The organism is Nocardia sp. NPDC003979 (assembly GCF_053605015.1).
In genome coordinates this window covers 1-112,866 of the sequence record NZ_JBSGIJ010000012.1, presented here as the reverse complement: position 1 = coordinate 112,866, position 112,866 = coordinate 1, and the positions used below count along the sequence as shown (strand labels likewise).

Sequence of the window (112,866 nt, the reverse complement as noted above, 5' to 3'; positions counted from 1 at the left end):
GCGACTCGGTGGCGATGTTCCCGTCCTGGGAGACGCTGCCGCACGAACGCCTCTCACCCGGCGCCGACACGGTCGGGCGCAGGCTGGAGGTGCTGCGCAGGCTCGCCCACCCCGACGACCCGGTGTACCCGGAACCGCTGCGTGTGGTTGTCACCACGGTGCGGTCGCTGATGCAGCCGATGACGGCGGGCCTCGGCGATATCGAGCCCATCGTGTTGCGCGTCGGCGAGGACAACGACTTCGACGCCCTGCTCGCGCGCCTGGTCGAATTCGCCTACACCCGCGTCGACATGGTCGGCAAGCGTGGCGAGTTCGCGGTGCGCGGCGGCATTCTCGACCTGTTCCCGCCGACGGCCGATCATCCTGTGCGCGTGGAGTTCTGGGGTGACGAGGTCACCGAACTCCGCCCGTTCGCGGTGGCCGATCAGCGCTCCATCGACGATCTGAGCGTCGAGGTGGTCGTGGCCCAGCCGTGCCGCGAACTGCTGCTCACCGAGCCGGTGCGCGAACGCGCCGCCGCCGTCGCGGCCGACAACGCCGCCGACGCCGCGCTCGTCGAAATGCTCGACAAGATCGCCGAGGGCATCCCGGTCGACGGGATGGAGGCGCTGCTTCCCGTCCTGGCGCCCGGCAAGCTGAGCCTGCTCACCGAGGCGCTGCCCGAGGGCACCCACCTGCTGCTGTGCGACCCGGAGAAGATCCGCACCCGCGCGGCCGACCTGGTGCGCACCGGCGAGGAATTCCTCGAGGCCTCCTGGACGGCGGCTTCCTTCGGCAGCGACGCCCCGCTGGGCGCGCACGGTCTCGACCTGGCCGCCTCCGGTTACCGATCGCTGCCCGAATTGCACGGCAGCGCAGACGAACTCGGCCTGCCCTGGTGGACGTTGAGCCCGCTGAGTTCCGGCGACCCGGTCGAGGTGAACCTGCCGGTGCTCGCGGGCCCGACCGCCCGCGGGTCGGAGGAGCTGGTCGCGACCATCTTCGCCTCGCTACGCGCGCACGTGGCGACCGGCGGCCGCGCCGTCGTCGTGGTCACCGGGCACGGCACCGCCCAGCGCGTGCTGGAACGGCTCGGTGAGGCCGAGGTGCCCGCCGCCCTGCTCCCGGCCGGGGCGGTCCCGGAGCCCGGCGTGGTCGGTGTGCTGTGCGGTTCGCTGCACGACGGGTTGATCTTCGACGACGCGGGCCTGGTCGTCGTCGCCGAATCCGACCTCACCGGCAACCGCGTCACCGCGCCCGGCGAGGGCAAGCGGCTGCCCGCCAAGCGCCGCAACCAGGTCGACCCGCTGGCCCTGTCGGCGGGCGACATGGTGGTCCACGACCAGCACGGCATCGGCCGCTTCGTCGAGATGATCGAACGCACCGTCGGCGGGGCGCGCCGCGAATACCTGGTGATCGAGTACGCCCCGAGCAAGCGCGGCCAGCCCGGCGACCGGTTGTTCGTGCCGATGGAGTCGCTCGATCAGCTCTCCCGCTACGTCGGCGGCGAGCTGCCGAGCCTGTCCAAGCTGGGCGGTTCGGACTGGGCGAACACCAAACGCAAGGCGCGCAAGGCCGTTCGCGAGATCGCAGGCGAGCTGGTGCAGCTCTACGCCGCCCGCCAGGCCGCGCCGGGCCATGCCTTCGGCCCGGACACCCCGTGGCAGCAGGAGATGGAGGACGCGTTCGCGTTCACCGAGACCGTCGACCAGATGACCGCCATCACCGACGTGAAGGCCGATATGGAGAAGCCGGTCCCGATGGACCGGGTGGTTTGCGGCGACGTCGGTTACGGCAAGACCGAGATCGCGGTGCGCGCGGCGTTCAAGGCGGTGCAGGACGGCAAGCAGGTGGTGGTGCTCGTCCCCACCACTCTGCTGGCCCAGCAGCACCTGCAGACCTTCACCGAGCGGGTGGCGGGCTTCCCGGTGACGGTGAAGGGCCTGTCGCGCTTCACCGACGCGGCCGAGTCCAAGGAGATCATGGCCGGAATGGCCGACGGTTCCGTCGACATCGTGGTCGGCACCCACCGGCTGCTGCAGACCGGGGTCCGCTGGAAGGACCTCGGCCTGGTGATCGTCGACGAGGAACAGCGCTTCGGTGTGGAACACAAGGAGCACATCAAGGCGCTGCGCACCCACGTCGACGTGCTCACCATGTCGGCCACCCCGATCCCGCGCACCCTGGAGATGAGCCTGGCGGGCATCCGCGAGATGTCGACCATCCTCACCCCGCCCGAGGAACGTCATCCGGTGCTCACCTACGTGGGCGCCTACAACGACAAGCAGGTCACCGCCGCCATCCGCCGTGAGCTGATGCGCGACGGTCAGGTGTTCTACGTGCACAACCGGGTGTCCTCGATCGACAAGGCCGCCAAGAAGATTCGCGACCTGGTGCCCGAGGCGCGGGTCGTCGTCGCGCACGGCCAGATGAACGAGGACCAGCTCGAGAAGACCGTGCAAGGTTTCTGGGAGCGTGAGTACGACGTGCTGGTGTGCACCACGATCATCGAGACCGGTCTCGACATCTCCAACGCCAACACCCTGATCGTGGAACGCGCCGACTCCCTCGGCCTCTCACAGCTGCACCAGTTGCGCGGCCGGGTCGGTCGTTCGCGTGAGCGCGGGTACGCCTACTTCCTGTACCCGCCGGAGAAGCCGCTCACCGAGACCGCCTACGACCGGCTGGCCACCATCGCCCAGAACTCCGATCTCGGCGCCGGTATGGCGGTCGCGATGAAGGACCTCGAGATCCGTGGCGCGGGCAATGTGCTCGGCGCCGAGCAGTCCGGACACGTGGCGGGCGTCGGTTTCGACCTGTACGTGCGGCTGGTCGGTGAGGCGGTGGAGGCCTACCGGGCCGCCGCCGACGGGAAACCGATCGTCACCGAGGAGATCAAGGAGGTGCGGATCGACCTGCCCGTCGATGCGCACATCCCGCCCGACTACATCGCCAGCGACCGGCTGCGGCTCGAGGCGTACCGCAAACTCGCCTCCGCGCAGGATGATTCGGCGCTGGCCGCTGTCGTCGAGGAGCTCGTCGACCGGTACGGGCCGGTGCCGGTGGAGGTCGGCAGGTTGGTATCGGTGGCGAAGCTGCGACTGCTGGCGCGCGAGTACGACGTGTCCGAGATCGTGGTCACCGGCTCGACGTTGAAGATCGCCCCGCTGAACCTGCCCGACTCGAAACAGATGCGGCTCAAGCGGATCTATCCCAGCGCCACCTATCGCGCGGCCAGCGGAATGGTGCAGTTACCGCTGCCGCGCGTCACCGACAGTGTCGGCGCCGACCGGGTCCGCGATGTCGCGGTGCTGCAATTCGTCGCCGACCTGCTGCTGGTGCTCGACGGCAAACCGCAAGGAATGGTTGATCTTTCGGTGCCGGCCGAGGCGAGCGTATGAGCGAGGCGCAGGAGGCGGCCGATACCGCCGTCGTCGCGGCGGGCCTGGCCGAGGCCGTGCGGGTGATGGACCGGCTGTGGCACTTCGGTGGTTGGGAAACCACCCAGACCCACGATTCGCTGCGCCCCTACCTGCTCGAGGAAACCTACGAACTGCTCGACGCCATCGGCTCCGGCGACTACGAGACCATCAAGGAGGAACTCGGCGACCTGCTGCTGCAGGTGCTGTTCCACTCCCGGATCGCCGAAGCCGCAGGCGAATTCACCGTCGACGACGTGGCGGCGGCGCTGGTCGACAAGCTCGTGCACCGCAGCCCGTATCTGGTGGAGGCCGACTTGCCACCGGGAATCTCGGTGGCCGACAAGATCGCCGCGCAGGAAAAGGCTTGGGAGGAGCGCAAATCCGCGGAGAAGGCGCGGCGCTCCTGTCTCGACGGCATCGCTATGGCCCAGCCCGCGCTCGCGCTCGCCGAGAAGATCCGCGTCCGCGGAGCGCGTGGGGGTCTGCCCGACGACCTGATCCCCGCGGCCCTGCGCACGGTCGAGCTCGGCGGGCCGGATTCCGCCGAGGAGCGCCTGCGCAAGGCCGCACTCGACTTCGCCGCGACCATCCGCGCGGTTGAGGACGCGGCGGAATCGGCACGGGGGGAGCGGTTACCGCTCACCGCCGAGGACTGGCGCACCTACTGGCCGAGCTGACCGTACTCAGTTACCCATCGGCTAACGATCTTGATCGGGGGAATGCCCGCTGATCGCTGCCGAGACCTTAGCGGCAAGTGCCACAGCGCTTTAGACTCGGTGGCGAGCGCGTCGTTCGCGGCGAGCAGGGGTGTCCGACGATCGTCGAGGTGAGGTAGATGGCAACAGAAGTCGATCCGGCAGAGCAGGACGTGGTGACCGACCATCCCGAACTCGACGTGCTGCCGGTGTGGCCGCAGGAAACCATCGCGGTCCTCGTCACCACCGATCCCGGCCCGCACGCCATCCCGGTCTCCTGGCCGGTTCGCGCGGGTGACCGGCGCATCCTCATCAGCCTGCGCACCAATCGCGGCTCGCTCGCCCGGTTGCGCGAGCGGCCCGAGGTGGCGTTGCTGATCCTGGGCGGCGGCAATGTGGCACTGTCGGCGCGCGGCCGGGCGACCGTGATCGCCGAGCAGATGCCCGAGGCCGAGGACTACGCCGCCGTGCGGATCGACGTCGATGTGATCGACGATCACCGTCAGTCGGCCTTCGCGGTGGACCGTGGCATCCAGCGAACGGTTCTCGACGACACCGAACTGCGCGCCCTGGAGGGCCGGGTCGAGACCTTGCGCACCTGGGCCGAACAGCAGCACTGAACACGATCAGGACAGAAGGGTTTTCATGAGCGTCTCACTCGCCAAGGGCGGCAATGTCTCGCTGTCGAAGCAGACCGACAACCTCACCAAGGTCGCGGTCGGTCTCGGCTGGGACGTGCGGACCACCACCGGCGCCGACCACGATCTCGATGCCAGTGCGTTGGCGACCGGGGCCGACCTGAAGGTGCTGTCGGACCAGCATTTCGTGTTCTACAACAATCTGCGTTCGCCCGAGGGAACCATCGAGCACACCGGCGACAACCTGACCGGTGAGGGCGACGGCGACGACGAGGTGATCAATGTCGACCTGGCCGCCACGCCGCCGTCGATCACGAACATCTTCTTCCCCGTCTCGATCCACGACGCCCAGGCCCGCGGCCAGTCCTTCGGCCAGATCCGCAACGCCTACATCCGGGTGACCGACGCCAACACCGGCGTCGAACTGGCCCGCTACGACCTGTCCGAGGACGCGTCGACCGAGACCGCGATGGTCTTCGGTGAGCTGTACCGGCACAACAACGAGTGGAAGTTCCGCGCCATCGGCCAGGGATACGCGTCCGGTCTCGCGGGGATCGCCCGCGATTACGGCGTCAACATCTGACGAACCGCGCGACGAACGGGCGGCGGTCCTGGCGACCGCCGCCCGTCATCCTGCCTGGGTCGCGGGGATGCGCGGGAGCGGAGTCGTACTCGCCTGGTCGAGCAGGCTGAAGTACTTGCGGAGCATGAGCGCTGCCGTCGTGGCCAGGCCCGCCGTGAGGCCCCACCAGACGCCCGCCGCCCCGAGATGCAGCGGGAACGCGAACAGCAGGGCGGCCGGGATGCCGACACCCCAGTAACCGACGAGCGAGAGCCGGAAGCCCGCCGAGGTTTCCTTGAGCCCGCGCAGCAGACCCGTCCCGATGTTCTGGGCGGCGTCGAAGAACTGCAGCACGATGCCGATGAGCAACAGTGTGTGGGCGATGTCGACGGTCGCGGTATCGGAGGTGTCGAGGAACGGCGCGAGCACCACGTCGGGAGCAAGGACGTAGACCGCGCCCGTGACGACAGCGAGCACGCCCGCGTGGCGTAGGGCGAGCCAGGCCAGCGACCGGGCGTGGCTGTACTCGTCGCGCCCTACGGCATGGCTGACCAGGATCGACGCACCGTGCGACAGGCCGATCGCGACCTGGAAGACGATGTAGATGATCTGGTACACGACGTTGTGCGCGGCCAGGGCGGCCGGGCCGAAACTGCCCATTACCAGCGCCAGCACCGAGAACATGCCCGCCTCGGAACCGTAGGTCAGCGCGATGGGGGTGCCGAGGCGCAGTTCCTCGCGCACGGTCGCCCAGCGCACCGGCCACGGGGTTCGCGGCAGGGTGGCGCCGAGCTGTTCGTCGCGGCGCACCATCGCCCAGAACACCCCGAAGGTGATCAGGAAGACCAGTGAGGTGGCGATGCCGACGCCGGTCAGACCGGAGGCGGGGATGCCTGCCCAGCCGTGGATGAAGGCGAGCGCGAGCACCAGGTTCAGCACAACCGAACCGAGCGTCACCATCAACAGCGCCTGGGGACGCTGCATGCCCACGGTGTACTGACGCAACACCTGGAACCACAGGCACGGCAGCAGGCCGGGAGCCAGCGCGATCATCATCGGCCGGGCCAGGTCGAGAACGGCGGCGTCCTGCCCGAGCCACGACAGCGCCCAGCCGAGACCGATCAGCACGCCACCGCCGAGCAGGCCCGCGATCGTCGCGATGACGAACGCCGCGCGCACCACCGCGCGCACCTCGTCGTCGGCCGATTCACCACGCTTACCGGCCGCGCCGAGCGCGCCCGCGATCTGATTACCGGTGCCGGTGATCAACCCGACGCACATCGTGCGGATCTGGTTGAACAACACCAGCGCCAGGCCACCCGCCGCGACCTGCGCGACCCCGAGCGTGCCCATGAGCACGAGATTGGTGGTCGACACCGCGATCTGCGCCAGCTGCGTCAACGCGATCGGCGTCGCCAGCTTGGCCAGCGCGCGGTTGTCGGCTCGCGTCTCGCTCACGGACGAACCTCACGGCTGCGATGCGCGCGTGCGCTGCTCGGCGGCTGGTCACCCCGCCTGCTCAGCGGTGGCGTGCGGCGGGCGGACTGTCGGCGTGGCGCGATCGCGCTCACCTGACCTCCATCAGTTCGTCGTGGCGCCGCAGCGGTGAGTACCGGCGCAGCAGTGTGGTGACCTCGCATTCGGCGGCCGGATCGAGCAACTCGCGCGCGCTCATCCAGTCGTCGTCGAACACGGTGTCCAAGTACTTCTCGCCACCGTCGCACACGATGGTGACCACGGTGGAACCGGCCGGGAATTCCTCGAGCCGGGCCAGAGCATTGTGCACCGAACCGCCCGCGGAACCACCGATCAGCAGACCGTGTGTCCTGGCGACGGCGCGGGCGGTGGCGAACGCGTCGACATCGCTCACCTTCACCCCCTCGTCGAGCAGGCTGTAGTCGACCGCGGTGCCGATGGTCGCGCCCGGCGGGGTGCCGGTGCCCGACTGCCAGTACGGGCCGCCCTCGCCGCCGAAGGCGATGGACCCGACCGGTTCGACCCCGATCACCTTCGGCACGCACCCGAGTTCGCGCAGGCGGGTGGCGGTGCCGAACAGCGATCCGCCGGTGCCGACCGCCGACAGCAGGATGTCGACCCGCTCCACCTCGGCCAGCAATTCCTCGGCGACCGCGTAGTAGCCGACGGCGTTGGCGTCGTTGTTGTGCTGCTCGGTGAAGAAGGCGTCGTCGCGGGCGGCGGCCATCGCCTCGGCGAGGTCCTCCCGTGCCGAGGTGGCCAGTTCGTCGTCACCGTCGTCGGCGACGAACACCAGGTCGGTGCCCATGGCCTTCATCGCGCGCAGTTTGTCCTTACAGGCGTGGTTGTCGACCACGGCGGTGAACCGATAGCCACGTTCGGCCGCGACCACCGCCAAGCCGAGCCCGGTATTGCCGGACGTAGATTCGATGATATGCCCGCCATCGCGCAGCAAACCGCGCCGCTCGGCATCGTCGACCATCGAGCGGGCCATGCGGATCTTGGCGGCACCGGTGGGATTGAACTGTTCGAGCTTGAGCAGCAAGCGGGTGCCGCTGTCGGTGACGGCCAGCTCGAACAGGGGAGTGCGGCCGATCAGATCCGTCACGCGCGTGACGAGAGCCATGGGGTTTCCTCCATCGGGAGTGGATCAGCGGGAAGTGGTGTCGAGGGTCCAGCACAGCCGATCGGCGCGCTCGCGCAGCACGACCTTGGGCGGCAGGGGGAGTTCGTGGAACGGTGACTCGTTGGAATCCATCTGATACCCGGCCGTGTTCGGGTAGATCAGCAGGTCGCCGACGCGAGCGCGGCGGGGCAGCGGGATTCGCCGCCTGCTGAGGAAGTCGGATTCCAGGCAGGTCGTCGCGCCGACGCAGGAGGGGGTGGTTGCGCCGGGTCGCCGCGGCCACAGCACCGGGTCGGGGAGGTATTCGCTGGCGAACCACTGTTCGGACAGGCTCAGGCTGGTGCCGTCGACGGTGAGGATGTCGTACGGGTGACCCTGTGTCGTCCGGGTTTTCACGCCTTGCACGCGGAAGACGGAACTGCCCGCGCGATCGAGCAGAGCGCGTCCCGGCTCGACAGCCAGGCGTATACCGTTGCCGCGCAGCCTTTTCGCAAGGCCGTTGTGCGCGAGGACGGCGCTGAGCATGTCGGCACCTGGTGACGGGAAGTGATAAGGGTAGTAGTCCTCCGCAGGCGCGCTGCCGTGAAACCAGTTGTCGCTGAGCGTCTCCCGGAAGCGGGACCACGAATCGGCATCGAGGTAGTCCACGCCGAAGCCGCCACCGATCGAGATGATGTCGGCGGGATGACCCTCGGATCGTGCCCTCAGGCAGTGGTCGACCAGGGCCGTGGCCAGTTCGGCGCGGGCGGTGGCCTCGTATCCGGACAGATGGAAACTGAAGCCGGACAGCCTGATCGGCCCGCCCGGAGTCACGGCTCCGATGGCCTGCCCGAGTTCCCGAGGATCCAGACCGAACCGGCTCGTCGATCCCTCAGGCAGCACACGAAGCAGGATCCGGGCAGGCAGGTCGAGCGCGGCGAGCCGGTCGAGTTCGTCGACGGCATCGATCGCGATGAGCGCGCCATGACGTGCGGCCAGCCACAGTAGATCGTCGGACTTCGCGGGCCCGGTGACCATCAGATCCTCGCCGCGCACGCCCTGCGCCAGCGCCGCCACGAGCTCGCCGGTACTGGCCACATCCACTCCGGCACCGGATTCCGCGCAGGCCCCGACCACACAGCCAGCCTTGTTCGCCTTCTTCCCGAAGTAGACGAACCCGTCGACCCCCGCGGCGGTGAACGCCGACCGGAAGGCCCCGACGTTCACCGCGACCCGCTCCGGGAAAAGCACATGGAACGGTCCACCGACCGCTTCGGCGATGTCGCCGAGCAGCAGTGGATCATCGAGCAGCCGTTGCTCCACCGCATCGATGTAGGCGGGCATCGGCGGTGCGCAATGGGGCAGGTCATCGGTTGCGCTGGAACGGGATTCGTCGACCACGACCTGGGCGGAGTCGGCTCCGGCTAATCCCACAGCGGCACCTCCGTGCCTCGCCCCTCGGCGATCGCGCGCGCCGCCAGCGCATGCGCCACCGCGATATCGGTGAGCACCAGCCCGCTGTTGTAGACGAAGATCTTCTCGTCGTCGGAGCGGCGAGCGGTGGCCGCACGGGTGAGGATCTGGGGGAGTTCGGCGTCGACCGAGCGCAGCGTGCCGTCAGGGCCAGCCATGTCGGTGCCGGTCAGCGCCATCTGGGCGGCACTGGTCGCCACCACCCGATCGGCGTCGACCAGCGTCGACGGTGCCAGCCCGTATCCCACGAGCACCGCGACGGAACCCGGTGCCAGATGGGAGGATTCGAGCGCGACCTCGGTGCCGGGACCGGCCGTCGCCAGCACCACATCGGCGGTGGGTGCCGCCGCGTACGGATCGTCCACCTGTTCCAGCACCGCGTGCGGCACCTCGGCGGCCAGCTGCGCGTGCACCGCCGCCAGGCCCTCGGCGTGCGTTCCGTACACCATCAGCTTGCGTAGCTGCGGGTTCGCCGCGAGCAGGTGTGGCAGCGCGTTGCGCCCCTGCGTTCCGGTACCGATGAGCAACGCGCTCTCCGCACCGCGGCGGACCGTCTCGCGCACCAGCAGTGCCGATACCGCCGGAGTACGCAACGCGCCGACCCGGGCGCAATCCATCATCGCGATGGGGGCGCCGGTGGTGTCGTCGTAGAGGGTGATGGTGGTGTAGTACCGCTTGGTGCTGCGGTCGTGACCCGGGTCGAACTTGTAGGAGGTCTTCATCGCCACCACGCGGCGGCGACCGTCGCGGCCGAGCATCGCGTAGGACACCGACGAGCCACCGGGATCGGCGACGCTCAGCTTGCGCGGGTTGTCGGATTCGCCCGCGGCGAAGGCGAGATAGGCCTCCTCGACGGCCCGTACCACCTCGGCGGGCGTGATCGGCACATCGGCCAGATCGCTGCGCGAGAGCACTCGGAGCCCGACGCTGCGGTCACGGTTGTTCAACGGATCCTCGTTCATCTGCACTGTCCTGCCCTGCCGTCCGATCGGTGCGCGCCCGAAACGGCGCGATCACCTCTTGCCCGTACCCATTCTCGGACGCTTCCTCGCTCCGCCGACGACGTTCCGGCAGGCGGATATTGACGCGCTTGAGCCACCGATCGGTGCCGTCGTAGCGGGCGCGGAACGGCACCCGGCCGTGCACGGCCACATCGTTGTCGACGAGCAGGAGCTCGCCGGGGGCAAGCGCCGGAGCGTGACAGACGCGCGCGAGTTCGGCGGTGAGGCGGGCGTAGGCGGCGCGGAACGCCGGGTCGGCGTCGTCGAGCGGGGTGTAGGCGGGGTCGTATCTGATGGTGTCGCAACCGTTTTCGTCCACCCAGACGGTAGGCAGCGGTGGTGCGAACGATCCGAAGTCGGTGCCGTAGGAGACATCGGGCAGGATCGGCACCGTCGGGGTGGCCAGGATGCGGCGGTCCTCGTCGCTGAGTTCGACCTCGCGGATCGAGGACACGGTGGTAGCCACGCGATCCGGGTTGCGCACGCACGCCAGCATCAGCAGATTGGCGCGTTCGGCGTGGAAGGCGTCCTCGGAGTGCGGGCTCAGCAGCGTCGCGCTGCTGGCACCGGACTGTTCGTGTTCGTGTCCAAGGGCGGGCACGATGTTGTTGACCAGCCGCCCGTTCTGCTGACCGAGCCAGCCGAACAGCTCACCCGCACACCGCGCGAGCAGCAGCAGGACGATGTCGAGTTCCAGCGAACCGAGGTGGGTCGGATCGCCCGCCGAGACGGCCGCGCGCTGCCAATCCGCAGGCGTCGGGCCGAATTCGGCGTCGCTCACGCGCAGTCCCCGCACGACGGTCGCGCCCGCCGCGGTGGCGGGTGGGCGGACGGCGTGTCGCACGGATGCCGGGAGTTCGCCGGCGCGCCGATCGATCTCGGCCAGCAGGGCGGGGTCGTGCAGGGTCTCGGTATGCGGTAGGTCACTCAGTTGATGTCGGATCTCGGCGGCGAGGCGGCGAACGGCCTGGGCGGCGTCCGGCTCGAACTCGCGGTACTCGATGTCGTGCAGGTGAATCGTTTTACGTTCGGAGAGAACGCTTTTCACCGGCCTTCCCTTCTTCGCATCGGTCGAACGCGGGTGGTGGAGACTCGATGAGCGAAGGTAGTGCCTGGCAATGGATTAGGCAAGACTTACCTAACATGCTCTCATGGCAAATAGCTTATGGGTATGAGGCTGATTTCTACCCGAAGTCGCTGGCAGCCGCCGAATCGGGGGCCGTGGGCGGCGTGGCGGAACGGTCTCGGTCGAATGGAAGACCACCACCGGGCCACTGTTTTAGGCTAGCCTCGCCTAGTTTGCGGCGCCCGGTGAAGGGGTTCGGCGCCCGCCGCTCGAGGAGGAACACCATGGGTTTCACACGCAGGCAGTTGCTGCAATCCGGCATCGGTCTCACCGCAGTGCTGCTGGCCGCCGCGTGCACCAGCGGCGAGGAGTCGAACGGAACCGTCAAGCCGGGCGGCACGCTGCGCGTCGGCGCGCTCGGCACCGCCGCGCGTAGTGAACGCGATCCACACGCCAATCTCAGCAACGAGAGCGACTTCCTGATCGCCTCGCTCGTCTACGACGCGCTGACCGTTCCCGGCGACGACCCGAATGTCGTGCCGCGCCTGGCCTCGCGCTGGGAGGCCGACGCCGAGAACCGCCGCTGGACCTTCACCATCGCCGAGGGCGCCAAGTTCCACAACGGCGCGCCGGTCACCGCCGAGGACGTGGTGTGGTCGATGCGGCGGCTGCGGTCGGTGGGCGGGGCGTCGAAGATGCCGGTCGCCGAGAACGACATCGTCGCCGACGGCCCGAACCGCGTGGTGTTCACCGTGCCCGCACCCAATACCCAACTGCCGCTGCTGCTTCGGCTGATGACGTTCACCGTCCCGCAGGGCACCACCGACTTCGCCGCCGCCGTCGGCTCCGGTCCGTTCCGGCTCGAGTCCTACCAGAACGGCAACGCCCGCCTGGTGCGCAACGAGAACTGGCACGGCACCCCGCCGTCGCTGGACGCCATCGAGGTGACCATGTTCGACAGCGTCACCGCGCTCGGCAACGCGGTGCTCGGTGGACAGATCGACCTGGCCTCCAATGTGGGCGCCATCGCGGGCCGCACCGCCGCCGGTCGCGGCGACCTGCAGGTGATCCGCCGCCCGGACGACACCATGCTCGGTGTCGCGATGCGCGCCGCCGACGGGCCGTTCGCCGACGCGCGGGTGCGCACCGCGTTGCGGCTGGGTGTGGACCGGGAGGCGCTGGTCAACCAGGTGCATTCCGGGTTCGGCACGGTCGCCGCCGATGTGCTCGGTACCGCCGACCCGCTCTACGACACCTCGCTGCGCCGCAGTCGCGATATCGAGCGAGCGAAAGCCCTGCTGCGCGAGGCGAATTTCGATACCGGACGCAGCTACCCGTTCGTCACCAAGGCCGAGGTGCCCGGTGAGGTCGAGTCGGCGAAGGTGATCGCCACCCAGCTCGCCGAGATCGGTGTCCGCCTCGACGTGCAGACGGTCGAGTCGGCCGCGTTCTACGACCAGACCTGGTTGAACGCCCCGCTCTACACCGTGTCCTGGGGCACCAACGATTCGGTGCTCTTCCTGGCCGACAAGCTGATGACCTCCGGCTCCAACCGCAACGAGACCGCTTTCCGCGACCCGGAATTCGATGCCGCCAACGCCAAGGCTCTCGCCGCGACGGGCGACGAATACGGCCGTGCGGTGCGTGAGTTGCAGCGCATCCAGTTCGAGCGCGGTGGCTACCTGGTGTGGGGCATGGCCGACGGTGTCGACATCGCCGCCGCGTCCGTGCGCGGGCTGCCGACCCTCGGCGGTTTCGCCCGCGTCCAGCTGGAACGTGCCTGGTTGGCGTGAGTGCCGTGAAAGCGTTCGCCCTGCCCGCGCTGCGCCGGGTCGTGCTGCTGGTGACCCTGCTGGCCATCGTGTTCGTCGCGGTGGACCTGCTGCCCGGCAGCGCGGCCCGCTCCGTGCTTGGCAGGGAGGCCGGTGCGGCCGAGCTCGCCGCCAAGGAGCACGAACTCGGTCTGGATCGCGCACTGCCGGTGCAGTTCTGGCACTGGATCACCGGGGTGCTGACCGGTGATTTCGGCCGGACCGCACGCGGAAACTCGATCGGTGACATGCTCGCCGACAAGTTCCCGCAGACGCTGCTGCTCGGCGGGATCGCCCTGCTGCTCACGGTGGTGTGCTCGCTCGCCCTCGGCTGCTGGTGGGCGATGCGGCCGAAGGCCTTCGGCTCACGAATCCTGCAGCCGACCACCACCATTGCCGTCGCCGTCCCCGAATTCGTCTGCGGCACCGTGCTGATTCTGGTGTTCTCCCTGGCCACCGGCTGGTTGCCCGCCGTGACGATCACCGACCGCTCCGGATTCCCGGCGGGCCCGGAGATGCTCGTGCTTCCGGTGCTCGCGCTCGCGATTCCCCAGATCGGCTGGAACACACGGGTGGTGCGGTCGGCGCTCCTCGACGTCGCCGCGGCACCGCATGTGGAAAGTGCTGTCCTGGATGGACTCCCGCGCCGCACCATCTTGATGCGCCACATGCTTCCCTTCGCCGCACCCACGATCGTGGCCGGATACGCGACCTCCGTCGGCATGCTCTTCGGTGGCGCCCTGGTCGTCGAAACCCTCTTCAACTACCCCGGTGTCGGCGCCGTCCTCGCGGGCTCGGTGGCCGACCGCGACACCGCGACCGTCGCCGCCGTGGTCGCTCTCACTGCCATCGTCATCATGGTCCTCCTCGCGTGCGCCGACTTCGTCCGAACCTGGTCCACCCGGGGCGCCCGATGAGGGGGCTCGGCCGGAGCGCATCGCGCACGGCGGGGCGCTTCGGGGGAGTTGTGCGTTCGTGGCGGTGGGGTACGGGTTTCGGGGTGGGCCTGGTGGTGTTGGGTGCGCTGATCGGGCCGTTGTTCGCGCCGCACGGGGCGGAAGAGGCGGTGGGGATTCCGTTCGCGGAGCCGGGTGGGGGCGCGGTGCTCGGCACCGATCGGCTCGGGCGCGATGTGTTCAGTCACCTGCTGACCGGGGGGACACAGCTGCTCGTGGTCTCGGCGGTGATCGCGGTGGCGGTGACCGTGTTGTCGGCGGTGCTCGGGGCGGTCGCCGCGGTGCGGCCACGGGCGGGTTCGGTGATCGAACTCGCGGGTGACCTCGTCATTCTCCTGCCCGCCGTGCTCGGCATCCTGCTCGTGCTCACGGCCTGGCCGCAGGGTGGGGTAGCGGCGTTGATCGTGGTGTCGCTGGTGTTCGGTGTGCCGTACTGCGCACGGATATTCGCCGCCTCGGCCGCGAGCATCGCCGCCACCGGCTATGTCGAAGCAGCCGTCGCCAGCGGAGAATCACTGCCCTACCTGGTGTTCCGTGAGATCCTGCCCAACCTCCGCTCGGTCTTCACCACCCAGCTCGGCCTGCGTTTCGTCGTGGCGATCTACCTGGTGAGTACCGTCTCCTTCCTCGGTGTGCCCGCGCTCGGGACCGACAACTGGGCGATCATGGTCCGCGACAACGCCTCCGGCATCCTCCTCAACCCCTGGGCGGTGCTCGCCCCCAGCGCCGCCATCGCGATCGTCGCCGTCGGCGTGAACCTGGTGGTCACCGCGGGGTCCGCGCGTGATGCCCGACGCCGACGGGCTGGAGCCACTGACTACATCCCCGATCGAGGTGCGATGGTCGGCGCGGACAGCCGCGGTGACGTGCGGCTTTCCGGTTTCGGCGGGCAGCGCGATCAAGCGGGCGCCCCCGCTGGGATGCCAGACGAGACAGCATCGCCCACTGACGTAGAGCAGGCGGTGATGGACGGACTCGTGTCCAGCGGGCGGCGGAATGGACACCCCGCGGCGGTCGACGCCGGGGATGCGGCGGTGGTGGATGGGCTGACGGTGGTGAGCGCCGCGGGGGCGGTGTTGTTGGCGCCGTTGTCCTTCCGGCTGAAGGCGGGATCCGTGACGGCGCTGACCGGGGCGTCCGGGGCGGGCAAGTCGACGGCGATGCGGGCGCTGCTGGGGCACGTGCCAGCCGGGATGCGGTGTGCGGGCACGGTTCTGGTGGCCGGACACGACGTCTTCGGGCTCGATCCCCGTGCGCTGCGGACCTTCCGGCGCGAGCGGATCGCCTACGTCGGCCAGGATCCCGGGTCCGAGCTGAACCCCCTCCTGCGCGTTGGTGCGCTCCTCGCCGAAGCCGCACCCACCAGTTCCGCGGCCGAACGACAAGCGATGCTCGATCGCGTCGGGCTGGACGAGACGTTCCTGCGGCGCCGCGTCGGTCGCCTGTCCGGTGGCCAGCAACGCCGGGTGGCCCTGGCCCGCGCCCTCCTCCGCCGTCCGACCGTCCTCGTCCTCGACGAACCCCTCGCCGGTCTGCACGGCGCCTTGCGCACCGAAATAGCGCGGCTGATAGCCGATCTCGCCGTCACCGACGCCACCGCCGTCCTGCTCTCCGGCCACGACACCACCACCGTCCATGCCATCGCCGACACGGTGATCGAAGTCCATCCACCCAGCGCCGTACCGCGATCCCGCCGGGTGGGCTCGGCGCCGATCGGGCACGAAACGCCGTACAGCCGCGCACGAGGTGACACGTCGACGGATGACGGCGTCACGGTTACAGCTGTTCAGCACACAGCCGGTCGCCGCACCGCTGAGCCCGAGGACGACCGGGCCGCTGGGTCAGCTGACCAGGCGCCGCGCGGCGAGATCCCGGTTGCCGAGGGTTTCGCCGCACCTGCGAGTCCCGCGACCGACGGGCGGGAATCGCCGCGAATCGCACTGTCCGCCAAAGGGATCACCGCCACCGCTGACCACCACCGGATTCTCGGTGAGATCGATCTGGAAGTGCGCGAGGGGGCGGCATTGGCGGTGGTCGGGCCTTCGGGGGCAGGCAAGACCACGTTGGCGCGGGTGATCGCCGGCTTGCAGATCGGGGTCGCGGGCGTTGTCGAAGCAGGCGCGGTGCGGGCGCCGGTCGGGAAACGGCGACGGATCAAGCCGGGGGCCAAGGGTATTCAGCTGGTCACGCAGAACCCGTTGGCAGCGTTGAACCCTCGCCGAACCGTCGAACAGACCCTGGCCCGGCCGCTGCGGCGGATCGCCCGCGTGCCGAAACCGGATGTGCGCAAGCGGGTCGACGCCCTGCTCGCCGATGTGGACCTGCCTGCCGACCTCGCGAGCAGGCGACCACACGAACTTTCGGGCGGCCAACGTCAGCGCGTCGCCCTGGCGCGAGCTCTCGCCGCCGATCCGGCCGTCCTGATCTGCGACGAGATCACCACCGCCCTCGACCAGCACACGGCCGCGGGCGTCATGACCCTGCTCGACCGCCTGCGCACCGAGCACGGCACCGCCGTCCTGCTCATCAGCCACGACATGGCTCTGGTCGCCAGGCACTGCACCGACCTGCTGGTCCTCGACCACGGCGAGGTCGTCGAAAGAGGTGATCCCGCAATCGTTCTCGCCGCTCCGGCGCACCGCGCTACCGCGGAGCTGCTGGTGTAACGACGCGGCGGCAGGAGTCGATCTCATCGGGTTGTCCCCCAAGCGTTTTCAAGGAGACGAACCCCGATGATCCACCCTGCCCCTCCGCACGAGGGCGCTGTGCCGCCGAGCCTGCCGCCGTCGACCGACATTCCGGTGGTGCGGCCGTGGGGCGAATCGTCTCCGAACCTCGCGCCGGAACCGGCCCCATCGCGTCGTAGATCCCCGGTGATGCTCGCTGTCGTCGCCGTCGTCGTATTGCTCACCGCCGCCGGAGCGGTCACGGGCTACCTCCTCACCCGGCCCGGCGAACCACGCATGGCCGTCGGTGATTGCGTGAGCCGGGACGAACTGCCCGTCGAATACGCCTGCGCCGACGACCTCGCCGTCTACCGGGTGCACGCCAGGGAACCGATGCAGCACCCGTTCGCCCTGTCCTGCATGAAATTCGAGAAGGCGACCCGCGCGGTAGCCGACCCGAGCCCCACCGACGGCGAAACCGTGCTGTGCCTCGAACCGACCGAGAAGAACGCGACCGACGCGGGCGGTCTGCGCCCCGGCGACTGCATCGATGTGCGCAAGTCCGGCGGCGAAATAGAACGCAGCACATGCGGATTCACCGGCGGACCGCACGTTGTGATCGCCACCGAGCTGCACGTCAAGGTCCCGGTCACCGATCGGGCCTGCGAATCCCACCCGGAAACCCGCGAAGCCTACGCCCAGTCGTCCCTGGGTGGCCGTGCCGTGGTGATCTGCACGAAACCCGCCGAGGACTCCGACTCGATGGCGGGAGCCTTTGTGGGCGAATGCGCTTCGGATGTGTCGATGAAGACGATCGCGTGCGCGCACCGGTCCGCCACGCACCGGGTGCTCTCGGTGCGCACCCAGTACACCGAACCGGCCGACCCGAAATGCGAGGAGGTCACCAACGCCAATGCGGCATCGGTCTCTCTCAACGAGCACACCGACCTGCGTGTCGTCGTCTGCCTGGGGCCGATCGACCAGAACCACCTCGGTTACGCCCGGCCCGGCGACTGCGTCACCGGTTACGCGGGCACCGCCGGCCTGCCGAGGCTGGTGAGCTGTGACGACAACAGTGCCGACGGTCGCGTCACGTCCGTGTACGACGAAGCGAACATCGGATGTTCGGCAGGCGAGGCCCGAATGTCACGCGAGGCGGGCGTCTCCCATGGCTCGACCATCTGCCTCGTCGCGACCTGAGAACTCTGAGAACTCACTGTGAGATGTGCATGGCGGCGCGCTGATCTGGATGATTGGTTGAGTGTCTGTGCAGAAAGCCGGCGTCATCGTCGCCGTGGCGGTGGCCGCGTTGCTCACGGGGTGCAGTTCGCTCGCGTCGATTCCGGGTGACATGCCGCCGGGCCCCGGCGTGGCCTTACCCGTCATCGATATCGACGCACCGGGCCGCGCCGCCACGCAATTGCGCGGCTGGGCCGACGAGCAGTCCGACGCGCTGGGCATCGCACCAGTTGCCCTCGAGGCCTACGGCTACGCCGCCGCCGTGCTCGCCAGGTCGGCGCCCGAGTGCGGCATCGCCTGGACGACCATCGCGGGCATCGCCAGCGTGGAGAGCGGGCACGGCACCCACCGCGGCGCCGACGTGGACGCCGACGGAACCGTTCGCCCGCCGATCATCGGTGTCGCCCTCGACGGGACCAAGGGCAATGCCGTCATCCGCGACACCGACGGCGGCCGCCTCGACGGCGACACCACCTACGACCGGGCGGTCGGCCCGCTGCAGTTCATCCCCGAGACCTGGCAGCGCTGGGCCGTCGACGCCAACGGCGACGGCGTCCTCGACCCCCAGAACACCGACGACGCCGCCCTCACCGCCGCCCGCTACCTCTGCGTTCGTGGCGGCAACCTGACCTCGGCCGACGGCTGGCAGCGTGCCCTGTTCGCCTACAACCAGTCGAACAAGTACATGCTGGTCGTGCGGGATCGCGCCGCCGCCTACAGCATCGGGCGCCGCGCCTAGTCGCCACCTGCCCGGAGTGCCGGTTACTGCCTGCCACCGCGAGACGATAGGCTCGGCTGCGCACGGACCATCCCGTGAGACCTACCGTGCCTTTCCGTCGTAAGGAGTCGTTTTCGTGGCCATCATCGAACAGGTCGGAGCTCGCGAGATTCTGGATTCGCGCGGCAATCCCACTGTCGAGGTCGAGATCGCCCTCGACGACGGCACCCTGACCAGGGCAGACGTGCCGTCCGGCGCGTCCACCGGTGAGCACGAGGCCGTTGAGCTGCGCGACGGTGGCGACCGCTACAACGGCAAGGGCGTCACCAAGGCCGTCGAGGGTGTCCTCGACGAGATCGCGCCCGCCATCATCGGCCTCGACGCCGTCGAGCAGCGCACCGTCGACCAGGTCCTGCTGGATCTGGACGGCACCCCCGACAAGTCACGCCTCGGCGCGAACGCCCTGCTCGGCGTCTCGCTGGCCGTGGCGCGCGGCGCCGCCGAGTCCTCGGGCCTCGAGCTGTTCCGCTACCTGGGCGGCCCGAACGCCCACGTACTGCCCGTGCCGATGATGAACATCCTCAACGGTGGCGCGCACGCCGACACCGGTGTGGACGTGCAGGAATTCATGGTCGCCCCGATCGGCGCCCCCACCTTCCGCGAGGCGCTGCGCTGGGGCACCGAGGTGTACCACTCGCTCAAGGCCGTGCTCAAGGAGAAGGGCCTGTCCACCGGCCTGGGTGACGAGGGTGGCTTCGCCCCCGACGTCGCGGGCACCAAGGAAGCGCTGGACCTGATCAGCCTGGCCATCCAGAAGGCGGGCTACAAGCTCGGCACCGATGTCGCGCTCGCGCTCGACGTGGCCGCCACCGAGTTCTACACCCCCGGTGAGGGTTACAAGTTCGAGGGCAAGGTCCGCTCGGCCGAGGAGATGGGTCAGTTCTACGAGGAGCTGCTCACCCAGTACCCGCTGGTCTCCATCGAGGACCCGCTGTCGGAGGACGACTGGGACGGCTGGGTCGCGCTCACCGACGCCATCGGCGACAAGGTGCAGCTCGTCGGCGACGACCTGTTCGTCACCAACCCGGAGCGCCTGGAAGAGGGCATCGCCAAGGGCGCGGCCAACGCACTGCTGGTGAAGGTGAACCAGATCGGCACCCTCACCGAGACCCTCGACGCGGTCGACCTGGCCCACCGCAACGGCTACAAGACCATGATGTCGCACCGTTCGGGCGAGACCGAGGACACCACCATCGCCGACCTCGCGGTCGCCGTCGGTTCCGGCCAGATCAAGACCGGCGCCCCCGCGCGTTCGGAGCGGGTCGCCAAGTACAACCAGCTGCTGCGCATCGAGGACGCCCTCGGTGATTCGGCACGCTACGCCGGCGACGTGGCCTTCCCGCGTTTCACCGGCGAGTTCTGAACAAGAAGTACCGCGGGACCTGGAGATGATGGGGTAGAGCGCCAATGACCGAGCGACGTGCGCGGGGGACCAGTCCGGGTGGACGAGGCGACCGGCGCACGTCGCGGGCCGCGCGCTCACGCCCCAGTCCGCTCGACACACCCGGCCGTCCGACCGCCGCCAAACGCACCACCCGGCGGCGGCCGGAAACGGCCACCCGCAAGCCGAGCGGCAAGCTGGAACGCACCGAGCACACCATCCTCGGACTGTCCACCGGCAAGGCGGTGATCCTGGCCGCCGTGCTGTGCGGGCTGGCGCTCACCCTGGCCGTGCCGACGCGCACGTACTTCAGCCAGCGTGCCGAGGCGGCCGCGCTGGCCGAGGAACGCGCGGAACTCGACGCCGACCTGGCCGCGCTGCGCGATCGTCGTGCGCAGCAACAGGATCCGGCCTACATCCGCACCGAGGCCCGTGAACGGCTGCGGCTGGTGATGCCCGGCGAAACCCCTTATATCGTGCAGGTTCCCGGCATCGAGGCGCCTGCACCGCCGCCGATGAGTACCCGAACAGCGGAGCCCGACCCCTGGTACACCGACCTGTGGCGCAGCATCTCCGAACCAGCACCGGAAGGACCGTAGGTGACCGCACCGAACGAGCGCGACCTCGAGATCATCGCTCGGCAACTGGGCCGCGAGCCGCGCGGAGTCCTCGCCATCGCCTACCGCACCCCGGACGGTCTGCCCGCCGTGGTGAAGACCGCGCCGCGCCTGCCCGACGGCACCCCGTTCCCCACGCTGTACTACCTCACCGACCCGCGCTTGACCGCTGAGGCGAGCAGGCAGGAATCGGCCGGGGTGATGCGCGAGATGACCGAACGCCTCGCCCACGACCCCGAACTGGCCGCCGCCTACCGCGCCGCGCACGAGAGCTACCTGGCCGAGCGCAACGAGATCGAGTCGCTCGGAACGGATTTCACCGGCGGCGGCATGCCCGACCGGGTCAAGTGCCTGCACGTGCTGATCGCGCATTCCCTGGCCAAGGGGCCGGGCGTGAACCCGCTCGGTGACGAGTCCGTGGCCCTGGCCGCCGACGCCGGGCTGCGCGGGACCGCCGTTCCCGCCGACTGGCCCGCTGCCCGCAAGTCCGACGAACAGGCATAATCGCGGGACAGCAGCTGGTCGAGACCTGGAGGAACACTCATGAGTGAGCGCATCGCCGCAGTGGATTGCGGAACCAACTCGATCCGTCTGCTGATCTCCGAAGTCGGCGCCGACAACGCGCTGACCGATGTGCACCGCGAGATGCGCATCGTCCGACTCGGTCAGGGTGTCGACGCGACCGGACGACTCGCCCCCGAGGCGATCGAACGGACCCGCGCCGCGCTGGCCGACTACGTCGATGTGATGCTGGCGCAAGGTGTTTCACGCGTACGGATGGTGGCCACCTCGGCCACCCGCGACGCCGCCAACCGGGACGACTTCTTCTCCATGACCCGCGCCGAGCTGGGTCGCGTGGTCGAGGGCGCCGTCGCCGAAGTCATCACCGGTGACGAAGAAGCTCGGCTGTCCTTCGCCGGCGCGGTCGGTGAATTGTCGGCCGATGCCGGACCTTTCGTCGTGGTCGACCTCGGTGGCGGCTCCACCGAACTCGTCGTCGGCGACGAAAAGGGTGTGCAAGCCGCCTATTCCGCCGATATCGGCTGCGTGCGCATCACCGAACGCTGCCTGCCGGGCAACCCGCCCACGGCCGAACAGGTCACGGCGGCAAAGGAATTCGCGCAGGAGAAGCTCGACGAAGCGTTCGCGAAGGTCCCGGTCGACCAGGTGCGCACCTGGGTCGGTGTCGCGGGCACCATGACCACCATCACCGCCGTCGCCCTCGACCTCCCCGAATACGACTCGGAGCGTGTGCATCTCACCCGCCTGAGCCTCGACGAGGTGCACCAGGTGTGTGATCGCCTGGTCGCCATGAACCACGACGAGCGCGCCGCCCTCGGGCCCATGCACCCCGGCCGCGTCGATGTGATCGGCGGCGGCGCGGTGATCACCGAGGTGCTGGCCGACGAACTCGCCGCGCGAGCGGGCGTCACCGAACTCGTCGTCAGCGAACACGACATCCTCGACGGCATCGCCATGTCGATCCTGGGCTAGCAGCGGCTCAGCGGATGGTGACCACTCGGCTGTGGTGTCCGGTGGCACCGTCCGGGAACGGCGGGACCCGTTCGTCGGTCTGCACGTAGCCGGTGGCGTCGGTGGCCCGCACCCGCAGGGAGTGGGTGCCGGGTGAGGCGTCCCAGCTCCAGGTCCACTGCCGCCAGGTGTCGATCGAGTAGGCCTCGGCCAGGGTGGCCTGCTGCCAGGCGCCGTCGTCGACCTGCACTTCGACCGCGCGGATACCGCGGCCCTGCGCCCAGGCGACGCCCGCGACGACGACCCGGCCCGCGGGCAGCGTCGCGAACGCCGCGGGGAAGTCGATCCGCGAGGCGGTCTTGATCGGCGCCGTCGGCGCCCATCCGCGACGGGTCCAGTAGGCCTCGGCGCGATCGAAGCGGGTCACCTCGAGGTCGACGACCCACTTGGTCGCCGAAACGTACCCGTAGAGACCGGGGACGATCATCCGAGCGGGATAGCCGTGGGCCGCCGGAAGGGCCTCGCCGTTCATTGCCACCGCGAGCAGGGCGTCCTGGTTGCCGGTGAGGGCGGCCAGCGGGGTGCTCGCGGTGAAGCCGTCGATGCTGCGCGACAGCACCATATCGGCGTCGCGGGAAGGACCCGCTTCGGCCAGCAGGTCGGACAGCCGGTACCCGGTCCAGCGGGCCGTGCCGAGCAGGTCACCGCCGACCTCGTTGGAGACGCAGGTGAGCGTGATGACGGATTCGACGGCGTCGCGGGAAAGCAGTTCGTCGTAGTCCAGGCGGATCTCGCGCTCGACCATGCCGTGGATGCGCAGTCGCCACTCGCCGCGGGTCAGCGAGGGCAGTTGCAGGGCGGTGTCGACGCGGTAGAACTCGTCGGCGTCGGTGACGAACGGGGTGATCCCCTGAACGGGCAGATCCATCCGCGCCGACACCGGCGGTGCCGGTTTCGCGACCCGGGGCAGCAGGAATGCGGCGCGGTCGGCGGCGATATCGCGCAAGCGGGTGGCGAGGTAGCGCCCGGCCACGCCTGCCGCGACGACGCCCGCGGTCACCCCGCCCAGGGCCAGCAGGAAACCACGCCTGCTCGGTCCGGTGGCCGGTTCCGGCTCCGACCCCGAGAAGCTCACGAACAATACGGTCAGCGCGGCCACACCGGCGAGGGTTCCGGCGAGCGCGGGCACCGCGAACCAGAATGTGGCACTCGGACGCCGCAGCGCCAGGAAGGCGACGAGCACGCCGAGCACGGTGAGCACGCCCGCCGCGAGGGCGAAGCGGCGCCGGGCGAGCTCGCCGAGCAGGCTCGCCGCCACCACCATCACCGCGCCCATCGAGATGGCCAGCGCCAGTTTGTCGTTGGCGCCGAACCAGCGGATCGCACTGTCCTTCAACCACTTCGGTGTGTTGTCGACGACGGTGGCGCCGAGCACGTAGAACGGCGAAGCGGCGGGAGCGACGAACACCGCGACGAGATGACCGACGGCCAGCACGGTGGCCGCGGCCACCGTCGCGGCTGCCGCGGCCGCGAGATGCCCCAGATCGCGGGGTGCGCGGTGGATCATGCTGACCTCCTGAGATGTGGCTGCCCGATCAGCCGACTTTCACCCCGGCGAGGACCGGTGGTGTCGGCGTCGGCGATCCGCCTGCCGGTTCGATCGTCACGGCCAGGGTGTCCGCCGCCTGGACCGAGGTCACGATCATGGGTTGCCCGGCGAGAACGGCCACCGATTCCGGTTGCCCGGCGGGCGGTACCCGCCACAACTGATAGGTCCGGTCCGAGGGCAGGACGGGCAGATCGTGGAAGGCCACCGCCGCCGCACCGAGCTCCTTCGACAGATGCACCGTCATCTCGCCGCCACCGGTGACCGGGGCCGAACTTTCCCGGCTGTCGGGCTGGTCGAGCACCTGCTGCGCGGTGATCGCGGCGGGTGCGTCGTTCGCCCGGTCGACCGCGACCGTTATCCCCACCGCCGCACCGGCGACCACCACCGCTGCCGCCGCGGCCGCGAGCCATCGAAGCGGCCGCCGTTCCCGCGAAACCGGCTGCGGCCGAACGGAATCGCGCCGGTCGAGCGCTTCCATCAGCGCGGTCTCCAGCCGGGCGGGCGGTGCGACCACGTCCATGCTGGTCAACGCCGCGAGGGTCTCCTGGATGCGCCGGACATTCGCGTGGAAGTCGGCCGTCACCGTCGGGCCCGCCGCCCGTAGCCGCTCGTCGATGTCGGCACGCTCCCGGGCGTCGAGCGCGTCCAGTGCGTAGGGGTAGGCCTCGTCGAACCATGACCAGGGGGTCCGCCGATCCGTCTCGTTCATCGGGAAGTCCCTCCGGTCAAACAATTCTCGAGCCGTTTCAAACCGTCGCGGATCCGGCTCTTCACCGTCGGCAACGGCACCGCCAGGGTCTCGGAGACCTCGGCATAGGTGCGCCCGCTGTAATAGGCGAGCGCGACCGCCTCGCGTTGCAGGGCGGTCATCGTTTCCAGGCAGTCCAGTACCGACTGCTCGTCGAGTCGCTGGGTGACCTCCTCGGTCACCACGTCGTGATCGCGGCCGAGGTGGCAGTGACCGAACACGATGTCGCGGTTGGTGGCCGACTGTTCGGCGCGCACCCGGTCGACCGCACGCCGATGGGTGAGCATCATCAGCCAGCCGATCGGGCTCGCCCGGTCCTGGTCGTAGTCCGAGGCCAAAGACCAGACCTGCAGAAACACTTCCTGCGCGATCTCCTCCGCGAGGGCGTGACTGCGCACGACTCGCAGTGCGAGCCCGAAGACCCGGGGGCTGGTCGTTCGATAGAACTCGGTGAACGCGGGTCTGCTACCGGCGGCGACGTCGTCGAGCAGCGTCACCAGCCGGGCCTGCACAGCCCGGTCCGCCCCACGATCCGGCGGACACATGGGCGGGTCGGTCGGCACCGATCGCAGGCGGATCGGCGAGGATCCCGGGCCATTCGTCATCGTCGGGCCCCTGTTTCCATGCGCATGGGAAGGATTTCGGCTCACCCGTGCCGCCGGATGGGTGTCATGCCGAAATTCTTCTCCCCACCCCGCGGTCCGCGCCAGTGCCCGCGCGTTCACGACGGTGGCATGAGGACGGTGTCGATCATGTAGACAGTGGCGTTGGCGGTCTGCACGCCGCCGCACAGCACCTTCGCGTCGTTGACGGTCAGGTTGTCGCCGGAACCGCTCACCTTCACGTCGGCGCCCTGCACCGTCGCGTGGGTACCGGCGATCTGCGGGGGCTCGATCCGGCCGGGAACCACGTGGTAGGTCAGGATGGTCGTCAAGGTCGCCGAGTCGGTCTTCAACGACTCGACGGTGGCGGGATCGATCTTCGCGAACGCCGCGTCGACCGGTGCGAACACGGTGAACTGTCCGCCGTTGAGGGTGTCGACCAGGTTCACCTCCGGGTTGAGCTTGCCCGAGACCGCCGACACGAGGGTGGTCAACATCGGATTGTTGGACGCCGCCACGGCGACCGGGTCCTGCGCCATGCCCGCCACCGAGCCCGGGCCGGAGGGCACCTGGGCCGCGTACTCGGCGCATCCGGGCCCGACCGGGCCCGAGGCTGCCGGGGTGCCCATCGCCGAGGAGGTGGCCGCCGTGGTGCTCGCGGCCGTTGCCGTGTCGGCCTCGTCGTTCTGTGAACAGGCCGTCACACCGACCACCGAACCGAGCAGCAGGGCCGCCATCAGGGAATTACGTACAGATCGCATCGTCTTCCATCACTTCCGTCCAGGCGGTCGCAGCCGCACAGCTGTTTGACGGAAGGATTTCGGCCAGCCACCCCGCCCGGATGGGCGCTACTTGCCGGTGCGTTCCCGATGCTGACATCCGGGCCAGCAGCACGGCCGCCGCTGCCCCTCTTCGAGCTCCTCCTGGGTCCGCCGAATCCGCCGCTCCCGCGTCGCGGCCTGCTTGGCGTCCTCGACCCAGCAGATGAATTCGTTGCGAGCCAACGGCGTGATGTCGCGCCACGCGGCCAGCGCCCCCGCGTTCGCACTCAACGCCGCCCGAAGATCCGCGGGCAACTCGTGCACCACACCCCCTGGCACCGTCCGATCACTCATCACCCCAGGTTAACCGCTGTTCCAGAAGGGTCAGCTGACCGGGCGCCGGGCGGTGAAGACGTATTCGCGGCTGTCCTCGGTGCAGGATTCACCGGCGAAACCGCCGTGGAGGGTCTCGAGTTCCAGCCCGGCCACGTCGAGCAGCCCGAGCCATTCGTTCTTGGTCGCCCACCACAGTGAACTCGTCGCGCCGTCGTCTCGGATCAGGTCGACGCGGCCTCGGCAGCGCGGGCTTTGGCTTGGTCGAGCATCCGGGGTGAGGTGTCGATGCCGATGACGGGCATGCCGGTGGCTCGGGCGACCGGGATAGCCACCCGACCGTTGCCGATGGCGAGTTCGACCACCGGACCGTCGGCTTTTGTGGCGAGCCCGACATAGAAGGCGACGTCCGCTGTCATATGGGCTGCCGCTTCGTCGTAACGGTCCGCGAACGCCTCGTGCCAGCTCATACCGACCAAGCCTGCACCGTATTGCGACGAATGCCAATGGTTTTCGGAACCGACGTGCCGCAGACCCGCACAGCCATTCGGGGTCGCCGAGGCGGCACGCCGGTGACCCGGACCAGGTCCGTGGCCGTGCTCGCGACGTCTACGGCGCCGGACTGTTCTTCACCAACTGACCGGTGGGGGAGGTGAACATGTAGTCGGACAGGTCGAAATGGCCGCTGCGCCAGGCTGCCTCCAGGGTGGAGGACGGGCGAAGGGGCACATCACCGTGTTTGTCGAAGTAGTAGCTGTTGGCGGAGGCGCAGCTGTCCTGCCAGAACACCTGGCCGCCGCGGCGGGCCAGCACCTCACGGAAGAACCGGTCGTTGGCCTCGCGGCGAACCTCCACGCGGGTGGCTCCGGTGCTGCGGGCGCGGCGCAGGCAGCGCAGAATGTGGCGGGTCTGGTTCTCGATGAGGGTGAAATACGAGGCGCCGTTGTAGCCGTAGGGGCCCATGATGGAGAAATAGTTGGGGAATCCCGGCACGCTGACGCCCTCGTAGGCCTGCAGCCGGTTCTCGTCCCACCATTTCTCCAGGTCGAGGCCGTCGACGCCGTGCAGGTCGTAGGTCGGCATATTGCCCGACTCCATCACCTTGAAGCCGGTCGCCAGAATCAGCACGTCGGCGGGATGTTCGGTGCTCGCGGTGCACACGCCGGTCGCGGTGATCTCGGTGATGGGCGCGGTTTCCAACGTGACATTCGCGCGGTTGTAGGTGGCGAGGTAGTCGTTGGAGAAGCTCGGTCGTTTGCAGCCGAGGGCGTAGTTCGGGGTCAGCTTCGCGCGCACGGCCGGGTCCTTCACCTGGCGGCGCAGGTGGGCCAGCCCGGCGCGCTCGCCGATCGCGGCGGTGGGCAGCGAGCGGTGGTAGTGGGCGGCCAGGGGGAAGGTGACCTCGACGTAGGTCTGGCTGATGAGCCGCGTGAGGGTGCGGCCGCCGGGCAGGCGCAGCGCCAAGCGCGCGGGTGGCGGCATGGGCAGGTCGGGGCGGGGCAGGCACCAGATCGGGGTGCGCTGGAAGACGGTGAGGTGCTCGACCAGCGGCGCGATCTCCGGGATCACCTGCACTGCCGACGCCCCGGTGCCGATGATCGCGACCCGTTTGCCGCGCAGGTCGAGGGCGTGATCCCAGCGTGCGGTGTGCACGGTGGTCCCGGCGAAGGTCTCGATACCGGGGATGTCGGGCAGTTTCGGGCGGGTGAGCACACCGGTCGCGCTCAGCACGAACCGGGCGGTGAGCTCGGCGCCGTCGGCGGTGCGCAGCACCCAGCGGTCGCCGACGGCGTCGAAATCGGCGGCGACCACGGTGGTGCCGAACCGGATGCGCGGGCGCAGACCGTACTTGTCCACACAGGATTCGGCATAGGCCTTGAGTTCACGGCCCGGCGCGTAGACCCGTGACCACTCGGTCCGCTGATCGAAGGAGAACTGGTAGCTGAACGACGGGATGTCCACGGCCACACCGGGATAGGTGTTCCAATGCCAGGTGCCACCGACCCCGTCGGCATCGTCGACCATCAGGAAGTCCTCGAAACCGGCCTCGCGCAGCGCGATCGCGGCACCGATACCGGAGAAGCCCGCACCGACGATGATGATCTCGTGATCGATGGTGCTCATGCCGCTGCCTCACTGAGATTCGGCCGTGCTGTTCGCACGATGCGCAGGTAGCTGATTCGCTCGCTCACGCTGATTCCTTTCTGTCGGCCACGCCGACCCTGGCGGCTGTCGCGGGCAGTTGGCCACCGCGACCGATGGTGCGCACGACGTGGTTGAAGTCGTCGGCGAAGACGATGGTGTCGACCCGGTGCTCGATGCCGTCGACCGTGCGCACGCCGAGCGGGGCGAGCCGTGCGATCGGCCACGTGACCAGCCGGCAGTGCGGTTGCCGCAGCGTGCGGTAATAGCTGTCGTGCACCGCGACGCCCGCGTCGTCGTCGGGCGTGAGCCGGTACCGCAACCACGAATCACGCACCTGCCAACGGAGATTGGCGCGCGCGACGAGCCGCACCAGACGATCCGGCGCGTGCCGCAGGGCAGCGGGCGGCAGGGGTGCGCGCGGCACGATCCAGACGGCCTCGGTCTGGAACACCGTCACCCGCGCCGCCTCGGCAGCGATGCCGGGCAGCAGTCGTGCCGCCGCCGCACCGGAACCGATGATCGCCACCCGCTCGCCGGTGAACTCCCGGCGCGGGTGGAATTCACGGTGGTGCACGATCCGGCCGTCGAATGTGCCGGGGAGCCTGTTCATTTCGCGACCGGATCGTAGGTGAGCTCGCGGACCCACGACGGACGGTGACCGAGCACCCGGACCGGGAACCTGTCGATACAGGCGCTCGACACATCGGCGAGCAACTGGAACGGCTGCCGGTGGTCGATCGTCGCCTTCGCATGCAACCGCACCACGTGATAGAGCGGCAGCCGCCGAATCCGCGGGCTGCGCTCGCCGACGGTCTCGTAGCGCCGCACCGCGTTCCACAGCTTTTCCTCGTCCAGGCCGAGCGCCACGATATTGGCTGCCATCCGCGACAACAGCGGCGCGTAGAGCAGTGCGCCGAGCACGAAAGACGGGCGCGCCGCGAAACCCGCTGTCTCGATGGCGATCTTGCGCAGCGGTCCCGCGCCGAGTTGCTCGAGCACCTGGAAGCCGACGGCCAGGTGCCGGGATTCGTCGCTGTTGATGTGCCGGAACACCTCGTGGCACACCGGGTCGTCGACCTCGTCGAGCAGGAACTTCACCAGCGCGCCGTCCAGCGCCGTCTCCAAGGACGGGATGACGGTGCCGAGGACGGGCAGAGTCATATGTTCGGCATAGCGATCGAGCCAGCTGATCACCAGGCGAATGTTCTTGTTGGGCACGGGCATCGCGTCGTCGCCGAGCATGCCCCAGCGGCGCATCAGCGCCAGCTCGGCATTGGCGTGCTTCTGCTCCTCGGCGTGGAAGTGCCGGTAGATCTCGCGCAGCGCACCCGGTGGCGCCTGCTGTACCAGTGCGGCGAAACCACGGGCGCCGACGTGTTCGATCCACACCAGATCGGACATGAACGCGGCGAGTCGTGGCCGCTGCTCGTCGGTGATCAGCTCGGCACCCGGTGCGTCCCAGTCGATATCGGCCAGGGCCCATTGCTTGGCCCGCACGGTGGCGAGCATGTCGGGATAGGCGAACGTCATTGTCCGTCTCCTTCCGGTCGGTTCAGCGCACGACCCGCTCCAGCAGGCCCGCCGAACGGGTGTAGGTGGCGGGCATCAAGCGTTTGGCCTGCCACAGCACTTTGGCCTCCAGTTGCGGCACCACATAGAGGTCGCCACGGTCGACGGCGTCGAGGGTGGTCTTCGCGATACTCGTGGGCGAGCGGCCTGTCCACCGCAGGAGCGATTCGCCGAGGCGTTCGGCGGTGCCGTCCAGTGGCGAATCCGACCGCAGGATGCCGGTTTTCACGGCCGTGGGACACAGCACCGTCACGCCGACGCCGGTCCCGGCCAGCTCTGCCGCCATGGTCTCCGACAGCGCGAGCACTCCCGCCTTGCTCACGTTGTAGGCGGCCATCCGTGGTGCCGCGCCGAAGGCGGCGGCGGAGGCGACATTGACCACCGTTCCCCGCCCCGCCGCGCGCAGGATCGGTGTGAAGACGTGACAGCCGTTGATGACTCCCCACAGGTTCACCGCGAGGGTGCGTTCCCAGTCGTCGAGGGTGAACTCGCCGACCGGCGGCCCGCCCGCGCCGATCCCGGCATTGTTCACGACCAGGCTCGGCGCGCCACCGAACCAGTCCTGCGCCAGGGTGGCCAGCGCGGTGACCTCGTCGATCGCGGTGACATCGCAGCGGGCACCGACGGCCTTGCCACCCGCGTTCTCCACCAGCACGGCGGTCTCGGCGGCCCGGGCGGCGTCGATATCGGAGCACACCACCCGCGCGCCGCGCCTGCCCAGTTCGACGGCGAACGCGCGGCCGATGCCGCTGCCCGCGCCGGTGACCACCGCATCGGCGTGTTCGGTTCGACGACGACGAAACAGGCGCATGGCGACTCCCTGGTTCAACCGGTCCGGTCGGAACTGGTGTCATCTGCCACCATTGGCCGCACCTGACACCAATTAGGCGCGTGGCGGAGTACTTTGTCAACCATGGATGTGCGCGTACCGGCCCGGACCTGGGGCGGCCGCACCGCTGAAGAGCGCAGGGCGCAGCGCCGCGCCGACCTGATCGCGGCGGCCCTCGAGATCTGGCTCGACAGCGGATGGGCCGCGGTGACGATGCGTGGCGTCTGCCAGCGGACCGCGCTCAACGACCGCTACTTCTACGAGAACTTCACCGACCGCGACGACCTGCTCGCCGTGGTGTGGGACGAGGTGTGCGCGGAGGTCTTCGCCGACCTGGCGACCATCCTGGCCGACAATGCCGACCGCGCCCCCCTGGAAATCCTGCGCGCCGCCATCGCCCGCGCCGTCGAACTGCAGACCGACCTGCGTGGCCGGGCCCGCATCCTGCTCGCCGACCACGCGGGCAGCGCCGTCCTCGAACAACGCCGCAAAGCCATGCTCACCGACGCCACCGACCTCCTGCTCGCCGCCGCCTGGCCACACCTACGCCCCGACGCCGACGAGACAGCCGTCCGTATGAGCACTTTGGCAGGCATCGGCGGATTCATCGAACTACTCACCGCCTGGCGCACCGGTGCCATCGACGTCGACGCCTCCCGCCTCGTCGAACACACCTACGCCATCGCCACTCAACTCGGCGCCATGTTCCTGCCCGCGGACATCATCGGCGGTTGAAAATCCGTTGGCGAACGATGGCGCCCACTGCTACCTTTCACGAATTCCGTGACAATGGACGAGGAGGTGGTACCCGTGAACGCAGTATCGACATGGGTGCTCTCCACTGGAGTCACGGTCGGGCGATAGGTCGTCCGGGAGCGCCGATCATCAGCACTCCCGAAAGGCACGACCGTGCGATTCATTACCGAACAACGCCTCGACGACATCCTCGAACGCGAATTCCTCCTCGGCGACATCCCCGGAATCCTGTGGACGCCGGCGTCCGCCTCCACGCCGACGCCCCTGATCCTGGTAGGCCCTCCTCCTATCGGCCTGCGCAACGCGTACCCGCGCCTGCTCGCCCGGGTCCGGCCCACCGTGGCGGCGGGCTACGCCGCGGCCACCATCGAGCTCCCCGGCAGCGGTGACCGCCCCCGTTCGGCCGCCGCCGATCAGGCCCTCACCGACCTGCGCCGGGCGCTGGCGGCCGGCGGACCCGTCGCCGACGACATCGTCGACCGGCTCATCCTCCCGCTGGTCGACGAGGCTGTCCCGGAGTGGCAAGCCGCCCTGGACGCCCTCCTCGCGCTGCCCGAAATCAGTGGCCCGGTCGGCTACTCGGGCGGAGTCATCTCCATCGGCACCCGACTGGCAGCCGTCGACCCACGCATCACCGCTGCCGTCCTGTTCGCCGGCAGCTTCGTGCCACGCGCCATTCTCGAGGAAGCCCGCAACGTCAAAATTCCGCTGCACGTCCTGCTGCAATGGGACGACGAGGGAAACGACCGCCAAAGGTCCCTCGACCTGTTCGACGCCTTCGGTTCCGAGGAGAAGGCACTGAACGCCAATATGGGCGGGCACACCGGCGTCCCGCCGTACGCCGGGGCGGAGGCAGGCCGATTCTTCACCCGGCACCTGACGTGATGTCGGCTGTCAACGGCATGCGCGGCGTAAAAGTGCTCGAGTAACCCGTCGTGCGGAAGTGTCTCCGCCGATCTTGTGTCGGCGGAGACACGAGCGCGGGCCCGGTGCAGACCGGCATGCCACAGTGGTTGTAACCAAGATCGTCAGGAGTGCCCGTGCCGCTGATATCGGCCGCTGTCTGCCCGCACCCGCCCGCGCTCATACCCGCAGTGGGAGGCGCTACGGCCGCTGAGCTGAATGGGTTACGTGCGGCGAGTATCGAATCGATCCGCCGACTCAGGGTTCCCAAATTCGGCGCGGAAACCGACGGTTGGGCAGTGAGTACATCCGAGGAGTTCCACTCCGATCCGACTCTGCCCGACCTGTTGGTGATCGTCGGATGTGATGACATGACAACCGCATACGAGTCGACCAAGACATTCGGTAGCCTTCGGCGCTACGGCATCGCCTGGGACTGGGATATCGCTTGGTGCCGGGACGACTTGTCGTCGCTCCCCCTCCCGCTGTCCTTGTCGGTCGGCGTGTGGCTCCTCACCGCGCACGGCCCGACCGGAATGTTCAGCAGACGAGTTGACTACCAATCGATTTCGTTCGACGCCTCGGCGGAAGAGTGCGCGGTATTAGGGAAGGGCCTGGCCGCACAGGAGGCCAACGTGGCAATGCTCGTAGTCGGGGAAGCCGCGCCGCTCGAACAGCCGACCACTCACACGGCAATCCGGGCAGCCGAATACAACGGCGCCCTCATAAGGGCCTTCGCCCAAGTAGATACCACCGCCCTCAACCAGCTGGATCCCGTGGAATCGCAGACGCTGAAGGCAACCGGACGAGCAGCGTGGCAAGTTCTGGCCGGCGCCGCCGAAGACCGAGAACTCGAGGGACACCTGCTATCCGACTCCGCTTCCCATGACCGAGGATTCGTCGTAGCCAGCTGGACCAGGGCGGCCGGAACTTAGGAAAGCGCTGCGATTACGGAGCGTGTGGGCGCTCCGGCCTCGCGCACGCCAGGCAGTCTGCCATCCCGGTGGGCTGCACCCCGAGCCTTGATTGAGGCGGGACCGCTGGTTCTCCCAGGCGATAGTCGCGGCGAGTTCGGTCAGCTGCGCTTTCGTCAGATGGGTGAGCAGGCCGCCCGTAATTCGTCGATGTCCACCGCGGGCGTCACCGTCATCGCCTCGGCGAACGCGATCGCCAATTTCTCCAACTCGCTGTAGGCGTCACTTGTGCGATAACGAGGCAGATCGGTGATCTGCCGCTCGCTCAACCCACTCGTATGCGCCAGCGCCGACCCGATATCGAGACAGAACTGACAGGCCACCAGCCCCGCCGTCTTCAGTTCGGCGAGTTCTTTGAGCCGAGGATCGAGCTTGTTGCTGAACAATAAAGCCGTCTTGTACCCCGCGGTCGCCACCCCGATCTGCGGTCGCCGCCCCAGCCACTCCACCAGGTCCCCCGATGCCGGCGAGCCCGCCGAACCACCGGGGCATACCCCCGAATCCGCCCGATCACCCGCATCGTCAACACCCCTTCGTGCCCGCGATTCGCCTACGCACGAAGCTACGCCGCAGACCCACCGATGCCCAGCGTGGTCCCCAGCATCCCCCACCCTCCCCTGAGCGTGGTGCCGACGGGTCGTCTACCGATGAACGAGCAGGGCAGACGCATCGAGACTGACAAGATGCGTACTCAAGGGTGAAAACATCGGCAGCGCAACTGAATTGCTGGGACCATGCGTGCATGCCAGCAAAACCACGCCCTAGTGGCTACCGGAACTACACGGCCGACGGAACTTACTGGACTGTGCGCAAGCAAGGCCGAACCTACTGGGTCGTCCGGATAGACCCTTCTGGCGGTGGCTATGAGCCGGTGGAGTGGTGGGGTGGCTACCACCGGGCAGGCGCGGCTGGAGGTGCTGCTGCCCAGCTTGCTTACAACCAGGGCGTTGCCGAGGTGAAGGAAGTTCTGCGTGGTCGACTGCACGGTGCGTTGGAAGGAATCGGCCTCGGCGCGCCGGTGTCGCCACCGCCAGTAGCTCCGAAAGAGGCACCACCCGCACTGGGAGACGAGGACGTCGAGGACTGATCGTGAGCTGGCTGACGGAGCCGCACCACTTCGATCACAGTCGATGGTGACGAGGCGTACGGCGACTGAATCTCCGAAGAGGACGGCGGCGCGGCCAACCTGCTGCGGGAACGCCGCCCCGGCTGCGATTACTACTGCTCCGGTGGTTGAGGTTCCGTCGAATGTGGTGCCGTTGTTTGGTCGTCGCTCAGCGGGCTGGCGGCCTAAGCGCCTTGGCCCATCTCGGGGTCGATCTGCGCCAGCATCGACGCCAGCCACCCGGCGGAATGGTGCGCGGAGGGCATGGCCCCAACGCCCTGGGTGGCCTCGGCAACGGCGTCGGCCTTACGCCCGAGCAGCGCCAGCACGACGCCGCGCTGAACGCCCCAGAATCCGGCTGTGTACCAGTAGCCGAAGCTCGGCAGCGCAATCCCGTCGGCGGCCTCGGCAGCCTTGTCGGCCAAGGCGAGCGCCTTACCTGCCTGCCGTGATTCCTTACGTAATGCGAGGAGTTCTGCGCGCTGGTACCGGTCGTACACGCCGAGAATCGGGTGTGTCCCGTCCACACCGATTGCGGCGTCGGTAAGTGCGATGGCCCGCGCTGTGTCGCCTTGGTGGCGGGCGGTGTACGCACGAAAGCTGAAGGAATGCGCAAGCTGGGAACGGTCTCCGGCCACCTCCGCCAACTCGGCCGCATCCTCTAAGGCGCGGTTGGAGACGTGCGGGCTGCCGATGGCGTGCTCCAGCCACCCCCGATACCGCGCCACCTCCGATGCCATACACGCCGCCGCGCTGCCACCTACGCGCTCGGCAGCCAGCGCCCGCGCTATCCCGTCCATCCCTCGGATCACCGGCGCAACTAGCTCGGCACCCGCTACATCTTCCAAATGCCTTGTGCGCTCGAGGATTACAGCAACGTCCTCCAGGCTGGAACTTCCAGCGGTGGACGGGTCGGTAACGGTGGCCTGTAGCCGCTCGGGGTCCACGTTCGCAAGCCCCAATGTCGGATCGCCCAGTACGGCACGGTATCCGGCCAGGACAGCCGAGGTCACCGGCTTGCGCCCGGTCTCGACCAACGACAGGTAACCGGTGGTGAAGCAGGTACGCGCGGCCATCGTTCGCAGGCCGATTCCGGCGATTGTGCGCAGCTCGCGCAACAGGCTTCCGGTCACCGCCCCGCCATCGGTAAACATAGGTAAACCGTATGGGGCGGGTGAATTTCTCGGTAGTCCCCGAGAGTAGTTCTCAGCCCCACCGCCGGGCCGATGCCGTGGAATGTCGCGGCGCATCGGGCGCAGTGAGCTGCGCGGACGATGGCGAAAACTCTCCGGCGGTGGGCGCATTCACCCGATGATCCACTCGCTCGACAACGTGGAGGCCTGGCTCACCGCAGCCGAGGAGCGCGACACCGCTCCGCAGTCGCACGAGCCCGCAGGCACGAGGGCGGACGGATGACCACGCTGGGTTTCGCCGTTGCGATCGGCCTGCCGTTGGCCGTGATCATCGGGGTAGTGCTGTGGCCCGAGCGCATCCCGCCGGACCGCACTGTGTCGGCCATCGAGCGACGCCTTGCACGCGGACGCCACGCAGCCGACCCGCCCGCGCTACCGGGGTGGCACGGGGGTGGCACGGCGCGCACTCAACCTGCCCGGAGCAACCGGTGCACCGCGCCTACCTGCGACACCGAAGTGCCCCCACTGGGACTCGAACCCAGACTCGACGGATTTTAAGTTTGGCAAGCTGCATTGTTGCAGGTCACGGCTTCGTTGGTAATTGTCGGCACTGAGAGCTCACCTGCGGAAATGGTGCCTACGAACGTTGGTGCGGTTGGTGGTGTACGGACCAACTGCGGACCTGTTGCGGACTGAATACGATTTCGGCGGTGGCCTAAAACCCCCGCCGATTTCGCATGTCTGCACCAGGAATGGCCCTGTGCTGGGTTGGGTTGCGCACACCGTGGGGCTGGCTCACCGCCTGCCCGATAAGGCCTGCCTTTCACGCGCAGAGGCTCACAGGTCAAGGGTGGCGGTAGCCATCACGTAGTGACGCCGATAGGCGCCCTTGAGGTGTGAGGGGCGCGGGATCACAATGCAGGCCAACCCAGAACAGGGCCACGCGGCCACCGGTCGCGATACCACCGACCTCACCGCGGCTTCTGACCTTGGCCTGAGCCTTCGCGTCCTCCTGGCGCTCGTCGACGTCGGCACGGTGCCTGACCTGCGAGAACGCTGAGCCTTCGCGTCCTCCTGGCGCTCATCGACGTCGGCGTGTTCGTTCAGCAATTCGCCGAGCAGGGAGTTTGTGGCCTGGGGTCGACGTCGTTGGCGACCCGCTACCGGCTTCGTTGACGGCGGCCAGGAGGTGAGAAAGGGGGCCGAAGCCCCCTCCCGGTGGTCAGTGGTACTCGAGCTGCTCGGTCTCGCGGTACGCGTCGAGGCAGGGCTCGCAGGCGAAGTAGGGGCGCCACGGGCCGTGCTCGGGTTCGGGCAGGACGGTGGTGGCGGGGGCGGATTCGCAGGCCCAGCAGATGGGGGCGGTGGTGATGTTCATGATCGGGGTTCCTCTCCGGTCGGGGTGGTCTGACTGAGGGCGTCTCGATCACGGCTGCGGTGGGTGTCAAGGGTTGCGAAGCAATCACGTAGTGACGCCGTAGGCGCCCTTGATGCCCGCCGTAGTCGTGATAGCCCTCGGATCAGTCAGACCGCCACGACCGGAGAGGAAACCTGGTGAGCGTTGCTGCGGAACTGCATGCGTCGCAACGTGAGCCATGACCAACAGGACAGAACGACTGGACATGCCGCGACCCGACCGGACCAAGACAACCGACCGGGGCAGAGTGGCGACCACTCGCCGGGACTGGTGGCAGGTTCGGTGACCCCGTGCACGAGTCCCGGCAGATGGGTCTATGAGGCAAGCGAGCGAAGCTCGTGCGGCAGCACCGTTCGAGTGTCGGTGTGCTGGGGGCCGTCGATCGGGGCTATGCCGGGCCGAATCGGGCTCGTGAATCGTTCAGCAATTCTGACGGGCTGGTTCCTCGTGCTCGTCAACGCTTCCGGGTCGGGGCGGATTGAGCATTCGGGAGCTCCGGCGTCTGCCGTATGCGCGTGCTCGTCGCCGACGCGGTCGACGCGCCCAGGCGGCGCCTTACCAGCCTGGCCGCGCGTCGAAGCGCGGCGGCGGCGCGCACGCGCCGCCGCAGGCGCCTTGACTCTATATAGCGAAATTCAGCAACAACCTCATGAAGTGCGGGCGCTGCACAACTCGGGTGTAGTGAACCAGGCCGATGGACTCCAACGTGATCGGCTGCGGGAATCGCCGTTCGCGCTGAACGGTGGAAGAGGATTGCGGCTACGGGTCGATACGAACGACGGCCACGGTCTTGTCATCGTGGCGTTTCGCCCGGGGCAGGGCTTGGCCGTCGGGATCGGCCTCAGCTTCCCAGGTGTGCACTTCGTGGAGTAGTCGTTCGAGCTCGGCGGTGGACATGCTCGCGACCTGCGGCCACGTGACTCCCAGAGCGGGGATGAGGTCGAACGCGCCGTCGGTGGCCGCGATGATCCACGCGACCTGACCGCGCGGATACCGCACTTGCATCGCATGTTGGGCGGCCCCGGGATCGGCTTCGGCAATCCAGTAGCCGCCCGGGCGGTTGCGCCGTGCACGCTCGGCTACCTGCAAGTCCTGCAACACCTTCCGGTGTCGTCCGCTGTAGCCTTGCCCGTCTGCCAGGAAACGGCGGTAGACGTCCGCCTCTGGCAACCGAAGCCGTGAGAGACGGTCGTCGGTGTGCACGTCAACACCCCCGGCGCGCAGACCGACGATCACCGACGAATCTCCCAAGACCAGGGCATCGATCGCTTCGGGCTCGATGCGGACGAGTGCCACCGTGCTCGACGGGGCAATCCCCGGTTCAATTCCGAGCACGGCGGCCGTCCTCGCTATCGACTGCTCGAGGATGTCGGCCAACGGCGACGGTTCCTCGATCCGTTTGGCGAGGTCCGCTGCAAGGAAGTCGACGTACGCCCCTGCGGACGGCATCTCGGGATCGTGAGCTGTCGCACCGTCGAGAACGATTACGGCGCGGTCGGTGACAGACAAGCAGTCCTCGTCGGAACTGGCCGGGAGTTGCGCGGATTCGACGGTGATGCTCATGCGGCCACCGAGTACGGACCGGCAAGGAGGTGGCTGCCGGTGACGTGGAGGTCTTCGTCGAACTCACACTCGATGATGCAGTCTGTTAGCTGCGCGGCAGGGTCGTAGACCTTGGGCAGGTTGGCGGTCAACCAGTGTGCGACGCCCTCGGAGCCGACTGCGGTGATCCCCGCGATATGGACGATCACACGATTGCCGGTGATCCGGCGCGAGAGGTAGCCGATGTCCTTGCGGGTGCCGTCGGTGCGATACGGGGACAAGTGCCGACTCTCCCCGCGGCTGTCGACAATCGCCCATCCGGCCTCGGTACGGTCGAACGCCAACAGCGGATCACCCTTGAGGAGGTTGCGGGCTACCGGTGCCGATTTCGGGCCACACACGATGATGCAATCGCCTGGCGGAACGTCCTCGGTGTCGGGTCTGATGCCGAATTGCGTTGTTGCCAAGGATAATTCGCCCATCTTGGCGACCAGTTTGTCCCGCGTAGCCTCGTCGTTGCCGTCGATGTAGGGACGTTCGCGCCCGTCTTCGACGCCGATGCGGCGAGGAACACCGATCGCCACCGGCCCGACGCCGAAGAATGCCCGCTCCGCTGGGGGGGCTGAGCTGCGAATTTGACTAATGCGGCCCTTGGTGAGTCCGAGCTTTTCACTGATCTCGGTGTAGCTCAAGCCGTGCTCGCGGTACGCCCGCTCGATCGCGATCTTGCGCAACCGTGCGAGCTCTGCCGACCGCTGCTGATAGACGCCGATGAGTTCGCTGGCACGTAGCCCTTGCCTGATCGGGTCGGGGTCGTTGCGGATCGCGTCGAACTCATCCTCGGTAGCCACAACTGCGAGTTTAGAACCCCTTGACGACAGAAAGCGACCGCCCTAGTCTGAGTTGACACCCCTAAACCGCCCCAGGCAGGAGCGGACACCGAAAGTTTAGGGGCCTCAATTCTGACTCGCATAGGAGATATGACATGGCACTCAAGGACATGTGGATTCCGACCGACTTCGCCGCTGTCTTCCCTCAGGGCTTGATGCTGGTCGGTGATATCGAGCCGGACGAAGAGTTCAGTTCGGACCGCAATGCCCCGAAGCGGCAGAAGATCGACATGGATCGCGAGGGCAACGGTTCGCGTAAGCGGATGTGGAAGGCCACGGTGATGGACCCGGCCGGTGCGGGCAAGGGCGCGAGGAACACCGGTTTGGACATCACGTTCATCTCCGATGTGATCCCGGTGCCGTCGGCGGCCGAGGTGATGCCCGGCTTCCGCCCGATCCAGTTGGAGGGGCTGATGCTCAAGCCGCGTGTGATCGGTAACGGTGAGTTCAAGTCGATCGGGTTCTACATCCGGGCCACGGGCATCGTCGGTGACAACTCGGGCGCGAAGGTCAACGAGCCTGCAGCACGTAAGGCCGCGTGATCGCCATGTCTCGCGTGAGTATGTCGGCCATCCTGCTCGACTCGGTCACTGTCGAGTACCACCCGGCCAGCGTCGATGACACCTTCGGTTTCGTGCACCCGGCCAAGGTCTGGGTGAGGCTGGAAACCAGGGACGCGCATTCGACGGTGTTCCTCGATATCGAGCACGTTCGCCAGCTCGCCGAGGAATTTCCGAAGCTGCTGATGGTTCATGATGCGGCCGAGCACGCGGCCAAGGAGCAGGCTGTGGCTCAGGCTGAGGCGGCCTGAGATGGGTACGGCGGATCAGCAGTCCTCGGGGATGCGGTGGGCGCGCTGGTCCGCCGTCCTAGTTCTGATCGGTATCGGTGGGGCCGCGTTCGTGTTGTCGTTCGCGGCCCTGCAAGACCTCGCGATCATGGGTGGCACGCCACGGGGTTTGGCGTGGTTGTTCCCGGTGATCGTGGACGGCACCATCATCCAAGCCACGATGGCGGTGGTCGCGCTGCCGCCGGAGTCGGCTGAGCGGGCCTGGTTCTCGCGCATCCTCGTCGGTGGGGCGGCGGTGTCGGTGTCGAGCAACTCGATCCACGCCTATCTGACCGGCCACGGTTGGGGCGGTGCCCTACTCGCCGCGATCCCGCCCCTGGCGCTGCTGATCGACACACACGGCCTGGTCCTGCTTCGCCGTGCGGCACAACACGATTCGGCTCCGACCGCCGTGGTCGAGTCGACGTCGGAAACACCTGCCGTCGCGCCTGATCCGGCGCCCTCGGTCGAACCCTCACTTCCTGGCCCGGTCCCCGCGTCGGTGCCGACTTTCCATTCTTCTCCGCGTTCAGCGCCGCCGTTGCTGCCTGTCGCGGTCCCGATCCCTTCAGGAGGTAATTGAGATGCCCGAGATGTCCCCGTTCATCGTGATCCACGATGGCAGTGGCTCGGATGGCCGTAATCCCCGCACCTTCGGCGAGAGCATCGGTGTGGTGTATCTGCCGGTCTTCGGCGTCATGGCAGTCACTGTCGGTAAGGGGTCGGTGCTGCTGGGTCCTTCACACACTGCGGTACTGATCGACAAGCTGACAGCCGCTCTGGATGTCTACGCCTCGACGCTGCGGGTGGTGGCGTGATGCCTGCCCCGTCTGCCCGTCTGGTGGTCGTGTCCGTGGCGCTGCTGGGTTTGCTGTCGACCCCGGTGGTCGTGCCGATGTTGCTGGGCGGTGAGGAGTCCGGCGACGGTCCGAGTGTGGTGTCGTCGGTGAACCCGTTGGTGCCGGGGTGCTCGATGTTCTGCGAGGACGGTCCGGCCTCGATGCCGCTGCCCGGCCCCGAAGTCCCCGGTTGCGTGGCGTTCTGCGATGACGGCCCGGTCTCGTTGCCTCTGAATTCGTCGGGGGTGAAGTGATGGGGTCGACAGTTGTTCCGATCGCGGCCGTGTTGGCTTCGGGGCTGATGTTGTGGTGGCGACACCTCGACAGTCCTGCCCGGTCGGTGGGTGAGGTCGACCCGTTCGCCGGTATCCCGGCCGAATTGCGGACCGCTGCTCTGGTGTTGACCGATGTTCGTCACCTCAAGCTGATGTGGTTGGCCCTCGGGTTGGGTTCGGAGACCGGGTGGCCTCACGTCGTCGGCGGGGTCGATCTGATCCCGTCGGGGGCGGTGTTCGACGTGCAGATGATCGGCGGGCAGAAACTCACCGACTGGACGAATGAGGAAACCCGAGACGCTCTCGCGCACTATCTCGGTGTCGCGAAAGTGCTTGTGCGGCAGTCGGGCCCGTCGTTCGTGCGGGTGGAGCTGCGGACAGTTGACACTCTCGCCGCTGCGGTCGATGTGCCCGGCGTGATGGCCTCGACCGGTGTCGATCTGGAAGCGGTGTTGACCGGGGTTCGTGAGGACGGACAACTGTGGTTGCTGCGGGTGCTGTATGCCCACATCCTGCTGGCCGGTGCGACGGGTTCGGGTAAGGGCTCGGTGTTGTGGTCGATCATCCGAGGTATCGGTCCGGCGATCAAAGCCGGGTTCGTGGATGTGTGGATGGCAGACCCGAAGGGCGGCATGGAATTCGGGCGCGGCTCCCGGATGTGGGTGCGGTTCCAGTGGACCGCTGAGGGCATCCTCGGCCTGCTCGCCGAAGCGGTCGAGGTGATGGGGAACCGGGCTGCGGAACTGCGCTCGGCCGGTATCCGCAAGCACGTCCCGACCACGGACGCACCGCTGATCCTGATCGTGATCGATGAGGCCGCCGCCCTGTCGGCGTATGCCACGCGTGAACAGCGCCAGGAGTTCGAACGCCTCCTAGGGCTGCTGCTCTCGCAGGGGCGTGCGGTCGGGGTGTCGGTCATCGCCGCGTTGCAGGACCCGTCCAAGGAAACGATGCCGTTCCGGCAACTGTTCCCGGTGCGGATCGGGCTGCGCCTGGATGAGCCGTCCCAAACCTCGATGATCCACGGCCACGGCGCCAAGGATCGCGGCGCGTTGTGCCACGAGATCCCTGAGACCACACCGGGTGTGGGCTACGTCGGGGAAGACGGCACCACCGAGTTCGTGCGGGTGCGGGCGTTCTGGGTCTCCGACGAACAGATCGACGCGATTGTCGACGCCTACGCCCCGACACCCACCATCACCACCGCGCCCGACGCTGACGGTGACGACGATTTCGACCCGACCACCTTCGACCCGGACTACATCCCCGGCGAAGACGACAACCCGATGGGGCGTGCGGCATGAAACGCGGACTGGTCACCGAATCCCACGTCGTCATCTACTGCGACACCTGCGGCGATGTCCTCACCGACGCCGATGGGGAATCGATCTGCTTCGACACCACCCACCAGGCCGTGGGATTCCTCGGGGTCAAGGCCTGCGCCTGGTCCTACGACGGGGACCGCATCACCTGCGACGGCTGCGCGGCCACCGAGGAATGCGCCACCAACGGGCACCGCTGGCCCCCGTCCTGGCAATCCGGCATCTGGCCCGCCTCGGGTGTCGAACCGGCCTGCCAAACCTGCGGCATCACCAAATCCGAACTCACACAGGAGAACTGAGCAATGCGGAACTACAACACCGGCCTGGCTGACGTGATCGACTTCGCCGCCCGCGCTCGCTGCCGTGCCGAAGCCCGCGGCCTCGATCCGGCCACCGTCGCGGCCGCCGTGATCGCTGAGACCGGCACCGCCCCGGCCTGGGACGACTACTACAGCCCCGACGGGTGGGACGCGGCATGAGCGACCGGAAGCCGAAACCCGCTGAGCGGCAACCGAATCCGGTCGTCGTCAAGGCGGCTGAGGAAGTGGCTGCGGTGAAGAAGACCGCCCATCAACTCGAGCTGTTCCCCGTGACCGATCTGCACCGAAGGAAGACGTCATGATCCGCACGACCACCTACAACACCCCGACCGGGACCGTGGCCACGACCAGCAACGGTGGTGGGTTCTCCGATGAGGTCATGGATTTGATCGGGCGAGGGATGATCGCCGCTGTCGCGGGGGTGTTCCGGTTGGTGTGGTGGGCGCTGCTGTTCCCGATGCTGTCGGTGCCCCTCGCCCTGGCGGTGGTGGCCGGGTGGTTGTTCGGGTGGCCGTTCGCGGTCGGGGTGGCCGGAGTGACTGTCGCGGGGATGGTGCTGTGGCGACACAGGAGTCCGCAGACCTTCGAGCGCTGGCTGTCCGGTCGCATCCGTTCCCGCTGGTTGTCGTGGTTCCGGTACCGGCGTCACTGGGCCACGGTGATCACCGCGTGCGGGTTGTCTCGCTCCGGTGCCCCGGGTGGGGTGCAGGTCCCGCGACTGGTGAGTGTGCGGATCGGGGAAACGTCGGACACGGTTCGCACGAAGATGCTGCACGGTCACAGCCCCGCCGACTGGGAAAACCGGGTCGTGCACCTGGCCCACGCCTTCGGCACCGGCCACGCCCGAATCCGCTTCGTCGGCCCAGGCCTGCTCGAAATCACCTTCCGCCGATCAGATGCCCTGGCCGAACCGGTCCTCGCCCCGATCCCATCCATCGCCGGATTCAAGACCGTTCCCGGCACCGAAGCCGCATGAGCACACCCACCACGACTGAGGGAGGCCGCACCATGTCCAACACGACCGTTACGGCCTCCCTCGGCTATTCCACGGCGCCGGTCGTCGGTGTGGCACCGAACCGGGAAACCGCTGCCGATCGTCGCGCGATGCCCGACATCACCGATATCGCCGAACACCTGGCCGAGAAGGAAGGTGTGTGCGCTCGGGTGGTGCCCATGCGAGCCTTCGACCCGATCACCTCCCGCACCTCGTACGTGGGTGCGCCGTGCAAATCGACCGTGGCCTCGGTCTGCCCCGCGTGCGCCAAGGCGAACCGGTATCTGCGCATGACCCAGCTCCGCGAAGGGTGGTGCGCCGAACACGAACCCGCCGACCCTGAGCCGGTCGTCACGCAAGCGCAGCAGGACGTATTCGGCGCTCGCGCACTGCTTTTCACCGACTACCACGATGCTCGCCGCGCCGGGGATCACGAACTCGCCGAAGCGATCAAGGCTCTGGTGGCCGACCTCGACACCGAGCTCCGCGAACTCGGCGTGCGTGGCCGACTCCCCGCCCTGGATGAGAAGCCGCGCCGGAAAGCGAAGTCGACTCGTCGCCGGGATGATGTGCCGGACCTGCCGCGTAAGAAGGTGGACAAGAACGTCACGATCGGACAGGCGTACGCGGGTGGCAAGTACCGGCCCTCGACGTTCTTCACGCTCACGTTGCCGTCGTACGGGGCGATCAACCGCGTCTGGGACCCGACAGGCGGCAAGGACAAGCGAGGTGCGTGGGTCTCCGATGGATCCCCGCGCGAACCGGAGACCTACGACTACACCCGCCAAGCCCGCGACACGATCCACCTCGCGAAGCTGTTCGACCGGTGGGTGCAGAACCTTCGCCGCGCGGTCGGCTGGAACGTGCAGTACTGGGCCTCGGTCGAACCTCAGAAACGCGGTGCCCCGCACCTGCACATCGCGATCCGTGGTTCCATCCCGACCAAACTGCTGTACCAGGTGACGGCCGCGACCTACGTCAATGTGTGGTGGCCGCACTTCGATCGCCCCGTCTACACCGACTCCAACATGCCGGTCTGGGACTATTCCGCTGGCACTTTCGTCGACCCCCGCACCCACAAGCCACTCACCTACTGGGACGACGCCCTGGCGGTCATGGACGAGGTAGACGACCTGGAACCGGCGCACACGATGCGGTTCGGTGGGCAGGCCAAGCCGGTGCCGATCCTCGGCGGCTCGGAGGAGATGGACACCAAGGTCCGGTACCTGACCAAGTACCTCACGAAGTCGATCGGCGAAGTCCTCGAACCGGACTCGACCCGCGTCGCCGTGCACTACGACCGATTGCACGCCGAGTTGCAAGACACCCCGTGCTCGCCGCGCTGCGGGGTCTGGTTGCGCTACGGCATCGTCCCCAAGGGCGCCAACGAGAAGACCCAGCCCGGCCGGTGCAAGGGCAACGCGCACCGCCGCGAAACCCTCGGCCTGCCCGGTCGCCGCTGCCTGAACTCGGGCAAGTGGTCGGGCAAAACGATCCCGGATCACAAGGCCGATCGCCTCGACTTCGTCCGCGCCGAACTCGCCCGCGTCGGCATCGTCAAGCCGGACACCTCGCACCTGCGGATCACCCCGGTACGCCCCGGCGACAAGGACGCGCCCCCGCGCTCACATCTGGTGATGAACCTGATCACGCGACGGATCAACGAACGCGCCGAGTACACAACGGCCCGCCTCGCGATAGACGAAGGACCGCCGGGTGATTCACATGAAACCGTTGTTCCGCAGCAACTTTCGTCCGTTCAGCAGTTCACGGCAGCATAGGGAGGAACCCCGAGATGAACACCGAAGACACGTACCTGAGGGCCAAGGATTGCGAAGCTCTGACCGGCATCCCCGAAGCGACCTGGCGGTGGTGGGCGCACGTCGGCAAAGGTCCGGCGAGTTTCAAGCTCGGCGCTCGTCGTCGGGTCTGGCGTAAGTCGGTGATCCTGGCGTGGATCGCTGAACAGGAGAGCATGACCGGAACCCGTGAGGCTGCCTGATGTCTGCCACGCGACGGAATCCGCGAACCGGTATCGAGGATCGTTGGTTCCCCACGGTCGAAGTGGTCGACCCGGTGACGGGCAAGGTGACCAAGAAGAAGGTCAAGTCGGAGGAGCGTCACGGCAAGGGCAAGCGGTGGCGTGCTCGCTATGTGGACCCGAACGGCGTCGAGCGGTCGCGTGCCTTCTCGGTCAAAGCGGACGCGCAAGCCTTCCTCGACGGTGACGTCACGACGAAGGTGGTTACGGGTACGTGGGTCGATCCCGACCGGAGCGGGGTTCTGTTCTCGGTGGTGGCTGAAAAATGGTTCACCACAAAGCAATTGAGAAAACCGAAGACGGTGGCGGGCTATCGCTCGCTGCTCGATACGCTCGTGATTCCTCGTTGGGGATCGGTACCGCTGCATGACATCGAATTCGAGGACGTACAGGCGTGGGTTGTCGAGCTGTCGGTGTCCGGCGGGCATCGGTTCAAGGGGCAGGGCTTGTCGGCGTCGCGGGTGATCCAGGCGTATCAGGTGCTCGACCAGGTGCTCCGCTTCGCTATCCGGTCCAAGCGTCTGGCGGTCAACCCGGCGGCTGAGGTCGACCTCCCGAGCAAGTCGCCAGCAGAACGGCAGTACCTCACTCACCGCCAGGTGCTCGAACTGTCGGTGGCATCGGGACGCTTCCGGACGCTCGTGCTGACGCTGGCCTACACCGGGATTCGGTTCGGTGAGGCTGCCGCGCTGCGGGTGTGTGACATCGACTTTCAGCGTCGACGGATCACGATTTCCCGTTCAGCAACTGCGGTCACTGGCCTCGGCATCGTGGAAGGCGACACCAAGAATCACACACGCCGATCGGTGCCGTTCCCTGAGTACCTGGCCGACTACCTCGCGAACCAGGTCGACGGCATGGAGCCGACCGACTACGTGTTTCCCTCGCGTGAGGGTGAGGTGCTCGGGCTGGGGGAGTTCCGGTGGGTATTCGATCCTGCCGCGACTGCGGTCAAGCTGCCCGGTCTGGTGCCTCACAGCCTGCGCCATACGGCTGCCTCGCTGGCGATCAGTGCGGGAGGCAACATCAAGGTCGTGCAGCGGATGTTGGGGCACAAGACGGCGACGCTGACGCTGGATCTCTACGGCCACTTGTTCGATGAAGATCTCGACCCGGTGGCGGCAGCGATGGACAAGGGTGCGCGAGCTGCTGCGGACTCACTGCGGACTGAGCAGGCGAGTTGACCGTGAAAACTGCCACGACAGGGCGCCTACCTGCGGCACCGAAGTGCCCCCACTGGGACTCGAACCCAGACTCGACGGATTTTAAGTCCGCTGCCTCTGCCAATTGGGCTATAGGGGCGTCCGCCGACAGCCTAGCGACTCGTACGGGTGTACCGGAATTTTGGCGGTAGACCCGGTCGGATCGGCGTGTCGCGGGGGAGCGCGCCGATCCGGGCCGGGGAGCTATCGTCGCTGGTCAGTCTTTGGCCAACGCCTCCTTCTTGCCGAGCAGGGAGTGGTGCCGGCTGTAGGCGAAGTAGATCACGAAGCCGAGCACCATCCAGACCAGGAAGCGCAGCCAGGTTTCCACCGACAGGTTCACCATCAGCCACAGGCAGGCCGCGACGGCGAGGATCGGGATGAGGGGGACGAGCGGGACGCGGAAGCCGCGGGGCAGGTCGGGGCGGGTGCGGCGCAGGATGAGGACGCCGACCGACACCAGCACGAAGGCGAACAGGGTGCCGATGTTGACCATTTCCTCGAGGGTGCCGAATTCGACGAAACCGGCGAGCACACAGCAGACGATGCCGACGATGACGGTCAGGCGCACGGGGGTGCCGCGCTTGCCGGTGTGGGCCAGCCAGCGGGGCAGCAGGCCGTCGCGGGCCATGGCGAACAGCACGCGGGTCTGGCCGAGGAACAGCACCATCACCACGGTGGTGAGGCCGGCCAGGGCGCCGATGGAGATGACGGTCTTGGCCCAGTCGACCCCGTGGATGGCGAATGCCGTTGCCAGCGTGGCGTTCTCACCCGCGAGCTCGGTGTAGGGCACCATGCCGGTGAGCACGAGGGTGACGGCCACATAGAGCACGGTCACGATGAGCAGCGAACCGAGGATGCCGCGCGGCACCGCCTTCTGCGGGTTCTTGGTCTCCTCGGCGGCGGTGGCGACGACGTCGAAACCGATGAACGCGAAGAACACCAGGCTGGCCGCGGCGAGCAGGCCGTACCAGCCGAAGCTGCTGTCACCGGCGCCGGTGACGAACGAGAACAGCGACTGGTGCAGGCCGCTCGCGCCGTCGTCGGCGGGCTGTGACGGCGGGATGTAGGGGCTCAGGTTCGAGGCCTTGAAGTAGGTGATGCCGAGGACGAGCACCAGGGCGATCACACCGAGCTTGATGGCCACCGCGATCGCCGACACCCGCGAGGACACCTTGGTGCCCACCGCGAGCAGCACGCCGAGCACGATCAGCAGCGTCACCGCGCCCCAGTCGAAGGTGATCGACCCCAATTTCACTGTGGCCGACTCGAATCCGAAGACGGTGCCGAGGTATTGCGACCAACCCTTGGCCACCACCGAGGCGGCGAGCGCGAATTCCAGGATCAGGTCCCAGCCGATGATCCAGGCGACCAGCTCGCCGAAGGTGGCATAGGAGTAGGTGTAGGCGCTGCCCGCCACCGGAACGGTCGAGGCGAACTCGGCGTAGCAGACCGCGGTGAGACCGCAGGCGATGGCGGCGAACACGAACGCCAGCGACACCGACGGCCCGGCGACATTGCCCGCGGTGCGGGCGGTGAGGGTGAAGATGCCCGCGCCGACGACGACGGCGACACCGAAGATCGTGAGATCCCAGGCCGTCAGGTCTTTGCGGAGCTTGGAGTCGGGTTCATCGGTGTCGAGGATCGACTGCTCGACCGATTTGGTGCGGAACATGCCGCCCCATCGGCTCGGTGTTTCTGCCGGTGTCGGCACGTTGTTCTCCTTCTGCATGCGAACGTTGTGAGAAGAGTTACCCCGGCGGGTCAGTGCACACCCTGCATGTGCCGTTTGATCCACGGTGCGCAGGCCGCGACGACGAGTCCGGCCGCGATGGCGGCCGTACCGCTGACGCCGAAGTACACGCCTTCGCTGTCGGGGCTGTAGTAGCGGGCCAGCGTGCCCGCCATCGACGTGCCGATGCCGACCGAGAAGAAGTACAGCGCCATCATCTGGGAGCGGAACGCGGCGGGCGCGAGGTGCGTTGTCACCGCGAGGCCGATCGGGGACAGCAGCAGTTCCGAGACCGCGAAACCGCCGAGGATGGCGAACACGGCGAGCACCGGAACGGTTTTGCCCTCGAAGCCAGACAGCAGCGCGAACAACCAGAACGCGATACCCATGCCGATGACACCGAGCGCGAACTTGATCGGTGTGCTCGGCGCCCGGTTGCCGAGTTTGGTCCACAGCAGCGCGAACAGCGGCGAGAGCGCGATGATCCACACCGGTTCCACCGAGCCGATCCAGCTGGCGGGTGCCTCCCAGCCGAAGATGCGCCAGTCGACGCGCTCGTCGGAGTACACCGCGAGCATGGTGAACATCTGCTGGAACAGCGACCAGAACACCGCGTTGGCCAGGAACAGCGGGATGAACGCCACCACCCGGGTGCGTTCGACCGGCTCCACCTTCGCGCTCGTGAGCATCACCGTGAAATAGGCGATGGACGCGACGACGATGACGCCGGTGGTGACATCGGAGAGATTGTCGAGGGTGATCCACCCGGCCCAGATCGCCAGGCCCGCTACCACGGCGGCGACGGCCACGCCGGTCAGCACCGGCCGCAGTTCGGCGCGGGTCACCGGGTTGGGGACCTCACGCCCGTGCGTGCCGAGGTTGCGCCGGAAGACCACGTACTGGGTCAGGCCGAGCGCCATGCCGACCGCGGCCGCGCCGAAGCCGACGTGGAATCCCCATTCGCGCTGCAGCAGACCCGTGAGCAGTGGACCGGTGAAGGCACCGATATTGATGCCGAGATAGAAGAGGGTGAAGCCGCCGTCCACGCGCGCGTCCGAGGGCGCGTAGAGGGTGCCGAGCAGCGAGGAGGCGTTGGCCTTCAACGCGCCGCTGCCGAGTGCCACGAGCACCAAACCCACACCGACACCGGCTAATCCGGGCAACACGGCCAGCGCGAGATGGCCCGCCATCACCACGACACCGCCGTAGAACACGGTGCGTTCCATGCCCAGCACCCGGTCGGCAATCCACCCGCCGAGGACCGTGGAGAGGTATACCAATCCGCCGTAGGCGCCGACGATGCCGAGCGCCGTGCTCTGCGCGATCCCGAGTCCGCCGTCCGCGGCGGTGTAGTACAGGTAGTAGCCGAGGATCGTCAGCATGCCGTAGAAGGAGAAACGCTCCCACAGCTCGACGCCGAACAGATTCGTCAGCCCGATCGGATGCCCGAACAGGGTGCGTTCGAGCGCCGGATCGGCGGGCCCTGGCTGGTCGCCGAGCCGGGTGTGTTGCGTGGACATAAGGGAACGATCCCACGTCGAAACGATGTACAGCAATTTTCCCGCATCTGTCATCCTTCGGCGTGCCGCGGGGCGGGGCCCGCGTCGCCGCGCCGACCGGGCGGGCGGGAATTACGCTGGTCTCGTGCTGACTGCCGAGGTGACCGTGCCGGTGGCGTGCGAGGTCGCGTTCGCGACGCTGTCCGACGGCTGGCTCTACGCCAGCTGGGTAGTCGGTGCCTCGCACATCCGCGAAGTCGACCCCGAGTGGCCCGCCGTCGGCAGCCGTATCCACTACCGCTTCGGGCTGTGGCCGGTGCTGATCGGTGACACCACCGAGGTGCGCACGGTCGAACCGCCGCACCGGCTGGAATTGGAGGCGCGGCTGTGGTCGATCGGGTCGGCCTGGATCCGGATCACCCTCGCCGAGGCCGAGCCGGGGCGCACGACGATCCGGATGACCGAACGTGCCGCGCGCGGGCCGGCCAGCCTGATCCCGGGACTCGCCCAGGATGTGGCCTTCGCCGCGCGCAATCAGGAATCTCTGGAACGGTTGGCAGCCCTGATCCGCGCGCGAGCCAGATAGCTCGCGCGCGGATTCCGGCTAGCTGGGTTGCGGGAGTTCGCAGTCGTCGACCTTCGGGTTGACGCCCATGTAGTTGAGCGGGCCCGCGATCATGGTGACCGCGATGGTGCCCAACGAAGCGCAGTTCTGGTCGCGCTCGGTGTAGTAGCCGCGTTGACCTGCGGCAAGGACACCGATCAGTAACCAGACCAGCACAACGATCGAAACGATGCGCGGCGTATTCGTCATGATGTGTCCTTTCCGATGGCAGGCCCAGCTCAGTAGTAGTGCCTGCGACCGGCGACCGGACGCCCGATGCTGCCCGCGATGAGTAGCGCGAGGCCGATGACGAGCACGATCACACCAACGGTGTTGAGAATCGGGATGCCGAAGACGAGGCCGGCGATGAGAAGAATTGCACCGAGAAGAATCATGTGAAGCTCACCTGTTCGGGTAACGATCAGACGCACCGGGTGGCGCGTCTCGTGGGGCGTATGCCCGGTTCGGTGAAGAGGAAACAGCTTCGATTGCGCCGGAACGGATTCGCGGCCCGATCGGTGCCGTTCCGAGTGCGGCGCGTCACCTTTTCGAGATGACGCGCCACGCGAATCAGCCTGCGGAGCCCGGCATTACGGCCGAGCCCGAGGGCGGGGGCGGGGTGGGGGCGCTCGAGCCGAAGTCGGCGTCGACCGAACCGGTCGGCAGACCGATGTCGACCGAGCCCGCGCTGCCGGTCGGCGGGCCGATCACCACCGAGCCGGACGGGAGCAGATCCCAATCGGCGCTGCCGACGGCGTTGGCGGTGCCGCCCGCGGTGAGCAAGGCGGTGGCGGCCAGCGCGGTCAGAACGCCCGCGCGGGTGAGGGTGGGGGACAGGGACACGGTGATACCTCCGAGCACTTCACTGTGATGGCGCCCATACGGTATCTGAAATACGAGTGTTTCAGGAGCTTCTTCCGACTTCCATCTGCACGCGGTACCGATCGGAGCGGTACCAACTGTGGGTGTGCTCGATCGGCACGTCGGCGCTGAACGACACCCGGTCGAAATGCAGAACGGGGGCGCCCTTGCGGACGCCGAGCAGTGCGGCGATCCCCGTGTCGGCGGCTTGGGCGTCGACCGTCTGCTCGGCGCGTTCGATCGGCCTGCCGTAGCGGTCGGCGGCGAGGCGATACAGCGAGCCGGTGAGGTCGTGGGCGATGAGGTCGGGAACGAGTTCGGGGTTGAACCACGCGTCGTCGACGCTCACCGCGTCGTCGTCGGCCAGGCGCAAGCGGCGCACGTGATAGGCGCGCGCGCCCTGTGGCAGCCGCAGTGCGCGGGCCGTCGGCTCGGGCGCGGTGGCCTCCTCGGCGACCAGCACCAGGGTGCTCGGCTGATGGCCGAGGGCACGCATCTCCTCGGTGAAGGAGGCCAGATGCAACCGCGACTGCACCGGCCGGTGGGCGACGAACGTGCCCTTACCGCGCACCCGGACCAGGTAGCCTTCGTTCACCAGCTGACCGACCGCCTCGCGCACGGTGATCCGGCTGACGCCGTAGTCCTGCATCAGGTTTCGCTCGCTGGTGAGCAGATCGCCGGGTTGGAGTTCGCGCGTGCATTTCTGCAGCAGGATCGCGCGCAACTGTTCATGCTTGGGCACTGCGCTGTCTCGCAGCGGTGCTGGCATGGGGCTGGCTCCTCTCGACGAACCGGTCCCTACTGGTCCTGTCCGGTCGTTGTCGAGGATACGCCAGCCGTCAGCGGATGCCGGGGGTGCGCGGGTCGGGGCCGATACAGCCGAGCACCACGCAGCCGGGTGGGGTGTCGGCGAACGGGGCTTTCGGTGTCTCGCCGAGACATTCGACGAAACCGCAGCCCGGATAGGCGTAGGGGCCGAGGCCGAAGGTGCCGAACACCGGGTCGGGCCGGGCGATCATCGGATCGGTGACGCTCACGTCCGGCTTCTCCCGATACGGTCCCGGATCCGGTACCGCCACATCGCGGAACGACGAGACCAGCTTGCGCATCACGTCATGGGTGTAGGTCGTCGAGATCCCGGGGGTGGCGACGCCGGTCCAGTTCAGCACCAGCCCGAGGCTGGGCACGATGTAGCTGTCGTTGCGCAGCATTCCGGACATCTTCACGGCATCGTCGGGCAGGCCGGGGAATTCGAGGCGGCAGGGCGCGCCGTTGACGACGAACAGGAAGCCGTAACAGGGCATGGCCCGCGACGGCGACAGCGCCTCGCGCAGATAGGCGTCCGAGATCACCTGCTGCTCGTTCCATCGGCCCCGGTTGCCCACGAGCAGACCGAGTTTCGCGAAGTCGTCCGGTGGGAGCAGCAGATGCGCGTGGCCGTAGGTGTTTCCGGCGCGATCGCGGGCCCAGTAGTAATCGGTGCGTTCGATGCCCAACGGGTCGAACAACTTTCGCTGGGCGAAGTCCTGGAAGTCCTCGCCGACTGCCTGCGCGATGACGTAGACGAGCAGGTCGACCGCGCGCTGGCTGTAGCGGAACAGGGTGCCCTGCGGGCGTTCGATCGGCATCGCGAGCGCCTGCGCGACGACATTCGGGTCCAGCTGGGCCAGCCCCGTCGCGCCCTCGGCGGCGATGGCCACCTCCATCCCGGAGGATTCGGTGAGCAGGTTGCGCACGGTGATCGCGCGGTGCCCTTCGTCGCCGAGCCCCTCGGGCAGGTAGCGGCCGATGGGCGCGTCGACGTCGAGGCGGCCCTCGTCGACCGCCGCGCCCGCGACCAGCGCGACGACACTCTTGGTCCCGCTCCACAGATTCCACGGCACCCCACCGGATTCGGCGTTGCGTGGGCTGGCCGCCACCAGGCAGTTGTTGCGGTAGAGCTGGATGTTGAAGCGGGTGGGGTCGACGGCCAAGCGCATGGCCCCGGCGACCCGATCGGGGTCGAGGGCGACGTCGGCGGGAGAGGCCGCCTGCGGTGTGCGTCCGGAGCTGACCTCGCAGCGCCGCGCGATCGGCGGGTCGGCCGCCGCGACGGGCAGCAGCGCCGCCGAGGTCAGCGACAATGCGGTAACCGCAATCGCCGCACCATATTTCAGGAACCCGCGCACGCAACCCCTCCGATGACTTGTCTCGGAGTGGCAATCGCGAACGGTGATGTTCCTGTTACGTGCCTAGCGGCCGTAGGGCTTGCAGACCTCGATCGCCGCGTCCTTGGACGCGTTGAACTGATCGATCACACCGTTGAGTTCGTCGGTGGGCGCACGGCGCTCGAGGGTGTCGGCGAGCAGGTTGGTCTTGTCACGGTAGGTGCGCAGCGGGTCGGCCAGCTCGGCGATGACATCCGTGGTGACCTTGCGATCGACGTCCTTGGCATTGTTGCGCAGCACCGGAACCGCCTCGTTGGCCTTGGTGTCGGTGTCGGGGGCCCGGTTGTTGCTCGCCTCGATATAGGCGTTGAACGAGGCGACCGAGCTCTTGTTGGCCGCGCGCAGTCCGTCGCAGGCCGAGTCGTTGGCCGCCTTCACCTTCGCGGTCGAGGAGGCCGCGACTTCGGAGGTGTAGGAGGCGAGATCGGTGAGGTTGGCCTCGGCGGTACCGGGTACCTGATTGGTGCAGGCGGCCAGCGTGAGCGCACCCGCTACGACAACCAGCGCGGTGCCGAGCCCCATTCGTTCCCGTACCAGCATCTGTCTCTCCTCCCTCGCCGGAGCGTCGGTCACCGTCGCGGTGGCCGAACACATCGACCGTACTGGCTTCGGGACGATCAGGTGGCGCCACGCCGGTCCGGCGCGGCGCCACCCCGGGTCAGCTCTGGCCGAGCATGCCGCGCATGGTCGCGATCTCACCCTCCTGATCGGCGACGATCTTGGAGGCGAGCTGCTTCGCCTCCGGGTTGGTTCCCTCCGCCAGCTCGGTCTGGGCCATGGCGACCGCGCCCTGGTGGTGCTCGATCATCATCTGCAGCCACTGCCGGTCGAACTCGGCGCCGTTCGCCGCTGCCAGCGCGCTCATCTGTTCCTCGGTCATCATCCCGGGCATGCCGTGGCCGCCGTGGCCCTCGGCGCTCGGTGCGGGCTTGCCGAAGCTGGTCAGCAGGTCGGTGATCTGGCGCATCTCCGGTGCCTGCGCCTGCTCGATCTGGGCGGCCAGCGCGATGAGCTGCTGGTTCTGGGTCCGGCTCGGCACCATCTTCGACATCTCGACCGCCTGCGCGTGATGCGGGTACATCATCTGCAGGAAGGTCACGTCGGCATCGTCGAAGTCGGTGCGGGCCGTGGCGCTCGTCGTGCTCGCCGTCGTCGTCGAGGGGTGCTCGGTGGTGTGCGTGGTCGAGTCGTCGCCGCACCCGGCGGCGACCACGGCGACAGCGGCGAGGGCGAGAACGGTACGGGTGATGGACATGGGTGATCCTCCTGGGGATTCGGGTGTGGGGTGTCGGACAGGGGCCGCGTGGGCCGACCTGTCAGATCCGCAGAATCGCCAGTTGGGAAAGGGAGAGGACGGTCCACGGCGGTGGTCGTTCGCGTCTGCCACGCCAAGTTCTGCCTGCCCGGCGGATGGCGTCGGCGTCTTCGGTGAGCCTGGTCAGCAGCATCCAGCCGAGCACGATGGCCAAGGCGACGAGGATGAACACGCAACCGTGGACGGCCGCGTGTTCGGTGCATCCGCCGCTGCCGCAGCCGTGGTCCTTCGTCGAGTCGTTCTGCGCCGGTACCGCTTCGACAGCCGGACCGACGGCTGTGTGGGCGGCGTTTCCGTGCGCGTGCGCGGAGGTGTCGTGTGCGGAGGTGACGAATACCGCCGAGTGCATGGCGACGATTCCGGCCAGCAGCAGCACGACGGCGAAGGCCCTCACGAGGCGCGCGTACGACGGCTGGACGGTCACGGCGACGAGTCTAACCAGTGCTCAGGGGCTCTCCGCAATACCCGCACGTGGTACGGGTAGAACTAGTCGTTCGCGATGTCGACGACGAGGCGCGGTGGGTCGGCGAGGGTGCTCACGGTGAAGCCGGGACGGTCGGCGTCGAGCCCGATGAACGACTGGGTGACGCCTTCGTAGACCACCGACTTGTAGACGCCGGTGATGCGCGGCGTACTGGGATCGGTGACCGGATCGGGCCCGGCGAACGGGGGAACGGGGGAGTCGAACGGGTAGGCCGAACCGAGGATGCGCACCTCCAGGATCGAGCTGCCCGCCACGTTCACGGCCTTGCCGCTGGCGTCCTGCACGGCGTTGTCGGTGTAGGCCACCTGCCAGCCGGGGGTGCCGGTGCCGCCGAGGGTGTAGACGACCCGGTCGTAGCCGGGATGGTGGCCGAGGCGGACATCGGTGACGGTGAGGGCGGCGCCGACGCTCGCCTCGCCCGACTTCGCGGCGTTGTCGCGCGGACCGGTGGCGTCGGCGAACGTGCTCGCGGTGCTCGTTGTCGTCGTCGAGGGAGTCGCGGCGGGCGCGTCGTCGGGACCGCAGCTCGGCAGGACCAGAGCCGCGGCGGCGATCAGCACGAACACGGGGGCGTTGCGCATGTGACCGATGGTACTCAGGTGAACTCGAGGGTTGCGGGAATCAGCCGGGCGCGTGTCCAGGCTGTGAGTTTGCTGGGCGCGTGCACCGCGGGATCAGCGCGGTCGGCGCACATCGCTGTAACCCGTTCGCCGTCAGTCTTTTCCATGCTCGGTGTGCATATGTGGGCGTCGGTTCCGATGTGCGGCAGGGGCGGATGTGACGATGGGGCAACGATCTAGCACACTTGTCGCGTGGACAGTGTCGAGGACGTATTCACCCGGCTGCGCCGGTATCCGGACGTGGAGGCGCCGAACCTCTATGCCGTCGACGCCGCGGATCGGTTGATTCTCGATACCGCCGCCGACGCGCTCGCGGGCGCGGGCAGTGGCGAGGTGGCGGTGATCGGCGACGCCTACGGCGCGCTGACCCTCGGGATCGCGGTACGGCACGGACACAGCGGCATCCGGGTGCACCAGGACCTGCTCACCGGCGAACTCGCCCTGGCGGGCAACGCCAAGAACCTCGGTCTCGGCGACCGCTTCACCGTGCACGGGCTCGACGCGGACCTGCTCACCGGCGCCCGCGTGGTCGTGATGCGGTTGCCGAAAATGCTCGCCGGGCTTGCCGAGATCGCCGAGGCCATCGCCCGTTACGCCGCCGACGACGTGGTCGTCTACGCCGGTGGCCGCGACAAATACCTCACCCCGACCATGAACGAGGTGTTCGCCGAAACGTTCCGCCAGGTGCGAGCGGGCCGGGGCAGGCAGAAGTCGCGGGTGCTCGTCGTCAGTGAACCGCTACCCGTCGGCGAACCACGATTCCCGGTGCGCGAGAACATCATCGAGATCGACGGTGACGTGGTGGCCTACGGTGCCGCGTTCTCCGGCCCACGCCTCGACATCGGCACCCGATTCCTGCTCGAACATCTGGACCGGATGAAGCCCGACGCCCGCGAGGCCATCGACCTCGGTTGCGGCACCGGCATTCTCGCGGTGGCCCTGGCCAAATCGCGTCCGCGTATCCGGGTGGTCGGCACCGATCAGTCCTGTGCCGCCGTCGCCTCGGCTCGGGCGACCGCCGCCGCCAACGGTGTCGACGACCGGGTCACGGTGGTGCGCGACGACGCCATGTCCTCGGCCGCGGACAACAGCGCCGACCTGGTGCTGTGCAATCCGCCGTTCCATGTGGGCGCGGCCGTGCACACCGGTTCGGCCATCAAGATGTTCGCCGAGACCGGCCGGGTGCTCCGCCCCGGCGGCGAACTGTGGACGGTGTACAACTCGCACCTGAACTATCGGGGTGTGGTGGAACGGATGGTCGGGCGGACCGACGTGATCGACCGGAACCAGAAATTCACGGTGACGCGGTCTGTCCGTGGCCTGCGCGACGTACAACGATAGGGGCGCTCCGACGGGGTAGAGTCCGATTTGTCCGAACGGACGGTGCTGCGATCAATGATCGCGCCGCCGGGAACTTTGTTCGTTCGCGACACGTTGAACAGGGCAGTTGGAGCTGTACGACGTTTCATCACTCCAGGAAAGGCGCACGGTGCGTACCTCATCGAATCCGGTGTTCAAGAACTTACCTCGCCAAGAGGGAGTCGGCGGTTACGCGAACTTCGGTTCGGGCGTGACCGGCGCAGGCCAGCTGGGTAACCAGTACGGCGAATACGGTCAGCAGTACGGGCAGCAGTACCAGCAGGCGCCTGCCACCCGCGCCATGACGATCGACGACGTGGTCACCAAGACCGGCATCACCCTCGCGGTGCTCACCGTCTCGGCGATCATCTCCTTCGCGCTGTCGTCGGCGAACCCGTCGCTGGCGCCGCTGTTCGTCATCGGCGGCGGCCTGATCGGCTTCGTGCTGGTCATGATCGCCAGCTTCGGCAACAAGATGGACAACCCCGCGCTCGTACTGTCGTACGCGGCGTTCGAGGGTCTGTTCCTCGGCGCGCTGTCGCTGATGTTCACCGATGTCACCTTCGGCGGTGTGGGCGGTAGCGCCCTGATCGGCCAGGCGGTGCTCGGCACGTTCGGCGTGTTCTTCGGCATGCTCGTGGTCTACAAGACCGGCGCGATCCGGGTCACCCCGCGATTCACCCGCATGCTGCTCGGCGCCATGGTCGGTGTGCTGGTCCTGATGCTCGGCAACCTGATCGCCAGCTTCTTCACCGACGGCGGCTTCGGCCTGCGCGACGGTGGCCCGCTGGCCATCGTGTTCAGCCTGGTCTGCATCGCCATCGCCGCGTTCAGCTTCCTGCTGGACTTCGACTCCGCCGACCAGCTGATCCGCGCCCAGGCCCCCGAGAAGGCCGCCTGGGGCGTCGCCCTCGGCCTGACCGTCACCCTGGTCTGGCTCTACGTCGAGATCCTGCGTCTGCTGAGCTACTTCCAGCGCGACTGAGATAAGCGATAGACCCAAAGAGCGGCTCCCCACCGATTCGGTGGGGAGCCGCTTTGCTATTTCTGGTCCGTGCTCAGCTGAGGCGCTCGATGACCAGGGCCATGCCCTGACCGCCGCCGACGCACATGGTTTCCACGCCGAACTGCTTGTCGTAGGTCTGCAGGTTGTTCAGCAGGGTGGCGGTGATGCGGGCACCGGTCATGCCGAACGGGTGGCCGAGGGCGATGGCGCCGCCGGAGACGTTGAGCTTGTCCTCGTCGATCTTCAGCTCACGCGCCGAGCCGAGCACCTGCACGGCGAAGGCCTCGTTGATCTCGAACAGGTCGATGTCGGCGACCGACTTGCCCGCCAGGGCGAGCGCCTTCTTGACGGCCTCGATCGGGCCGAGGCCCATGATCTCCGGGGACAGGCCCGAGACACCGGTGGACACGATGCGCGCCAGCGGGGTGAGACCGAGTTCCTTGGCCTTGGTGTCGCTCATGATCACCAGCGCCGCGGCGCCGTCGTTGAGCGGACAACAGTTGCCCGCGGTGACGGTGCCGTCGGGGCGGAACACCGGCTTGAGCTGGCTGACGGCCTCGTAGGTGACGCCGGCGCGCGGGCCGTCGTCCTTGCTGACGACGGTGCCGTCGGGCAGGGTCACCGGGGTGATCTCACGCTCGAAGAAGCCGTTCTTGATGGCTTCCTCGGCCCGGTTCTGCGAGCGCACGCCCCAGTGGTCCTGGTCCTCGCGGCTGATGCCGGTGAGAGAGGCGACGTTCTCGGCGGTCTGCCCCATCGCGATGTAGGCGTCGGGCAGCAGGCCGTCCTCGCGCGGGTCGTGCCACGCGCCCGCGCCGCCTTCGGCGGTCTTGGCGGTGCGGGCCTCGGCCTCGGCGAACTCCGGGTTCTTGGTGTCGGGCGAGCTGTCGGCCGAACCCTTGGCGTAGCGGGAAACGGTCTCCACACCGGCGGAGATGAACACGTCGCCCTCGCCTGCCTTGATGGCGTGGAAGGCCATCCGGGTGGTCTGCAGCGACGAGGCGCAGTAGCGGTGCACGGTGGTGCCGGGGACCACGTCGAGGCCGAGCTTCACCGCGACGATGCGCCCCTGGTTGAAGCCACCCTCACCGGCGGGGGAGCCGGTGCCGAGGATGATGTCGTCGACCTGGGTGGGGTCGAGGGCAGGGACCTTGGCCAGCGCGGCCTGGACCATCTGCGCGGTCAGGTCGTCCGGGCGCATCCCGGCCAGGGACCCCTTGACGGCACGGCCGATCGGGGAGCGGGCGATGGAAACGATGACGGCCTCGGGCATGAGGACTCCTTTTCGGAAGGCTGGCGCGAACGGCTGTTGTACATACCGCTCATTCGTGAATGTACGTCTCGCTCTGCGCGACAGGAAGACCAGGGCGGCCACGCACCGCGGAGACCAGCACCGGCAACAACTGGGCGGCCGCGAGTTCGTAACCGGCTGCCGAAGGATGGAAGCCGTCGGTCGCGAAGAGGATCTCGGGAGCCGCCCGGAACTCCGAGGCCACCAGCGGCGAGCCCATCGGCACCGCGATTCCCCCGGCCAGCGTGGTCGCCACCGTCTGCGCCTTGCCGAGCCGCACACTCCAATTCGCCACCACCGTGCGCAGCGGCTGCGGGATGGCGGTGACGGTGCCGAGATCGGGACACGTGCCGACGACGACCAGTGCGTCGGCCTCGCGCAACCGCGATACGGCCTGCGCGAGCCTGCGGGCCGAGGCACGGATCGAATGCTTCTTGGTGATGTCGTTGGCGCCGACCAGGATCACCGCCGCGTCCGGCGGCGGGCCCGCGATGAACATCGCGTCGACCTGCCCGGCCAGGCCCTTGGAGGTGGCGCCGGAAATCGCCTTGGTACTCAACCGGATCCGCATGCCGGTGGCCTCGGCCAGGCCACGGGCCAGGCGCACACCCGGCACGTCGGCGGCGCCGAGGCAGCCGAGACCGGCCGCGGTGGAGTCGCCGAAGATCATCAGGTGCAGGTCGAACGGGACGTTCTTGCGCCACGGCTCGGGCAGGTTCGCACCGGGGGCGTACACGCCGTCGGCCTCGGGCGGCTTGGAGGTGTCGCGACCGATCACCGCGCGTGCGGCGCCTGCCTGGGTCATCAGCAACCGGTAGGTCGCCCAGGAGACGGTGCCCGCGCCCGACCCGGCGAGGACGGTCGTGGCGCCGGTGACCGCGGCCGTGCGCCAGCTGATTCGAGGTGCGCTCACATCCGAAAATTCTACGGCTCATCCGCCTCCCCGCGTCTTTTGGCCAGACTCGGGTGCGGGGCGAGTTCGGGGCGCGGCAAGCTTTTGTGAGAGGGGTGAGTTAGCCGGTTCCCGGCGAGTTACCCATGTCCTGACGAGATCAGTTGTTGCGCGTCGAACCCGCTCGCGGATGCGCTGACCGCGTGGCGCTGGACTATGGTTCGGGAGTGGGGAAGGCGCCCGAGCTGTTGCGACTCGGCGAACCGGCCGGGCGACGGCTGCTCGCCGCCACCGTGCTCGGCTCGGGGATGGGGTTTCTCGACGGCACCATCGTCAACGTCGCGCTTCCCCGGATCGGGTCCGAACTGCACGCCGATCTGGCCGCCCTGCAATGGGTGATCAACGGCTACACCCTCGCACTCGCCTCGCTGATCCTCGTCGGTGGCGCGCTCGGTGACCGGTTCGGCCGCAAACGGATGTTCGCCTGGGGTGTCGCCGCGTTCGCCGTCACCTCCGCGCTGTGCGCGCTCGCGCCGACGATCGAAACCTTGATCGCGGCACGGCTGTTGCAGGGCGTCGCCGCCGCCCTGCTGACTCCCGGCAGTCTGGCGCTGGTCGAGTCGTCCTTCGTTCATCACGACCGGATGCGGGCCATCGGCGCCTGGACCGGCATGCTCGGCGTCGCCACCGCGGGTGGTCCGGTGCTCGGTGGCTGGCTGGTCGGGCTGTCGTGGCGGTGGGCGTTCGCGATCAATCTGCCGCTGGCCGTGCTCACCCTGCTGCTGTTGCGCGGCGCGCCCGAGTCACGCGACGAACGCGCGGACGGCAAGCACTTCGACCTCCCCGGCATCGTGCTCGCGCCGGTGGCGCTGGCCGGGGTCACCTGGGCGCTGACCGAATGGCCCGACACCGGCGCCACACCCGCGACGGTCGGCGCCGCGGTGACGGGTGTGGTTGCCGCCGTGGCGTTCGTCGTCGTCGAACGGCGGGCGCGGTATCCGATGGTGCCGCCCGAAATGTTCGCCGACCGGGTCTTCACCCTCATCAACGTGGTGACGCTGCTCGTCTACGCCGCGCTGTCCGGGTCGATGGTGTTCATCGCCCTGTTCCTCCAGATCGGCGCAGGCTGGTCGCCGTTGGCGGCCGGGGCGGCGAGCGTGCCGATCAGTGTGCTGATGTTCCTGCTCGCGGCGCGCTTCGGCGCCGTCGCCACCCGGTTCGGGCCACGCAGGCCGATGGTGATCGGCGCGTTGGTCCTGGCCGGTGGGCTGGCGCTGCTGGCTGGTGCGCCGCGCGACCCCGGCTTCGTGACCGACATCCTGCCCGGGATGCTCGCCATGGGCCTCGGCCTCTCGATGCTCGTCGCCCCGCTGACCGGCACCGTCCTCGCCGCCGCACCGGCGGGTCGGGCGGGGGTCGCCAGCGGCATCAACAACGCGGTCTCGCGCACGGCCGGGTTGCTCGCCGTCGCCGCGTTGCCGCTGCTGGTCGGGCTATCCGGGCACGCCTATGCCGACGCCGACGCCGTCACCGCGGCCTATCGCGGCGCGCTGTGGTGGTGCGTGGGCTTGGTGCTCGCCGGGGCAGTGGTCACCGCTGTCGGCCTGTCGGGGCGTCGCGCCGCCGGGTGATGGACCGGTGTGCTGGCACACACTGTCGGACCAGGTCGCGACCTGCGCGCGAGGTTCTGCAACTATGGAGCTCATGCGCATCGCGGATCATGTCGTCGACCTCATCGGCAACACCCCACTGGTTCGGCTGAACTCGGTGGTCGGCCCGAACGCGGGCCTGGTCGCCGCGAAGATCGAATACCTCAACCCGGGCGGCAGCTCCAAGGACCGCATCGCGGTCAAGATGATCGACGCCGCCGAGGAAGAGGGCCTGCTGAAGCCGGGTGGCACGATCGTGGAACCCACCTCGGGCAACACCGGTGTCGGCCTGGCGCTGGTCGCCCAGCAGCGCGGATACAAGTGCGTGTTCGTCTGCCCCGACAAGGTGAGCGAGGACAAGCGCAACGTGCTGCGTGCCTACGGCGCCGAGGTCGTGGTCTGCCCGACCGCCGTGCCGCCGGAGCACCCCGACAGCTACTACAACGTCTCCGATCGCCTGGTCCGCGAGATCGACGGCGCCTGGAAGCCCAACCAGTACTCCAACCCGGGCGGCCCGGAAAGCCACTACGAGACCACCGGCCCCGAGATCTGGGCCGACACCGAAGGCAAGGTCACCCACTTCGTCGCGGGTGTGGGCACCGGCGGCACCATCACCGGCACCGGCCGCTACCTCAAGGAGGTCTCGGGCGGGAAGGTGAAGATCATCGGCGCCGACCCCGAGGGCTCGGTGTACTCCGGCGGCACCGGCCGCCCCTACCTCGTCGAGGGCGTCGGTGAGGATTTCTGGCCCACCGCCTACGACCCGGCCGTGCCCGACGAGATCATCGCCGTCTCCGACGCCGACTCCTTCGAGATGACCCGTCGCCTGGCCCGGGAAGAGGGCCTGCTCGTCGGCGGCTCGTGCGGCATGGCCGTGGTCGCCGCGATCGAGGTGGCCCGGCGCGACCCCGACGCCGTCGTCGTGGTGCTGCTGCCCGACGGCGGCCGCGGCTACCTGTCGAAGATCTTCAACGACAAGTGGATGAGCTCCTACGGCTTCCTCACCACCCCGCTCGAGGCGGGCCCGGAACCGCTGGTCGGTGACGTGCTGCGCGGCAAGTCGGGCGAGCTGCCCGACCTGGTGCACACCCACCCCTCGGAGACCCTGCGCGACGCCATCGAGATCCTGCGCGAATACGGTGTCTCGCAGATGCCGGTCGTCGGCGCGGAACCGCCGGTGATGGCGGGCGAGGTGGCAGGCAGCGTCACCGAACGCGACCTGCTCTCGGCCGTCTTCGAGGGCCGCGCCCAGCTCACCGACTCGGTGGCCCAGCACATGAGCCCGTCCTTCCCTCTGATCGGCTCGGGCGAACCTCTCTCGACCGCCACCAAGGCCCTGTCCGACACCGACGCGCTGATGGTCGTCGAAGACGGCAAGCCCGTCGGCGTCATCACCCGCCACGACCTGCTCGGCTTCCTCAGCACCGGCTCGATCTGAGATCAGACCGAACGCGAAGGCCGCCCGGACAGCGGCGGTGAGCTGAGGAGCTGACGCCGAGCACGGTCGGCGTCGTGCTGCGCTACATCGTCTGGGGTGAGCAGGCAGCGAACGGCGGCGCGATCAGAGTGACGATGAAGTCCCGCAGGGCGGTCGCTGTGGACAGCCCTGCGGGATATCGGTCAGGCCAACGCGGAGTGTAGTTTCACCCACTGCTCCGGGTGGACATAGGCGACCACCGTGTCGTGGGCGATGCCCGCGCTGTGCAGGGCCGTGTCCACTCCGTGGTAGCGCGTTCGCAGTGCGGTACCGACCGAGCCGCCGATTCCGGAGTATGCGGTGCGCACCAGTTCGGTGTAGGAGTCGCGGTGGGGGACAAGGGGTGTCGGGCGGCGGTCGAGTCGCAGGACGGCGGCGTCGACTGCCGGGATCGGGCGGAAACTCGTGCGGTGGATGTGGCCGCGTAGTTGCCAGTCGAACCACGGCCAGGTCAGGGCGGTTGTGAGGCTCCATCTTCCGTAGTCGCCGGTGTGTTTGCGGGCGTACTCGCGTTGGGTGAGCAGGGTCGCCGAGGTGAGGGCCGGTGCGCTCAGGCACCAGTCCACGATCCGTGCGGTGGCCGAGAACGGGATGTTGCCGACCACCGCGAACTCGGTGCGTGGGGCCTTGGCCTTGGTGAAATCGCCTCGGATCACCTGGATTCCGTGCTCGCCTCTGGTCTGGGCCGAGAGCTTGGCCGCGAGCAGCGGATCGATTTCGTACGTGGTGACCTCGGCCCCGCGCCGGGCGAGTGCCCGGGTGAGCACGCCTTCGCCCGCACCGGGTTCGAGCACGGTACCGGCTGGATCGGCGACGGTCATCAGTAGTTCGACCGCATGTGGATCTACCAGGAAGTTCTGTGACAGCGTCCTTCTGTTCGAGTCACGCGACGTACGGTGGCCCCCACGCGCGGTGACCTTGCGCTGGGTGTGTGAATAGTTCTTGTGTGAATGGTCCTGCGCCACGGCAGTTGCCCCTTCGGGTCATCGAGTCGGAAGAGTCTCGATGGGCCCTGGGCGCGCCGGTGGACGCGAGAGAGGAGATCCGCGTCCGCTAGCGGGCCAGAGCCCGGGCGTGGCGGATGCGGATGAACACGGGGCACGACATGCGAATCACGCTAGAACTCGGTCTGTTCGGTTCGCAACCGAATTTCACGCCCCGCTGACCGTTCGTGTGCGCAAGGCGGCCACCGCCGACTCGGCGGCGATCAATGCGCTGTTGATGGAGATCTCCCCGCGCATGCCGGGCGCGGCGACCATGTCGCCGGCCAGGTATATCCCGTTGCCCCGGTCGACGGCCGGACGGTCGCGCCAGGTGGTGCCCGGAAGGTCGAGGGCGCCGGTGCGGTTCTTCGCGGTGGCTTTGCGGTGGAAGGTCTTGCGGGAGCGCCAGTCCGGGATGGTGGCGTCGGCGAAGGCTTCGAGGCGTTGGTGGGCGGCATCGCGGGATTCGGCCGGGCGAACGGGCATCTGGAGCTGGTAGAGGGATTCGCCCGCGGGAGCGATGGAGTCGTCCTGCATGGTGTAGGACTCGTGGAAGCCGCCTTCGTCCAGGTCGAACACCAGGCTGCGGTCGTGACGGTCCTTGGTGACGGCGATGTCGAGCAGAGCGGCGAACCCGGATGTGCCGCGCGGTATTTCGTCACCGAGCAGGCGGCGCGCCGAATCCAGGTCGGTCGCCACGATCACCGGGCCGTCGGTCGGTAGGCTGTCCAGGCGCGAACCGGTTTCGATCGCGACGCCGAGTTCTGTTGCCCGCGTGACCATACGATCCACCGTGCGTTGCCACCCGCCGCGCACCCAGCGCACCGCCGGAACCTTCGCCCCGAGGACACGCTGGAAGAGGTCCCAGACGAACGCGGCAGAGAGTCGACCGGTTTCCGCTTCATAGGTGACCACGCTGATCGCGTTGGCCATCCGGGTCGCGGTCCGCTCGCCCCAGCGCTCGGACGCCCAGGTGTGGAAATCGATGTCCACCGGAGCTGTCAGGCGAGTTCGGGCTTGTGCGCGGAGCATGGCGATCGGCGGCATCCGGCGCAGCGTGCCCTCACACCGGAACGCGACCTTCGCCGCGTCGACGGGGGAGGGCCAGCCGAGTCCGTCGACGAAGCCGCGCTTCTTCAGCCAGGTGTAGTGCGGTCCGTCGGCGTAGAACACATGCGCGCCCTCGTGCACCACATGTGGTGGCTCGGTGGCGCGGCCCCGACCGCCGAGGGTGCTGTGCGCGTCGTGAAGACGCACGGCCGCCGCACCGGTTTCGGCGACCGCGATGGCCGCTGTGAGTCCGGCCAGGCCGCCCCCGATCACTGTGACAGGTGTGTTCATGGTTGTTCCTCCTCGTTGCCCGCCCATTCGAGTCGGGCGGCGATAATTTCCGCAGTTGCTCTCAGATAGCTTTCGGCTTCGACATTCGCTGGATGGTCGCCGTCGAAGATGTCGCGGATCAGCCAGAAGTGCGCGACAGCACCGACGAGTACGGCGGCGGTTGGCTCCCAGTCCTTGTCGCGCCCAGGCGTTCCGGCCAGCTCGGCGAGTCCTCGGGTGAGCACCGGCATGACAACGGCGTACTCCTGCTGGCGGAAGACCTCGAGCATGTCGGCGGGAATCGAGTTGTCGCGCATCAGAATCCGGTTCACATCGCGATCGTGGTCGATCCGGTCCAGGCCGATCCGGCACAGCGCCGTCAGCTTGTCGACCAGTGAACCGGCGGGGGCGAGCCCGGCGGTGATCGAGAAGTCCGGCGCCAGGAACAGCTCCAACGCGCCGCGTTCGGACAGCCGCGACGACACCGCCTCGACCAGCAGTTCGTCCTTGGACCGGAAGTGCCGGTACAGCCCGCCTGCTCCGCTGGACAACCCCGCGGCCCGCTCGATCTGAGCCACCGAGGTCTTGGCGAACCCTTGCTCGCCGAACAACCGCAGCGCCTCGGTCATGATCCGTTCGCGCGTCGACGGGGTCACCGGCACCTCCTGCTGTAAGTAACCACTTACTTACAGAGTGGGCCGCGATCACTCCGCGCGCAAGAGCCGGATCGTGTGGCTCATCCCACGTGCGAGAAAGTAGGCAACTTTCTCGCAACCGGCTGGTTCGGACCGATTCATGGGGGTAAGCCTCCGATGACACTCTCGGCAAATCGGGCGGGAAGAGCGAAAGGAAGTGCTGTGGACAACTCCGTCGTCGCGATCGACTTCCAGCAAGGCTTCAATGACGCTTGGAGTTCGGTAGCGCAATTCGTGCCGAAATTGGTTGCCTTCATCGCCATCCTGCTGATCGGCTGGATCATCGCGAAAGTAGTGGCGAAGGTGGTGAACGCGGTGCTCGAGCGGGTCGGTTTCGACCGGCTGGTCGAGCGCGGCCAGATCAAGAAGATGATGGCCAAGAGCAAGTACGACGCCTCTGATCTGCTGGCCAAGCTGGCCTACTACGCGATCCTGCTGATCGCGCTGCAGATCGGTTTCGGTGTGTTCGGCCCCAACCCGGTCAGTGACCTGCTCACCGGCATCGTGGCCTGGCTGCCGAAGGCGGCGGTGGCGATCGTGATCGTGGTGATCGCGGGTGCGGTCGCGCACGCGGTGAGCGAACTGGTCACCAACGCGCTCGGCGGCCTGTCCTACGGTTCGCTGCTCGGCAAGATCGCCTCGGTCTTCATCTGGGCGATCGGCATCATCGCTGCCCTGAACCAGATCGGCGTCGCCACCACGGTGACCACCCCGATCCTGATCGCGGTGCTCGCCACGATCGGCGGCATCCTCGTCGTCGGTGTGGGCGGTGGCCTGGTCCGGCCCATGGAGCAGCGCTGGAGCAGCTGGCTCGGCAACCTGGAATCGGAGATGCCAGCGCTCAAGGGTGAGGCGCAGGCCTACCAGCGCGGTCGTGAGGACGTGACGCGCGAGGGCCAGCGGGTGCCGGGTTCGCACACCCAGCAGACCCAGCAGGAATGGGCGACTCCCGGTGCGGGCGGCAGCCCGCAGGCCGGTGGCTACCCGCAGACGGGCCAGCAGCCCGGCTGGGGCGGGGAAACCGCGAGGTAGGAACCAACCGGCGCCGGCGTTCCGTCACCGCTTCGGTGGCGGAGCGCCGATTCCGGTTTCAGGCGTCGGCGTGGTGGCAGACGGCGGCGAGCCGGTACTGCAGCCAGTCGGCGTCGTGCCAGGTCTGCGGCGCCACCCCGGCGAACACACCCGCTCGCTCGGCGACGACCTGATCGAGCAGGCCGCGCACGTATCCGGCCAGCAGGATGGCGAGCGGAAGCCGCGCCGCCTCCTCGACCCCGTACTCGAGAATGTCGCGGACGGCGGCGGCGTGCTGGTCCAGCTGCGCCAGCACCCCGGGGTGTTGCGCCGCGGCGGCGGCCGCGGGGGCGCCGTATTCGATGTTCAACTGTCGCAGATGTCGCCGTGCCGAAATTTCGAGCAGTGCGGGGCCGAGCGAAAACACCACCAGATGGTAGCGAATCCGTCATAGAGCGGCGAACGCGGCGCAACTTTACGATCCTGTGCACAGACTTGCGTGAAGTGCCGCCCCGATGGATTCTGGGCAGGTATAACCGATTCGGGAGAACTTTCGGCAAACCAGCTCGGCGAGCGAAAGGATCTACGGTGCACGTCACCGATTCGGCGGTTCAGCTGCTGTGGGCGAATCCTGTCGTCGCCGCGGGCGCCGGTTACACGGCGCGCTCCGGTGTCACGGGACTGCTGCGGCACCGGCCTTACGCGCGGGTGCTCGGCCGATTCGTCGCGGCTTTCATCTGGGGTAGCGGCGGAGTCGCCGCGCTCACCGCCCTCGGGGTCCCCCTCGGCCTCACCCTCCCGGTCGCTCTCACGGTGCTCACCGTGGTCGCCCTCACACTCACCCTCGTCTTCGCCGGCGGAATGATCCGCCCCGCGCCCGCCGAGTCGACGGACTGATCCGGCGTCGAGTCGACCGGCCTAGCGGAAAGCGTTCGCGTCGGTGAGCGCCTTGCCCAGCACGAGCTGATGCACCTCGGCCGTGCCCTCGTAGGTCAGCACCGACTCCAGATTGTTCGCGTGCCGCAGCACCGGGTAATCGAGGGTGATCCCGTTGGCACCCAGAATCGTGCGGCATTCGCGGGCGATGCGGATCGCCTCACGCGTGCTGTTGAGTTTGCCCGCGCTGATCTGCTCACTCGTGATCTCGTGCCGATCCTTCAACCGGCCGAGATGCAGGGCCAACAGTTGACCCTTGCCGAGCTCGAGCGCCATGTCGGCCAGCTTGGCCTGGGTGAGCTGGTAGCCGGCCAGCGGCTTGTCGAACACCTCGCGGGTGCGGGCGTAGTCGACGGCGGCGGCCAGGCAGTCGCGGGCGGCGCCCAGCGCACCGAAGACGATGCCGAACCGCGCCTCGCTCAAGCACGCCAGCGGCGAACTCAACCCGCGTGACTCGGGAAGTACCGCGTCGGCGGGCAGGCGCACGTCATCGAAATCCAGTGCGGCGGTGAGGGAGGCGCGCAGCGACAATTTCCGGTGGATCTCCCGGGCGGTGAATCCGGGGGTGCCCGCCGGTACGAGGAATCCGCGCACCCGTGGCTTGTCGTCGCCGGGCTCCTCGGCATAGGCCCACACCACGGCGATATCGGCGACCGAGCCGTTGGTGATCCACATCTTCGACCCGTTGAGCACCCAGTCGTCACCGTCGCGTCGCGCGCGGGTGCGCATGCCACCGGGGTTGGAGCCGTAGTCCGGTTCGGTGAGCCCGAAGCAGCCGATCAGCTCACCGGCCGCCATGGCGGGCAGGTACTGCTGCTTCTGCTCCTCGGACCCGAAGAAGTGGATGGCCGTCATGGCGAGTGAGCCCTGCACCGACACCATGCTGCGCACACCGGAGTCCACGGCCTCGAGTTCCTGACAGGCCAGGCCGTACGCGGTGGCCGACGCGCCAGCGCAGCCGTACCCCTCGAGGTGCATGCCGAGCAGTCCGAGCCTGCCGAGTTCGGGCGCGATCTCGCGGGCGGGGAAGGTGCCCGCCTCGAACCACTCCGCGATGTGCGGACGAAGTCGTTTCTCGCCGAATCGGGCGACGGTATCCCGGATCTCACGCTCCTCCGGGGACAGCAACGCATCGATCGCGAACAACTCTTCCACGGTCACCATGGCGTCAGCTTAACCGTGGCGCCGTCACCGAATCGGGCACTTCGTGCAGGCGTGATACCCGTGCGCGAACGGCCGGATCCGGGCATCTAGTCTGAGTCCATGAGTGAGCTGGGATTCTCGACCAGGGCCGTGCACGCCGGATATGAACCCGATCCTCAGACCGGTGCGGTGAACGTCCCCATCTACGCGAGCTCCACCTTCGCCCAGGACGGCGTCGGCGGCATGCGTGGAGGTTACGAGTACGCGCGCACCGGCAACCCGACCCGCACGGCACTGGAAGCCAACCTCGCCGCCCTCGAATCGGGCAGCTACGGTCGCGCCTTCGCCTCGGGTATGGCCGCGACCGACTGTGCGCTGCGCGCGGTGCTGCGCCCCGGCGACCACATCGTCATCCCCGACGACGCCTACGGCGGCACCTTCCGGCTCATCGACAAGGTGTTCAGCCAGTGGGGCATCGAGCACTCGCCCGCCCACATCGCCGACCTCGACGAGGTCCGCGCGGCTATCCGCCCCAACACCAAACTGGTGTGGATCGAGACGCCGACCAACCCGTTGCTGAGCATCGGTGACATCCCCGCCCTGGCCGACATCGCGCACGCGGCGGGCGCCAAGCTCGTCGTCGACAACACCTTCGCCACCCCGTACCTGCAGCAGCCGCTGCTGCTCGGCGCCGACATCGTCGTGCACTCGACCACCAAGTACCTCGGCGGTCACTCCGATGTCGTCGGCGGCGCGCTCATCACCGACGACGAGGAACTCGACAAGGCCTTCGCGTTCCTGCAGAACGGCGCGGGCGCGGTGCCCGGCCCGTTCGACGCCTTCCTCACCCTGCGCGGCATCAAGACCCTTGCCGTGCGGATGGAGAAGCACTGCGACAACGCCGAGGTGATCGCGGAGTTCCTCTCGAACCACCCGGCCATCTCGAAGGTGATCTACCCGGGCATGCCGACGCATCCCGGCTACGAGATCGCGCAGAAGCAGATGCGCCGCAGCGGCGGCATGATCTCGGTTCGCCTGGCCGGTGGCCGGGAGGCGGCGCTCAAGTTCTGCTCGCGCACCACGATCTTCACCCTCGCCGAATCGCTGGGCGGCATCGAGTCGCTCATCGAGCACCCGGGCGCCATGACCCACGCCAGCACCGAGGGCTCGGCGCTGGAGGTGCCCGCCGACCTGGTCCGGCTCTCGGTGGGCATCGAGGACATCAGCGACCTGCTCGCCGACATCGAACAAGCGCTGAGCTGAGCGGGGAACCAGAGAATGACGAAGCGGCCGCATCCGGTATCCGGGTGCGGCCGCTTGCGTTCGGGTTCTATGTCACGGGGCTCGAGGTGGCCGTGTTCAGCCGTGGTAGGGCTCCGCGCTGACCAGGGTCACCTTCATGGTGTTGCCGTTGGGCAGCGTGTATTCGCGGGTCTCGCCCACCTTGGCGTCGATCAGCGCGCCGCCGAGCGGGGAGTTCGGCGAGTAGGTCTCGAGATCGGTGGCGCCGAGGCCCTCTTCGCGGGTGGCGATGAGGAAGGTCTCTTTGTCGCTCTCGTCGCCGTCGTAGTAGACGGTGACGACCGAACCGGGCAGTGCCACACCGGACTTGGTGGGTGCCACGCCGACCTTGGCGTTGTTGAGCAGCTCCTGCAGCTGGCGGATACGCGCCTCCTGCTGGCCCTGCTCCTCACGCGCGGCGTGGTAGCCACCGTTCTCCTTGAGGTCGCCTTCTTCGCGACGCTCGTTGATCTCGGCGGCAATGACCGGACGATTGGCAATGAGCGAGTCCAGCTCACTCTTGAGCCTGTCGTGCGACTCCTGGGTAAGCCAGGTCACATTCTCGGTCATCTCGATCACTCCCTAGTAGTTGTTCCCGGCGCACCGGGATTCCCTGAAACCGGCGCCACGCCCCCGGTAGGAGGGCATGCACCAGCCCGACGGCTGGAGCGATCCTGGGGGTGAACCCGTAACCCGGAAACAGCATCGCTGGCCGCCAATGCAGCAAACACGGCTCCGAGCCCCGGAACCGTGTATCCAGCTATTTTAGCATGTCTCACAAAGATGCAGGTCAGGGCCGATCGCGCGGTGTCAGCGCAGCCGCAGATAGCTGGGCACGTCCTCGGTGCAGCCGTAGATGTCGCCCGCCGAGGGGCGGCTCGATGCCTTGACCATGGTGCTCACCTGCACGCTGGTCGCCTCCGAGCCGGGCACGAGGATCTCGCGCCTGCCCACTTCGGCGCCGTCACGGTCCATCGCCCGCACGAAGCACACCACGGCGTTGCGCGGCTCGTCGCGGGTCACCTTCACCCGCATCTCCAGCGTCGAGTCGTCGACGACCACGTAACCGAGCTGTTCGGTCTCGATCGCCTTCGGGCCGTATTTCTGGAAACCGAGATAGGCGACCACGAGGCCGGCGACCACCACGCCGACACCGAGCAAAGCGAGCACCCAAGGGCGACGCACCGGTGGTTTTGTGCCGTACCGTTCGGCGTGTCGCGCTGCTGAGGCGGCCGAGCTCGCGGCGGAGTGCAGTGCGGGCTCGGTCATCGGTTCTCGCTCCCGGGGGTGGTCGGAACAAAAGTGGGGTCGGATGGAACTATAGGGACTGTAGTTCTGACACCCGCGAGCGAGAGCGATGGTGAACGAGACGTGAGTGGCCTTCGCCTCATGGCGGTGCACGCCCACCCCGACGACGAATCGAGCAAGGGCGCCGCGACCACGGCCAGGTACGCGGCCGAGGGCGTCGACGTCCTTGTCGTCACCCTGACCGGTGGCGAACGCGGCAGCATCCTGAACCCCGCCATGGACACCCCGGGTGTCCTCGACCGGATCCAGGAGATCCGGCGCGAGGAGATGGCCGCGGCCGCCCATGCGCTCGGTGTCCGCCAGCAGTGGCTCGGTTTCGTCGACTCCGGTCTGCCCGAGGGCGACCCGCTGCCGCCGCTGCCCGAGGGTTGCTTCGCGCTGGTCCCGCTCGAGGAGGCCACCGAGGCATTGGTCAAGGTGGTGCGCGAGTTCAAACCGCACGTGATCACCACCTACGACGAGACCGGCGGCTACCCGCACCCCGACCACATCCGCTGCCACGAAGTGTCGGTGGCCGCGTTCGACGCGGCGGGCGACCCGGAGGCGTTCCCCGACGCGGGCGAACCGTGGACCCCGCTCAAGCTGTACTACGACCACGGCTTCAGCCAGAAGCGCCTGGAAACCTTCGCCGCCGAGTTCGAGCGTGAGGGCAAGCCGTTCCCGCTGCAGGAATGGCTGGACCGGATGCGTCAGTACGCGGCGGCGCGCGGCGACATCATGGCCCGGGTCACCACGCAGATCGAGTGCTCGAAATACTTCCCCCAGCGTGACGACGCCCTGCGCGCGCACGCGACCCAGATCGATCCCAACGGCGCGTTCTTCGCGATCCCGTTGGAGATGCAGCAGCGGCTGTGGCCGACCGAGGAGTTCGAATTGGCCAAGACCAGAGTATCCACCGCCATCCCGGAGACCGACCTGTTCGCCGGTATCGAGGACGCCGACCGGTGATTCTGGCTCTCCTCGCACAAGACCCCGGCACCCCGACCGGCCCGGAGTTCGGCAAGGCCTCCCCGCTCGGCCTGCTGATCGTGTTGATCCTGCTGGCCGGCACCGTCCTGCTGGTTCGTTCGATGAACAAACACCTCAAGGGCCTGCCGGAGACATTCGAACCCGAACATCCCGAACCGGACCAGAAGGCCGACGAAGGCACCGACCCGGGCGCGATCCCGGACACCGGCGAGGGCACCGAACCGCCGAAACCGGCGGCGACTTAACGGGCCAGATCGGCCACCAGTTCACCGATCAGATCGCGAGCGGCCTCGGCATGCTCGGCGATCTGCCGTGGCGCGCCGCTGGCACTGAGCTCGATGGTCTTGTTGATCAAGCCGAACGCGATGATCAGCTGCCGCAGAGCAGCCCGGCGCTCGGACGGTGTCATGTCGGAAGCCGTCGGCTGGGTCATCGTCACAGCTGAGGGATCGCCGCAGCCGGCGGGTTCGTTTCGCCCGAGACGCAATCGTTGCCGCCGCGATCACCAGTCGATGAGGTCGAGTTCGTGCAGGCGGCGGAACACCATCATCGAACCGGGCGCCACCTGGGTCATGCCGGCGTATTCGCTGACCGTGAAGTACCGGAATTCGGCGATTTCCCCGGTGGCCTGCGGTTCGCCGGTGAGGTCGGCGAGGAAACACGTCATGTGCAGCGGGGTATTGCGGCCGTGGCCGAACGCCTCGGCCTCGAAGATACCGAGCTCGGACACCCCGTCCAGACCGACGCCCAGCTCCTCCTCGATCTCGCGATGCAGAGCCTGTAAAGGGGTCTCGCCGGGATCGATCTTGCCGCCCGCCATGTAGAAGACATCCTTGCCTTCCGGGCGCGTCTGGATCAGCCTGCGGTCGCGAACATGGGCGAGGGCGGCGGTGCGGATCATGGGTTCACTCTATGGAGCGATCGCCCCCGGTTCACAGCGAACCGTCGGTGAGGAGCGTCGCACCCGCCGGGGCAGGCGGGTGCGACGGTGCCCGTCACCCGGTGACGCCGGGTTTCCCGGTTTCGATGTGACCCCGGAATTCCCGGACGAACGCGGGATCGCTGCTCACCGTGGCGGTGAGGTCGTACCAGCGTTTCCCGTACCAACCGGCATGGAAGATGTCGCGGGTCTGCGCGCCCGGGTCGACCTTGTACGTCCACGGACCGTCGGTGCGGTAGCGGTTGGCTTTCACGGTGAAAGTGACCGCGGTGGTGCCCTTGTTGCTGAACGTCAGCCAGAGGACTCCGTCTTCGTCCGCCGCTACCTGGGAGGTGACGTCGACGGTGGCCGCGGGCCCGCCGAGATGGCCCGCGGCGCGGCGAGCGAAACCGTTGGGGCCGTAGCAGGTGAGGTCGTAGCGTCCGGCGCCGTAGGTGATCACGTCGAAGTCGTCGGTGACCGACTGTCCCGGTGCGACATCGAAGTGCCATGGCCCGTCGGTGCGCTCGGCGTTGACGAACACCGAGTAGTGGGTCGTTTTCGTGCCGCCGTTGCGCATCGTGAATCGGACTTTTCCGATGTCTTTGTGCTGGGTGGCGTCCGCGCCGGGCTGATAGGGCAGCGGTCGTGCGGTTTTGGTGCCGGATTCCTGGGTCGGTAGCGATTGCGGCTGCGGCGGTGCGGGTTTCGTCGGCCCACTGCCCGCCGTCGGCGTCGGCCGCGTGAAGGCCGGGTAGGCGTTCGAGGTGGTGGTGTCGAGCGTGGCGGTGAGGTCACCGCAGACCGATCGGCGCCAGTTGCTGATATTCGACTCCGCGACGCCCGTGACCCGCTCGAGGAACTGCAGGACCGAGGTGTGGTCGAACAGTTGCGAGCACACGTTGCCACCCCGGCTCCACGGCGAGACGACGGTCATCGGTACCCGCGCGCCGAGGCCGATCGGCACGCCGTTGACGAACTCGCTCGCTTCCGAGGCGGGCGGAATCGGCGGCGGGACGTGGTCGAAGTAGCCGTCGTTCTCGTCGTAGTTGAGCAGGAATACCGTTTTGTTCCAGACGGATTCGTTGGCGGCGAGGGCGTCGAGTACCTGCCACACCAGTTCCGAGCCGGTGCTCGGGCCGTCCGAGGCCGGGTGCTCGCACTGGATGGTCGGTGCCAGGATCCAGGAGACCTTCGGCAGCGTGCCCGTGTCGACCGCGGTTCGGAAACTGGCCGCGACCTGTCCGGCGTCCACCCGGTCGAGGCCACGGTCGAACAGCGCGCGGTCAGCCGGGGTGAGCTTGGCCGCTTCCGCCCGCATCGCGGTGAGCAAGCTGGTCCGCTCCGCGCTCGCGGCGCCGCGGACCTTCCCGTAGAACGAATTCATGTTCTGGAAGCCGAGCGGTCCGACGACTTTGCGCGCCACGGCTTTGAATGTCGCGAAGAATTCGACGTTGTTGTTCTGGAAGTTGTCCCACTCCTGGAACACGCGCCAGGAGACGCCCGCCGCCTGTAATCGTTCCGGATAGGTCTTCCAGGTGTAACCGGCATGGGTGTCCTCGGAGTACGCGGCGTTGCCGATCGCTCGTGTTCCGTCCGGCTCGTTGCCGATCATTCCGCTGATGTGATAGCTGCGGTTCGGGGACGTCGAGCCGATCACCGAGCTGTGGTAGGCGTCGCAGACGGTGAAGGCGTCGGCCAGTTGGTAGTAGAAGGGGATGTCGTTGCGGTTGTAGTGGCACATGGTGTGGGCGCCTTTGGCCGGCACCCAGTTGTCCCATCTGCCCTTGTTCCACGCCTGATGTCCGTCGTTCCAATAGTGCGGTGTACCAGCCAGTTTGTGGCTGTCGGTCTTGTAGGGCAGCACGAAGCCACCGGAACCGTCCGGCTGGTGGAACACCGACTTCCGGTTGACCTGCAACTGGATCGCGTTCGGGTCGGCGAACCCGCGCACGCCTTTCGCCGAGCCGAAGTAGTGATCGAAGGAACGGTTCTCCTGCATGAGGATCACCACGTGCTGCACCACCTCCAAGCCGCCGGTCGGAGCGGGTGCGGCCAAGGCGCGCATGATGCTCGGGGGAAGCAAGGAGAACGCGGCGGCCGCGCCACCGACAGCGGCTGCGGAGCTCAGAAACTTTCGACGGTCCATACCGGGCCTTCTGGTGTCATAACGCTGGTGTGTAGGACAGGATGTCGCACGTATGCGATGGGTCCGAGACGTTAGGCAGGCATGGTGAAGCGAACGAAGCGGACAGATGAACGACTTGTGGCCCCCTGAGGGGGCCACGGGACGATCACCTGAACACGCGGTCCTGTTGGTCGGGGACGACGGTCCCGTCCGGTCGGCGAAGCGGCCGGCCCGTGCCGTCGGAGGCGGTGAATCCGGCCGATGCGCACGGATACGGTTCGGACTTGCGCGACTTCGGCGCGATGAACATCGGATTCACGACCCATTTCCCGTCGTCGGCCCCGTAGGCGTTGCACATCAGTTCGGTCTTGTTGCGGTTGATGACGAGCCGCAGCCCGGTCGCGTCGCCGACGAAGACCACATCGGTGTCGGAGTCACCGGCGGCGAAGGCCGCGCGTCGGTCGGCGGGTAGTTGCCGGAAGGCGGCCGCGCCCCGGACGCCGAAGACCTGCTCGTTGATTCGGCACCGCTTGCCGTCGATGTAGGTGATCACCTGGTCGATGCCCTTGTCCCCGCAGCCGGGGAGGTGTCCGGTGTAGACCCCGTTGTCGGCCAGCAGCGGGACGCCCATCACCTTGTCGCCGGTGATGCCGAGCTCCTCGGCCCATACCCGCACCACCGGCTCGGCCGACGCGGACACGATACGCACGTCGAAGCCGTTGTCCCGCAACACCTCGATCAGGTCCTCGATCTGGGAGTAGTACCGCACGTAGCCGTCGACCTCCGTGGTGCCGACCACCTGTTCGGTGCCCTCGGCGGCGGCCAGGTTCTGCTGCCGGGCGCTGCGCGCGAACTCGATGATCTGTGCCTCGGTGTAGCCGCGCATCAGTTGCACGACGAGGGCGTAGCCGGGTGAGATGAGACGGTGGTCGTAGTTCGCGAAAGCGGCCTCGCCTGTGGTGGTCTCGGCGTTGTCGGCGACCGAGATCAGTTCGTCGGCGCAGGCCGCGTCGGTCGAGGTGCGCAGTGGCGTGTCGGGCGCGGCATCGCCGCAGGCCGCCGCGAGCGCGGCAGTGGCCGCCGGAGTGAGGTGCGCACCGACGGTGGCCCAGTCGCGGCCGACAGGTTGTAAGACCTTGTCGTTGGCCAACATCCAGTAGAACGTCGCGACACCGACATCGTTCTTCACCACCGTGTTGTCCCAGTCGAACAGCGCCAGCGGTGCTGGTCCGGATGCGGCGGCACCACATCGGCCGTTCTCGCTGATGAACCGCGCGATGCGCTCCTTGTTGTCGCCGTACCAGTTCTCGGCCGGGTCGAGGGTCGAACAGGTCGCCGGCGCGGCGTCGGTGTTCTCGGAACCGCAGGCGGCCGAGCCCATGAGGGCAGCGGTCATCGCCACCGCCGCGAGGGCGGAGATCTTCTTCATCAGGGTGGTCCTTTATTGATCCGTCGTGGCGACAGCCGGGATATCGGTGGTGCCGAGCGTGTCGGCACGGGAGGTGTCTTTGAGGTCGACACCCGATCGACCGAGCGCGCGTGCGCCCGCGACCAGCCCCGCCACCACCCGGGCGGCATCGGTGTAGGTGAGGCCGTCGGGTGGGTGGATATTGGAGACGCAGTTGCGTTCGGCGTCGGTGCGGCCGGGGCGCGGTGCGTGTGTGAGATAGATGCCAAGGCTGTCGGCTACCGACAGGCCGGGGCGTTCGCCGATGATCACCAGCAGGGTCCGCACGCCCATGGCCTCGGCGATGTGGTCGCCTAACGCCACCCGGGCCTGGGTGGCGATCACGGGTGGGGCGATGGTGTAACCGCCGAGTTCGCCTGCCAGCGCGGACAGCAGGCCCGCGCCGTGGTCGGTGAGTGCGCGGGGCGACAGGCCGTCGGCGAGGACGATGCCGATATCGAAGTCGCCGTGGGTGATCGGTGACAGGTCGGCGGGGAGCCTGCCGAGATCGGGGCGGCGCAGGTACTCCGAGCGGGAGGCGGCCTTACTCGTCACCGTCACCGGCTCGCCGAGCCCGAGTTCGGCTATGCGGATGGCGAATTCGTCGACAGCCAGCGGTTCGTGCACGGCGTCCCGGGCGGCGGCATGGGCGGCGCGTAGGGCGAGCACCTCGCTGGTCGGCAGGGCGTTGCCGGTGCGGCCGAGTCCGATCCTGGACTGGGTGGTGCTGCGCAACTGAGCCCAGAAGTCTTGCGAAGCATCAGTTTCGGAACCATTGCTCGTCTCCGGCACGGCCGCCGTATCCCGCACGATCTCGGCTTCGCGCGGCGAGTGCGAGCCGCTCATCGAGTACCCGCCAGCGCGCGCAGGGGAGAGGACAGCGGTTCCACTCGGCGCAGTCCGCCTTTCGCGTCGAGCATGCCGAGCCCCGACAACCATGCCTCGAATTCCGGTGCGGGGCGCAGGTCCAGGACCTTGCGGGCATAGAGGGCGTCGTGGAAGCTCAGACTCTGGTAGCCGAGCATCACGTCGTCGGCACCGGGCACCGCGATGACGAACGCGCAGCCCGCCGCGCCGAGCAGGGTGAGCAGGGTGTCCATGTCGTCGGCGTCGGCTTCGGCGTGGTTGGTGTAGCAGACATCGACGCCCATCGGCAGGCCCAGCAGCTTCCCGCAGAAGTGGTCCTCGAGCCCCGCGCGGATGATCTGCTTGCCGTCGTAGAGGTACTCGGGCCCGATGAAGCCGACCACCGTGTTGACCAGCAGCGGCTCGAGATCGCGGGCCACGGCGTAGGCGCGGGCTTCCAGCGTCTGCTGGTCGACCGGCCGATTCCCCACGCCCAGATGAGCATTCGCGCTCAGCGCCGAACCCTGCCCGGTCTCCAGGTACATCACGTTGTCGCCGACCGTGCCGCGCCGCAGGGATCGACCCGCCTCGTTCCCCTCGCGCAGCAGCGAGATGTTCACGCCGAAACCGGAATTGGCGCCCTCGGTGCCCGCGATCGACTGGAAGACCAGGTCTACCGGCGCACCCGCCTCGACCAGGCCGATGGTCGTCGTCACGTGGGAGAGCACGCACGACTGGGTGGGGATGTCGAATCGCAGGCGCACCTCGTCGAGCAGGTGCAGCAGGTCGGCGGTGGCCTGCGGGGAATCGGTGGCCGGGTTGATGCCGATCACCGCGTCGCCGCAACCGAGCAGCAGGCCGTCGAGGGTGGCGGCGGCGATCCCGCGCGGGTCGTCGGTGGGGTGGTTGGGTTGCAGGCGGGTGCTCAACCGGCCGGGCAGGCCGATGGTCGTGCGGAACGCCGACGTCACCGTGGCGGCCCTGGCCACCGCGATCAGGTCCTGGTTGCGCATGATCTTGCTGACCGCGGCAACCATTTCCGGGGTGAGACCGGGCGAGACGGCGGTCAGGGTCGCCGCCGCGTCGTCGGTCGCGGCGACCGCGAGCAGCCAGTCACGCAGCCCACCGACGGTGAGGTGCGCGATCGGCGCGAAGGCCGCGCGATCGTGGCTGTCGATGATCAGCCGGGTGACCTCGTCGGACTCGTAGGGCACGACCACCTCGGTGAGGAAGGTCCGCAGCGGCACTTCCGCCAGCGCCCACTGCGCGGCCGCCCGCTCGGCGTCCGTGTCGGCCGCACAGCCGGCGAGCTGGTCACCGCTGCGCAGCGGGGTGGCCTTGGCCAGCAGGTCGACCAGTCCGTCGAAGGTGTAGGTGGTGACGTCGATGGTGCTGCGGTACTTCGTCATCGAAGTGCGGCGCCGGTCGGCGCCGTCCTCCTCTCGCGAGTGCGTGGTTGACGCTCGGCAGACACGGCCGAGCGGGGGACAACGGTCAGCGGATCACTCGAGTTCCTCTTCGGCTTTCGCCAGCGCGGCGAATTCCTCGTCGGGCGACTTGGCGACCAGGTGGTGGCGACTGTAGAGCCCGAAGTACGCCATGAAGGCGCAGAACACGCCGAGGGTGAACAGCGCCGCCTTCGGGTCGACCAGGAAGGTCGCCGCCACCGAGGCGGCCGCGATCACCAGCGCGAACGAGGTGGTGGCGATGCCGCCGGGGGTCCGGTAGGGCCGGGGCATGTTCGGCTCACGGACCCGAAGCACGATGTGGCTCACCATCATCAGCACGTAGCTCACGGCCGCGCCGAACACGGCCATGTTGAGCAGCATCGCTCCCTCGCCGGTGAGCGAGAGGGCGAAGCCGATGATGCCGGGCACGACGAGCGCGAGCACCGGTGCCTTGCGGGAGTTGGTCACCGACAGGCTGGTCGGCAGGTACCCGGCGCGGGAGAGCGCGAAGGTCTGGCGCGAATAGGCGTAGACGATGGAGAAGAAGCTGGCGACGAGTCCGGCCAGGCCGATGTAGTTGACGACCTTGGCCGCCGGGCTGTCGCCGAGCGCCTCGACCAGCGGGTTGCCCGAGGCGGAGGCGTCCTGGGCGCCGAGCGCACCGGTCACCAGGAACAGCACCACCGCGCCGGTGACCATCAGCATCAGCATCGCCACGATGATGCCCTTCGGCACGTTCTTCTCCGGTTCGCGTGCCTCCTCGGCGGCCAGCGGCACGCCTTCGACGGCGAGGAAGAACCAGATGGCGAACGGGATCGCCGCCCAGATTCCCAGGTACCCGAACGGGAGGAACGACGAGGAGCCGGTGGCCGCCGCGTCGGGCGCGATGTTCGTCAGGTTCGCGGCATCGAACCGGCCGAGCGCCGCGATCGCGAACACGACCAGGCCGACCAGCGCGATCGCGGTGATCACGAACATCGCCTTGAGCGCCTCACCCGCGCCACCGAGATGGATGCCGATGAACAGCGCGTACACCGCCAGGTACACCCACCAGCCGTCGGTGATCCCGAACAGGTTCAGCGATTCCACATAGGCGCCGATGAAGGTGGCGATGGCGGCGGGCGCGATCGCGTACTCGATGAGAACCGCTGTGCCCGTGGCGAACCCACCCCACGGCCCGAGAGCGCGCCGGGCGAAGGTGTAGCCACCGCCCGCGGCGGGCAGCGCCGAGGACAGTTCGGCCATGCCGAGGACCATGGCCAGATACATGCCGGCGATGATCACCGAGGCGATCAGCAGACCACCGAATCCGCCTTCGGCCAGGCCGAAATTCCAGCCGGAATAGTCGCCGGAGATCACGTAGCTCACGCCGAGACCGGCCAGCAGCACCCAGCCGGCGGTGCCGGACCGGAGAGTGCGTTTGGCGAGATAGTCGTCGGCGGGTGGTTGGGCGGTGCGTTTGGCGAGGTGACCGCCGGCGGGTGGGTCGGCGGTGGGCGCGGGAACGGCGTCGGTACTCACAGGTAAAGCTCCTCATCAACAAACAAGCGCGTAGCGACGGCAACGATGATCGTCGAGGGTTGAAGAATGGTTGACGACTGTTACGGCCGTGGATCCCACAGATCAGCGGCGCGTATCAAGCGCCGCCGACCTGCGGAAACAGTGTGATAGGTGGTGTTTCACATCACGGTGAAACGGTGTCACCGGTGGGTGGCGGCGGCTGGGAATCCAGCTCGGCCGCCTCCTCGTCGGTGAGCAGGCGTGAACGGATCAGGAACCGCACGCCCTCGGGGGCTTCCAGCGAGAAACCGCTGCCCCGGCCCGGCACCACGTCGACGGTGAGATGGGTGTGTTTCCAGTATTCGAACTGGTCCGCACTCATCCAGAACGGGATGTCGCCGGGCAGATATCCCAGCAGCACGTCCGAGCGGCCCACGCGGAATTCACCGCGTGGGTAGCACATGGGGGAGCTGCCGTCGCAGCAGCCGCCGGACTGGTGGAACATGACCGGGCCGTGCAGCCCGGTCAGGTCCCGGAGCAGCGTCGCCGCCTTGTCGGTGAGGTCTACTCGTCGGACCATCAGCGGCGCACCATCAGAAGAAGCCGAGCTTCTGCGGCGAGTAGCTGACCAGCAGGTTCTTGGTCTGCTGGTAGTGCTCGAGCATCATCTTGTGGTTCTCGCGGCCGATGCCGGACTTCTTGTAGCCGCCGAACGCCGCGTGCGCCGGGTAGGCGTGGTAGCAGTTGGTCCACACCCGGCCCGCCTTGATGCCGCGGCCGAGGCGGTAGGCGGTGTTCATGTCCCGCGTCCACACGCCCGCGCCGAGACCGTAGAGGGTGTCGTTGGCGATCTTCAGTGCCTCGTCGGTGGAGTCGAAGGTGGTCACCGCGACGACCGGGCCGAAGATCTCCTCCTGGAACACGCGCATGTCGTTGCTGCCCTTGAAGATCGTCGGCTCGATGTAGAAGCCGCCGTCCAGGCCGTCGACAGCGCGGACCGCGCCACCGGTGAGTACCTCGGCACCTTCCTTCTTGCCGATGTCGATGTAGGACAGGATCTTCTCGAACTGGTCGTTGCTGGCCTGCGCGCCGATCATGGTCGCCTCGTCGAGCGGGTTGCCGCTGACGATGGCCTTGGTGCGCTGCACGCAGCGCTCCATGAACTCGTCGTAGATCGACGACGCGATCAGCGCACGCGACGGACAGGTGCACACCTCGCCCTGGTTCAGCGCGAACATCACGAAACCTTCGACGGCCTTGTCGAGGTAGTCGTCGTCGGCGGCCATCACATCGGGCAGGAAGATGTTGGGGCTCTTGCCGCCCAGCTCGAGGGTGACCGGGATGATGTTCTCGCTGGCGTACTGCATGATGAGCCGGCCGGTGGTGGTCTCACCGGTGAAGGCGACCTTGGCCACGCGCGGGCTGGACGCGAGCGGCTTGCCCGCCTCCACCCCGAAACCGTTGACCACGTTGAGAACTCCCGGCGGCAGCAGATCCGCGATCAGCTCCACGACCTTCATGATCGAGGCCGGTGTCTGCTCGGCGGGCTTGAGCACCACCGCGTTACCGGCGGCCAGCGCGGGCGCCAGCTTCCAGGTGGCCATCAGGATCGGGAAGTTCCACGGAATGATCTGGGCGACAACGCCGAGCGGCTCGTGGAAGTGGTAGGCGATGGTGTCGCCGTCGACCTCGCTGATCCCGCCCTCCTGCGCGCGCAGCACACCGGCGAAGTAACGGAAGTGGTCCACCGCCAACGGCAGGTCGGCGGCGAGGGTTTCGCGAACCGGTTTGCCGTTGTCCCAGGTCTCGGCGACAGCGAGGGCCTCGAGATTCGACTCGATGCGGTCGGCGATCTTGTTGAGGATATTGGCGCGCTCGGCGGCGGAGGTGGTACCCCACGCGTCGGCGGCGCGGTGCGCGGCATCGAGGGCCAGCTCGATGTCGGCGGCGGTGGAACGGGCGATCTCGCAGAACGGCTGACCGTCCACCGGCGAGGTGTTCTCGAAGTACCGGCCTTCGACCGGCGGAACCCACTTGCCGTCGATGAAGTTGTCATACCTGGGGGCGTAGCTGACGATGCTGCCCTCGGCGCCCGGCTTGGCGTAGATCATGTGCGGAAACTCCTCGCTGGTTCCGGTAATGCGTGACGCCCATCACTATTCACCCCGAGGGTTGATGAAACGTTGAGAGCGGATCTCGTGGCGCCCGATGCCGGTGATCACGGCCCGGAAAACGGCTCTTGCGCTGCGGCGTCCTATGCCCTCTGCGCGCTGTGCAGGCGGGCGGTGGCTACGGCTCGGCGGGGGTCGCGGGCGGGGAGCAGCATGAGGGCGTGTTCGTGCACGGCGATGTCGTCGGGGGCGGCCTCGCCGTAGGTGAGGGCGTGGTGGGGGTCGGGGCTGGCCAGGACCGCGTTGCGCATGGCGACGGCGAGGTAGTCGCGCCATTCGGTGATGCCGGGTGTTTCCGAATCCGGAAGCAGCGGACCGTGATACAGCCGGACGGCGGTGTCGAGGTCGCCGGATTCCAGGGCGCGCAGGACGTCGAGCGCGTCGCAGGACAGGGGAGTGGTGAAGCGGTAGACGCGGTTGGTGATGTCGCCGCCGGTGGCGCGGCGCAGGTACGACATCTCCGATTTCAGGGTGCTCGCGCCGACCGCGCGGTCACCGTAGACGGCGTAGTGCAGGCGTTCGTGGCTGTAGCCGTCGTCGCTGAGCGCGAGCAGGGTGAGGATCTCGAGCTGACGTGGGCGCAACCGGATCGGAGTGCCGTCGCGCATCAACCGGCCCGTGCCGAGGCAGGTCAGCCGCATGCCCGCCGGTGCGGGTGTGGCCGCGTGCAGTTTGGCTTCGATGGCACTGGTCATGGTGCGCACGGTGGCCATGGCCAGCGGGTGGGAGCGTTTCCAGGTGGTCGACAGGTCGAGCACACCGAGCAGTGTGCCGTCGGCGGCGCGGATCGGCGCGCAGTAGCAGACCCAGCCGTGCAGGGCGGCGACGAGATGTTCGGCCGAGAACACGGTGTGCGGTCGATCGGTGCGCAACGCCAGCGACAGCGCGTTCGTCCCCATGTGCGCCTCGTCCCACCGCCCACCCGGCGCGAAGTTCACCTGCTCGGCCCGCCGCCGCATGACCGGCCCGCCGTAGGTCCACAGAATCGTCCCCGAAGCATCGGTCACCGCCGCCACATACCCCGCGTCGTCGGCCACGCTGTGCAACTGGTCCTTCAACTCGCTCACCGGTCCACGCAGCGGTGACTCGGCCCACTTCGGCCCGATATCGGTCTCGCTCTCGGGCGCACAATCGCGCCCAGGATCCACCGTCCGCAACGACCGCAACCACGACTGCGCCACCTCGGCCCGCACCCCGGAACTCCGCCCGAGCGCCGATTCCCCCGCAGGCACCCACTGCGCCCACTCCCGCTCCAACGCAGCCCGCTGCGCGGAGAGCGTCAGCTGCGGTGCCATGGGGGTTCCTATCCGGTCGCTATCAGGGCCTTCGTCCCCAATAATGCCCCACCTATGCCCCGCCCAACAGCCGTTTCGGTGGTGGTTCCGCTGAGCTGCGCACAGGTGCTCCGGAAAAGTTCGCTGCCCGCTCGTTCTCGACACGTGCGGGAAGTTGTCGATACCGCTGCGGTACAAGAACTGAATCGGACTGCGGAGTGATGTGTGGCTGGGTGGGGAAAGTCAAGGTGGTCACGTGCGTATCGCCGACATCTCCCCGAGACCCGCCGACATGGAGCGAATGGCAGGTGGGGTGAAGGTTTGGGGTGCGATCGGTGTCTACGTCGCGACCACCCTTGCCGCTTCGGTGTTCTTCCTTGCGGTGCAACCACTTTCGGGGATAAATCCGGCCGTGCTTTCGCTGGTTCAGTTCGCCCCGGCGGTCGGTGCGTTGGTCACATGGCTGGTGTTCCGCAAGACCGTCGCTGCGGTGCTCCCCGCTGCGGTTTCCGGTCGGCGGGTGGCGAGGAATGTCGCGGCGATCGTCGCGGTGTGTGTCGGGTACTGGTTGCTGCTCATGGGGGCGGCTGTTGTGTCGGGGACGGCCACCGTGGGGCCTGCCGCGATCGGGAGCGTGCCCTTCGTGGTGTTTCTCGTGGTGCAACTGGTCGGGGCCGGCGGGGAGGAGATCGGGTGGCGGGGATTGATGCAGCCGATGCTCGAAACGCGGACGGCCAGGTTCGGGGCGGTGGCGGTGACCGGGGCGGTGTGGGCGCTGTGGCATGTCCAGGCCTTCACGGCCGGGCCGGTGGTCGCGGGGTGCTTCTTCGTGGCGACGATGGCGTTCGCGATGGTGCTCGGCTATCTGGGCACGGGGAGTTTCGGTCAGCGTGTGCTGGTCGCCTCGATCGGGCATTGGCTGATCAATATCGCGGGATATCTACTGGCCGGAGACGCGACGACGGACCGGCCGCAGATCGTTTTCGCCGCGGTGGCCGCCGTGCTGGTCGCCGTGGCCACCATGACGGTTCGCGCGGTGGAAACCCGCCGCTGATGGTTGTCGGCACTGTCTCGGCACGTGTGGCACGCTGGCAGCGTGAACCGGTTGGGTAGCGCGACTTCGCCGTATCTGCGTCAGCACGCCGACAACCCGGTGCATTGGCGGGAGTGGGATGCCGATGCACTGGCCGAGGCGGCCGAGCGGGATGTGCCGATCCTGCTCTCGGTCGGGTACGCGTCGTGTCACTGGTGCCATGTGATGGCGCACGAGTCGTTCGAGGACGCGGCGACGGCCGAGCAGATGAACGCCGACTTCGTGTGCGTGAAGGTCGACCGGGAAGAACGCCCCGACCTGGACGCGGTGTACATGACCGCGACCGTCGCCATGACCGGACAGGGCGGGTGGCCGATGACCTGCTTCCTCACCCCCGACGGTGCGCCGTTCTACTGCGGCACCTACTACCCCAAGCAACCGCGCGGCGGGATGCCCTCGTTCACCCAATTGCTCACAGCCATCACCGAGACGTGGCGCAATCGCCGCGACGAGGTGGACAAGGCCGCCGACCAGGTCACCGAGGCCTTGCGCGCACAGGCGACCGGCCTGCCCGACGGCGAGATCGCCCTCACCACCGAGCTTCTCGACAAAGCGGTCCTCGCCGTGGCCGCCGACGAGGACCGGGTACACGGCGGATTCGGTGGGGCACCGAAGTTCCCGCCGTCGGCGATGCTCGAGGGTCTGCTGCGGCACTGGGAGCGCACCGGCGACCAGGCCGCGTTCGAGCTGGTGGAGCGCGCGGCCGAGGCGATGGCGCGCGGCGGTATCTACGACCAGTTGCGCGGCGGGTTCGCCAGATACGCGGTCGACGCGAATTGGCTTGTGCCGCACTTCGAGAAGATGCTCTACGACAACGCCCTGCTGTTGCGCGCCTACGCTCACCTGGCCAGACGTACACCGGCGACACCCTTGGAATCGTTGCCGCACAGGGTTTCTCGCGAAACGGTCGAATTCCTGCTGGCCGACCTCGGTACCGCCGAGGGCGGATTCGCCTCCGCGCTCGACGCCGACACCCAGCTCGAGCCGGGCGGTCCGGGTGTGGAGGGCGCCACCTATGTGTGGACGCCCGCCGAGCTGGTCGGCGAACTCGGCCCGCTCGACGGTATGTGGGCCGCCGACGCGTTCGGTGTCACCACGGCGGGCAACTTCGAACAGGGCACCTCCGTGCTCACCCGCCACAGCGACCCGGTCGATGCCGAACAGTCGGCCCGTTTCGATCGGCTGCGCGCCGAGCTGTTCCAGGTCCGCACCGAGCGTCCACAACCGGCGCGCGACGACAAAGTGGTCACCGCGTGGAACGGGATGGCCATCACCGCGCTCGCGGAAGCCGGTGCGGCGCTGGAGGAACCGTCCTGGGTGGCGGCGGCCGTGCGGTGCGCGCGTTTCCTGCTCGACGTGCACCTCGTCGACGGGCGCCTGCGTCGCGCCTCCCTCGACGGTGTCGCCGGCGCCCCACCCGCTGTGCTCGAGGACTACGCCTGGCTCACCACCGGCCTGCTCGCCCTGTACCAGGCCACCGGCGAACCCGATTGGCTCGCCGCCGCCCAGGTGATCCTCGACTCGGCGATCGAGCATTTCGCCGACCCCGACCGTCCCGGCAGCTGGTTCGACACCGCCGACGACGCCGAAACCCTGGTGACCCGCCCCCGCGACCCCATCGACGGCGCCACCCCCTCGGGCACCTCCGCTCTCGCCGAGGCCCTGCTCACCGCCTCGGCCGTCGCCGACCCCGACCGCGCCGTCCATTACCGCGAACTGGCCGACCACACCCTCGCACGAGGCGCTCTCCTGCTCGACCGCGCACCACGCACCGCGGGCCATTGGCTCGCCGTCGCCGAAGCCGCCGTCCGCGGCCCGTTCCAGGTGGCCATCGCCGCAACCGAAAAGACCTCGGCCACAATGGAACTCCTCGCCGCTGCCCGCACGGCCGCACCGGGCGGCTCGATCGTGCTCGCCGCACCCCCGGACGCCGCCCCACTGCTCACCGACCGCCCCCTCGTCGACGGCCACCCCGCCGCCTACGTCTGCCGAGGCTCGATCTGCGACCTCCCGGTCACCGACCCCGCGGACCTGACTCTGGCTCTGCGCACCTGACAGAGAGCGCGGCCTGGTCTTGTCGGCAATAGGCGGGACCTACGCCCTTGTGAGGCAAGCGGATTCGATTCGGCCGATCGGCAGGTACCGCCGATCAGCGGGTCGGTGGGATATCGGTCCAGGTCCGGGTGCGCCCGGGGATGCCGCGCAGGCGAAGGTCCTTGTGCCGCTTCCATTTGGCGCGTTCAGCGGGTGCGGACGCCTGCACGACATCATCGCTGACCAGCACCCGCCGCGTCACTTCCTTGGCGACGGTGGTGAGCCGGGCAGCCTCGTTGACGGCGTCGCCGATGACAGTGAACTCCAGGCGGGTATCGGAGCCGACGTCGCCTGCGAACACCTTGCCCCGTGCCACGCCGATACCGATGTCGAGTTCCCCGGTGGCCACCACTTCGTCGCGGATGCGGCGCGCGGCGCGCAGAGCCGGGGTGGCGTTGTCGCGCAGTGCCGAGGGTGCACCGAAGATGCACAGGGCGGCGTCGCCCTGGAATTTGTTGACCAGCCCGCCGTTGTCCTCGGTGGCCGCGACCACGGTGGCCAGCAGCCGGTTGAGCTTGTGCACGAACTCCACCGGCTCCATCTCGGCCGACAGCCGCACCGAACCGGTGACGTCGATGAACAGTGCCGACACCGTGCGCACATCACCGGTGAGGTCGGCGCTGCCCGCCAGCGCGCGCTCGGCGACGGTCGAGCCGACGTGTTTACCGAACATGTCCTCCATGTGCGCCTGTTCGCGCAGGGTGGTGGCCAGTTCGTTGACGGAGTGTTCGAGCCGCCCGATCTCACTCGCGCTGCCGACGGGCACCCGCACATCGAGTTCCCCGCGGGTGATCCGGTCCAGCGCCCGGTACATGGCCCGCATCGGGGTCGCGACCGAGCGCGCGAGCAGCGCGGTGGCCAGCATCCCGACGGCGAGGGCGACGATCGAGAACATCCAGGCCGCGCGCACCCGGTCGCTCGCGGGCGTGGTGCGGTCGCTGAGCACGACGATGACGATGAGCCCAGGCAGCGCACCGGACACCGCCCAGGTGACGAGCACGCGCACCAGCACCGTGGCACTCGGATGCACGGTCGGTCCGAGGACGGCGGCGACGATGGGTACGGTCGGGCGGATCAGCCGGTCCAGGATCAGGTAGATCACGCCCGCCGATTCGAGGGCGCCGAGAATGAACCCCGCCCCGATCACGACGGTGTTGTGGTAGTCGGTGAACCGGTCGACCAGCCACACGGTGAGGATGATGCCGGGCAGCCAGATCAGCACGGCGCGCACGGTGATCGCGGCAGGCAGCCGGATCAGCTGGCGAGCTTCGTCCGGTGTCGGTTTGCGTCCCTCGTCCAGCCAGCGCAGGTGTTTTCGGCGGTCGTAGATCGCGAGGCCGATGCCGAGGGTGAAGCCGAAGGCCGGGTAGATGGCGATGAGCCAGGCCGCGTCGTGCCAGTCGTCGCCGACCCGGCTGAACACGCCACCGGCCCAGGAGATGAGGAAGATGGCGCCGACGCCGACGAAGTTGGCGGTGATGACGACGAGGGCGAGCCCCCAGTGCGACCGCAGCAGCCAGCGGACCAGCCGGTTCACCGCGCACACCCGTCTACCGCACCCCGTGACGGGGCCGGGGCGGGACGAGCCGCGCGAATGATCGACACAACTGTCCAGCATAGAAGGCGCGGCCGAGGACACCGCGCACGCACGCCGCTCAGCCGAGCACCACGAGCCAGATCGCGATGTAGTGGCACAGCGCCGCGACGACGGTCGCCGCGTGGAAGAACTCGTGGTGCCCGAAGTCCGGCCACGGATTGGGCCACTTCGTCGCGTACAGCACGGCCCCCACGCTGTAGATCACCCCGCCGATGGCGAGCAGCACCAGCGGCCACACCCCCACGTTGTGCAGGAGGGTCGGCGCGACCGGCACCACGGCCCACCCGAGCAGCAGATACAACGGCACGCCGACCCACCTGGGCGCGGTCGGCCACAGCACCTTGAGTGCGACTCCCGCGAGCGCCCCCACCCACACCACGATCAGCAAGGTCCGCCCGGTGCTGTCGGGGAGGCCGAGCACCGCGAACGGGGTGTAACTGCCCGCGATGAACACGAAGATCATCGAGTGGTCCAGCCGCTTCATCCGCACCCGGGTCCGCACGCTCGCCCAGGTCACCCGGTGGTACACCGCGCTCACGCCGAACAGCCCGCACACCGCCACCCCGTAGACCACCGTCGCCCACCCGGCCGTGGTCGAGCGCGCGAACCCGGCCACCGCGAGCGCCGCCACCGCGACCACGGCCACACCGAACGCCCACGTATGAATCCACCCGCGAAACCGCGGCTTCACCAGCGCGACAGGCACACCCGAATCGCTACCGACCGCCTCCACGACAACCTCCCAGTCAAACCTACGGAACCGTAAGTTACGCCCCCAACGGTACGGGAGACCCCCGCCTGCCACCGCCGAAGGTGCCGACAACCACACAAACAAATCCGTGCGCCGGGCCCAGCGGTGAGGCGGTCGGTTGGTCCGCGAAGGGGTGTGATCAGGCGAAGCGGACCTCGGGGATGGTGGCCATCAATTCGGCCCACTCGGGGTACATGGCGGCCTTGCGCTCGTGCATGGCCATGATCTCGGCGCCGATTTCGGGGTTCATGTCGTCGGACAGGTCGGGGCCGATGACGAGCTCGGCGAAGTGCGGCGCGATGAGCGGATCGCCCGCCAGGTGGACCGGATCGTGCATATAGCGCTCCAGGGCGTCGAGGTCCTCGATGCCGACGCAATAGCCGTGGGTGAGGCCTTCGGCGGGATTGCCGAGGTTCTGGCCGACGGTCGCGAAGCTCACCGAATCGACGGCAGCGGTGCGGCGCATGGTGGCGAGCACTTCGGCGCGTTGCTCCTCGGTGGTCTCGTCGCGGAACCGGAATCGAAGCATGTGGACAAGCATGAATCCTCCTCAGTTGAACTAGCGGGTTCAATTTAAAGGACTTATCAGTTAGGCCGCAAGGCTGAACCGGTGAGTCAATCGGTGGCGGTAGGCTTGCCGAGTGGCAGCACCGGCGCGGGGTCGTATCGACAAGCGGCAGCAGATTCTGGCGGCCGCGTTCGCGGTCTTCGCGCGGCGCGGGTACGCCCAGACCTGCGTACAGGAGATCGCCGACGAGGCCGGTGTCGCGAAACCGACCGTGTACAACCACCTCACCGACAAGGGCACCCTGTTCCGGGAAGCGCTGCTGACGGCCGCCGATGTGGTGAGCGCGGAAACCCTTGCGGCCGTGGACACCCTGCGCGACGTCGGCGACGATCCGCGGCAGGCGTTCCTCGACTCGGCGTACCGGCTGCTGCAGGTCTGCGCGAGCGAGCGCGGCCGATCCCTGCACCGGCTGGCCTACGCGCAGGCCGAGGACTTCGCCGACCTGGCCCTGCAGGTGCAGCAGCGCACCTCGGTCCGATTGCGCGAAGCACTGGCCGACCGACTGGCCCGCCTGGCGCTGGCAGGTCGATTGCGTGCCTGCGACCCGGACACAGCCGCCGAGCAGTACCTGGCCCTGCTCACCGGCCCCCTCGAGGCACGCTCACACATGGGCGCACGCAAGATCCCGGCCACCGAACTACGCACCGTCGCCGAAGCCGCGACCGACACCTTCCTGCGCGCCTACCTCACAGACCCCGAAAAAGCCGCCCCCTGATCTCGCAAGAACATGGGTAACTCCCCAGCCACCCCAAAAGCGGAGCACCTCCTCACCGCCGGCCCGGCACGCCTCTCACCCCGCACCCACGACCGGCAAAAGTCACGGGGAGGCGGCCCAGGCGTAGGGTGCGGGCGTGGAGTTTTTCGGTCGGGTGCGAGGGTTGCCGTACCGCGTCTATGAAGCCAGGCTGTCCAAGCAGCTGGCCGACAAGCAGCACCCCCGCCACGTGGCGGTGATGTGCGACGGGAATCGACGCTGGGCGCGTGAGAACGGGTTCACCGATGTCAGCCACGGTCATCGGGTCGGTGCGCTGAAGATCGCCGAGCTGGTCGGCTGGTGTGCCGCCGAGGGCATCGAGATGGTGACCGTCTACCTGCTGTCGACGGAGAACCTGCGCCGTGATCCCGAGGAGCTCGAGACGCTGTTCGAGGTGATCACCGATGTGGTCGAGGAGTTGTCGGCGCCGGAGCAGAACTGGAGTGTGCGGATCGTTGGTTCGCTCGCCGGTTTCCCCGAGTTGATCGCCAAGCGGCTGCGGGTGGCGGCCGAGCGCACGAGCGGGCGCGACGGCGTGCACGTGAATGTGGCTGTGGGGTACGGGGGTCGGCAGGAGATCACCGACGCAGTGCGCTCGCTGGTGCGTCAGGAGATCGCGGCGGGGGAGTCGGGTGAGGATCTGGTGCAGTCGATCACGGTCGACGCGATCGGCCAGCATCTGTACACCTCGGGTCAGCCCGACCCGGATCTGGTGATCAGAACCTCTGGGGAGCAGCGGCTTTCGGGTTTCCTGTTGTGGCAGAGCGCGTATTCGGAGATCTGGTTCACCGAGGCGTACTGGCCGGAGTTCCGGCGGGTCGATTTTCTTCGCGCGCTGCGGGATTACGCGGCACGGCACCGTCGCTTCGGGGTGTGAGTCGTAGTCCTCGCGTACTGTCGCGTTCGTGGAACCTGATGAGGCGTCTTACATCAGCTATGAGGAGTTCGGCAGGCGTTTTCTCGAGTACGCCGTGTCCGAGCAGCGCATCGCGGACGCGTTCGGTGAGCTCACCGGTGCCGCTTTCGATTTCGGGCCGATCGGGGTGGGGCCGGGCCGGTTGGCGAAGGTCACCGCGCAGGTGGAGCTCGGTCAGCCGCGCATTCTGCGTTTCGTCGACGCCTTCATCTCCTTCGAGCTGACGATCCCGTTGCATGTGGATCTGGTGGTCGATCTCGCGGTCGACCGGTCGCGGTTCCGGGTGGACGGCACCGTGCACCTGCATCTGACGGCACGCACGGCCGACCCGCTGCGGGTGGTCATCGACATCGCCGAGCCGCGTCCGGGTGATGTGCGGGTGAACGTGGCCAGTTCCACCAAGCGCGGGCAATTGCTGCGGGTGCTCGCCAGTGTCGATCACGAGATCCGCCGGTTCGTGGCCCGGTACATGTCCGAGGAGATCCGCAAGCCCGAGATCGCCGCGGTGCGCAATATCGATGTGGCGACCAGGTTGGACGCGGCCTGGAAGTTGTGACGAGTCGCCCCGGTTCCGGTGGTGCGCGGGCTAGGCTGCTGCCCGGAACGGACCCGTCGACACAGGTAGGGGACAGCGGTGGGAGTTGCGCGTGCAGGTGCGTGGATCGCGGCGCTCGGTGCGGTCGGTCTGGTAGCCGGGTGTGGGGTCGAGGGCACGCCGGCGCCGGTGATCACCCCGAACCAGCAGCCGGATCGTTCCGGGGTGTTCGCGTATCGAACCGAAGGTGAGCTGGTTGTCGTTCGCGGCGCCGAAACACTGCGTGCGTCGGGCAATTTCGGTTATTCGGCGGCACCGGTGAACTTCACCCGCGACGGTGCGTTCGCGTTCGCGGTGGAGACGGCGTCCAAGACGCTCGTCGCGCTGAGCGTGGACAACGGTTCCGTGACGCGCACCGAATGCGACTGCACCGACGCGGTCGCCCTGCGTGACGCGGTGGTCGGCTGGTGGCGTGAGCCCGGCCAGATCATGAGCCAGGACCTCGCGGGCACCACCCCCGCCGAGCCCGAACGCGACATCGTGCTCCCGGATTCGCCGAGCCCGCTCTCGGGTGGCAACTGGGACGGCGCCCGCCTGGTCGCGGCCACCGACGAGTACGTGCTGCTGGCACGGTCGGAGTCCCGCGGGCTGTGGTGGGAGAAGAACCACCTCTACGCGATCGGCTCGGATGCCATCCTGCCGCTGGGCCGGGTCCCCGGCATCGACTCCGAGCTCTCGGCCGCCGCCGGACCCGATGGGCACACCTTCGTGCTCGCGGGCACCACCGCGCGCAGTTCCTCCTGCGGCATCGGTTTCGTCGCGACCATCGACGTGCGCAGCAACGCCGTCTCGGACCTGCCCTCGGTCCCCGGCGAGTGCTCGACGGTCTACAACCCGCGCTGGAACGGCGACAACGTCATCAGCGTCGCGGTGCGCAAGTGGGCTGATGTGGCCGGTGCGACCAGCACGGTCGACCGCTTGCGTTCGGCAGCCCAGGGCTGGGCGCCGGTCGCCGAGCAACCGGTGATCGACATGCTCGCCCGCTCCGAGCAGACCGTCATCCAGGTGGTCGGTGGTGAGCCGCTCGCGGCGCGGGACACCCCGCAGGGCGTGCTCGTCGTCGAAAAGGGCGGTGCGCGTTCGGAACTGGCGACCGACGTGGTGTCGCTGGGGTCGCCGATCTAGAGCTTGCGCAGGCGCAGCCGGTTGATGGTGTGGTCGGAGTCCTTGCGCAATACCAGGGTCGCGCGCGGGCGGGTCGGCAGGATGTTGTCGACCAGGTTGGGCCGGTTGGTGGAGTTCCAGATGTCGCGCGCGGCCGCGGTGGCCTGCTCGTCGCTGAAGCCCGCGTAGTGGTGGAAGTGGGCGTTCGGGTCGGCGAAGCCGGTCTTGCGCAGCGCCAGAAAGCGCTGCACGTACCAGTTCTCGATGTCCTCGATGCGCGCGTCGACGTAGATGGAGAAGTCGAACAGGTCCGACACCATCAGGCGCGGGCCGGTCTGCAGCACGTTGAGGCCCTCGACGATGAGGATGTCGGGCTGGCGCACGCAGTGCTTCTCGTCGGGCACGATGTCGTAGGAGATGTGCGAGTACACCGGCGCGCATACCTCTTCGGCGCCCGATTTCACCTCGGTGACGAAGCGCAGCAACTTACGCCGGTCGTAGCTCTCCGGGAAACCCTTGCGGTGCATGATGCCGCGGCGGGTGAGTTCGGCTGTGGGATAGAGGAATCCGTCGGTGGTCACCAGGTCGACGCGCGGGTGGTGATCCCAGCGCGACAGCAGCGCCTGCAGCACGCGCGCGGTGGTCGACTTACCGACCGCCACGCTGCCGGCGACCCCGATCACGAACGGCACCTGCTTGTCGGGGTGCTTCTCGCCGAGGAACGTGGCGGTGGCGGCGAACAGTCGCTGACGTGCGGCGACCTGCAGGTGGATCAGGCGGGCGAGCGGCAGGTACACCTCGGCGACTTCCTCGAGGTCGATCTGCTCGCCGAGTCCGCGTAGTCCGGTCAATTCCTCCTCGGTCAAGACCAGGGGAGTCGACTTGCGCAGGGTGCGCCACTGCTTCCGGTCGAACTCCACGTACGGGCTCGGCTCGCTCATCCGTGCCACTTACCCGACGCTCCGTTCGGGCAAACACGCACAGCTGGGCTGCCCGTTCGGTGAGATCCGGGATAACTCTGACCGCATGCGGCGATTGTGCTCCGTGTCGGTCGTCCGTGCGCAACGGGGGGTTTGGCTACCCGTCGGTAACTAGTAACAACCGCGAGGTAGGGCCCGCTTTTCGAATTCACCACGTAAGGTCGGGCGCATGGGGTCTCATCCGTTCGTCACCGAATACCTGCGGCTCGGACTGGCTTTCGATCGGCTCGAATCCGGCTTCGTCGACGCCTACACCGGCGATCCGGCGCTGCGCCGCGAGATCGACAACGCCGCCGCGCCCGTACCCGCCGACCTGGTCCGGCGCGCCGTCGACCTGCGCGCGGCCCTGCCCGATGCCGGGCTCGCGCCCCAGCGCACCGAGTTCCTCGACGCCCACCTGGTGGCGATGGAGTGTTCGGCGCGCAAGTTCGCGGGTGAGGAGATCGGTTTCGTCGACGAGGTTCGCGCGTACTTCGACGTCGACATCACACCGGGCGACCCCGACGACTATCGCGAGGCGCACCGGCAGATGGACGAGGTGCTCGGCGGCGACGGACCGCTGGCCGAGCGGGTCGCAGCTTACCGGCGCGGTGACGAGATCCCGCCCGAGCGGCTGCCCGAATGCGTCGAAGCGTTCTCCAGCGCGCTGCGCGAACGGGTCCGCGCGCGGTACCCATTGCCCGACCACGAACACGTCACCTACGAGGTGGTCGGCGACAAACCGTGGTCCGGTTTCAACTACTACCTCGGCAACTACCGCTCGACGGTGGCCATCAACTCCGACCTCAAACAGCACATGGCGCACCTGCCCGCGCTCATCGCCCACGAGTCCTACCCCGGGCATCACACCGAGCACTGCCGCAAGGAGGCCGGGCTGGTCGCGGAGGGGGAGGACGAGCAGACGCTGTTCCTGGTCAACACCCCGCAGTGCCTGATGGCCGAGGGCCTGGCCGACCTCGCGCTGCAGTCGATCGTCGGGTCCGGCTGGGGTGTGTGGGCGCAGGAGATCTACGCCGACCTGGGGTTGCGTTTCGACGGCGAACGCGCCGAACGGTTCTCGGCCGCGTCGGCGAAACTGCTCAGCGTGCGCCAGGACGCGGCGCTGCTGCTGCACGACAAGCACCGCAGTCACGACGAGGTGGCGCAGTTCCTGCAGCGGTGGAGTCTTGCGACGCCGGAGCGGGCCCGTCAGTCGCTGCGGTTCCTGTCCTCACCGCTGTGGCGCGCCTACATCAGCACCTATGTGGAGGGCTACCGCCTGCTCGGCGGCTGGCTCGACGGCGCGGTCGATGCCCAGGACCGCATCGAACGGTTCGGGCGCCTGCTGGACGAACCGCTCACGCCGGGGGCGATCCGGCGCCTACTGGATGACGGCGCAACCGCCGGGATTCATCAGTGAGCAGATGAGGTAGCCCAGGTGCAGAAGTAGCGCCTCGATCGGGTTGGACGGAGCGACGGCCGGGGTGACGGGCAGCGTGTTCATACCTGTGTCATCGGTCACCCGCGAGCCGCGTGTTACCGGTGAAAAGCCTGTTCGACGGCTATCGAACCTGGTCAGGACGGTGTGAGCCGCGTCTCCCGGGTGGCGGGCGCGGCGCCGTTGCGCTATCCCCGTGCCGGGACGCCCGCGCCCGGGCCATAGACTGAGGGTCGTGACGCAGACGACCGCTTCGGTGAATACCCAGTCTCTCGGTGAGCTCGATCCCGAGTTGGCCGCCGCGATGGCGGGCGAGCTCGCCCGCGAGCGCGACACCCTCGAGATGATCGCTTCGGAGAACTTCGTGCCGCGCGCGGTCCTGCAGGCGCAGGGTTCCGTGCTCACCAACAAGTACGCCGAGGGCTACCCGGGCCGCCGCTACTACGGTGGCTGCGAGGCTGTCGACGTGGTGGAGACCCTGGCTCGCGACCGCGCCAAGGAACTCTTCGGCGCCGAGTTCGCCAATGTGCAGCCGCATTCCGGCGCGCAGGCCAACGCCGCGGTGCTGATGGCGCTGATGAACCCGGGCGAGACCCTGCTCGGCCTGGACCTCGCGCACGGCGGTCACCTCACCCACGGCATGCGCCTGAACTTCTCGGGCAAGCTCTACGACGTCCACTCCTACGGTGTGTCGAAGGAAGACCACCGCATCGACATGGACGAGGTGCGTGACATCGCGCTGAAGGCCAAGCCGAAGGTGATCGTCGCGGGCTGGTCGGCCTACCCGCGCCACCAGGACTTCGCTCGCTTCCGCGAGATCGCCGACGAGGTGGGCGCCTACCTGTGGGTCGACATGGCGCACTTCGCCGGCTTGGTCGCCGCCGGTCTGCACCCCTCACCGGTGCCGTATGCCGACGTGGTGTCCTCCACCGTGCACAAGACCCTCGGCGGCCCCCGCTCCGGTCTGATCCTGGCCAAGCAGGAATTCGCCAAGAAGCTCAACTCCGCGGTGTTCCCCGGTCAGCAGGGCGGCCCGCTCATGCACGTGATCGCCGCCAAGGCCGCCGCGTTCAAGATCGCCGCGACCGAGGAGTTCGCCGACCGTCAGGTCCGCACCCTCTCGGGTTCGCGCATCCTCGCCGAGCGTTTGACCGGCGCCGACGTCAAGGACAAGGGCGTCTCGGTCCTCACCGGCGGCACCGACGTGCACCTGGTCCTGGTCGACCTGCGCAACTCCGAGATCGACGGCCAGCAGGGCGAGGACCTCCTGCACGAGGTCGGCATCACCGTCAACCGCAACGCGGTCCCCTTCGACCCGCGCCCCCCGATGGTCACCTCCGGCCTGCGCATCGGCACCGCCGCCCTGGCCACCCGCGGCTTCGGCGACACCGAATTCACCGAGGTCGCCGACATCATCGCCGCCGCCCTCGCCGGCACCTCCGACACCGAGACCCTGCGTGGTCGCGTCTCCAAGCTCGCCCAGAGCGTCCCGCTCTACCAGGGCCTGGAAGACTGGCGCCTCCTCGGCTGATCCTCCGACCAGCCGAAACGCCCTCGCAGACCCCCGGTCTGCGAGGGCGTTCGTCTTTCACCACGAAACGATATGGCCGGCATGGAACCGTTGCGACCGGGTGTGCGTCCAACTGTATGAGCGCTTCAGGACTCCGTCAGATGGAAGGATTGCAGTGACCCGATATCGAAACCCCCGCTTCGACCCGGCCCCGCGAGACACCGAAGCCTCAGGGGCCTTGCGCGCCAAGATCGAGGCAGCCATCGATAGCGTCACAGATTCTCTCGCTCTACTGGACAGTCTGCGTGCCCCGGAAAGCCTCGAGGTAGGGCGCGGTTACACCGCCGACCGCGAGAATGCGATCCTGGACGCGCTCAGTCTCGCGCAGCACCACTTGGACCGCGCATCGAACGCTATCGGCACCCACTGGGACGAGTACCGCGTTCGCGGCGAAGCTGTATCTACTTCCGAAACCGGCGTTCGCTCGGCACATGCGAGCCTGGGTGGGGCCCCCGTCGCCGAGACAGAAAGGTCGGCGAAACCGAGAGCGATGGCGCTACCGAAAGAGTTTCCGCCCGTCGTCTATCTTCCGGTCTTGTCGGTTGTCCACCGAGTCGAGGATGCACAAATCTTGTTGCGCAAGACACGAGACGGCCGGATTGCTTGTTTGGCCTATTCGGCCCTGGACCGGCTGTATGAGTGCTGCGGGTCGGCTCAACCCTGGATGTGGGTGCCCACGATAGCATTGGACGGTCTCCAGCAGGAACAACCTTTCGAGCTGTTGATCCTGGATCTCCATATCCCGGAAGAGAATCGGGGGGCAGCGTAGACATGGCGGAGCTGTACGTCGACCAGAATGCGTTGGAAACGATTTCCCGGACGCTCGCAAATTCGAGTGTGGAACTCGATGGTACGAGCGATAAGGTCCCTGCTTCGTTTGATGCCGGTACAGTCACTCCGTCTGCGTTGGCTATTCTCTCCGTACTGCTGGAGAGTGCGGGAAACCTCGTTCTCGGAATGGGCGCCAGTGCTACTGCGGTGACTGAGGCTGCGACGAAATACAAGGAGCAGGATGACACAACTGCTGACGCCATCCTCCGGGAGAACTGGAAAGTCGTGTAAGCATGACGGTGAATACCAAGATCGATGGAGATCCGGCAAGCCTCCGCGCCGTGGCAGGTTGGCTGCGCGATACACTCGCGAACCAATTGGACATGTCAGCTACCGATCTCAACAGTGTCCGAATGTTGGCAGAGTCGGGCTGGGATGGAGAAGCGGGCGATGCTTTCACGGTCAAAGCCCGCGGCGCTTTCACTAAAACTGATGGTCTTGCCGACGAGGTGCGAACCTACGCTGCCCACTTCGACAGCTTGGCGGGCGATATTCAAACTGCGCAGACCGATATGGATAATATTCGTCGTGATGCTGCGGCCGCGGGGCTCACGGTCCGAGAACGGGTCGTTGAGAAGCCCAGCGACGATGATCCCGATATGATCGCCGCATACAACACTGCTGCTCTGGCTGCTGACGTTGTTCGGGAACGAGAAACGTTCTGGGGAAACACCTGGAAGAACATGCAAAATGATATCAAGGATAAATGGTTCCTTGTAGTCGGTGACCTCGTGGGCGGTGGCGCCGCTGCTCGAGCGGTCTTGAATTCGTCGATGCTGCGATCGACTGCCGCCCAGGCCTCGAGTGACGCCCTGAAGGCCTTGATCGAAGCCAAAAACGCGCCAGCTGGAACGCCGCGCGAGACGATCTACCGCGATATGGACTGGTCGCGGGAGCAGATGCAGAACGCGGGCAAGGCGCTGGACGATGCTGAGAAGGCGAAAGCGAACGGCAAGACGATCGGCCTCAAGGTCGGCGGGGCACTGGCGGTCGCGGGCATAGCCTACGACATCCATAACGGGAAGCCAGTCGAGCAGGCCGTCGTATCCGGGACAGCGGGATTCGCGGCCTCCGTCGCGGTCGGAGCGGCTGTCGGATCGATTGTGCCGGGGCCTGGTACCGCCGTCGGAGCACTGGCCGGCGCGGTCGTGGGTGCCGGCGCCGGTATCTTCACTTCCGGTGCAGTGGATTCTCTGTATACCGATGGACTCAGCGTGGGTGGTGCGGTAAACGGCGGCATCGATGCACTAGAGGCAACTGGAGACGCCATTGGCAGCGGAGTTTCGAAGGCGTGGAATGCGATCTTCTAACTATCGTAAAAAACCGGATCCATGGGTCTTGTCGGCTGCGCAAGCTCGTCGTTCGATCGTTTCGATCATGGGGATGGTCGTTCTCGTGGTGGGTCCCGCAGTGCTCGGTGTGGTGATGTGGCGTAGCGGTGATCCGACAGCGGTGTCCGTGGCGAAATATGTGGTGATTTTCGCCGCTGCCATGTTCTGTCTGCTGATTATGGCATCAGCCCCTTACCTGTCCATTGTGTTCCGGAACAAGCCACACCTGCGGCAGAGTGGTGGCGTGGTGGCAACTGTGCTGCCCGGGTCGAAGATATACTTCTGGGCATTCCAGGCGACTTGGCTGTGCTTTGCGCTGCTCTTTCTTCCTGCTGCTTACCAGGTGGCGGATGCCGGATTCGGGCAATACTGGCATCTGGTCGTAATTTTCGGCGGAATCGGCGCGTTTGCCACGATTCCTGTCGTGTTGTCCCTCATCGGTGCGATGCGACCTGATGATCTATGGCTGTCCCCCGAGGTGATTATTCACGAGGGTTGGAATTCACGGACGCAGTTGCTTTGGGACGACGTCAACAGAGTTCGCACATCTTTTGAGAGGTTGCCCATTATAGATATCGCCGGGATGGTCGGCGCGCGATGGCTGCACAAGTACAGAATTCCCTATTCGACCATTATGGGGCGGTCGAATCCGGCCTGGAACCTGGATCGACCCCCGCACACAGGTTGGATTGTGCTCGAGTGTCCCCGGTTTGCGTTGGAGAAGTCCTCGCTCTATAGATACCTGCAGTTCTATGCCGAGAACCCGAAGTCACGAACCGAGCTCGGTACACCCACCTCGCTGGATCGTTGGTCGACGTTTGTGGACGACGTATCTGCCTGACTGCTGTCTCACCGCGACCGCGACCGTGACCAGCAACCGGCCGTGGATCTCAACGGCTGGCAGAACGGGCAAGGTCTTGATCATGGCCTAGGCCGGGCTACCGCCGGGTGCGCTGATCGGACAACCGGTTGTCGGTTCTGTTGTCACCACTCACAGAAAAAGTTCCGAACGGTACACATCGGGGTGGGGATGGGGCATCGTCGAGTTGTATGGACTGTCGAGCTGAGTTGGCGCGCGAGGTGGGTGGGGCGGTGCCTGCCTTCGAGTTGCTCACCGAGGCCGAGGCCGGGGAGTTGTTGCGGCTGTTCCGGGGGGCTCGGGAGAACGAGCATCGGGCGTTGCATCGGGCTATCGATGCCGCGTTGTCGGCGATGCCCGCGCCGTTGCGTGGGGCTTCGCGGCGGATCATCTTCGGTGAGCGATGATCGAGACCGAACTCGAGGCGCAGACCCAGTTGGTGGTGCTGGCACGCACTTTGGGGGTTTCGCCGCAGCATCTGGCGCCGCTCACCCGGCTCGGCGCGGCGCATCTTTCCGCGATCCACCAGCAGATGTTGTCCGCCTTGCACGCCGAGCACGCGGACACCTTTCGCCGGGTCACCCCGGTGGTGCCGATTTTCCCGGTCGGTCTCGGGGTGGCGTTGTTCGAGCGGGTGGTGCCGCCGGTGCTCGCGGCCAGGTTTCTCGGTGCGGTCGGCATCCACTACCCGGAGAAGTGCGCGCAGGCGCTGTGCATGGTCGACGCCGTGTACGCGGCCGACGGTGCGCCGTATCTGGATCCGAACGTCTTCGAGCAGTTGATGCGGTACGGCAGGCCGGAGCCGATCACCTTCATCATCAACGAATTGCTGCGCCGCCGTGACTATGTGACCGCCGCCCGGTTCCTGTCCGTGGTGAACGAGCCGTTGATCGCGGCGCTGGAAGAGACCGTCCTCGACGACGCGGGCCTGGTCTACACCGCCGCCTACGCCTACCCCGCGCACACGCTCAGCCGGATCGTCCGGCAACTGCTCGCGGGCCCACGCGGCCGGGTGCCCGGCATGCTCCAGACGGTGTTGGCCGGTCCGCCCCCGCTGCACCATGCGATGCTCGCGCTGTTCTGCAAGGTCGAGCCCGAGGTCGCGGCCAAGCTGGGTGACATCTTCTTCGGGCGCGGCGCCGCGCACGAGATCGGCCGCTTCCTGCTGACCGCGGTCGACCGCAGCGCCTCGATCGCATTGCTCACCTTGATCGGGCGCCTCAATCCCGTTGCGCTGTGGGCATTGTCGACCAATCCCCAACTGGCCGACCCCGGCGTGCTGACCCGCTTGGTACGAGCCCTCGACGGCCGGACCGAAGCCGACCCGTGGCGTGGACTGTTCGCGCTGTCGGCCCGGCTGAGCGAACCGGCCCGCCGCCGGATCGCCGCCACGCTGGCCGAGCTCAGCCCCGCCTCCATCGCGGCGCTGCCCGCCCACGCCACCGACGCCACCTACTGGCCCGCCCTGCTGCAACTGCTCGCCGAGTCCGAGCCCGCGGCCCAGGCGCGGGTGGCCGGTATCTGGTCCCGCCTGCCACCGGAATGGCAGGCGGGCATCGACCGCCACATCCGCACCAACCGCTACGACACCCGCCTCGGCACCATCACGAACGCCTTGACCGAGTCGAGCGCCGAAGAGGTCTTCTTCCGTCGACGTCAGCAGATCCGGCAGCGCGGCGAAGGCGAGTTCGCCGCCTGGTGACGGCTCATTTCACGAGCGGAAGCAGGGCGCGACCGACCGCCTCGACCATGCCCGGCTCGTGGCCGTTGGCGACCATGTTCACGATGACTCCGTCGATGCCCTGATCGAGCACCCGGTCCTTGATCTGCTCGGCGACATCGTCCGGCGTGCCGACGAACTGGCGGTCGACGACGCTCTCGCGGCGCTCCGCCTCGCTCATCGCTGCCACGTCGATCCCGACCTGCGACATCATGTCGGCCTGGATCTTGCGGGCCCGGTCGCCGTCCTCGTCGGCGATGACGAACGCGAGGAAACTGGTCTCGAGGGTGGCGGGGTCACGATCGACTTCCGCGCATCGCTGTCGCAACGCGGCCACCTTGCGCGGCAGCTCCGAGGCGTTGCAGATGATGTTGAGGTGATCGCCGAAACGCGCGGCCAGGCCGAAGGTTTTCTTCTCCCCGCCGCCGCCGAGCAGGATCGGCAGGTCGTCGCGCAGGCGCGGCTCGTTGATCGCGTTCTCGGTGCGGTACCACTTGCCGTCGAAGGTGGGCCGCTGTCCGCGCAGCATGGGCGTGATGATCTGCAACGCCTCGTCGAGACGCTCGAAACGTTCGGTGAACGTGCCGAATTCGAAGCCGTACTGCTGGTGTTCGAGCTCGAACCAGCCTGCCCCGATGCCGAGCACCGCGCGTCCACCGCTGACCACGTCGAGGGTGGTCACCGTCTTGGCGAGCAGTGCCGGGTTGCGATAGGTGTTGCCGGTTACCAAGGCGGACAATTGGATTCGGTCGGTAGCCGTGGCCAGCGCCGAGAGCGCGGAGTACGCCTCGAGCATCGGTGCGTCGGGCGGGCCGATCAACGGCAGCTGATAGAAGTGGTCCATCACGAAGGCGGCGTCGAAGCCGGCCGCTTCCGCTTCCCTCGCCTGCGCGACGACCGTCGGGAACAGCTCGCCGATCGAGGCGGTGTTGCTGAAATTGGGCATCTGGTAACCGAGACGAATGCTCATGCGCCGAGCCTATGGCCTGGAGTGCACTCCAGGTCAAGCCCTGTTCCGGGCCGATCGCGAGTAGTCGACGAGGTCGACGTCGTTGGCTGCCTTGTCGCCGTACTTCAGCATCAGGCCGAAAAGGCGGGAGCCGAGGAACCAGTTGCGGGCCTTGATGCCGACCGCGGTTTTCGGGGCCAGAAATGGGCCGGTGTTGGAGTTCCCCGCGATTTTGGCGTAGCGCTTCATGATCCGGTTGTAGGCACGGTACGCCGCCTCGTGATCACCTGCGGCCGAGGCGAGTTCACCGGCGAGGACGTAGGCGCCGACGAGTGCGAGGCCGGTGCCGAAGCCGGCCAGGGTATTGCCGTAGGCGGCGTCACCGAGCAGGGCGACGCGGCCACGGGTGTAGGTGCCGTTCATCCGGACCTGGCTGATCGAGTCGAGGTAGACCTCGTCCAGCTCGTCGAGTTCGGCCAGCATGCGTGGGACGTGCCAGCCCACGTCGGCGAAAGCCATACGGACGATGCGACGTCGGGCCGATGTGTCGGTGCGCGAGTAGTCGAGTTCAGGGGAGGCGAACATGTACAGCTGCTGTGCTTTCGCGCCACCGTCGACGGCCAGTTTCCCTGGCACGTTGTGGGCGTATCCCTCGGCCCGCTCGCGCGGCGCCGACTTGTCGGCCCAGCGGCTCGCCCCTGCCACGCAGTAGTAGTAGCCGAGGTGGGTGACGAAGTCCGATTCCGGACCGAAGGCCAAACGTCGTACCCGCGAATGAATTCCATCCGCGCCGACCACGAGATCGAACGTGCGAGCCGCAGCGCTCTCGAACTCGACATGCACGCCGGAATCGGTCTCACGCAGCGCGGTGACGGTATCGCCGAAAACGTATTCCACTGTGTCCCTCGTCTGTTCGTACAAGACAGCGGCCAGGTCACCGCGCAGTATCTCGAGTGCGCCGCCGGTGAAATCGCCTGACAAGACAGCCAATTCATGGTCGTCGGCGTCGACGAAGACCAGGTCGGTGGTGCCGGTGCGGCGCGCACGCACCGCGTCGAGGATGCCCATTCGCTTCAGCACGTCCAAGTGGACGCCGTCCTTGAAGTCGACGGCCTGACCGCCGGGCCGCAACGCGGCGGCGCGCTCGACAACGGTGACGGCGAAGCCGTACCCATTCAGCCAGTAGGCGAGGGCAGGCCCGGCGATGCTCGCGCCGGAGATGAGGACGGTCTGGTCGGGCATGAAGCCTCCTCGGGTTCAGTTTCCGGCGTAATCTGTTTCCGTCGGACACAGAATAGAGTACGGAGGACACTGTTTATTCGTCAAGATCTGTTTCCGGTGGACGCAAATCGCCGGTATCCTGGGCGCGAAAGGAGGGCCGATGCCGTCACCGACCACCGTCGAGCTGCTGTGGGGCACCGCCCAGCGTCCGACCCGGGGGCCCAAACCCGCGCTCACCCTCGACCGGATCGTCGGCGAGGCGATCGAGCTGGCCGACGCCGAAGGGCTCGCCGCGCTCTCGATGCAGCGCCTGGCGCAGCGCCTCGGCTTCACCAAGATGTCGCTCTACCGGTACGTCCCCGGCAAGGAGCAACTGACGGCGCTCATGCTCGACGAAGCCATCGGCGAACCCCCGAAAATCTCAGCTGTGCAGCAGGATTGGCGAGCAGCGCTGAGAAGCTGGGCCAATGCCATCCATGACAGCTACCGCGCCCACCCCTGGACCATCGACCTCGCCCGTGGTCTTCGCCCCTTCGGCCCGAACGAAATGGCCTGGACCGAATCGGCGCTGACCGCACTGGCGAACACCGGGCTCAGCGGCCCGGAGCAGCTCGACACCATCGTCCTGCTCAACAGCCACGCTCGCGGCCTTGCCCAGCAGGTCCCGGCAGGCGAGCAGGCGGACCACTTCGCCGACCAGTTCACCAAGATGATGGCAGCTGCCGCCGAGCGCTACCCGCGGGCCCGCGCCGCGTTCGCCGAGGAAGCGGCCGCCGACGGCCGCGACAACACCCTCGAATTCGGCATCGACCGCATCCTCGACGGCATCGCCGCCCTGATCGATCGTCGCGCCGCTCTGGTCCACGAGCCGCCGAAGTCCTAGGCTCACACCATGACCGAGGAACTCCCCGAACCCGCCGTCACCGTGGTGCGCGAATTCTTCGCCGCGCTCGAGATCGACGCGGTCGACGAGGCGCTGGAACTCCTCGATCCGGAGATCGTCTGGAAGAACACCTCGCTGCCGACGATCCGGGGTAAGAAGCGGGTCGCCCAGGTGTTGCGCGGGCTGGACCGGCCCTCGCTCGGGTTCTGGGCCGAGATGCACCACATCGCCGCCGACGGCGACATCGTGCTCACCGACCGCACCGATTATCTGCGTTTCGGGCCGGTGCGCATCGGGTTCTGGGTCACCGGCACCTTCGAGATCCGCGCGGGCCGGATCGTGTTGTGGGACGACCACTTCAGCAAGGGCAACGTGCTGCGCGGCACGGTCGTCGGGGTGGCCAAGGCGCTCACCAGCCGCTGACCTACTGGTGTTTGCGTAGATAGTCCAGGTAGGTGGGGCGCAGGACTTCGGCGATCTTGCCGTCGCCCGCGTGGATGTAGTCGTCGAGCATCGGCAGCACGTACTTGATGTCGGCCTCGCTCTCACCCAGATCGCCCGCCTCGGCCTGGGCCGCGGGAATCGCCTTGAGCAGGTCCCACAGGAACTTCACATCGCCGCGCCGCACGGCCGTTTTCACCGCGCGATCGTGCAGTTCCTTCGACGACAGCTTTTCCAGATCCTGGTCATCGGCCATGCAACGACTGTAGCGCTCGACGCGCCGAACGGCGGCGACCATGCTGGTTAACCTCGAATTCACGGACACGTGGGCCGGACCGGCAGCGCCGTAGCGGGTTCGGCGGTAGCGTCGAAGATGCGGATCGCGTCGGTGTGATTCGTACGGGAGGTCCTGACCGTGACTGAGCTGCTCAGTACGAGGGGGCCGGCACCCGGCCCTCGTGGTGGTTGACAAACCACCTACAAGGACGGACCGGTCCAGCGAGATCGTTCGTGCGGGTGCCGTGCGAACACATAAGGAGCCCACCGTGACTGCTGCACGCTCCGTTTCCGCTCACGCGATGCACACGGCCTCGGCCTCGAAGAAAGGGGCTCGCCCCGCGCGTTCCGGTCTGAAAACTTTCGTCGTAGACACCTCTGTCCTGCTGTCCGACCCCTGGGCGGTGACCCGCTTCGGGGAACATCGGGTGGTCCTGCCGCTGGTCGTGATCAGCGAGCTGGAGGCCAAACGGCACCACCACGAGCTCGGCTGGTTCGCCAGGGAAGCTCTGCGCATGCTCGACGACCTGCGCATGCAGCACGGCAGGCTCGATCAGCCGCTGCCCATCGGCACCGATGGCGGCACCCTGCAGGTGGAGCTCAATCACACCGATGCTTCGGTCCTGCCCGCCGGATTCCGCTCCGAGACCAACGATTCCCGCATCCTGGCCTGCGCGCTGAACTTCTCCGCCGAGGGCGAGGACGTGGTGCTGGTGTCCAAGGACATCCCGTTGCGGGTGAAGGCCAGCGCGGTCGGCTTGGCGGCCGACGAATACCACGCCCAGGACGTGGTCACCTCCGGCTGGAGCGGCATGGTGGAACTCGATGTCGCGGGCTCCCAGATCGACCAGCTCTACAGCGAGTCGGTGATCGACCTCGACGAGGCACGGGAACTGCCCTGCCACACCGGAATCCGGTTGCTCGGCAGCAGCTCCAGCGCGCTCGGACGGGTCACCGCCGACAAGCGGGTGCAGCTGGTGCGCGAACGCGAGGCCTTCGGGTTGCACGGTCGCTCGGCCGAACAGCGCATCGCGCTCGACCTGCTGCTCGACGAGAGCATCGGCATCGTGTCGATGGGTGGCCGTGCCGGCACGGGTAAGTCGGCGCTCGCGCTGACCGCCGGGCTCGAGGCGGTGCTCGAGCGGCGCACCCAGCGCAAGGTGGTGGTGTTCCGCCCGCTGTACGCGGTGGGCGGGCAGGAACTCGGCTACCTGCCCGGTTCGGAGAGCGAGAAGATGGGCCCATGGGCCCAGGCGGTTTTCGACACGCTCGACGGGCTGGCCAGCCGCGAGGTGATGGACGAGGTGCTCAGCCGCGACATGCTCGAGGTGCTGCCGCTGACCCACATCCGTGGCCGGTCGCTGCACGATTCGTTCGTGATCGTCGACGAGGCGCAGTCGCTGGAACGCAATGTGCTGCTCACCGTGTTGAGCCGGCTCGGGACCGGATCGCGGGTGGTGCTCACCCATGATGTGGCCCAGCGTGACAATCTGCGCGTCGGCAGGCACGACGGTGTGGCCGCGGTGATCGAAAAGCTCAAGGGGCACCCGCTTTTCGCGCACATCACGCTGACCCGCAGTGAACGGTCGCCGATCGCGGCGCTCGTCACCGAAATGCTCGAGGAGTACGGTCCCAACGCGTAATCGGGCAATCGGGCCGCGTCACCGGTCCGAATCCGTTTGATATCGGCGAACTGTGGGTATTATCCGCGGCGACACCTTTCCAGCAACGGCTCGGCGAACACTGTTCTGCCGGGCCGTTGCGGATGTCGGCCAGGCTCCATGTCCGGGGCGGTGCCCCCGGGGGGCCACTCGCGAGAGGATGGATATGAACCACTTCGCTCGACGTACCGCCGCCGGAGGCGCCGCCTTGGTCGCCGCGACCGGACTGCTGCTCGCCGCGGGTTGCGGCGACGACGACAAGGACAAGGTCGATTCGGCCGTCTCCAGCGTGATCACCACCCTGCCCGGCGGGGCGGGTTCGGAGACCACCACCGACCACGCCGATCACACCGACGGCTCGGCGACGGCCACCACCGGGGCCGGGGAGGGCACCGGAAGCGCCACCTCCACCGCGACCGCCGCGGGTGAATCGACCACCATCTCCGGCCCCAACGGCGACATCACCGTCTCCGGCGAGGTCTACAAGAAGTACGTCGCGGCGGGCGGCGCCGCCAGCCCGCTCGGCGCACCGGAGGAAGCGCAGGAATCGGGCCCCAACGGCGGCCAGTACCAGGACTTCGAGGGCGGAACCGTCTACTGGAGCCCCGAGACCGGCGCCCACATCGTGTGGGGCGAGATCCGTGAGGCCTGGGAGGAGAACGGCGGCGCCAACGGCACCCTCGGCTACCCGACCAGCGACGAGAAGGACATCCCCGGCGGCAAGCAGAGCGACTTCACCGGCGGAACCATCACCTGGGTCGGCGGCCAGACCACCGTCACCCCGAAGTAATCGCGCCGCGGCGCGGGGGCCGGTTCACCCCTTAGGTCCCCGCGCCCGACGGCGAAGTACTAGGTTGGCTGCGTGCAGAAAACTTTGACCGACCGCGAACTGCTGGACGCGCTCGCCGATGTGGTGGAAACGAACCTGAACCGGCACATCGAAGCGGCCGAGGGTTGGCAACCGCACGACCTCGTGCCGTGGTCGGACGGGCGCAACTTCGCCTTCCTCGGCGGCACCGATTGGGCGCCGGACCAGTCCGATCTCAGTGAGACCGCCAAGCTGGCGCTCACGGTGAGCGTGCTCGTCGCCGACAATCTGCCCTCTTACCACCGGGAGCTGGGCAAATACCTGCGCACCGGGCCGTGGTGGCGCTGGGTCGGCCGGTGGACCGCCGAGGAGAACCGCCACGAGATCATGCTCCGCAACTACCTGATGCTCACCCGCGCGGTCGACCCCGTCGCGCTGGAGCGGGCGCGGATGGCGCACATGACCGCCGGCTTCAACCGGCCGCCGCTGCACCTCATCGACGTGCTCGCCACCTGCGCCTTCGAAGAGGCCGCGGCCGCCATCCGGCACCGCAACACCGCCGCCCTCGGTGAGAACCCGATCGTCACCGCGATGGCCGAGAAGCTGGCCGTCGACGACGAACTGCAGGCCGAGTTCTTCGCCGAGCTCGTCTCCGCCGCGCTGGATCTGGTCCCCGATCAGGGTGCGCGCGCGATCGCCGACCAGGTGGCGGCCTTCCGGGTGCCGCAGGTCGACCTGCCCGGCGGCGGTTCCAGCGACGAAGCCCTGGCCGCAGCGGGCATCTACGACCCCGCCAAGGAAGGTGAGCTGGTGTTCAAGCCGCTGCTGCAGCGCTGGAACATCTTCACCCGCACCGACCTCGGCGAAGAAGGCGAGAAAGCCCGCGCCGAATTGGCGCACCTCGCCTGATCTGTTCACACGACGGCCGCCACCTTCCGAGGTGGCGGCCGTCGTGCTGTCTCAGGACTTCCGGTCGACGTTGGTCATCGCGAGCACGTCGAGCTTCTGATCGAGTTCCTCGACGCTGAGCTTGTCCGGGGTGAGGCCACGGTCGATCACGGTCTGGCGGATCGTCTTCTTCTCCCGCAGCGCCTGTTTGGCGACCGCGGCCGCTTCCTCGTAGCCGATGGCCGAGTTCAGCGGCGTGACGATCGACGGCGACGATTCGGCGAGCGTGCGCAGATGCTCCTCGTTGGCGACCAGGCCTGCCACGCACTTGTCGGCGAACAGCCGGGAGACGTTGGCCAGCAAGCGAATCGACTCGAGCAGGTTGCGCGCCATCACCGGGATGTAGACATTGAGCTCGAACGCACCGCTCGCGCCACCGAAGGCGATCGCCGCGTCGTTGCCGACCACCTGTACCGCCACCTGCGTAACCGCTTCGGGCAGTACGGGATTCACCTTGCCGGGCATGATCGAACTGCCCGGCTGCAGGTCGGGGAGCTGCAGTTCGCCGAGGCCGGTGAGCGGGCCCGAACCCATCCAGCGGATGTCGTTGGCGATCTTGGTGAGACTCACCGCGATGGTGCGCAGCGCACCCGAGGCCTCGACGAGTCCGTCGCGGGCGGCCTGGGCCTCGAAGTGATCGCGCGCCTCGCGCAGGGCGTCGATCTCGGTGGCGCGCACCAGTTCCGCGACGACCTTCGCCCCGAATCCGGCGGGCGCGTTGAGGCCGGTGCCGACCGCGGTGCCACCGATGGGCAGCTCACCCAGGCGCGGAAGCGTGGCCATGATGCGCTCGATGCCCGCCTGGATCTGGCGGGTGTACCCGCCGAACTCCTGGCCGAGCGTCACCGGCACCGCGTCCATCAGGTGGGTGCGGCCGGACTTCACCACCGTGTGCCACTGCTGCGACTTGTCCAGCAGTGCGAGACGCAGATGTTCCAGTGCGGGAACAAGTTCCGCGATCACGGCCTCGGTGGCGGCCAGATGGGTGGCGGTGGGGAAGGTGTCGTTGGACGACTGCGACATGTTCACGTCGTCGTTGGGGTGCACGGTGACGCCGTTACGGGCCGCGATCGAGGCGATCACCTCGTTGGCGTTCATGTTCGAACTGGTACCCGAACCGGTCTGGAACACATCGATCGGGAACTGGTCGTCGTGACGGCCGTCGGCGATCTCGTTCGCCGCCGCGATGATCGCCTCGGCCTTCACCGGATCCAGCAGCCCGAGATCCTTGTTCACCTGGGCGCACGCGGCTTTCAGCAGCCCGAGCGCCCGAATCTGTGCCCGCTCGAGCCCGCGCCCACTGATCGGGAAGTTCTCCACCGCCCGCTGCGTCTGCGCCCGCCACAGGGCGTCGACGGGGACGCGAACCTCCCCCATGGTGTCGTGCTCGATGCGGTACTGCGCGTCGTCGTCAGCCATACCTCGACACTAGGACGAGAACCCAGGGAATGGGGCTCCCACACCCGCGCAATATCCCACACTGTCCCGCGGAATAACCGAGCCACGCAGTCAGCCATGACCACACCCCCCAGCCACCACATCCCGACCTCGAGGAGGGATCGCCGCGCAGCGGCGGTCGGCGGCCGTCCCGGCGATCAGGCGCCGTTGCGTAGGCGACGAAGGAGCAAGCAACGGTGCCTGATCGCCG

The 112,866-nt window shown here is 67.8% G+C and carries 116 protein-coding genes, 1 tRNA gene and 1 pseudogene (1 of these 118 only partly in view); 59 read left to right on the top strand and 59 right to left on the bottom strand.

The features are described 5' to 3' along the window. The 4 genes from mfd to ACWEVR_RS23755 all read left to right on the top strand — a co-directional run. On the top strand, positions 1-3,380 hold the 3' portion of the coding sequence (gene mfd, locus ACWEVR_RS23770; protein WP_452468777.1) for a transcription-repair coupling factor. 229 nt of this gene lie to the left of the window's left edge; 3,380 of the gene's 3,609 nt are visible here — the last part of the coding sequence; its start codon lies beyond the left edge, outside the window; the stop codon is at positions 3,378-3,380. Next, positions 3,377-4,078 carry a MazG family protein gene (locus ACWEVR_RS23765; RefSeq protein ID WP_452468776.1) on the top strand — a complete coding sequence of 234 codons (702 nt, stop codon included), beginning with the start codon at positions 3,377-3,379 and terminating at the stop codon, positions 4,076-4,078. The genes mfd and ACWEVR_RS23765 overlap by 4 nt, the downstream gene beginning before the upstream one ends. Before the next feature lie 158 nt (positions 4,079-4,236). Further along, a complete protein-coding gene (locus ACWEVR_RS23760; RefSeq protein ID WP_067485542.1) occupies positions 4,237-4,716 on the top strand; it encodes a pyridoxamine 5'-phosphate oxidase family protein in 480 nt (159 codons plus the stop codon). A 25-nt stretch (positions 4,717-4,741) separates the two neighbouring features. After that, a complete protein-coding gene (locus ACWEVR_RS23755) occupies positions 4,742-5,317 on the top strand; it encodes a TerD family protein (protein ID WP_452468775.1) in 576 nt (191 codons plus the stop codon). A 45-nt stretch (positions 5,318-5,362) separates the two neighbouring features. Here the strand turns inward: ACWEVR_RS23755 and ACWEVR_RS23750 are convergent, their stop codons facing one another. The 5 genes from ACWEVR_RS23750 to ACWEVR_RS23730 form a co-directional block, all read right to left on the bottom strand. Then, on the bottom strand, positions 5,363-6,754 hold the full coding sequence (locus ACWEVR_RS23750) for an MATE family efflux transporter (protein WP_452468774.1): 1,392 nt from the start codon (positions 6,752-6,754) through the stop codon (positions 5,363-5,365). 109 nt (positions 6,755-6,863) lie between these two features. Then, entirely contained in the window at positions 6,864-7,898 is a 1,035-nt protein-coding gene (locus tag ACWEVR_RS23745; RefSeq protein WP_067485546.1) for a PLP-dependent cysteine synthase family protein, read from the bottom strand. Between the two features lie 24 nt (positions 7,899-7,922). Then, entirely contained in the window at positions 7,923-9,311 is a 1,389-nt protein-coding gene (locus ACWEVR_RS23740; RefSeq protein ID WP_452468773.1) for a Y4yA family PLP-dependent enzyme, read from the bottom strand. Beyond that, entirely contained in the window at positions 9,302-10,312 is a 1,011-nt protein-coding gene (locus tag ACWEVR_RS23735; RefSeq protein WP_174550305.1) for an ornithine cyclodeaminase family protein, read from the bottom strand. The genes ACWEVR_RS23740 and ACWEVR_RS23735 overlap by 10 nt, the downstream gene beginning before the upstream one ends. Further along, positions 10,284-11,399 carry a TauD/TfdA family dioxygenase gene (locus ACWEVR_RS23730; RefSeq protein WP_452468772.1) on the bottom strand — a complete coding sequence of 372 codons (1,116 nt, stop codon included), beginning with the start codon at positions 11,397-11,399 and terminating at the stop codon, positions 10,284-10,286. The genes ACWEVR_RS23735 and ACWEVR_RS23730 overlap by 29 nt, the downstream gene beginning before the upstream one ends. 302 nt (positions 11,400-11,701) lie before the next feature. Between ACWEVR_RS23730 and ACWEVR_RS23725 the strand changes: the two genes are divergently transcribed. The 9 genes from ACWEVR_RS23725 (at position 11,702) to ACWEVR_RS23685 (ending at position 22,359) form a co-directional block, all read left to right on the top strand. Continuing rightward, positions 11,702-13,210, top strand: a complete 1,509-nt coding sequence (locus ACWEVR_RS23725) for an ABC transporter substrate-binding protein (RefSeq protein WP_452468771.1) — start codon at positions 11,702-11,704, stop codon at positions 13,208-13,210. After that, positions 13,207-14,145, top strand: coding sequence for an ABC transporter permease (locus ACWEVR_RS23720; protein ID WP_452468770.1), 939 nt, complete (start codon positions 13,207-13,209; stop codon positions 14,143-14,145). Before ACWEVR_RS23725 ends, ACWEVR_RS23720 begins: the two co-directional genes overlap by 4 nt. A gap of 50 nt (positions 14,146-14,195) precedes the next feature. Further along, positions 14,196-16,850 carry an ABC transporter ATP-binding protein/permease gene (locus tag ACWEVR_RS23715; protein ID WP_452468769.1) on the top strand — a complete coding sequence of 885 codons (2,655 nt, stop codon included), beginning with the start codon at positions 14,196-14,198 and terminating at the stop codon, positions 16,848-16,850. A gap of 66 nt (positions 16,851-16,916) precedes the next feature. Beyond that, on the top strand, positions 16,917-18,050 hold the full coding sequence (locus tag ACWEVR_RS23710; protein WP_452468768.1) for a hypothetical protein: 1,134 nt from the start codon (positions 16,917-16,919) through the stop codon (positions 18,048-18,050). A 67-nt stretch (positions 18,051-18,117) separates the two neighbouring features. Then, positions 18,118-18,828, top strand: coding sequence for a lytic transglycosylase domain-containing protein (locus tag ACWEVR_RS23705; RefSeq protein WP_452468821.1), 711 nt, complete (start codon positions 18,118-18,120; stop codon positions 18,826-18,828). Positions 18,829-18,943: 115 nt separating this feature from the next. Beyond that, entirely contained in the window at positions 18,944-20,230 is a 1,287-nt protein-coding gene (eno, locus tag ACWEVR_RS23700) for a phosphopyruvate hydratase (protein WP_067485554.1), read from the top strand. A gap of 44 nt (positions 20,231-20,274) precedes the next feature. Next, positions 20,275-20,847 carry an FtsB family cell division protein gene (locus ACWEVR_RS23695; protein ID WP_067485556.1) on the top strand — a complete coding sequence of 191 codons (573 nt, stop codon included), beginning with the start codon at positions 20,275-20,277 and terminating at the stop codon, positions 20,845-20,847. Next, on the top strand, positions 20,848-21,369 hold the full coding sequence (locus ACWEVR_RS23690; protein ID WP_067485558.1) for a DUF501 domain-containing protein: 522 nt from the start codon (positions 20,848-20,850) through the stop codon (positions 21,367-21,369). It abuts the gene before it with no gap. A gap of 39 nt (positions 21,370-21,408) precedes the next feature. Then, positions 21,409-22,359, top strand: a complete 951-nt coding sequence (locus ACWEVR_RS23685) for a Ppx/GppA phosphatase family protein (RefSeq protein WP_452468767.1) — start codon at positions 21,409-21,411, stop codon at positions 22,357-22,359. Between the two features lie 7 nt (positions 22,360-22,366). On the opposite strand, the gene ACWEVR_RS23680 is transcribed toward ACWEVR_RS23685, so the two are convergent. From ACWEVR_RS23680 to ACWEVR_RS23635, 10 genes are all read right to left on the bottom strand, one after another. Beyond that, positions 22,367-23,905 (bottom strand): molybdopterin-dependent oxidoreductase, encoded by a 1,539-nt coding sequence (locus ACWEVR_RS23680; protein WP_452468766.1) that lies wholly within the window; start codon positions 23,903-23,905, stop codon positions 22,367-22,369. Between the two features lie 28 nt (positions 23,906-23,933). After that, positions 23,934-24,656 (bottom strand): anti-sigma factor, encoded by a 723-nt coding sequence (locus tag ACWEVR_RS23675; protein WP_452468765.1) that lies wholly within the window; start codon positions 24,654-24,656, stop codon positions 23,934-23,936. After that, entirely contained in the window at positions 24,653-25,300 is a 648-nt protein-coding gene (gene sigK, locus ACWEVR_RS23670) for an ECF RNA polymerase sigma factor SigK (protein WP_452468764.1), read from the bottom strand. The genes ACWEVR_RS23675 and sigK overlap by 4 nt, the downstream gene beginning before the upstream one ends. Before the next feature lie 116 nt (positions 25,301-25,416). Then, on the bottom strand, positions 25,417-26,058 hold the full coding sequence (locus ACWEVR_RS23665) for a fasciclin domain-containing protein (protein WP_452468763.1): 642 nt from the start codon (positions 26,056-26,058) through the stop codon (positions 25,417-25,419). 87 nt (positions 26,059-26,145) lie between these two features. After that, positions 26,146-26,412: a YdeI/OmpD-associated family protein gene (locus ACWEVR_RS23660; protein ID WP_452468762.1), complete on the bottom strand. Its 267-nt coding sequence runs from the start codon at positions 26,410-26,412 to the stop codon at positions 26,146-26,148. Between the two features lie 203 nt (positions 26,413-26,615). After that, entirely contained in the window at positions 26,616-26,861 is a 246-nt protein-coding gene (locus ACWEVR_RS23655; protein WP_452468761.1) for a methyltransferase domain-containing protein, read from the bottom strand. A 139-nt stretch (positions 26,862-27,000) separates the two neighbouring features. Continuing rightward, on the bottom strand, positions 27,001-28,515 hold the full coding sequence (locus tag ACWEVR_RS23650; protein ID WP_452468760.1) for a flavin-containing monooxygenase: 1,515 nt from the start codon (positions 28,513-28,515) through the stop codon (positions 27,001-27,003). 64 nt (positions 28,516-28,579) lie between these two features. After that, complete coding sequence (locus ACWEVR_RS23645) at positions 28,580-29,146, bottom strand: NAD(P)/FAD-dependent oxidoreductase (RefSeq protein ID WP_452468759.1); 567 nt, start codon at positions 29,144-29,146, stop codon at positions 28,580-28,582. Continuing rightward, positions 29,143-30,066, bottom strand: a complete 924-nt coding sequence (locus tag ACWEVR_RS23640) for a ferritin-like domain-containing protein (RefSeq protein WP_452468758.1) — start codon at positions 30,064-30,066, stop codon at positions 29,143-29,145. The genes ACWEVR_RS23645 and ACWEVR_RS23640 overlap by 4 nt, the downstream gene beginning before the upstream one ends. A gap of 22 nt (positions 30,067-30,088) precedes the next feature. Continuing rightward, positions 30,089-30,916 (bottom strand): SDR family NAD(P)-dependent oxidoreductase, encoded by an 828-nt coding sequence (locus ACWEVR_RS23635; RefSeq protein ID WP_452468757.1) that lies wholly within the window; start codon positions 30,914-30,916, stop codon positions 30,089-30,091. 102 nt (positions 30,917-31,018) lie between these two features. Between ACWEVR_RS23635 and ACWEVR_RS23630 the strand changes: the two genes are divergently transcribed. The 3 genes from ACWEVR_RS23630 to ACWEVR_RS23620 all read left to right on the top strand — a co-directional run bounded on the left by ACWEVR_RS23630 (position 31,019) and on the right by ACWEVR_RS23620 (position 33,528). Further along, complete coding sequence (locus ACWEVR_RS23630) at positions 31,019-31,669, top strand: TetR/AcrR family transcriptional regulator (RefSeq protein ID WP_452468756.1); 651 nt, start codon at positions 31,019-31,021, stop codon at positions 31,667-31,669. 174 nt (positions 31,670-31,843) lie between these two features. After that, positions 31,844-32,575, top strand: coding sequence for an alpha/beta hydrolase (locus tag ACWEVR_RS23625; protein WP_452468755.1), 732 nt, complete (start codon positions 31,844-31,846; stop codon positions 32,573-32,575). Between the two features lie 317 nt (positions 32,576-32,892). Beyond that, positions 32,893-33,528: a hypothetical protein gene (locus ACWEVR_RS23620; protein WP_452468754.1), complete on the top strand. Its 636-nt coding sequence runs from the start codon at positions 32,893-32,895 to the stop codon at positions 33,526-33,528. A gap of 13 nt (positions 33,529-33,541) precedes the next feature. On the opposite strand, the pseudogene ACWEVR_RS23615 reads toward ACWEVR_RS23620, so the two are convergent. Further along, positions 33,542-34,087, bottom strand: a pseudogene (locus tag ACWEVR_RS23615) (carboxymuconolactone decarboxylase family protein). 770 nt (positions 34,088-34,857) lie between these two features. After that, the gene (locus ACWEVR_RS23610; RefSeq protein ID WP_452468753.1) at positions 34,858-35,826 is read right to left on the bottom strand and encodes an XRE family transcriptional regulator; all 969 of its coding nucleotides are present in this window, start codon (positions 35,824-35,826) and stop codon (positions 34,858-34,860) included. 82 nt (positions 35,827-35,908) lie between these two features. Between ACWEVR_RS23610 and ACWEVR_RS23605 the strand changes: the two genes are divergently transcribed. Continuing rightward, complete coding sequence (locus ACWEVR_RS23605; RefSeq protein WP_452468752.1) at positions 35,909-36,088, top strand: hypothetical protein; 180 nt, start codon at positions 35,909-35,911, stop codon at positions 36,086-36,088. Positions 36,089-37,027: 939 nt separating this feature from the next. Here the strand turns inward: ACWEVR_RS23605 and ACWEVR_RS23600 are convergent. The 3 genes from ACWEVR_RS23600 to ACWEVR_RS23590 all read right to left on the bottom strand — a co-directional run bounded on the left by ACWEVR_RS23600 (position 37,028) and on the right by ACWEVR_RS23590 (position 39,615). Beyond that, positions 37,028-37,183, bottom strand: coding sequence for a hypothetical protein (locus ACWEVR_RS23600; protein WP_452468751.1), 156 nt, complete (start codon positions 37,181-37,183; stop codon positions 37,028-37,030). 798 nt (positions 37,184-37,981) lie between these two features. After that, a complete protein-coding gene (locus ACWEVR_RS23595; RefSeq protein ID WP_452468750.1) occupies positions 37,982-38,785 on the bottom strand; it encodes a hypothetical protein in 804 nt (267 codons plus the stop codon). Continuing rightward, the gene (locus ACWEVR_RS23590; RefSeq protein WP_452468749.1) at positions 38,782-39,615 is read right to left on the bottom strand and encodes a sigma factor-like helix-turn-helix DNA-binding protein; all 834 of its coding nucleotides are present in this window, start codon (positions 39,613-39,615) and stop codon (positions 38,782-38,784) included. Before ACWEVR_RS23590 ends, ACWEVR_RS23595 begins: the two co-directional genes overlap by 4 nt. Positions 39,616-39,749: 134 nt before the next feature. Between ACWEVR_RS23590 and ACWEVR_RS23585 the strand changes: the two genes are divergently transcribed. Genes ACWEVR_RS23585 through ACWEVR_RS23525 form a run of 13 tightly spaced genes read left to right on the top strand, consistent with a single transcriptional unit; the run spans position 39,750 to position 47,458 of the window. After that, complete coding sequence (locus ACWEVR_RS23585) at positions 39,750-40,196, top strand: hypothetical protein (RefSeq protein ID WP_452468748.1); 447 nt, start codon at positions 39,750-39,752, stop codon at positions 40,194-40,196. Between the two features lie 5 nt (positions 40,197-40,201). Beyond that, positions 40,202-40,465 (top strand): hypothetical protein, encoded by a 264-nt coding sequence (locus ACWEVR_RS23580; protein WP_452468747.1) that lies wholly within the window; start codon positions 40,202-40,204, stop codon positions 40,463-40,465. 1 nt (position 40,466) lies between these two features. Further along, complete coding sequence (locus ACWEVR_RS23575) at positions 40,467-41,066, top strand: DUF2637 domain-containing protein (protein WP_452468746.1); 600 nt, start codon at positions 40,467-40,469, stop codon at positions 41,064-41,066. 1 nt (position 41,067) lies between these two features. Beyond that, a complete protein-coding gene (locus ACWEVR_RS23570; protein WP_452468745.1) occupies positions 41,068-41,301 on the top strand; it encodes a hypothetical protein in 234 nt (77 codons plus the stop codon). Then, complete coding sequence (locus ACWEVR_RS23565; RefSeq protein ID WP_452468744.1) at positions 41,301-41,576, top strand: hypothetical protein; 276 nt, start codon at positions 41,301-41,303, stop codon at positions 41,574-41,576. Before ACWEVR_RS23570 ends, ACWEVR_RS23565 begins: the two co-directional genes overlap by 1 nt. Further along, positions 41,576-42,901: a type IV secretory system conjugative DNA transfer family protein gene (locus tag ACWEVR_RS23560; RefSeq protein ID WP_452468743.1), complete on the top strand. Its 1,326-nt coding sequence runs from the start codon at positions 41,576-41,578 to the stop codon at positions 42,899-42,901. Before ACWEVR_RS23565 ends, ACWEVR_RS23560 begins: the two co-directional genes overlap by 1 nt. Beyond that, positions 42,898-43,218 (top strand): hypothetical protein, encoded by a 321-nt coding sequence (locus ACWEVR_RS23555; protein WP_452468742.1) that lies wholly within the window; start codon positions 42,898-42,900, stop codon positions 43,216-43,218. The genes ACWEVR_RS23560 and ACWEVR_RS23555 overlap by 4 nt, the downstream gene beginning before the upstream one ends. Positions 43,219-43,221: 3 nt before the next feature. Next, a complete protein-coding gene (locus ACWEVR_RS23550; RefSeq protein ID WP_452468741.1) occupies positions 43,222-43,398 on the top strand; it encodes a hypothetical protein in 177 nt (58 codons plus the stop codon). Next, positions 43,395-43,541 carry a hypothetical protein gene (locus tag ACWEVR_RS23545; RefSeq protein WP_452468740.1) on the top strand — a complete coding sequence of 49 codons (147 nt, stop codon included), beginning with the start codon at positions 43,395-43,397 and terminating at the stop codon, positions 43,539-43,541. Before ACWEVR_RS23550 ends, ACWEVR_RS23545 begins: the two co-directional genes overlap by 4 nt. Next, positions 43,538-44,215 (top strand): hypothetical protein, encoded by a 678-nt coding sequence (locus tag ACWEVR_RS23540; protein ID WP_452468739.1) that lies wholly within the window; start codon positions 43,538-43,540, stop codon positions 44,213-44,215. Before ACWEVR_RS23545 ends, ACWEVR_RS23540 begins: the two co-directional genes overlap by 4 nt. A 32-nt stretch (positions 44,216-44,247) precedes the next feature. After that, positions 44,248-46,014, top strand: coding sequence for a replication initiator (locus ACWEVR_RS23535; RefSeq protein ID WP_452468738.1), 1,767 nt, complete (start codon positions 44,248-44,250; stop codon positions 46,012-46,014). Between the two features lie 14 nt (positions 46,015-46,028). Further along, positions 46,029-46,235 carry a helix-turn-helix transcriptional regulator gene (locus ACWEVR_RS23530; protein WP_452468737.1) on the top strand — a complete coding sequence of 69 codons (207 nt, stop codon included), beginning with the start codon at positions 46,029-46,031 and terminating at the stop codon, positions 46,233-46,235. Continuing rightward, a complete protein-coding gene (locus ACWEVR_RS23525; RefSeq protein ID WP_452468736.1) occupies positions 46,235-47,458 on the top strand; it encodes a tyrosine-type recombinase/integrase in 1,224 nt (407 codons plus the stop codon). The genes ACWEVR_RS23530 and ACWEVR_RS23525 overlap by 1 nt, the downstream gene beginning before the upstream one ends. A gap of 44 nt (positions 47,459-47,502) precedes the next feature. Here ACWEVR_RS23525 and ACWEVR_RS23520 read toward each other — a convergent pair. From ACWEVR_RS23520 to ACWEVR_RS23510, 3 genes are all read right to left on the bottom strand, one after another. After that, positions 47,503-47,576 (bottom strand) — tRNA-Leu (locus ACWEVR_RS23520). Positions 47,577-47,693: 117 nt separating this feature from the next. Further along, entirely contained in the window at positions 47,694-49,151 is a 1,458-nt protein-coding gene (locus ACWEVR_RS23515; protein ID WP_452468820.1) for an amino acid permease, read from the bottom strand. 89 nt (positions 49,152-49,240) lie between these two features. Continuing rightward, positions 49,241-50,728, bottom strand: coding sequence for a peptide MFS transporter (locus ACWEVR_RS23510; protein WP_452468735.1), 1,488 nt, complete (start codon positions 50,726-50,728; stop codon positions 49,241-49,243). Positions 50,729-50,852: 124 nt separating this feature from the next. Here ACWEVR_RS23510 and ACWEVR_RS23505 point away from each other — a divergent pair, with 124 nt between their 5' ends. After that, positions 50,853-51,293: an SRPBCC family protein gene (locus ACWEVR_RS23505; RefSeq protein ID WP_452468734.1), complete on the top strand. Its 441-nt coding sequence runs from the start codon at positions 50,853-50,855 to the stop codon at positions 51,291-51,293. A gap of 18 nt (positions 51,294-51,311) precedes the next feature. Here the strand turns inward: ACWEVR_RS23505 and ACWEVR_RS23500 are convergent, their stop codons facing one another. From ACWEVR_RS23500 to ACWEVR_RS23460, 9 genes are all read right to left on the bottom strand, one after another. After that, positions 51,312-51,521: a hypothetical protein gene (locus ACWEVR_RS23500; RefSeq protein ID WP_067485590.1), complete on the bottom strand. Its 210-nt coding sequence runs from the start codon at positions 51,519-51,521 to the stop codon at positions 51,312-51,314. 29 nt (positions 51,522-51,550) lie between these two features. Next, positions 51,551-51,706 (bottom strand): DUF6131 family protein, encoded by a 156-nt coding sequence (locus tag ACWEVR_RS23495; RefSeq protein ID WP_166655728.1) that lies wholly within the window; start codon positions 51,704-51,706, stop codon positions 51,551-51,553. A gap of 175 nt (positions 51,707-51,881) precedes the next feature. Continuing rightward, on the bottom strand, positions 51,882-52,154 hold the full coding sequence (locus ACWEVR_RS23490; protein WP_133733844.1) for a hypothetical protein: 273 nt from the start codon (positions 52,152-52,154) through the stop codon (positions 51,882-51,884). A 61-nt stretch (positions 52,155-52,215) separates the two neighbouring features. Then, complete coding sequence (locus ACWEVR_RS23485; protein WP_067485594.1) at positions 52,216-52,941, bottom strand: GntR family transcriptional regulator; 726 nt, start codon at positions 52,939-52,941, stop codon at positions 52,216-52,218. Between the two features lie 70 nt (positions 52,942-53,011). Then, positions 53,012-54,340 carry a serine hydrolase domain-containing protein gene (locus tag ACWEVR_RS23480; RefSeq protein WP_452468733.1) on the bottom strand — a complete coding sequence of 443 codons (1,329 nt, stop codon included), beginning with the start codon at positions 54,338-54,340 and terminating at the stop codon, positions 53,012-53,014. 63 nt (positions 54,341-54,403) lie between these two features. Then, positions 54,404-54,919, bottom strand: a complete 516-nt coding sequence (locus ACWEVR_RS23475) for a hypothetical protein (protein WP_067485963.1) — start codon at positions 54,917-54,919, stop codon at positions 54,404-54,406. Between the two features lie 118 nt (positions 54,920-55,037). Next, entirely contained in the window at positions 55,038-55,634 is a 597-nt protein-coding gene (locus ACWEVR_RS23470; protein ID WP_452468732.1) for a DUF305 domain-containing protein, read from the bottom strand. 61 nt (positions 55,635-55,695) lie between these two features. Then, positions 55,696-56,118, bottom strand: coding sequence for a DUF6153 family protein (locus ACWEVR_RS23465; RefSeq protein WP_452468731.1), 423 nt, complete (start codon positions 56,116-56,118; stop codon positions 55,696-55,698). A gap of 62 nt (positions 56,119-56,180) precedes the next feature. Further along, positions 56,181-56,759, bottom strand: coding sequence for an AMIN-like domain-containing (lipo)protein (locus ACWEVR_RS23460; protein WP_452468730.1), 579 nt, complete (start codon positions 56,757-56,759; stop codon positions 56,181-56,183). 231 nt (positions 56,760-56,990) lie between these two features. On the opposite strand from ACWEVR_RS23460, the gene ACWEVR_RS23455 reads away from it, so the two are divergent. Continuing rightward, complete coding sequence (locus ACWEVR_RS23455; RefSeq protein WP_452468729.1) at positions 56,991-58,139, top strand: class I SAM-dependent methyltransferase; 1,149 nt, start codon at positions 56,991-56,993, stop codon at positions 58,137-58,139. A 148-nt stretch (positions 58,140-58,287) separates the two neighbouring features. Continuing rightward, the gene (locus ACWEVR_RS23450) at positions 58,288-59,142 is read left to right on the top strand and encodes a Bax inhibitor-1/YccA family protein (protein ID WP_181696633.1); all 855 of its coding nucleotides are present in this window, start codon (positions 58,288-58,290) and stop codon (positions 59,140-59,142) included. Between the two features lie 73 nt (positions 59,143-59,215). On the opposite strand, the gene ACWEVR_RS23445 is transcribed toward ACWEVR_RS23450, so the two are convergent. Further along, positions 59,216-60,436 carry an acetyl-CoA C-acetyltransferase gene (locus ACWEVR_RS23445; protein WP_452468728.1) on the bottom strand — a complete coding sequence of 407 codons (1,221 nt, stop codon included), beginning with the start codon at positions 60,434-60,436 and terminating at the stop codon, positions 59,216-59,218. A 49-nt stretch (positions 60,437-60,485) separates the two neighbouring features. Beyond that, positions 60,486-61,367, bottom strand: a complete 882-nt coding sequence (locus tag ACWEVR_RS23440; protein ID WP_452468727.1) for an SGNH/GDSL hydrolase family protein — start codon at positions 61,365-61,367, stop codon at positions 60,486-60,488. Positions 61,368-61,573: 206 nt separating this feature from the next. On the opposite strand from ACWEVR_RS23440, the gene ACWEVR_RS23435 reads away from it, so the two are divergent. Further along, positions 61,574-62,977, top strand: a complete 1,404-nt coding sequence (locus ACWEVR_RS23435) for an MFS transporter (RefSeq protein WP_452468726.1) — start codon at positions 61,574-61,576, stop codon at positions 62,975-62,977. 73 nt (positions 62,978-63,050) lie between these two features. Further along, entirely contained in the window at positions 63,051-64,433 is a 1,383-nt protein-coding gene (locus ACWEVR_RS23430; protein WP_452468725.1) for a cystathionine beta-synthase, read from the top strand. A 182-nt stretch (positions 64,434-64,615) separates the two neighbouring features. Here the strand turns inward: ACWEVR_RS23430 and erm are convergent, their stop codons facing one another. The 3 genes from erm to ACWEVR_RS23415 all read right to left on the bottom strand — a co-directional run bounded on the left by erm (position 64,616) and on the right by ACWEVR_RS23415 (position 67,404). Beyond that, positions 64,616-65,437 (bottom strand): 23S ribosomal RNA methyltransferase Erm, encoded by an 822-nt coding sequence (gene erm / locus ACWEVR_RS23425; RefSeq protein WP_452468724.1) that lies wholly within the window; start codon positions 65,435-65,437, stop codon positions 64,616-64,618. Between the two features lie 186 nt (positions 65,438-65,623). Beyond that, positions 65,624-66,796, bottom strand: coding sequence for an NAD(P)-binding protein (locus ACWEVR_RS23420; protein ID WP_452468723.1), 1,173 nt, complete (start codon positions 66,794-66,796; stop codon positions 65,624-65,626). Next, complete coding sequence (locus tag ACWEVR_RS23415) at positions 66,793-67,404, bottom strand: TetR/AcrR family transcriptional regulator (RefSeq protein ID WP_452468819.1); 612 nt, start codon at positions 67,402-67,404, stop codon at positions 66,793-66,795. Before ACWEVR_RS23415 ends, ACWEVR_RS23420 begins: the two co-directional genes overlap by 4 nt. 228 nt (positions 67,405-67,632) lie before the next feature. On the opposite strand from ACWEVR_RS23415, the gene ACWEVR_RS23410 reads away from it, so the two are divergent. Then, positions 67,633-68,502 carry a mechanosensitive ion channel family protein gene (locus ACWEVR_RS23410; RefSeq protein WP_067637842.1) on the top strand — a complete coding sequence of 290 codons (870 nt, stop codon included), beginning with the start codon at positions 67,633-67,635 and terminating at the stop codon, positions 68,500-68,502. Between the two features lie 58 nt (positions 68,503-68,560). Here ACWEVR_RS23410 and ACWEVR_RS23405 read toward each other — a convergent pair whose 3' ends face one another. Then, on the bottom strand, positions 68,561-68,908 hold the full coding sequence (locus ACWEVR_RS23405) for a DUF6401 family natural product biosynthesis protein (protein ID WP_452468722.1): 348 nt from the start codon (positions 68,906-68,908) through the stop codon (positions 68,561-68,563). Between the two features lie 161 nt (positions 68,909-69,069). Here ACWEVR_RS23405 and ACWEVR_RS23400 point away from each other — a divergent pair, with 161 nt between their 5' ends. Beyond that, complete coding sequence (locus tag ACWEVR_RS23400) at positions 69,070-69,378, top strand: hypothetical protein (RefSeq protein ID WP_452468721.1); 309 nt, start codon at positions 69,070-69,072, stop codon at positions 69,376-69,378. Between the two features lie 21 nt (positions 69,379-69,399). Here ACWEVR_RS23400 and ACWEVR_RS23395 read toward each other — a convergent pair whose 3' ends face one another. Beyond that, a complete protein-coding gene (locus ACWEVR_RS23395) occupies positions 69,400-70,581 on the bottom strand; it encodes an acyl-CoA dehydrogenase family protein (RefSeq protein WP_452468720.1) in 1,182 nt (393 codons plus the stop codon). A gap of 99 nt (positions 70,582-70,680) precedes the next feature. Here ACWEVR_RS23395 and ACWEVR_RS23390 point away from each other — a divergent pair, with 99 nt between their 5' ends. Further along, positions 70,681-71,823: a cystathionine gamma-synthase gene (locus ACWEVR_RS23390; protein ID WP_452468719.1), complete on the top strand. Its 1,143-nt coding sequence runs from the start codon at positions 70,681-70,683 to the stop codon at positions 71,821-71,823. 96 nt (positions 71,824-71,919) lie between these two features. Here ACWEVR_RS23390 and greA read toward each other — a convergent pair whose 3' ends face one another. Further along, positions 71,920-72,411 (bottom strand): transcription elongation factor GreA, encoded by a 492-nt coding sequence (gene greA / locus ACWEVR_RS23385; protein WP_067980342.1) that lies wholly within the window; start codon positions 72,409-72,411, stop codon positions 71,920-71,922. A gap of 240 nt (positions 72,412-72,651) precedes the next feature. Next, complete coding sequence (locus tag ACWEVR_RS23380) at positions 72,652-73,110, bottom strand: DUF4307 domain-containing protein (protein WP_452468718.1); 459 nt, start codon at positions 73,108-73,110, stop codon at positions 72,652-72,654. 120 nt (positions 73,111-73,230) lie between these two features. Between ACWEVR_RS23380 and mca the strand changes: the two genes are divergently transcribed. Continuing rightward, a complete protein-coding gene (gene mca, locus ACWEVR_RS23375) occupies positions 73,231-74,097 on the top strand; it encodes a mycothiol conjugate amidase Mca (protein WP_452468818.1) in 867 nt (288 codons plus the stop codon). Then, positions 74,094-74,363 carry a hypothetical protein gene (locus ACWEVR_RS23370; RefSeq protein WP_357147872.1) on the top strand — a complete coding sequence of 90 codons (270 nt, stop codon included), beginning with the start codon at positions 74,094-74,096 and terminating at the stop codon, positions 74,361-74,363. The genes mca and ACWEVR_RS23370 overlap by 4 nt, the downstream gene beginning before the upstream one ends. Here the strand turns inward: ACWEVR_RS23370 and ACWEVR_RS23365 are convergent. The 10 genes from ACWEVR_RS23365 to ACWEVR_RS23320 form a co-directional block, all read right to left on the bottom strand. Continuing rightward, entirely contained in the window at positions 74,360-74,551 is a 192-nt protein-coding gene (locus tag ACWEVR_RS23365) for a hypothetical protein (protein WP_067485629.1), read from the bottom strand. The two genes, ACWEVR_RS23370 and ACWEVR_RS23365, sit on opposite strands and share 4 nt — an antisense overlap. A 69-nt stretch (positions 74,552-74,620) precedes the next feature. Beyond that, positions 74,621-75,019, bottom strand: coding sequence for an NUDIX hydrolase (locus tag ACWEVR_RS23360; RefSeq protein WP_067485630.1), 399 nt, complete (start codon positions 75,017-75,019; stop codon positions 74,621-74,623). A gap of 94 nt (positions 75,020-75,113) precedes the next feature. After that, the gene (locus ACWEVR_RS23355; protein WP_452468717.1) at positions 75,114-77,186 is read right to left on the bottom strand and encodes a phosphocholine-specific phospholipase C; all 2,073 of its coding nucleotides are present in this window, start codon (positions 77,184-77,186) and stop codon (positions 75,114-75,116) included. A gap of 145 nt (positions 77,187-77,331) precedes the next feature. Continuing rightward, the gene (locus tag ACWEVR_RS23350; RefSeq protein WP_452468716.1) at positions 77,332-78,594 is read right to left on the bottom strand and encodes a haloacid dehalogenase-like hydrolase; all 1,263 of its coding nucleotides are present in this window, start codon (positions 78,592-78,594) and stop codon (positions 77,332-77,334) included. A gap of 12 nt (positions 78,595-78,606) precedes the next feature. Then, positions 78,607-79,458: an ethanolamine ammonia-lyase subunit EutC gene (gene eutC, locus ACWEVR_RS23345; RefSeq protein WP_452468715.1), complete on the bottom strand. Its 852-nt coding sequence runs from the start codon at positions 79,456-79,458 to the stop codon at positions 78,607-78,609. Continuing rightward, positions 79,455-80,867 (bottom strand): ethanolamine ammonia-lyase subunit EutB, encoded by a 1,413-nt coding sequence (locus tag ACWEVR_RS23340; RefSeq protein WP_452468714.1) that lies wholly within the window; start codon positions 80,865-80,867, stop codon positions 79,455-79,457. The genes eutC and ACWEVR_RS23340 overlap by 4 nt, the downstream gene beginning before the upstream one ends. 93 nt (positions 80,868-80,960) lie before the next feature. Continuing rightward, complete coding sequence (gene eat / locus ACWEVR_RS23335) at positions 80,961-82,427, bottom strand: ethanolamine permease (RefSeq protein WP_452468713.1); 1,467 nt, start codon at positions 82,425-82,427, stop codon at positions 80,961-80,963. A gap of 163 nt (positions 82,428-82,590) precedes the next feature. Further along, positions 82,591-82,986: a DUF779 domain-containing protein gene (locus ACWEVR_RS23330; protein ID WP_452468712.1), complete on the bottom strand. Its 396-nt coding sequence runs from the start codon at positions 82,984-82,986 to the stop codon at positions 82,591-82,593. Between the two features lie 13 nt (positions 82,987-82,999). Further along, a complete protein-coding gene (gene adh, locus ACWEVR_RS23325) occupies positions 83,000-84,517 on the bottom strand; it encodes an aldehyde dehydrogenase (RefSeq protein ID WP_452468711.1) in 1,518 nt (505 codons plus the stop codon). Between the two features lie 143 nt (positions 84,518-84,660). Next, positions 84,661-85,872 carry a transcriptional regulator gene (locus tag ACWEVR_RS23320; RefSeq protein ID WP_452468710.1) on the bottom strand — a complete coding sequence of 404 codons (1,212 nt, stop codon included), beginning with the start codon at positions 85,870-85,872 and terminating at the stop codon, positions 84,661-84,663. Positions 85,873-86,107: 235 nt separating this feature from the next. Here ACWEVR_RS23320 and ACWEVR_RS23315 point away from each other — a divergent pair, with 235 nt between their 5' ends. Both ACWEVR_RS23315 and ACWEVR_RS23310 read left to right on the top strand, forming a co-directional pair. Then, on the top strand, positions 86,108-86,905 hold the full coding sequence (locus ACWEVR_RS23315) for a CPBP family intramembrane glutamic endopeptidase (RefSeq protein ID WP_452468709.1): 798 nt from the start codon (positions 86,108-86,110) through the stop codon (positions 86,903-86,905). Positions 86,906-86,947: 42 nt separating this feature from the next. Further along, positions 86,948-88,999: a thioredoxin domain-containing protein gene (locus tag ACWEVR_RS23310; RefSeq protein ID WP_452468708.1), complete on the top strand. Its 2,052-nt coding sequence runs from the start codon at positions 86,948-86,950 to the stop codon at positions 88,997-88,999. Between the two features lie 94 nt (positions 89,000-89,093). Here ACWEVR_RS23310 and ACWEVR_RS23305 read toward each other — a convergent pair whose 3' ends face one another. From ACWEVR_RS23305 to ACWEVR_RS23295, 3 genes are all read right to left on the bottom strand, one after another. Then, on the bottom strand, positions 89,094-90,575 hold the full coding sequence (locus ACWEVR_RS23305) for an adenylate/guanylate cyclase domain-containing protein (RefSeq protein ID WP_452468707.1): 1,482 nt from the start codon (positions 90,573-90,575) through the stop codon (positions 89,094-89,096). A 118-nt stretch (positions 90,576-90,693) separates the two neighbouring features. After that, the gene (trhA, locus tag ACWEVR_RS23300; RefSeq protein ID WP_452468706.1) at positions 90,694-91,368 is read right to left on the bottom strand and encodes a PAQR family membrane homeostasis protein TrhA; all 675 of its coding nucleotides are present in this window, start codon (positions 91,366-91,368) and stop codon (positions 90,694-90,696) included. Positions 91,369-91,525: 157 nt separating this feature from the next. Continuing rightward, the gene (locus ACWEVR_RS23295) at positions 91,526-91,927 is read right to left on the bottom strand and encodes a Dabb family protein (protein ID WP_452468705.1); all 402 of its coding nucleotides are present in this window, start codon (positions 91,925-91,927) and stop codon (positions 91,526-91,528) included. Between the two features lie 100 nt (positions 91,928-92,027). Here ACWEVR_RS23295 and ACWEVR_RS23290 point away from each other — a divergent pair, with 100 nt between their 5' ends. The 4 genes from ACWEVR_RS23290 to ACWEVR_RS23275 all read left to right on the top strand — a co-directional run bounded on the left by ACWEVR_RS23290 (position 92,028) and on the right by ACWEVR_RS23275 (position 95,344). Beyond that, a complete protein-coding gene (locus ACWEVR_RS23290) occupies positions 92,028-92,669 on the top strand; it encodes a TetR/AcrR family transcriptional regulator (RefSeq protein ID WP_452468704.1) in 642 nt (213 codons plus the stop codon). Between the two features lie 136 nt (positions 92,670-92,805). Next, positions 92,806-93,585, top strand: a complete 780-nt coding sequence (locus ACWEVR_RS23285) for an isoprenyl transferase (protein WP_067485647.1) — start codon at positions 92,806-92,808, stop codon at positions 93,583-93,585. Positions 93,586-93,613: 28 nt separating this feature from the next. After that, positions 93,614-94,180 (top strand): hypothetical protein, encoded by a 567-nt coding sequence (locus tag ACWEVR_RS23280; RefSeq protein ID WP_067637819.1) that lies wholly within the window; start codon positions 93,614-93,616, stop codon positions 94,178-94,180. Between the two features lie 78 nt (positions 94,181-94,258). Then, positions 94,259-95,344 carry a hypothetical protein gene (locus ACWEVR_RS23275; protein WP_452468703.1) on the top strand — a complete coding sequence of 362 codons (1,086 nt, stop codon included), beginning with the start codon at positions 94,259-94,261 and terminating at the stop codon, positions 95,342-95,344. Here the strand turns inward: ACWEVR_RS23275 and coaA are convergent. Next, positions 95,341-96,273, bottom strand: coding sequence for a type I pantothenate kinase (gene coaA / locus ACWEVR_RS23270; protein ID WP_067485654.1), 933 nt, complete (start codon positions 96,271-96,273; stop codon positions 95,341-95,343). The two genes, ACWEVR_RS23275 and coaA, sit on opposite strands and share 4 nt — an antisense overlap. 199 nt (positions 96,274-96,472) lie before the next feature. Here coaA and ACWEVR_RS23265 point away from each other — a divergent pair, with 199 nt between their 5' ends. From ACWEVR_RS23265 to ACWEVR_RS23230, 8 genes are all read left to right on the top strand, one after another. Further along, positions 96,473-97,702, top strand: a complete 1,230-nt coding sequence (locus ACWEVR_RS23265) for a DUF885 domain-containing protein (protein WP_452468702.1) — start codon at positions 96,473-96,475, stop codon at positions 97,700-97,702. Positions 97,703-97,955: 253 nt separating this feature from the next. After that, positions 97,956-99,251 (top strand): serine hydroxymethyltransferase, encoded by a 1,296-nt coding sequence (gene glyA / locus ACWEVR_RS23260; protein WP_452468701.1) that lies wholly within the window; start codon positions 97,956-97,958, stop codon positions 99,249-99,251. A 217-nt stretch (positions 99,252-99,468) separates the two neighbouring features. Continuing rightward, complete coding sequence (locus tag ACWEVR_RS23255; RefSeq protein WP_452468700.1) at positions 99,469-100,059, top strand: SAV_915 family protein; 591 nt, start codon at positions 99,469-99,471, stop codon at positions 100,057-100,059. A gap of 2 nt (positions 100,060-100,061) precedes the next feature. Further along, positions 100,062-100,352 (top strand): hypothetical protein, encoded by a 291-nt coding sequence (locus tag ACWEVR_RS23250; protein ID WP_067485660.1) that lies wholly within the window; start codon positions 100,062-100,064, stop codon positions 100,350-100,352. Positions 100,353-100,354: 2 nt separating this feature from the next. Then, positions 100,355-101,431 carry a hypothetical protein gene (locus tag ACWEVR_RS23245; protein ID WP_452468699.1) on the top strand — a complete coding sequence of 359 codons (1,077 nt, stop codon included), beginning with the start codon at positions 100,355-100,357 and terminating at the stop codon, positions 101,429-101,431. Then, positions 101,418-102,293 (top strand): hypothetical protein, encoded by an 876-nt coding sequence (locus tag ACWEVR_RS23240; protein ID WP_452468698.1) that lies wholly within the window; start codon positions 101,418-101,420, stop codon positions 102,291-102,293. The genes ACWEVR_RS23245 and ACWEVR_RS23240 overlap by 14 nt, the downstream gene beginning before the upstream one ends. 209 nt (positions 102,294-102,502) lie before the next feature. Next, positions 102,503-102,718, top strand: coding sequence for a hypothetical protein (locus ACWEVR_RS23235; protein ID WP_452468697.1), 216 nt, complete (start codon positions 102,503-102,505; stop codon positions 102,716-102,718). Beyond that, on the top strand, positions 102,715-104,013 hold the full coding sequence (locus ACWEVR_RS23230; RefSeq protein WP_452468696.1) for a hypothetical protein: 1,299 nt from the start codon (positions 102,715-102,717) through the stop codon (positions 104,011-104,013). The genes ACWEVR_RS23235 and ACWEVR_RS23230 overlap by 4 nt, the downstream gene beginning before the upstream one ends. Positions 104,014-104,017: 4 nt before the next feature. On the opposite strand, the gene ACWEVR_RS23225 is transcribed toward ACWEVR_RS23230, so the two are convergent. Together ACWEVR_RS23225 and ACWEVR_RS23220 are read right to left on the bottom strand one after the other, a co-directional pair. After that, a complete protein-coding gene (locus ACWEVR_RS23225) occupies positions 104,018-105,001 on the bottom strand; it encodes an LLM class F420-dependent oxidoreductase (protein WP_452468695.1) in 984 nt (327 codons plus the stop codon). Between the two features lie 33 nt (positions 105,002-105,034). After that, the gene (locus tag ACWEVR_RS23220; protein ID WP_452468694.1) at positions 105,035-106,222 is read right to left on the bottom strand and encodes an FAD-dependent monooxygenase; all 1,188 of its coding nucleotides are present in this window, start codon (positions 106,220-106,222) and stop codon (positions 105,035-105,037) included. Between the two features lie 139 nt (positions 106,223-106,361). Between ACWEVR_RS23220 and ACWEVR_RS23215 the strand changes: the two genes are divergently transcribed. Together ACWEVR_RS23215 and ACWEVR_RS23210 are read left to right on the top strand one after the other, a co-directional pair. Next, positions 106,362-107,084 (top strand): TetR/AcrR family transcriptional regulator, encoded by a 723-nt coding sequence (locus tag ACWEVR_RS23215; protein WP_452468693.1) that lies wholly within the window; start codon positions 106,362-106,364, stop codon positions 107,082-107,084. A gap of 9 nt (positions 107,085-107,093) precedes the next feature. After that, a complete protein-coding gene (locus ACWEVR_RS23210) occupies positions 107,094-107,507 on the top strand; it encodes a limonene-1,2-epoxide hydrolase family protein (RefSeq protein ID WP_452468692.1) in 414 nt (137 codons plus the stop codon). A 1-nt stretch (position 107,508) separates the two neighbouring features. Here the strand turns inward: ACWEVR_RS23210 and ACWEVR_RS23205 are convergent, their stop codons facing one another. Next, positions 107,509-107,781 (bottom strand): hypothetical protein, encoded by a 273-nt coding sequence (locus ACWEVR_RS23205; protein WP_067485986.1) that lies wholly within the window; start codon positions 107,779-107,781, stop codon positions 107,509-107,511. Positions 107,782-108,070: 289 nt separating this feature from the next. Here ACWEVR_RS23205 and ACWEVR_RS23200 point away from each other — a divergent pair, with 289 nt between their 5' ends. The 3 genes from ACWEVR_RS23200 to ACWEVR_RS23190 all read left to right on the top strand — a co-directional run bounded on the left by ACWEVR_RS23200 (position 108,071) and on the right by ACWEVR_RS23190 (position 111,179). Continuing rightward, a complete protein-coding gene (locus ACWEVR_RS23200; protein WP_067485988.1) occupies positions 108,071-109,444 on the top strand; it encodes a PhoH family protein in 1,374 nt (457 codons plus the stop codon). 184 nt (positions 109,445-109,628) lie between these two features. Continuing rightward, the gene (locus ACWEVR_RS23195) at positions 109,629-110,252 is read left to right on the top strand and encodes an LGFP repeat-containing protein (RefSeq protein ID WP_357147795.1); all 624 of its coding nucleotides are present in this window, start codon (positions 109,629-109,631) and stop codon (positions 110,250-110,252) included. Positions 110,253-110,324: 72 nt separating this feature from the next. Continuing rightward, positions 110,325-111,179, top strand: a complete 855-nt coding sequence (locus ACWEVR_RS23190; RefSeq protein WP_452468691.1) for an acyl-ACP desaturase — start codon at positions 110,325-110,327, stop codon at positions 111,177-111,179. Positions 111,180-111,230: 51 nt separating this feature from the next. On the opposite strand, the gene ACWEVR_RS23185 is transcribed toward ACWEVR_RS23190, so the two are convergent. Next, a complete protein-coding gene (locus tag ACWEVR_RS23185) occupies positions 111,231-112,637 on the bottom strand; it encodes a class II fumarate hydratase (protein ID WP_181696588.1) in 1,407 nt (468 codons plus the stop codon). Positions 112,638-112,866 lie beyond the last annotated feature (229 nt).

Coding starts and splice junctions, on each gene's coding strand:
- ACWEVR_RS23765 (WP_452468776.1), top strand. CDS start 3,377: ATGAGCGAGGCGCAGGAGGCGGCCGATACCGCCGTCGTCGCGGCGGGC.
- ACWEVR_RS23760 (WP_067485542.1), top strand. CDS start 4,237: ATGGCAACAGAAGTCGATCCGGCAGAGCAGGACGTGGTGACCGACCAT.
- ACWEVR_RS23755 (WP_452468775.1), top strand. CDS start 4,742: ATGAGCGTCTCACTCGCCAAGGGCGGCAATGTCTCGCTGTCGAAGCAG.
- ACWEVR_RS23745 (WP_067485546.1), bottom strand. CDS start 7,898: ATGGCTCTCGTCACGCGCGTGACGGATCTGATCGGCCGCACTCCCCTG.
- ACWEVR_RS23735 (WP_174550305.1), bottom strand. CDS start 10,312: ATGAACGAGGATCCGTTGAACAACCGTGACCGCAGCGTCGGGCTCCGA.
- ACWEVR_RS23725 (WP_452468771.1), top strand. CDS start 11,702: ATGGGTTTCACACGCAGGCAGTTGCTGCAATCCGGCATCGGTCTCACC.
- ACWEVR_RS23710 (WP_452468768.1), top strand. CDS start 16,917: ATGATCCACCCTGCCCCTCCGCACGAGGGCGCTGTGCCGCCGAGCCTG.
- ACWEVR_RS23695 (WP_067485556.1), top strand. CDS start 20,275: ATGACCGAGCGACGTGCGCGGGGGACCAGTCCGGGTGGACGAGGCGAC.
- ACWEVR_RS23685 (WP_452468767.1), top strand. CDS start 21,409: ATGAGTGAGCGCATCGCCGCAGTGGATTGCGGAACCAACTCGATCCGT.
- ACWEVR_RS23680 (WP_452468766.1), bottom strand. CDS start 23,905: ATGATCCACCGCGCACCCCGCGATCTGGGGCATCTCGCGGCCGCGGCA.
- ACWEVR_RS23675 (WP_452468765.1), bottom strand. CDS start 24,656: ATGAACGAGACGGATCGGCGGACCCCCTGGTCATGGTTCGACGAGGCC.
- sigK (WP_452468764.1), bottom strand. CDS start 25,300: ATGACGAATGGCCCGGGATCCTCGCCGATCCGCCTGCGATCGGTGCCG.
- ACWEVR_RS23665 (WP_452468763.1), bottom strand. CDS start 26,058: ATGCGATCTGTACGTAATTCCCTGATGGCGGCCCTGCTGCTCGGTTCG.
- ACWEVR_RS23660 (WP_452468762.1), bottom strand. CDS start 26,412: ATGAGTGATCGGACGGTGCCAGGGGGTGTGGTGCACGAGTTGCCCGCG.
- ACWEVR_RS23655 (WP_452468761.1), bottom strand. CDS start 26,861: ATGAGCTGGCACGAGGCGTTCGCGGACCGTTACGACGAAGCGGCAGCC.
- ACWEVR_RS23650 (WP_452468760.1), bottom strand. CDS start 28,515: ATGAGCACCATCGATCACGAGATCATCATCGTCGGTGCGGGCTTCTCC.
- ACWEVR_RS23645 (WP_452468759.1), bottom strand. CDS start 29,146: ATGAACAGGCTCCCCGGCACATTCGACGGCCGGATCGTGCACCACCGT.
- ACWEVR_RS23640 (WP_452468758.1), bottom strand. CDS start 30,066: ATGACGTTCGCCTATCCCGACATGCTCGCCACCGTGCGGGCCAAGCAA.
- ACWEVR_RS23635 (WP_452468757.1), bottom strand. CDS start 30,916: ATGCGCCTGTTTCGTCGTCGTCGAACCGAACACGCCGATGCGGTGGTC.
- ACWEVR_RS23630 (WP_452468756.1), top strand. CDS start 31,019: ATGGATGTGCGCGTACCGGCCCGGACCTGGGGCGGCCGCACCGCTGAA.
- ACWEVR_RS23610 (WP_452468753.1), bottom strand. CDS start 35,826: ATGTTTACCGATGGCGGGGCGGTGACCGGAAGCCTGTTGCGCGAGCTG.
- ACWEVR_RS23605 (WP_452468752.1), top strand. CDS start 35,909: ATGTCGCGGCGCATCGGGCGCAGTGAGCTGCGCGGACGATGGCGAAAA.
- ACWEVR_RS23600 (WP_452468751.1), bottom strand. CDS start 37,183: ATGAACATCACCACCGCCCCCATCTGCTGGGCCTGCGAATCCGCCCCC.
- ACWEVR_RS23595 (WP_452468750.1), bottom strand. CDS start 38,785: ATGAGCATCACCGTCGAATCCGCGCAACTCCCGGCCAGTTCCGACGAG.
- ACWEVR_RS23585 (WP_452468748.1), top strand. CDS start 39,750: ATGGCACTCAAGGACATGTGGATTCCGACCGACTTCGCCGCTGTCTTC.
- ACWEVR_RS23580 (WP_452468747.1), top strand. CDS start 40,202: ATGTCTCGCGTGAGTATGTCGGCCATCCTGCTCGACTCGGTCACTGTC.
- ACWEVR_RS23575 (WP_452468746.1), top strand. CDS start 40,467: ATGGGTACGGCGGATCAGCAGTCCTCGGGGATGCGGTGGGCGCGCTGG.
- ACWEVR_RS23570 (WP_452468745.1), top strand. CDS start 41,068: ATGCCCGAGATGTCCCCGTTCATCGTGATCCACGATGGCAGTGGCTCG.
- ACWEVR_RS23565 (WP_452468744.1), top strand. CDS start 41,301: ATGCCTGCCCCGTCTGCCCGTCTGGTGGTCGTGTCCGTGGCGCTGCTG.
- ACWEVR_RS23560 (WP_452468743.1), top strand. CDS start 41,576: ATGGGGTCGACAGTTGTTCCGATCGCGGCCGTGTTGGCTTCGGGGCTG.
- ACWEVR_RS23555 (WP_452468742.1), top strand. CDS start 42,898: ATGAAACGCGGACTGGTCACCGAATCCCACGTCGTCATCTACTGCGAC.
- ACWEVR_RS23550 (WP_452468741.1), top strand. CDS start 43,222: ATGCGGAACTACAACACCGGCCTGGCTGACGTGATCGACTTCGCCGCC.
- ACWEVR_RS23545 (WP_452468740.1), top strand. CDS start 43,395: ATGAGCGACCGGAAGCCGAAACCCGCTGAGCGGCAACCGAATCCGGTC.
- ACWEVR_RS23540 (WP_452468739.1), top strand. CDS start 43,538: ATGATCCGCACGACCACCTACAACACCCCGACCGGGACCGTGGCCACG.
- ACWEVR_RS23535 (WP_452468738.1), top strand. CDS start 44,248: ATGTCCAACACGACCGTTACGGCCTCCCTCGGCTATTCCACGGCGCCG.
- ACWEVR_RS23530 (WP_452468737.1), top strand. CDS start 46,029: ATGAACACCGAAGACACGTACCTGAGGGCCAAGGATTGCGAAGCTCTG.
- ACWEVR_RS23525 (WP_452468736.1), top strand. CDS start 46,235: ATGTCTGCCACGCGACGGAATCCGCGAACCGGTATCGAGGATCGTTGG.
- ACWEVR_RS23515 (WP_452468820.1), bottom strand. CDS start 49,151: ATGTTCCGCACCAAATCGGTCGAGCAGTCGATCCTCGACACCGATGAA.
- ACWEVR_RS23510 (WP_452468735.1), bottom strand. CDS start 50,728: ATGTCCACGCAACACACCCGGCTCGGCGACCAGCCAGGGCCCGCCGAT.
- ACWEVR_RS23500 (WP_067485590.1), bottom strand. CDS start 51,521: ATGACGAATACGCCGCGCATCGTTTCGATCGTTGTGCTGGTCTGGTTA.
- ACWEVR_RS23495 (WP_166655728.1), bottom strand. CDS start 51,706: ATGATTCTTCTCGGTGCAATTCTTCTCATCGCCGGCCTCGTCTTCGGC.
- ACWEVR_RS23485 (WP_067485594.1), bottom strand. CDS start 52,941: ATGCCAGCACCGCTGCGAGACAGCGCAGTGCCCAAGCATGAACAGTTG.
- ACWEVR_RS23475 (WP_067485963.1), bottom strand. CDS start 54,919: ATGCTGGTACGGGAACGAATGGGGCTCGGCACCGCGCTGGTTGTCGTA.
- ACWEVR_RS23470 (WP_452468732.1), bottom strand. CDS start 55,634: ATGTCCATCACCCGTACCGTTCTCGCCCTCGCCGCTGTCGCCGTGGTC.
- ACWEVR_RS23460 (WP_452468730.1), bottom strand. CDS start 56,759: ATGCGCAACGCCCCCGTGTTCGTGCTGATCGCCGCCGCGGCTCTGGTC.
- ACWEVR_RS23445 (WP_452468728.1), bottom strand. CDS start 60,436: ATGCCCGAGGCCGTCATCGTTTCCATCGCCCGCTCCCCGATCGGCCGT.
- ACWEVR_RS23430 (WP_452468725.1), top strand. CDS start 63,051: ATGCGCATCGCGGATCATGTCGTCGACCTCATCGGCAACACCCCACTG.
- ACWEVR_RS23420 (WP_452468723.1), bottom strand. CDS start 66,796: ATGAACACACCTGTCACAGTGATCGGGGGCGGCCTGGCCGGACTCACA.
- ACWEVR_RS23415 (WP_452468819.1), bottom strand. CDS start 67,404: ATGACCGAGGCGCTGCGGTTGTTCGGCGAGCAAGGGTTCGCCAAGACC.
- ACWEVR_RS23395 (WP_452468720.1), bottom strand. CDS start 70,581: ATGGTGACCGTGGAAGAGTTGTTCGCGATCGATGCGTTGCTGTCCCCG.
- ACWEVR_RS23390 (WP_452468719.1), top strand. CDS start 70,681: ATGAGTGAGCTGGGATTCTCGACCAGGGCCGTGCACGCCGGATATGAA.
- greA (WP_067980342.1), bottom strand. CDS start 72,411: ATGACCGAGAATGTGACCTGGCTTACCCAGGAGTCGCACGACAGGCTC.
- ACWEVR_RS23380 (WP_452468718.1), bottom strand. CDS start 73,110: ATGACCGAGCCCGCACTGCACTCCGCCGCGAGCTCGGCCGCCTCAGCA.
- mca (WP_452468818.1), top strand. CDS start 73,231: ATGGCGGTGCACGCCCACCCCGACGACGAATCGAGCAAGGGCGCCGCG.
- ACWEVR_RS23365 (WP_067485629.1), bottom strand. CDS start 74,551: ATGACCCAGCCGACGGCTTCCGACATGACACCGTCCGAGCGCCGGGCT.
- ACWEVR_RS23360 (WP_067485630.1), bottom strand. CDS start 75,019: ATGATCCGCACCGCCGCCCTCGCCCATGTTCGCGACCGCAGGCTGATC.
- ACWEVR_RS23355 (WP_452468717.1), bottom strand. CDS start 77,186: ATGGACCGTCGAAAGTTTCTGAGCTCCGCAGCCGCTGTCGGTGGCGCG.
- ACWEVR_RS23350 (WP_452468716.1), bottom strand. CDS start 78,594: ATGAAGAAGATCTCCGCCCTCGCGGCGGTGGCGATGACCGCTGCCCTC.
- eutC (WP_452468715.1), bottom strand. CDS start 79,458: ATGAGCGGCTCGCACTCGCCGCGCGAAGCCGAGATCGTGCGGGATACG.
- ACWEVR_RS23340 (WP_452468714.1), bottom strand. CDS start 80,867: ATGACGAAGTACCGCAGCACCATCGACGTCACCACCTACACCTTCGAC.
- ACWEVR_RS23330 (WP_452468712.1), bottom strand. CDS start 82,986: ATGGTCCGACGAGTAGACCTCACCGACAAGGCGGCGACGCTGCTCCGG.
- adh (WP_452468711.1), bottom strand. CDS start 84,517: ATGATCTACGCCAAGCCGGGCGCCGAGGGCAGCATCGTCAGCTACGCC.
- ACWEVR_RS23320 (WP_452468710.1), bottom strand. CDS start 85,872: ATGGCACCGCAGCTGACGCTCTCCGCGCAGCGGGCTGCGTTGGAGCGG.
- ACWEVR_RS23295 (WP_452468705.1), bottom strand. CDS start 91,927: ATGCTTGTCCACATGCTTCGATTCCGGTTCCGCGACGAGACCACCGAG.
- ACWEVR_RS23265 (WP_452468702.1), top strand. CDS start 96,473: ATGGGGTCTCATCCGTTCGTCACCGAATACCTGCGGCTCGGACTGGCT.
- ACWEVR_RS23250 (WP_067485660.1), top strand. CDS start 100,062: ATGGCGGAGCTGTACGTCGACCAGAATGCGTTGGAAACGATTTCCCGG.
- ACWEVR_RS23245 (WP_452468699.1), top strand. CDS start 100,355: ATGACGGTGAATACCAAGATCGATGGAGATCCGGCAAGCCTCCGCGCC.
- ACWEVR_RS23240 (WP_452468698.1), top strand. CDS start 101,418: ATGCGATCTTCTAACTATCGTAAAAAACCGGATCCATGGGTCTTGTCG.
- ACWEVR_RS23235 (WP_452468697.1), top strand. CDS start 102,503: ATGGACTGTCGAGCTGAGTTGGCGCGCGAGGTGGGTGGGGCGGTGCCT.
- ACWEVR_RS23230 (WP_452468696.1), top strand. CDS start 102,715: ATGATCGAGACCGAACTCGAGGCGCAGACCCAGTTGGTGGTGCTGGCA.
- ACWEVR_RS23225 (WP_452468695.1), bottom strand. CDS start 105,001: ATGAGCATTCGTCTCGGTTACCAGATGCCCAATTTCAGCAACACCGCC.
- ACWEVR_RS23220 (WP_452468694.1), bottom strand. CDS start 106,222: ATGCCCGACCAGACCGTCCTCATCTCCGGCGCGAGCATCGCCGGGCCT.
- ACWEVR_RS23215 (WP_452468693.1), top strand. CDS start 106,362: ATGCCGTCACCGACCACCGTCGAGCTGCTGTGGGGCACCGCCCAGCGT.
- ACWEVR_RS23210 (WP_452468692.1), top strand. CDS start 107,094: ATGACCGAGGAACTCCCCGAACCCGCCGTCACCGTGGTGCGCGAATTC.
- ACWEVR_RS23205 (WP_067485986.1), bottom strand. CDS start 107,781: ATGGCCGATGACCAGGATCTGGAAAAGCTGTCGTCGAAGGAACTGCAC.
- ACWEVR_RS23195 (WP_357147795.1), top strand. CDS start 109,629: ATGAACCACTTCGCTCGACGTACCGCCGCCGGAGGCGCCGCCTTGGTC.
- ACWEVR_RS23185 (WP_181696588.1), bottom strand. CDS start 112,637: ATGGCTGACGACGACGCGCAGTACCGCATCGAGCACGACACCATGGGG.